At 36.1% G+C, this 115,343-nt stretch carries 106 protein-coding genes, 1 tRNA gene, 1 other RNA gene and 3 pseudogenes (2 of these 111 only partly in view); 68 read left to right on the top strand and 43 right to left on the bottom strand.

Annotated features, from left to right (window positions below; genetic code table 11):
* Nucleotides 1-1,108, bottom strand: the 5' portion of a protein-coding gene (locus R3E91_02365) for a deoxyribodipyrimidine photo-lyase (protein MEZ5315041.1). 308 nt of this gene lie to the left of the window's left edge; only the first 1,108 of its 1,416 coding nucleotides appear in the window; it begins with the start codon at nucleotides 1,106-1,108; the stop codon falls past the left edge of the window.
* A gap of 325 nt (nucleotides 1,109-1,433) precedes the next feature.
* Here R3E91_02365 and R3E91_02360 point away from each other — a divergent pair, with 325 nt between their 5' ends.
* From R3E91_02360 to R3E91_02345, 4 genes are read left to right on the top strand one after another with little or no spacing between them, the layout of a single operon-like run.
* A complete protein-coding gene (locus R3E91_02360; GenBank protein ID MEZ5315040.1) occupies nucleotides 1,434-2,771 on the top strand; it encodes an amino acid carrier protein in 1,338 nt (445 codons plus the stop codon).
* 60 nt (nucleotides 2,772-2,831) lie between these two features.
* On the top strand, nucleotides 2,832-3,167 hold the full coding sequence (locus R3E91_02355) for a DUF948 domain-containing protein (GenBank protein MEZ5315039.1): 336 nt from the start codon (nucleotides 2,832-2,834) through the stop codon (nucleotides 3,165-3,167).
* The gene (locus R3E91_02350) at nucleotides 3,168-3,437 is read left to right on the top strand and encodes a YtxH domain-containing protein (GenBank protein MEZ5315038.1); all 270 of its coding nucleotides are present in this window, start codon (nucleotides 3,168-3,170) and stop codon (nucleotides 3,435-3,437) included.
* Between the two features lie 10 nt (nucleotides 3,438-3,447).
* The gene (locus R3E91_02345; protein ID MEZ5315037.1) at nucleotides 3,448-3,717 is read left to right on the top strand and encodes a YtxH domain-containing protein; all 270 of its coding nucleotides are present in this window, start codon (nucleotides 3,448-3,450) and stop codon (nucleotides 3,715-3,717) included.
* Nucleotides 3,718-3,720: 3 nt separating this feature from the next.
* Here R3E91_02345 and R3E91_02340 read toward each other — a convergent pair whose 3' ends face one another.
* Both R3E91_02340 and R3E91_02335 read right to left on the bottom strand, forming a co-directional pair.
* Nucleotides 3,721-4,311 (bottom strand): riboflavin synthase subunit alpha, encoded by a 591-nt coding sequence (locus tag R3E91_02340; protein MEZ5315036.1) that lies wholly within the window; start codon nucleotides 4,309-4,311, stop codon nucleotides 3,721-3,723.
* Between the two features lie 96 nt (nucleotides 4,312-4,407).
* A pseudogene (locus R3E91_02335) lies at nucleotides 4,408-5,430 on the bottom strand (calcium/sodium antiporter).
* Between the two features lie 203 nt (nucleotides 5,431-5,633).
* Here R3E91_02335 and nrdR point away from each other — a divergent pair.
* The 7 genes from nrdR to R3E91_02300 all read left to right on the top strand — a co-directional run bounded on the left by nrdR (nucleotide 5,634) and on the right by R3E91_02300 (nucleotide 9,985).
* Complete coding sequence (nrdR, locus tag R3E91_02330) at nucleotides 5,634-6,140, top strand: transcriptional regulator NrdR (GenBank protein ID MEZ5315035.1); 507 nt, start codon at nucleotides 5,634-5,636, stop codon at nucleotides 6,138-6,140.
* A gap of 168 nt (nucleotides 6,141-6,308) precedes the next feature.
* Complete coding sequence (locus tag R3E91_02325; GenBank protein ID MEZ5315034.1) at nucleotides 6,309-6,680, top strand: TraR/DksA family transcriptional regulator; 372 nt, start codon at nucleotides 6,309-6,311, stop codon at nucleotides 6,678-6,680.
* 32 nt (nucleotides 6,681-6,712) lie between these two features.
* Nucleotides 6,713-7,234: a signal peptidase II gene (gene lspA, locus R3E91_02320; protein ID MEZ5315033.1), complete on the top strand. Its 522-nt coding sequence runs from the start codon at nucleotides 6,713-6,715 to the stop codon at nucleotides 7,232-7,234.
* A complete protein-coding gene (locus tag R3E91_02315) occupies nucleotides 7,227-7,892 on the top strand; it encodes a hypothetical protein (protein ID MEZ5315032.1) in 666 nt (221 codons plus the stop codon). Before lspA ends, R3E91_02315 begins: the two co-directional genes overlap by 8 nt.
* Entirely contained in the window at nucleotides 7,852-8,331 is a 480-nt protein-coding gene (locus R3E91_02310) for a CinA family protein (protein MEZ5315031.1), read from the top strand. Before R3E91_02315 ends, R3E91_02310 begins: the two co-directional genes overlap by 41 nt.
* A gap of 8 nt (nucleotides 8,332-8,339) precedes the next feature.
* Entirely contained in the window at nucleotides 8,340-9,131 is a 792-nt protein-coding gene (locus R3E91_02305; GenBank protein MEZ5315030.1) for a class I SAM-dependent methyltransferase, read from the top strand.
* 65 nt (nucleotides 9,132-9,196) lie between these two features.
* Complete coding sequence (locus tag R3E91_02300) at nucleotides 9,197-9,985, top strand: RNA methyltransferase (protein ID MEZ5315029.1); 789 nt, start codon at nucleotides 9,197-9,199, stop codon at nucleotides 9,983-9,985.
* A 61-nt stretch (nucleotides 9,986-10,046) separates the two neighbouring features.
* On the opposite strand, the gene R3E91_02295 is transcribed toward R3E91_02300, so the two are convergent.
* Complete coding sequence (locus R3E91_02295) at nucleotides 10,047-10,628, bottom strand: thioredoxin family protein (GenBank protein MEZ5315028.1); 582 nt, start codon at nucleotides 10,626-10,628, stop codon at nucleotides 10,047-10,049.
* A 139-nt stretch (nucleotides 10,629-10,767) separates the two neighbouring features.
* On the opposite strand from R3E91_02295, the gene R3E91_02290 reads away from it, so the two are divergent.
* The 4 genes from R3E91_02290 to R3E91_02275 are packed head-to-tail and all read left to right on the top strand — an operon-like array spanning nucleotide 10,768 to nucleotide 14,853.
* Nucleotides 10,768-11,379: an SIS domain-containing protein gene (locus tag R3E91_02290; protein MEZ5315027.1), complete on the top strand. Its 612-nt coding sequence runs from the start codon at nucleotides 10,768-10,770 to the stop codon at nucleotides 11,377-11,379.
* Complete coding sequence (lpxK, locus tag R3E91_02285; protein ID MEZ5315026.1) at nucleotides 11,376-12,431, top strand: tetraacyldisaccharide 4'-kinase; 1,056 nt, start codon at nucleotides 11,376-11,378, stop codon at nucleotides 12,429-12,431. The genes R3E91_02290 and lpxK overlap by 4 nt, the downstream gene beginning before the upstream one ends.
* Entirely contained in the window at nucleotides 12,431-13,687 is a 1,257-nt protein-coding gene (locus R3E91_02280) for a dicarboxylate/amino acid:cation symporter (protein MEZ5315025.1), read from the top strand. Before lpxK ends, R3E91_02280 begins: the two co-directional genes overlap by 1 nt.
* Nucleotides 13,684-14,853, top strand: coding sequence for a dihydrolipoamide acetyltransferase family protein (locus R3E91_02275; GenBank protein MEZ5315024.1), 1,170 nt, complete (start codon nucleotides 13,684-13,686; stop codon nucleotides 14,851-14,853). The genes R3E91_02280 and R3E91_02275 overlap by 4 nt, the downstream gene beginning before the upstream one ends.
* A 110-nt stretch (nucleotides 14,854-14,963) precedes the next feature.
* On the opposite strand, the gene R3E91_02270 is transcribed toward R3E91_02275, so the two are convergent.
* On the bottom strand, nucleotides 14,964-16,394 hold the full coding sequence (locus R3E91_02270; protein MEZ5315023.1) for an NADP-dependent isocitrate dehydrogenase: 1,431 nt from the start codon (nucleotides 16,392-16,394) through the stop codon (nucleotides 14,964-14,966).
* 66 nt (nucleotides 16,395-16,460) lie between these two features.
* On the opposite strand from R3E91_02270, the gene R3E91_02265 reads away from it, so the two are divergent.
* Entirely contained in the window at nucleotides 16,461-17,420 is a 960-nt protein-coding gene (locus tag R3E91_02265) for a KpsF/GutQ family sugar-phosphate isomerase (GenBank protein ID MEZ5315022.1), read from the top strand.
* Here the strand turns inward: R3E91_02265 and R3E91_02260 are convergent.
* From R3E91_02260 to R3E91_02235, 6 genes and pseudogenes are all read right to left on the bottom strand, one after another.
* A complete protein-coding gene (locus R3E91_02260) occupies nucleotides 17,386-17,922 on the bottom strand; it encodes a hypothetical protein (GenBank protein ID MEZ5315021.1) in 537 nt (178 codons plus the stop codon). The two genes, R3E91_02265 and R3E91_02260, sit on opposite strands and share 35 nt — an antisense overlap.
* Before the next feature lie 387 nt (nucleotides 17,923-18,309).
* Nucleotides 18,310-19,185 (bottom strand): annotated as a pseudogene (locus R3E91_02255) (UPF0158 family protein).
* Nucleotides 19,182-19,958 carry a diaminopimelate epimerase gene (gene dapF, locus R3E91_02250; protein ID MEZ5315020.1) on the bottom strand — a complete coding sequence of 259 codons (777 nt, stop codon included), beginning with the start codon at nucleotides 19,956-19,958 and terminating at the stop codon, nucleotides 19,182-19,184. Before dapF ends, R3E91_02255 begins: the two are co-directional and overlap by 4 nt.
* Nucleotides 19,955-20,542, bottom strand: a complete 588-nt coding sequence (locus R3E91_02245) for an ATP-dependent Clp protease proteolytic subunit (GenBank protein ID MEZ5315019.1) — start codon at nucleotides 20,540-20,542, stop codon at nucleotides 19,955-19,957. Before R3E91_02245 ends, dapF begins: the two co-directional genes overlap by 4 nt.
* A gap of 156 nt (nucleotides 20,543-20,698) precedes the next feature.
* Nucleotides 20,699-22,163: pseudogene (locus R3E91_02240) on the bottom strand (glycine hydroxymethyltransferase).
* A 34-nt stretch (nucleotides 22,164-22,197) separates the two neighbouring features.
* The gene (locus R3E91_02235; GenBank protein MEZ5315018.1) at nucleotides 22,198-22,482 is read right to left on the bottom strand and encodes a hypothetical protein; all 285 of its coding nucleotides are present in this window, start codon (nucleotides 22,480-22,482) and stop codon (nucleotides 22,198-22,200) included.
* Between the two features lie 125 nt (nucleotides 22,483-22,607).
* On the opposite strand from R3E91_02235, the gene R3E91_02230 reads away from it, so the two are divergent.
* Together R3E91_02230 and rnpB are read left to right on the top strand one after the other, a co-directional pair.
* Nucleotides 22,608-23,378 carry a zinc ribbon domain-containing protein gene (locus R3E91_02230; protein MEZ5315017.1) on the top strand — a complete coding sequence of 257 codons (771 nt, stop codon included), beginning with the start codon at nucleotides 22,608-22,610 and terminating at the stop codon, nucleotides 23,376-23,378.
* Nucleotides 23,379-23,405: 27 nt separating this feature from the next.
* An RNA gene (rnpB, locus tag R3E91_02225) (RNase P RNA component class A) lies at nucleotides 23,406-23,767 on the top strand.
* 38 nt (nucleotides 23,768-23,805) lie between these two features.
* On the opposite strand, the gene folE is transcribed toward rnpB, so the two are convergent.
* The 8 genes from folE to lon all read right to left on the bottom strand — a co-directional run bounded on the left by folE (nucleotide 23,806) and on the right by lon (nucleotide 32,629).
* The gene (gene folE / locus R3E91_02220) at nucleotides 23,806-24,387 is read right to left on the bottom strand and encodes a GTP cyclohydrolase I FolE (GenBank protein ID MEZ5315016.1); all 582 of its coding nucleotides are present in this window, start codon (nucleotides 24,385-24,387) and stop codon (nucleotides 23,806-23,808) included.
* A 2-nt stretch (nucleotides 24,388-24,389) separates the two neighbouring features.
* The gene (locus R3E91_02215; GenBank protein ID MEZ5315015.1) at nucleotides 24,390-25,967 is read right to left on the bottom strand and encodes an ABC-F family ATP-binding cassette domain-containing protein; all 1,578 of its coding nucleotides are present in this window, start codon (nucleotides 25,965-25,967) and stop codon (nucleotides 24,390-24,392) included.
* A 43-nt stretch (nucleotides 25,968-26,010) separates the two neighbouring features.
* A complete protein-coding gene (locus R3E91_02210) occupies nucleotides 26,011-26,985 on the bottom strand; it encodes a tyrosine recombinase XerC (GenBank protein ID MEZ5315014.1) in 975 nt (324 codons plus the stop codon).
* Between the two features lie 54 nt (nucleotides 26,986-27,039).
* Entirely contained in the window at nucleotides 27,040-27,966 is a 927-nt protein-coding gene (locus R3E91_02205; protein MEZ5315013.1) for a ribonuclease Z, read from the bottom strand.
* A gap of 44 nt (nucleotides 27,967-28,010) precedes the next feature.
* Complete coding sequence (locus R3E91_02200; protein ID MEZ5315012.1) at nucleotides 28,011-28,385, bottom strand: hypothetical protein; 375 nt, start codon at nucleotides 28,383-28,385, stop codon at nucleotides 28,011-28,013.
* Nucleotides 28,386-28,536: 151 nt separating this feature from the next.
* Nucleotides 28,537-29,688 carry a rhomboid family intramembrane serine protease gene (locus tag R3E91_02195; GenBank protein MEZ5315011.1) on the bottom strand — a complete coding sequence of 384 codons (1,152 nt, stop codon included), beginning with the start codon at nucleotides 29,686-29,688 and terminating at the stop codon, nucleotides 28,537-28,539.
* Nucleotides 29,679-30,188, bottom strand: coding sequence for an adenylyltransferase/cytidyltransferase family protein (locus R3E91_02190; GenBank protein ID MEZ5315010.1), 510 nt, complete (start codon nucleotides 30,186-30,188; stop codon nucleotides 29,679-29,681). The genes R3E91_02195 and R3E91_02190 overlap by 10 nt, the downstream gene beginning before the upstream one ends.
* Nucleotides 30,185-32,629: an endopeptidase La gene (gene lon / locus R3E91_02185; GenBank protein MEZ5315009.1), complete on the bottom strand. Its 2,445-nt coding sequence runs from the start codon at nucleotides 32,627-32,629 to the stop codon at nucleotides 30,185-30,187. Before lon ends, R3E91_02190 begins: the two co-directional genes overlap by 4 nt.
* Before the next feature lie 153 nt (nucleotides 32,630-32,782).
* Here lon and tsaB point away from each other — a divergent pair, with 153 nt between their 5' ends.
* The 6 genes from tsaB (at nucleotide 32,783) to R3E91_02155 (ending at nucleotide 39,014) form a co-directional block, all read left to right on the top strand.
* Entirely contained in the window at nucleotides 32,783-33,346 is a 564-nt protein-coding gene (gene tsaB / locus R3E91_02180) for a tRNA (adenosine(37)-N6)-threonylcarbamoyltransferase complex dimerization subunit type 1 TsaB (GenBank protein MEZ5315008.1), read from the top strand.
* A 115-nt stretch (nucleotides 33,347-33,461) separates the two neighbouring features.
* Nucleotides 33,462-33,638, top strand: a complete 177-nt coding sequence (gene rpsU, locus R3E91_02175; protein MEZ5315007.1) for a 30S ribosomal protein S21 — start codon at nucleotides 33,462-33,464, stop codon at nucleotides 33,636-33,638.
* Between the two features lie 11 nt (nucleotides 33,639-33,649).
* Nucleotides 33,650-34,801: a molecular chaperone DnaJ gene (dnaJ, locus tag R3E91_02170; GenBank protein MEZ5315006.1), complete on the top strand. Its 1,152-nt coding sequence runs from the start codon at nucleotides 33,650-33,652 to the stop codon at nucleotides 34,799-34,801.
* Nucleotides 34,802-36,808 carry a thiamine pyrophosphate-dependent enzyme gene (locus R3E91_02165; protein MEZ5315005.1) on the top strand — a complete coding sequence of 669 codons (2,007 nt, stop codon included), beginning with the start codon at nucleotides 34,802-34,804 and terminating at the stop codon, nucleotides 36,806-36,808.
* Nucleotides 36,808-37,347 carry an NUDIX hydrolase gene (locus R3E91_02160; GenBank protein MEZ5315004.1) on the top strand — a complete coding sequence of 180 codons (540 nt, stop codon included), beginning with the start codon at nucleotides 36,808-36,810 and terminating at the stop codon, nucleotides 37,345-37,347. The genes R3E91_02165 and R3E91_02160 overlap by 1 nt, the downstream gene beginning before the upstream one ends.
* A 155-nt stretch (nucleotides 37,348-37,502) precedes the next feature.
* Nucleotides 37,503-39,014, top strand: coding sequence for a hypothetical protein (locus R3E91_02155; protein MEZ5315003.1), 1,512 nt, complete (start codon nucleotides 37,503-37,505; stop codon nucleotides 39,012-39,014).
* 440 nt (nucleotides 39,015-39,454) lie between these two features.
* Here the strand turns inward: R3E91_02155 and R3E91_02150 are convergent, their stop codons facing one another.
* The gene (locus R3E91_02150; protein ID MEZ5315002.1) at nucleotides 39,455-40,843 is read right to left on the bottom strand and encodes a ComEC/Rec2 family competence protein; all 1,389 of its coding nucleotides are present in this window, start codon (nucleotides 40,841-40,843) and stop codon (nucleotides 39,455-39,457) included.
* A gap of 32 nt (nucleotides 40,844-40,875) precedes the next feature.
* Between R3E91_02150 and R3E91_02145 the strand changes: the two genes are divergently transcribed.
* The 4 genes from R3E91_02145 to ptsP are packed head-to-tail and all read left to right on the top strand — an operon-like array spanning nucleotide 40,876 to nucleotide 44,663.
* The gene (locus tag R3E91_02145) at nucleotides 40,876-41,685 is read left to right on the top strand and encodes a hypothetical protein (GenBank protein ID MEZ5315001.1); all 810 of its coding nucleotides are present in this window, start codon (nucleotides 40,876-40,878) and stop codon (nucleotides 41,683-41,685) included.
* Nucleotides 41,685-42,623, top strand: a complete 939-nt coding sequence (gene hprK / locus R3E91_02140) for an HPr(Ser) kinase/phosphatase (protein MEZ5315000.1) — start codon at nucleotides 41,685-41,687, stop codon at nucleotides 42,621-42,623. Before R3E91_02145 ends, hprK begins: the two co-directional genes overlap by 1 nt.
* Nucleotides 42,620-42,910, top strand: coding sequence for an HPr family phosphocarrier protein (locus R3E91_02135; GenBank protein MEZ5314999.1), 291 nt, complete (start codon nucleotides 42,620-42,622; stop codon nucleotides 42,908-42,910). Before hprK ends, R3E91_02135 begins: the two co-directional genes overlap by 4 nt.
* On the top strand, nucleotides 42,903-44,663 hold the full coding sequence (ptsP, locus tag R3E91_02130; GenBank protein ID MEZ5314998.1) for a phosphoenolpyruvate--protein phosphotransferase: 1,761 nt from the start codon (nucleotides 42,903-42,905) through the stop codon (nucleotides 44,661-44,663). The genes R3E91_02135 and ptsP overlap by 8 nt, the downstream gene beginning before the upstream one ends.
* Here ptsP and R3E91_02125 read toward each other — a convergent pair.
* Both R3E91_02125 and dnaX read right to left on the bottom strand, forming a co-directional pair.
* Complete coding sequence (locus R3E91_02125) at nucleotides 44,643-44,939, bottom strand: YbaB/EbfC family nucleoid-associated protein (GenBank protein ID MEZ5314997.1); 297 nt, start codon at nucleotides 44,937-44,939, stop codon at nucleotides 44,643-44,645. The genes ptsP and R3E91_02125 overlap by 21 nt on opposite strands.
* A gap of 3 nt (nucleotides 44,940-44,942) precedes the next feature.
* On the bottom strand, nucleotides 44,943-46,277 hold the full coding sequence (gene dnaX, locus R3E91_02120; GenBank protein ID MEZ5314996.1) for a DNA polymerase III subunit gamma/tau: 1,335 nt from the start codon (nucleotides 46,275-46,277) through the stop codon (nucleotides 44,943-44,945).
* A 281-nt stretch (nucleotides 46,278-46,558) separates the two neighbouring features.
* Between dnaX and R3E91_02115 the strand changes: the two genes are divergently transcribed.
* Complete coding sequence (locus R3E91_02115) at nucleotides 46,559-48,739, top strand: HDIG domain-containing protein (GenBank protein ID MEZ5314995.1); 2,181 nt, start codon at nucleotides 46,559-46,561, stop codon at nucleotides 48,737-48,739.
* Nucleotides 48,740-49,148: 409 nt separating this feature from the next.
* A complete protein-coding gene (locus tag R3E91_02110; protein MEZ5314994.1) occupies nucleotides 49,149-50,267 on the top strand; it encodes a DEAD/DEAH box helicase in 1,119 nt (372 codons plus the stop codon).
* Between the two features lie 90 nt (nucleotides 50,268-50,357).
* Here the strand turns inward: R3E91_02110 and R3E91_02105 are convergent, their stop codons facing one another.
* The gene (locus R3E91_02105) at nucleotides 50,358-52,127 is read right to left on the bottom strand and encodes a phospho-sugar mutase (GenBank protein MEZ5314993.1); all 1,770 of its coding nucleotides are present in this window, start codon (nucleotides 52,125-52,127) and stop codon (nucleotides 50,358-50,360) included.
* A gap of 85 nt (nucleotides 52,128-52,212) precedes the next feature.
* The gene (locus R3E91_02100) at nucleotides 52,213-52,656 is read right to left on the bottom strand and encodes a DUF5070 domain-containing protein (protein MEZ5314992.1); all 444 of its coding nucleotides are present in this window, start codon (nucleotides 52,654-52,656) and stop codon (nucleotides 52,213-52,215) included.
* A gap of 368 nt (nucleotides 52,657-53,024) precedes the next feature.
* Here R3E91_02100 and rnc point away from each other — a divergent pair, with 368 nt between their 5' ends.
* The 10 genes from rnc to mnmA all read left to right on the top strand — a co-directional run bounded on the left by rnc (nucleotide 53,025) and on the right by mnmA (nucleotide 60,510).
* A complete protein-coding gene (rnc, locus tag R3E91_02095) occupies nucleotides 53,025-53,735 on the top strand; it encodes a ribonuclease III (GenBank protein MEZ5314991.1) in 711 nt (236 codons plus the stop codon).
* Nucleotides 53,736-53,859: 124 nt separating this feature from the next.
* On the top strand, nucleotides 53,860-54,315 hold the full coding sequence (locus tag R3E91_02090; protein ID MEZ5314990.1) for an NUDIX domain-containing protein: 456 nt from the start codon (nucleotides 53,860-53,862) through the stop codon (nucleotides 54,313-54,315).
* 381 nt (nucleotides 54,316-54,696) lie between these two features.
* Nucleotides 54,697-55,350, top strand: a complete 654-nt coding sequence (locus tag R3E91_02085) for a hydroxymethylbilane synthase (GenBank protein MEZ5314989.1) — start codon at nucleotides 54,697-54,699, stop codon at nucleotides 55,348-55,350.
* Nucleotides 55,351-55,356: 6 nt separating this feature from the next.
* On the top strand, nucleotides 55,357-55,983 hold the full coding sequence (locus tag R3E91_02080) for a uroporphyrinogen-III synthase (protein ID MEZ5314988.1): 627 nt from the start codon (nucleotides 55,357-55,359) through the stop codon (nucleotides 55,981-55,983).
* A gap of 26 nt (nucleotides 55,984-56,009) precedes the next feature.
* Nucleotides 56,010-56,645 (top strand): Fe-Mn family superoxide dismutase, encoded by a 636-nt coding sequence (locus R3E91_02075; protein MEZ5314987.1) that lies wholly within the window; start codon nucleotides 56,010-56,012, stop codon nucleotides 56,643-56,645.
* Nucleotides 56,646-56,708: 63 nt separating this feature from the next.
* Nucleotides 56,709-57,608 carry an acetyl-CoA carboxylase, carboxyltransferase subunit beta gene (gene accD, locus R3E91_02070; GenBank protein ID MEZ5314986.1) on the top strand — a complete coding sequence of 300 codons (900 nt, stop codon included), beginning with the start codon at nucleotides 56,709-56,711 and terminating at the stop codon, nucleotides 57,606-57,608.
* A 20-nt stretch (nucleotides 57,609-57,628) separates the two neighbouring features.
* Nucleotides 57,629-58,072, top strand: a complete 444-nt coding sequence (dut, locus tag R3E91_02065; GenBank protein MEZ5314985.1) for a dUTP diphosphatase — start codon at nucleotides 57,629-57,631, stop codon at nucleotides 58,070-58,072.
* Nucleotides 58,073-58,076: 4 nt separating this feature from the next.
* The gene (locus R3E91_02060) at nucleotides 58,077-58,553 is read left to right on the top strand and encodes a PTS sugar transporter subunit IIA (protein MEZ5314984.1); all 477 of its coding nucleotides are present in this window, start codon (nucleotides 58,077-58,079) and stop codon (nucleotides 58,551-58,553) included.
* A gap of 2 nt (nucleotides 58,554-58,555) precedes the next feature.
* Nucleotides 58,556-59,233: a PTS sugar transporter subunit IIA gene (locus R3E91_02055; GenBank protein MEZ5314983.1), complete on the top strand. Its 678-nt coding sequence runs from the start codon at nucleotides 58,556-58,558 to the stop codon at nucleotides 59,231-59,233.
* A gap of 239 nt (nucleotides 59,234-59,472) precedes the next feature.
* Complete coding sequence (gene mnmA, locus R3E91_02050) at nucleotides 59,473-60,510, top strand: tRNA 2-thiouridine(34) synthase MnmA (protein MEZ5314982.1); 1,038 nt, start codon at nucleotides 59,473-59,475, stop codon at nucleotides 60,508-60,510.
* 19 nt (nucleotides 60,511-60,529) lie between these two features.
* Here mnmA and R3E91_02045 read toward each other — a convergent pair whose 3' ends face one another.
* Nucleotides 60,530-63,013, bottom strand: a complete 2,484-nt coding sequence (locus R3E91_02045; GenBank protein MEZ5314981.1) for an ATP-dependent Clp protease ATP-binding subunit — start codon at nucleotides 63,011-63,013, stop codon at nucleotides 60,530-60,532.
* A gap of 410 nt (nucleotides 63,014-63,423) precedes the next feature.
* On the opposite strand from R3E91_02045, the gene R3E91_02040 reads away from it, so the two are divergent.
* From R3E91_02040 to R3E91_02010, 7 genes are all read left to right on the top strand, one after another.
* Complete coding sequence (locus R3E91_02040) at nucleotides 63,424-64,140, top strand: lipoate--protein ligase family protein (protein ID MEZ5314980.1); 717 nt, start codon at nucleotides 63,424-63,426, stop codon at nucleotides 64,138-64,140.
* Nucleotides 64,137-65,522 carry a phosphatidylserine/phosphatidylglycerophosphate/cardiolipin synthase family protein gene (locus R3E91_02035; GenBank protein ID MEZ5314979.1) on the top strand — a complete coding sequence of 462 codons (1,386 nt, stop codon included), beginning with the start codon at nucleotides 64,137-64,139 and terminating at the stop codon, nucleotides 65,520-65,522. Before R3E91_02040 ends, R3E91_02035 begins: the two co-directional genes overlap by 4 nt.
* Nucleotides 65,523-65,563: 41 nt before the next feature.
* Nucleotides 65,564-66,928, top strand: coding sequence for a phosphatidylserine/phosphatidylglycerophosphate/cardiolipin synthase family protein (locus R3E91_02030; protein ID MEZ5314978.1), 1,365 nt, complete (start codon nucleotides 65,564-65,566; stop codon nucleotides 66,926-66,928).
* A gap of 71 nt (nucleotides 66,929-66,999) precedes the next feature.
* Nucleotides 67,000-68,985 (top strand): hypothetical protein, encoded by a 1,986-nt coding sequence (locus R3E91_02025; protein MEZ5314977.1) that lies wholly within the window; start codon nucleotides 67,000-67,002, stop codon nucleotides 68,983-68,985.
* A gap of 26 nt (nucleotides 68,986-69,011) precedes the next feature.
* A complete protein-coding gene (locus R3E91_02020; protein ID MEZ5314976.1) occupies nucleotides 69,012-69,605 on the top strand; it encodes a hypothetical protein in 594 nt (197 codons plus the stop codon).
* Nucleotides 69,602-69,967, top strand: coding sequence for a glycine cleavage system protein GcvH (gene gcvH / locus R3E91_02015; GenBank protein ID MEZ5314975.1), 366 nt, complete (start codon nucleotides 69,602-69,604; stop codon nucleotides 69,965-69,967). Before R3E91_02020 ends, gcvH begins: the two co-directional genes overlap by 4 nt.
* 57 nt (nucleotides 69,968-70,024) lie before the next feature.
* Complete coding sequence (locus R3E91_02010) at nucleotides 70,025-70,921, top strand: hypothetical protein (protein ID MEZ5314974.1); 897 nt, start codon at nucleotides 70,025-70,027, stop codon at nucleotides 70,919-70,921.
* A gap of 160 nt (nucleotides 70,922-71,081) precedes the next feature.
* On the opposite strand, the gene nqrE is transcribed toward R3E91_02010, so the two are convergent.
* From nqrE to nqrB, 4 genes are read right to left on the bottom strand one after another with little or no spacing between them, the layout of a single operon-like run.
* Nucleotides 71,082-71,804 (bottom strand): NADH:ubiquinone reductase (Na(+)-transporting) subunit E, encoded by a 723-nt coding sequence (gene nqrE / locus R3E91_02005; protein MEZ5314973.1) that lies wholly within the window; start codon nucleotides 71,802-71,804, stop codon nucleotides 71,082-71,084.
* A 4-nt stretch (nucleotides 71,805-71,808) separates the two neighbouring features.
* Nucleotides 71,809-72,450: an NADH:ubiquinone reductase (Na(+)-transporting) subunit D gene (gene nqrD / locus R3E91_02000; protein MEZ5314972.1), complete on the bottom strand. Its 642-nt coding sequence runs from the start codon at nucleotides 72,448-72,450 to the stop codon at nucleotides 71,809-71,811.
* Nucleotides 72,443-73,393 (bottom strand): NADH:ubiquinone reductase (Na(+)-transporting) subunit C, encoded by a 951-nt coding sequence (gene nqrC, locus R3E91_01995; protein MEZ5314971.1) that lies wholly within the window; start codon nucleotides 73,391-73,393, stop codon nucleotides 72,443-72,445. The genes nqrD and nqrC overlap by 8 nt, the downstream gene beginning before the upstream one ends.
* Nucleotides 73,374-74,909, bottom strand: a complete 1,536-nt coding sequence (gene nqrB / locus R3E91_01990; protein MEZ5314970.1) for an NADH:ubiquinone reductase (Na(+)-transporting) subunit B — start codon at nucleotides 74,907-74,909, stop codon at nucleotides 73,374-73,376. Before nqrB ends, nqrC begins: the two co-directional genes overlap by 20 nt.
* 29 nt (nucleotides 74,910-74,938) lie before the next feature.
* On the opposite strand from nqrB, the gene R3E91_01985 reads away from it, so the two are divergent.
* Entirely contained in the window at nucleotides 74,939-79,066 is a 4,128-nt protein-coding gene (locus R3E91_01985; protein ID MEZ5314969.1) for a hypothetical protein, read from the top strand.
* 21 nt (nucleotides 79,067-79,087) lie between these two features.
* Here the strand turns inward: R3E91_01985 and R3E91_01980 are convergent, their stop codons facing one another.
* Entirely contained in the window at nucleotides 79,088-79,723 is a 636-nt protein-coding gene (locus tag R3E91_01980; GenBank protein ID MEZ5314968.1) for a hypothetical protein, read from the bottom strand.
* Between the two features lie 216 nt (nucleotides 79,724-79,939).
* On the opposite strand from R3E91_01980, the gene R3E91_01975 reads away from it, so the two are divergent.
* A complete protein-coding gene (locus tag R3E91_01975; GenBank protein ID MEZ5314967.1) occupies nucleotides 79,940-80,539 on the top strand; it encodes a hypothetical protein in 600 nt (199 codons plus the stop codon).
* Nucleotides 80,540-80,555: 16 nt separating this feature from the next.
* On the opposite strand, the gene R3E91_01970 is transcribed toward R3E91_01975, so the two are convergent.
* The 4 genes from R3E91_01970 to R3E91_01955 form a co-directional block, all read right to left on the bottom strand.
* Nucleotides 80,556-81,143, bottom strand: a complete 588-nt coding sequence (locus R3E91_01970) for a polymer-forming cytoskeletal protein (GenBank protein MEZ5314966.1) — start codon at nucleotides 81,141-81,143, stop codon at nucleotides 80,556-80,558.
* 20 nt (nucleotides 81,144-81,163) lie between these two features.
* Nucleotides 81,164-82,501, bottom strand: coding sequence for a chromosomal replication initiator protein DnaA (dnaA, locus tag R3E91_01965; protein MEZ5314965.1), 1,338 nt, complete (start codon nucleotides 82,499-82,501; stop codon nucleotides 81,164-81,166).
* Between the two features lie 523 nt (nucleotides 82,502-83,024).
* Nucleotides 83,025-83,420, bottom strand: a complete 396-nt coding sequence (locus R3E91_01960) for a tetratricopeptide repeat protein (GenBank protein MEZ5314964.1) — start codon at nucleotides 83,418-83,420, stop codon at nucleotides 83,025-83,027.
* A 5-nt stretch (nucleotides 83,421-83,425) separates the two neighbouring features.
* Nucleotides 83,426-83,920, bottom strand: coding sequence for a DUF5399 family protein (locus tag R3E91_01955; GenBank protein ID MEZ5314963.1), 495 nt, complete (start codon nucleotides 83,918-83,920; stop codon nucleotides 83,426-83,428).
* A gap of 80 nt (nucleotides 83,921-84,000) precedes the next feature.
* Between R3E91_01955 and aroB the strand changes: the two genes are divergently transcribed.
* The 10 genes from aroB to R3E91_01905 all read left to right on the top strand — a co-directional run bounded on the left by aroB (nucleotide 84,001) and on the right by R3E91_01905 (nucleotide 94,897).
* The gene (gene aroB / locus R3E91_01950) at nucleotides 84,001-85,068 is read left to right on the top strand and encodes a 3-dehydroquinate synthase (GenBank protein ID MEZ5314962.1); all 1,068 of its coding nucleotides are present in this window, start codon (nucleotides 84,001-84,003) and stop codon (nucleotides 85,066-85,068) included.
* Complete coding sequence (locus R3E91_01945) at nucleotides 85,049-86,299, top strand: type I 3-dehydroquinate dehydratase (GenBank protein ID MEZ5314961.1); 1,251 nt, start codon at nucleotides 85,049-85,051, stop codon at nucleotides 86,297-86,299. Before aroB ends, R3E91_01945 begins: the two co-directional genes overlap by 20 nt.
* A gap of 164 nt (nucleotides 86,300-86,463) precedes the next feature.
* Nucleotides 86,464-87,738, top strand: coding sequence for a 3-phosphoshikimate 1-carboxyvinyltransferase (gene aroA, locus R3E91_01940; GenBank protein MEZ5314960.1), 1,275 nt, complete (start codon nucleotides 86,464-86,466; stop codon nucleotides 87,736-87,738).
* Nucleotides 87,735-88,235, top strand: coding sequence for a shikimate kinase (locus R3E91_01935; GenBank protein ID MEZ5314959.1), 501 nt, complete (start codon nucleotides 87,735-87,737; stop codon nucleotides 88,233-88,235). The genes aroA and R3E91_01935 overlap by 4 nt, the downstream gene beginning before the upstream one ends.
* 201 nt (nucleotides 88,236-88,436) lie before the next feature.
* Nucleotides 88,437-89,378 carry a chorismate synthase gene (locus R3E91_01930; GenBank protein MEZ5314958.1) on the top strand — a complete coding sequence of 314 codons (942 nt, stop codon included), beginning with the start codon at nucleotides 88,437-88,439 and terminating at the stop codon, nucleotides 89,376-89,378.
* The gene (gene rsmH / locus R3E91_01925) at nucleotides 89,354-90,226 is read left to right on the top strand and encodes a 16S rRNA (cytosine(1402)-N(4))-methyltransferase RsmH (GenBank protein ID MEZ5314957.1); all 873 of its coding nucleotides are present in this window, start codon (nucleotides 89,354-89,356) and stop codon (nucleotides 90,224-90,226) included. Before R3E91_01930 ends, rsmH begins: the two co-directional genes overlap by 25 nt.
* Nucleotides 90,223-90,522: a hypothetical protein gene (locus R3E91_01920; GenBank protein ID MEZ5314956.1), complete on the top strand. Its 300-nt coding sequence runs from the start codon at nucleotides 90,223-90,225 to the stop codon at nucleotides 90,520-90,522. Before rsmH ends, R3E91_01920 begins: the two co-directional genes overlap by 4 nt.
* A complete protein-coding gene (locus R3E91_01915; GenBank protein MEZ5314955.1) occupies nucleotides 90,519-92,480 on the top strand; it encodes a penicillin-binding protein 2 in 1,962 nt (653 codons plus the stop codon). The genes R3E91_01920 and R3E91_01915 overlap by 4 nt, the downstream gene beginning before the upstream one ends.
* Nucleotides 92,471-93,946, top strand: a complete 1,476-nt coding sequence (locus R3E91_01910) for a UDP-N-acetylmuramoyl-L-alanyl-D-glutamate--2,6-diaminopimelate ligase (protein ID MEZ5314954.1) — start codon at nucleotides 92,471-92,473, stop codon at nucleotides 93,944-93,946. Before R3E91_01915 ends, R3E91_01910 begins: the two co-directional genes overlap by 10 nt.
* Before the next feature lie 210 nt (nucleotides 93,947-94,156).
* Nucleotides 94,157-94,897 (top strand): N-acetylmuramoyl-L-alanine amidase, encoded by a 741-nt coding sequence (locus R3E91_01905; GenBank protein MEZ5314953.1) that lies wholly within the window; start codon nucleotides 94,157-94,159, stop codon nucleotides 94,895-94,897.
* An 81-nt stretch (nucleotides 94,898-94,978) separates the two neighbouring features.
* Here the strand turns inward: R3E91_01905 and R3E91_01900 are convergent.
* Nucleotides 94,979-95,052: transfer RNA gene (locus R3E91_01900), tRNA-Arg, on the bottom strand.
* A 94-nt stretch (nucleotides 95,053-95,146) separates the two neighbouring features.
* Here R3E91_01900 and gnd point away from each other — a divergent pair.
* Both gnd and R3E91_01890 read left to right on the top strand, forming a co-directional pair.
* Nucleotides 95,147-96,598 (top strand): decarboxylating NADP(+)-dependent phosphogluconate dehydrogenase, encoded by a 1,452-nt coding sequence (gene gnd / locus R3E91_01895; GenBank protein ID MEZ5314952.1) that lies wholly within the window; start codon nucleotides 95,147-95,149, stop codon nucleotides 96,596-96,598.
* Nucleotides 96,599-96,776: 178 nt separating this feature from the next.
* Nucleotides 96,777-97,250: a DoxX family protein gene (locus tag R3E91_01890; GenBank protein ID MEZ5314951.1), complete on the top strand. Its 474-nt coding sequence runs from the start codon at nucleotides 96,777-96,779 to the stop codon at nucleotides 97,248-97,250.
* A gap of 117 nt (nucleotides 97,251-97,367) precedes the next feature.
* Here the strand turns inward: R3E91_01890 and lepA are convergent, their stop codons facing one another.
* The 3 genes from lepA to R3E91_01875 all read right to left on the bottom strand — a co-directional run bounded on the left by lepA (nucleotide 97,368) and on the right by R3E91_01875 (nucleotide 101,510).
* Entirely contained in the window at nucleotides 97,368-99,170 is a 1,803-nt protein-coding gene (lepA, locus tag R3E91_01885; GenBank protein ID MEZ5314950.1) for a translation elongation factor 4, read from the bottom strand.
* A 139-nt stretch (nucleotides 99,171-99,309) separates the two neighbouring features.
* Entirely contained in the window at nucleotides 99,310-100,860 is a 1,551-nt protein-coding gene (locus R3E91_01880; GenBank protein ID MEZ5314949.1) for an NTP/NDP exchange transporter, read from the bottom strand.
* Between the two features lie 146 nt (nucleotides 100,861-101,006).
* Nucleotides 101,007-101,510: a hypothetical protein gene (locus tag R3E91_01875; protein MEZ5314948.1), complete on the bottom strand. Its 504-nt coding sequence runs from the start codon at nucleotides 101,508-101,510 to the stop codon at nucleotides 101,007-101,009.
* A gap of 305 nt (nucleotides 101,511-101,815) precedes the next feature.
* Between R3E91_01875 and R3E91_01870 the strand changes: the two genes are divergently transcribed.
* From R3E91_01870 to R3E91_01845, 6 genes are all read left to right on the top strand, one after another.
* Nucleotides 101,816-102,874: a zinc ABC transporter substrate-binding protein gene (locus tag R3E91_01870; protein ID MEZ5314947.1), complete on the top strand. Its 1,059-nt coding sequence runs from the start codon at nucleotides 101,816-101,818 to the stop codon at nucleotides 102,872-102,874.
* Complete coding sequence (locus tag R3E91_01865) at nucleotides 102,871-103,647, top strand: ABC transporter ATP-binding protein (GenBank protein MEZ5314946.1); 777 nt, start codon at nucleotides 102,871-102,873, stop codon at nucleotides 103,645-103,647. The genes R3E91_01870 and R3E91_01865 overlap by 4 nt, the downstream gene beginning before the upstream one ends.
* Entirely contained in the window at nucleotides 103,644-104,951 is a 1,308-nt protein-coding gene (locus tag R3E91_01860) for an iron chelate uptake ABC transporter family permease subunit (protein ID MEZ5314945.1), read from the top strand. The genes R3E91_01865 and R3E91_01860 overlap by 4 nt, the downstream gene beginning before the upstream one ends.
* Complete coding sequence (locus R3E91_01855; protein MEZ5314944.1) at nucleotides 104,944-105,909, top strand: metal ABC transporter permease; 966 nt, start codon at nucleotides 104,944-104,946, stop codon at nucleotides 105,907-105,909. The genes R3E91_01860 and R3E91_01855 overlap by 8 nt, the downstream gene beginning before the upstream one ends.
* A 141-nt stretch (nucleotides 105,910-106,050) precedes the next feature.
* On the top strand, nucleotides 106,051-107,193 hold the full coding sequence (gene dxr / locus R3E91_01850; protein MEZ5314943.1) for a 1-deoxy-D-xylulose-5-phosphate reductoisomerase: 1,143 nt from the start codon (nucleotides 106,051-106,053) through the stop codon (nucleotides 107,191-107,193).
* A 164-nt stretch (nucleotides 107,194-107,357) separates the two neighbouring features.
* Nucleotides 107,358-109,307 carry a site-2 protease family protein gene (locus tag R3E91_01845; GenBank protein ID MEZ5314942.1) on the top strand — a complete coding sequence of 650 codons (1,950 nt, stop codon included), beginning with the start codon at nucleotides 107,358-107,360 and terminating at the stop codon, nucleotides 109,305-109,307.
* A 155-nt stretch (nucleotides 109,308-109,462) separates the two neighbouring features.
* On the opposite strand, the gene R3E91_01840 is transcribed toward R3E91_01845, so the two are convergent.
* The 4 genes from R3E91_01840 to hrcA form a co-directional block, all read right to left on the bottom strand.
* On the bottom strand, nucleotides 109,463-109,939 hold the full coding sequence (locus R3E91_01840) for a hypothetical protein (GenBank protein ID MEZ5314941.1): 477 nt from the start codon (nucleotides 109,937-109,939) through the stop codon (nucleotides 109,463-109,465).
* A gap of 254 nt (nucleotides 109,940-110,193) precedes the next feature.
* Entirely contained in the window at nucleotides 110,194-112,119 is a 1,926-nt protein-coding gene (dnaK, locus tag R3E91_01835; protein MEZ5314940.1) for a molecular chaperone DnaK, read from the bottom strand.
* 4 nt (nucleotides 112,120-112,123) lie between these two features.
* Nucleotides 112,124-112,687, bottom strand: a complete 564-nt coding sequence (gene grpE / locus R3E91_01830; protein MEZ5314939.1) for a nucleotide exchange factor GrpE — start codon at nucleotides 112,685-112,687, stop codon at nucleotides 112,124-112,126.
* Nucleotides 112,688-112,689: 2 nt separating this feature from the next.
* Nucleotides 112,690-113,811, bottom strand: coding sequence for a heat-inducible transcriptional repressor HrcA (gene hrcA, locus R3E91_01825; GenBank protein MEZ5314938.1), 1,122 nt, complete (start codon nucleotides 113,809-113,811; stop codon nucleotides 112,690-112,692).
* Nucleotides 113,812-114,012: 201 nt separating this feature from the next.
* Here hrcA and R3E91_01820 point away from each other — a divergent pair, with 201 nt between their 5' ends.
* Complete coding sequence (locus tag R3E91_01820) at nucleotides 114,013-114,534, top strand: hypothetical protein (GenBank protein ID MEZ5314937.1); 522 nt, start codon at nucleotides 114,013-114,015, stop codon at nucleotides 114,532-114,534.
* A 30-nt stretch (nucleotides 114,535-114,564) separates the two neighbouring features.
* Here the strand turns inward: R3E91_01820 and R3E91_01815 are convergent, their stop codons facing one another.
* Nucleotides 114,565-115,343 carry the final stretch of a proline--tRNA ligase gene (locus R3E91_01815; protein MEZ5314936.1) on the bottom strand. Its footprint extends 928 nt past the window's final position, so only the last 779 of its 1,707 coding nucleotides appear in the window; its start codon lies beyond the right edge, outside the window — the gene reads right to left on this strand; the stop codon is at nucleotides 114,565-114,567.

Below are 115,343 nucleotides of genomic sequence, written 5' to 3'. Positions count from 1 at the left end.
CAGCATCAACTAAACAATCCCAAAACCAATCACGACCCTTATGCCAATGAATCATCAGATTTTTCACTAAAAAAGAGGCCACGATCATTCTGACTCTATTATGCATATATCCTGTTTGCCAGAGTTGACGGATCCCTGCATCAACAATTGGGTAGCCTGTCTGACCTGTTTTCCATGCATGAAAATATTTTTCATGATCTTGCCAAGGAAATCTGTTGAATTTAGCATTAAAATTCTCTTTGTGTAAGGATTTTACATGATACAATAAGTAGCATGAAAATTCACGCCATATTAATTCACTAGAAAAATGAGCCCTATCCTCATCATAAACATCCACATCATGGATAGCCTTCCAAATTTGAGAAGGGGAAATTTCACCGAAATGCAAATGTGGGGATAATAAAGAGGTTTGATTTTTACATGGGTAATCACGACCATGTTTATATCCCGCAAGACTCGTTTTGATAAAATTACTTAATTTATTGTGTGCTGCTACTTCTCCTATTTGCCATGCACACACAATTTTTTCGTACCATCTTTTCCCTCTTGGAAGTAAAGGTAAGTCAGCTATAGATAGAGCATTTTTAAGATCTTTAATCGGATCAATTTTCATGGTTTTTTCTATGGAGAGACGAGGTAATGATTGATGAGATTTGTTTTTATATGCATGAAATACTCTATAATAACTTCCATCATTTTTTAATATTTGGTCGGGGTCCCATAAGTAATTTCCATTGAAAGACTGGCAGTCTATAGATCTCTTTTTACAGAGAGATTTTACCAAGCTTTCTTGTTTTAAGTGCCAAGGCTCATAACATTGATTATAAAAAATATGATGAATAGGATAGGATGCAGTCAATTCACTGATGATCTTATCTGCTGCTCCATTATAGATATTAAGAGAGCCACCTAAAGATCGATTGAGTTTCTCAAGTGAATAGTAGAGCCATATTTTGCTTGCACTACCTATTTTAAATAGATTGGGCGCACAGTCATCTAGGATGTAGATGGCTAATACACTACCTAAATCGGCAGCCTTCGCTACCGCGGGGTTATCAGATAATCTTAAATCTTGTCTAAACCAAAGAAGAGAAAGTGTCTTGGTCATAAGAGCTTTTTATTCATCAAAAATTGCATAAGAGACTATCTATGAGTTGATCCAATCTTACAAATAAGACATTTTAGATAGAGCAGTCAAGGAGAATATATATATTTTTAAAGTGAAGCTTAAGTCTAATTGATACAAAAAAGTTTTATATTAATTATTTTAATTAAATATAAATCAACTCAAAAAAATTCTTGAGAGAATAACATTTTAATCATAGAAAATATGGAGTCGATTTATATTAAAATTTATAATTTCATTAAATTTATGGAAGAGATCAATTCTTTCGATAGAATAAATATTTCATATTATTTAAAATGTTTTGATCATGTTAGATAGTATTTTTAATTTTCTAAAAGAATTAGATGAGATTTTTTGGGGGTATTTTGCCTTTTTTCTCATTATTTTTCTTGGGTGTATTTTCATTTTTCGTGGAGGAGGAACTCTTATCCGTTCTCTACCTGAAACATTGAAGATTTTTTTTTCTTTTTTAAAAAGAGGCTCTCCAGCTAACCGAGGAATCCATCCATTAAAAGCATTTTTTGCATCAACTGGAGGGATGATTGGGATTGGAAATGTTGTAGGAATTGCCACTGCAGTCCAAATGGGAGGTCCAGGAGCACTTGTATGGGTTTGGATCGCGGGAATCATTGGAGCAATTGTCAAATACTGTGAGATCTATTTAGGATTTAAATATCGTCAGCCCAATAAAGAAGGAAGTTATAATGGAGGGCCGATGTACTTTCTTAAGAAAGCATTTAAAAATAGATGGATTCCCTTGGTGGTAGCGCTCCTTTTATGTATTTATGCAATAGAGATTTATCAATTTTCGGTGATCACAGATAGTGTCTCTATAAACTGGCATTTTAATCGCTACGCAGTAATTATGATTCTTTTGCTTTTTGTCCTTTATGCTTCCATTGGAGGGGTGTCTCGTATTGGGCAGATTTGTTCTTGGGTCATGCCGTTTTTTATCTTCATTTATATTGCCATGGGTTTTTGGGTCATTCTACAGGAATTTCGATCTATTCCTTTGATTTTACTCGATGTATTTAAATCTGCTTTTGTTGGTCATGCAGCTGTGGGTGGATTCGCAGGGAGCACAATTATTTTAACTATTCAGCATGGGATTGCTCGTGCCGCCTACTCAGCAGATATTGGAGTAGGCTATGATTCAATTATTCAAAGTGAATCAGCAACTCTGGAACCTGAAAAACAAGCACGTTTGGCGATTCTTGGGGTTTGTCTTGATAATCTAATCTGTACATTTAGTATTTTAGTTGTTTTAGTCTCAGGAGTTTGGAAGAGTTTAACTCCTTTAGAAGGATCGCAGTTAATTCAAACTGCATTGGAATCTTATTTTCCTTATATGCATCTTTTTATTCCATTTTTCTTTATTATTACGGGATTTACCACGATTACTACCTATTTTGTGGTTGGAATTAAGTGTGCGAGTTATTTAGCTCCTCGTTTTGGAAAGTATGTCTATATTGTTTATGGGATCACTGCTCTGATTCTTTTTTCTCTTATCCCTCAAAATCAAGCACTTCTAGTGATGTCTGTTTCAGGTTCTATATTATTGGTGATCAATCTTTTGGGTATTTTTCGTCTTAGAAAAGAAATCGTATTTGAAAAGATAAACCATCCGGTCGAAAAAGCAGCTTAAACTTTACATAATTAAATTTTTATTTAATAATAATATTAGAAATCTAATTAATTATTAATTATGTCTACGGATAGTTTAATTATTTCTATAAGTGTTGCAATAGTGGCTTGTGCTTTTATTGCTATCGTCATTTTCTTAGCAATCATTCTACTGTCTTTACGTCGAACTATTTTGGATATGGATGATAAGATTCAAGCTTTTGCCCCTCTGGCTCGTTTTATTTTTAAGATAGGAGATCTAGTGGAGAAGAAAGAGAAGGGAATGAGTGAGAGTGAAGATGAGATCTCTAAAAAAGCCTTTAAGAAGAAAGATCGTTGCTTAGACGCAGTGATTGAAGTCGTGAGATGGGCTTTAGTCGGCGTAGCCATTTGGCAAAAATTGAAGGAGAAAAAATAAATGACACATAAAAAATCTGGTCGTGGTAAAGGATTTGCCCTTGGGGCTTTTTTTGGGGGACTTTTTGGAGGAATGGCGGTACTCTTTTTTGCGCCTAAATCTGGTAAAAAAATGAGAAAAGATGTCGCAAAGAAGTGTCATCATGCAACCTCTAAGGGAAAAGATATGATTGTTGGGGCTCTTGAGGGATCTTCAAAATTATGCAAGAGTGCTAAAACCATAGTGATTGAAGCTAAAAAAGCAGCAAGCAGGGTCGTTAGAAAAAGATAGGAAATCTTCCATGTTAGGAAAAAGAAAGCATACTGGGTCAAGTTTTTTTTTAGGAGCTGTGATAGGGGGACTTTTTGGAGGAGCAGCGGTCCTTTTATTGACTCCAAAATCAGGGAAAGAGATGCAAAAAGAATTGATCCATCATTATGGTAAAGTTTCGCATGACACGGTACAATTATTAGACGGGATTCGTAGCCAATCATTAGAAATGTTAGAAAAAGCAAAAACAATTTCTAAAGAAGCTAATGAAATTGTGAACCACTATTTAGAAGATAAATAGAAGCTAAGGATCTGTTTTTGCTAATATTCTTTCTACTGTTTCAACAGTTGTCTGAGTGAAAAAATCAAATTCAATATTCAATAGATCACCGGGTTGTTTTTCCCTCAAAGTCGTAAATGCAAGGGTAGTAGGGATAAGATGGACGTTAAATTCTTCTTGGTATAGGGCAGCAAGAGTTAAACTGATGCCATTAATGGCCACATACCCTTTGACAAATAGATATTTCTTCCATGCTTTAGGAAGTTTAAATGTGTAAACATTTTTTTCGATCTTCACTAGCTGGGTGGTTCCGTAAATGTGACCAGAAAGCATATGCCCTCCAATCTCATCACCCATTTTAGCTGCTCTTTCAATATTAACAGTTTGTCCAATCTCTAAAGAATTGAGTGTTGTACATTTGATTGTCTCCTCAATAGCATCAAACCAGATCTTCTTATCTTGAATTTTCGCTACTGTTTGACAGACTCCATCTACAGAGATACTTGCTCCAATTGTTAGTTCTTGATAAGGAAAAACCAGTGCATATTGCATCAGCTGATCATTTTTTTTCACATCTACCACTTTTCCAATCTTATGAATAATGCCTGTAAACATCCTCTTGATTTCCTTTTTTACATATCATTTACTATGCCTATCTCAATCCTTATAAACCATTTCATCTGAGTTACAGTGATATTACAACTGTAAAAGTTATTTATGTGTAAAATGGTGAATTAATCCTATCGTTAAAGTCAAAATCACCATAGCAAAAATAAAAAATAAGAGGGGTATCGTAGTATAGGCAAGTAGATGGCTAAATTTTGCTTTTAAGATCAAACAGATGATGTAAGTGAGGTAATAAAGAAGAAAAAGTAGGCCTTCCAAACGAGAGATTCTATGACCCGTTAGAGAGATGGGTAGTGTAGCTATTGAAGCCCCAATCATTACTGGAATGTCAAATGTCATGGCTTTTATAGGAATAACAATAGGACCGTGAGATAGAACACCCGCGATGCCCATCACACCAAATAGATTAAGTATATTGCTGCCAATCACATTTCCAATTGCTAACTCCCTTTCCCCCTTCTTTAAGGCAAAAATAGAAGTGACTAATTCTGGAAGAGAGGTTCCAATAGCTAGAATTGTTAGGCCAATAAATAGTTCACTAAATCCAAAATAGATAGCAAGTTTTGTCGCTTTGGATACTAATAAAATAGAACCCAGTCCAATCAAAATCAACCCTAAGATGATCCAAAGTATTTGAGACCAAACTGGATAGATAGGAGATCCATTTTGTTTGGTATCCTTTTGTTTTTTTGAAAGATTAAAAATCAAAATTAAATAAAGAATGAAAAACAATAATAAAATCAAACTAGATAAACGTACTAATTGTCCATTTAACGTGAGAATCCAGAAAAGTAGATTTGCAAAAATCATAATCGGTATATCATAGATAATAAGCGTTTTATGAATAACTAATGGTGTTACAATGGCACAGATCCCTAGAATCATAAGAGTATTAAAAATATTGCTTCCAACAATGTTACCAATCACCATCGATCCTTCTCCTTTCCAAAATCCTACTATACTCACCCCGATTTCAGGAGCACTTGTTCCAAATGCAACCACTGTTACTCCGATGATTAAAGGTGAGATTCCTAAAGCTCTTGCAAGTTGAGAGGCTCCAAGCACAAGAGATTTCGCTCCACTAAATAGGCAGCATAGGCCGAGAAAAAAAAAAGAAAAAGGTAATTAACATAGATCATTCATAAATTAAAGATTAATACGATTATATTAGTTCATATAAAGTTTGAAAAATTGTATTTTTTGGAAATTTATCAATTTTTGATTAACTATGATATGTATGTTTTAAAAAAATCACGATTAAGTTATCCTTCGCCTCTTTGTCATGATACTATAGTCATAGGGTGAAGAAAATGAGATGCCCTTTCTGTGGGAACGAAGATTTAAAAGTCACTGACTCGCGCAATGCTTTTGATGCAAATACGATAAGAAGACGAAGAGAGTGTCTGCGCTGTAATCGTCGTTTTACAACATTTGAAATGATTGATCTAACAATTCAAGTGTGTAAAAGAAACGGACTATATGAAGATTTTCAAGAAGAAAAATTAATCTCCGGTTTAGAAGCAGCATGTCGACATACTCAGATCAGTCATGAACAAGTACGCAATTTGGCTTCAAAAATTACAGGGCAACTCATGGAACTCCAGGTGCGTGAGATCACAACCAAAGAAATTGGAGAGATTATCATGAAATATTTGAAAAAAATGGACATGATCGCATATATCCGCTTTGCATGTGTCTATCGTCGTTTCAAGGATATTGGTGAACTGATGGAGGCAATCCAATCAGTAGAGCCAAAAGAAACAGATTGTCAACTGACAAAAACAATGCGGTCTGAAGTTCTTGTGCATGATAAATAGACATGAGTAGTGCTTACAATAGGATAGGATTGTGTAAATTGAGTATGTTTTTTAGAACATTTTCTGTTTTTATATTCAAATCCATTGGCTATCAAGGAATTATATTTTTGAGCTATATGTAGGTATTTTAAAATTAATTTATTCATCTACAATTAAATAGAGGAACTCATGCCATTAACTAAAAAGCAAGTAGAAGCATTTAAAACTCGTCTTGAAGAAATCAGGCGCCATTTAACTCATATGCTTGAGGGGACCACTCGCGAAGTCAAACGTCCTGATGAAGCCACAGGGTATACTCAGCATCAAGCGGATCAAGGAACTGATGATTTTGATCGTAAAATTAGCCTTGAAATTACGGGGAAAGAGTATGAAATGCTGCGCCAGATTGATCGTGCATTAGAAAAAATTAGAGAAGAAACGTATGGGATGTGTGATGTGAGTGGGGAAGAAATTCCTTTAGCTAGACTGGAAGCTGTTCCTTATGCAACAATGACTGTCAAATCTCAAGATATGTATGAAAAAGGACTTCTTAAGGATTAGGGTGGATCGAGTTTTAGATAGGATAAAGTGGATTGAGTCAAAATTCTCTTAGAAGGTATAGTTATACGACACTTCTCGTAGCTCTTGGCTTGAGTTTACTCTTTATAGATTTTTTTACAAAGTCTTATATTTACCATATTTTTCCTTTTTACAATTCATTGGGTCCCTCTTATCACTCTCCTGTAGACTTGAATTTTTTTGGAATACATCTCTCTATTACCTTGGTTTTTAATAAAGGAGCAGCTTGGGGATTTTTTTCTCGTTTCCAGCTTAGCTTAATTCTTGTGCGTTTGGTTGTGATTCTTGGAATTTTTTTCTATTTATTTTTTATCAATAAAAAACGCTATATTATCTTCCCCCTTCTATTAATTATTGCAGGGGCTTTGGGAAATGTGGTTGACTTCTTTCTTTACGGATGTGTCATTGACTTTATTCAATTGAATTTTTGGGGATATCATTTTCCTGTTTTCAATTTAGCTGATACTTGGATTACCATGGGTGTGATTTGGTTTTTTCTAGTTAATCTTATGCATCGAAAAAAAAGCTATGCTTAATGTATCTAAGTGGATAAAGATTCCCCTGCTCATCGATTTAGAGGAGATGAGAGCACTTTTTGCCTCTTTACCAGCTTTTACAATTTATCAAATTCAAAAAGTGACTCTCTTGGGGGAAGGAGTGATTCCTATCGATCTTTTTTTAGCTGACTATGCTTGCTATATAAGCGCTTTAAAGCAAGGAAAGATTCCTTCATCTCTTACCTCTCCTGTTTTTAGTGTCTCTTCAGAAGCGATGGAAGTTGTTTTTTTAGATGGAAAGCGTCAGCTTTATCGACCTAGACTACCTGTTGTACAGGTAGTCGCACATGCGATTCGTTATAGTACGATTGATCAGAGTATCCGATCACAACTGTTTGGAGTAGATGGCATCACTTGGGGTATTCAGGTAGGCTATCCGCAAATTTTTGAAGATCCTAAGACCCATGAGATTCAAGCAACACGTCATTTGGTCAATGGACCACTCTTTTATGCTATGCAAAAATGGATCCGCCTTCATACGCGTCCTACTCCTTTTATCATCGCAGGTTGTAAGCAAAATGTGCCAATTCGTTTAGGAAAGCAATGTTTTTCTTGGATTAACTCTCATTCACAACTTGAAGAAAAAGGGATAAAAATTGACGATACGCTTGTTACATCAACGCTTTATTCGCAATAGTTGGACTTTAGCCTTAGCTGAGTCTTGTACAGGAGGAGGACTTGCTTCTTCTTTTGTAGCTATTCCAGATTGCTCTTTGTACTTTCGAGGAGGAGTAGTTGCCTATTCGAATGAGATAAAAGAACAAATATTAGGTGTTAAACCAACAACCCTTGTGCAATCGGGGGAAGTGAGTGAACAAACTGCTTTAGAGATGGCTTTTGGAATTTTAAATCTGTTTAAAGTCAATATAGCACTTTCTACAACTGGAATCGCAGGGCCTTCTGGAGAAGAGACTAATAAACCAGTAGGAACAGTTTGTTTTGCTATCGTTTCAGAAGGTGATCCACCTCTCTTATGGACGGCTTATTTTGAAGGAAGTAGGAGGTTGATTATTCAACAAGCCATTCAAGATGCCCTTAAAAAGCTGGATGACTATACCCGACCATTAAATAAATAGGGATTTTTATGGATCAGTACCAATTGCTCGATAGTGGTGGAGGGGAAAAATTAGAACAATTTGGGGAGATCTTATTAATTCGGCCTTGTCCCCAAGCGATTTGGCGTCCCCGCCTTGCAAAGAAGATATGGAAAGATGCTCATGGACGTTTTTGCCGAGATCAAGAGCCTCGATGGGAAATTTTTTCTCCTATTCCAGAAAGATGGAGAATGTCTATTCAGAATCTGCAATTCTACATCAAACTCACAGAGTTTGGTCATCTCGGTATCTTTCCCGAGCATGCAATCCTTTGGAATTTATTACAACCTAGTGGGCATTTTCTTAACCTATTTGCTTATTCAGGAGGGGCTTCACTTGCAGCTGCACAAGCAGGCTCAAAAGTCACTCATGTAGACGCGGCAAAAAATATGGTTAAATGGGCAGCTGAAAATGCCTCGATGAATGGAATCTCTTCTATTCGTTGGATTGTTGAGGATGCTCGAAAGTATTTAGCACGTGCAATTCGTCGTAAAGAGTCTTACGATGGAATCTTATTAGATCCTCCTTCTTTTGGAAGAGGCAAGTCAAAAGAAGTGTTTAAAATAGAAAGAGATCTCCCTTCTATGCTTGCCCAATGTCGTGAAATCCTCTCTGATCATCCTTCTTTTGTTATTCTTAGTTGCCATACTCCTGGTTTTACCCCAATTGTGCTCAAACAAATTCTTCAAGATGCTTTTGATGGGACAATTGAAGCGGGAGAGCTCATTTTAAAAGGACCTTTTGATCTTCCTGCTGGTGCTTATGCGAGATGGCAACCATAGATGACTAATTCACAATTATGATGAATTTTTTATGAATAAATTATAAAATATTTATAGATAGTCTTATGTTAATTACAAGTAGAAAAAATCCAAAAATTAAGGAAATTAAAAAACTTTGGAAAAGAAGTGAAAGAGAAGAATCTCAGCGTTTTCTTATTGAAGGATATCGTGAAATTTCTCGCGCCCATGCAGTAGAAATTGAATCTCTTTTTTATTGTCCTGAATTTTTTCTTGGGGCTAATGAATCTCAATTAATCGGTCAAATTCGTGGGACGAGTTATCGCTGCAATAAAGAAGTTTTTTCTTCGATCTCCTATCGCGATCGTCCCGATGGGCTTTTAGCGATTGCGAAACAATTTCATACAAATTTGCATGAGATTCTTCCTTCTAAAAATCCTTTATATATTGTGGCAGAATCGATTGAAAAACCTGGAAACCTCGGAACTATCTTACGTTCTAGTGATGCAACAGCTGTCGATGCTGTGATTGTTTGTGATCGCTCTACCGATATTTATAATCCCAATGTTGTACGAGCGAGTGTTGGAACTCTTTTTACCCTACCTGTAGTTGAAGTGTCAGGGAAAGAAGCAATATGTTGGCTAAAAGAGCAGAAAGTAAAAATCATCGCTGCAACCCCATCAGCAGAAATTGAGTATACTAAGGTCGATCTGCGAAATGGAGTAGCGATTGCTGTTGGAACTGAGCAGTATGGATTAAGCAGACAATGGATAGAAGAGGCAGATTTACAAGTAAAAATTCCTATGCTAGGAGTTGCCGATTCTCTCAATGTTGCTATGGCAACGACCCTTCTTTTATATGAAGTGATTCGTCAAAGAAGCACAAGATCATCTTGAATCCATTCAGTGCGATTTATAATAAGGCGAAATTGTTTTTACAAAAGATACTCTAGAAGAATTAAACAAGATCGCAAGCCTCTAATGGCATCCAATGAGGATCTTGGCCTTCCCATTTAATATTGCATCCTATCGGATTTGTAAGAGGAGTAGAAATTTTTTGACCAGAAAGATGATCTTCAAGGGCTTGTTTTAAGTTGTTTTCTTTGACAAGAGAGATATTACGTGGATGATCGACTCCACGTCCACAATAGATAAGACTTCTATGAGCATCAAAGACGTAGAAGTGAGGAGTACGTAATGCCCCATAAGCAGATGCAGTTTTTTGAGAGGCATCGTGTAAGTAAAACCAGGGAAACCGATGGATTTTCATTCGTTCCACCATATGCTCAAAAGAATCCTCTTCGTAAGTATTCTGACTATTAGAATTGATGGCTACAAAAAGGACTCCTTTTTCACGAAATTGATTCGCTGTTTGGCGTGTGATTTCATCTGAGCCTAAGACATAGGGACAATGGTTGCATGTGAAAAAAATTACTAACACCTTAGCACTAGAAAAATCAGATAGTCGGTAAGTCTTTCCATCTGTCGCAGGAAGAAGAAAATCAGGAGCTTTACTGTTAAGAGGAAGAGTAAAGGGCATAAGAACTCCTTAAGTTTTAAGAAGAAAAAATTATGGAATTTAAAAAGTTTTTAATCAATGTGTTTTTTGAGGAAATTGCTTTTTAAATCTTTTTCGATTATATTTTTTCTTAATATTTTTTAATCCATGTCTCAATTAAATGAAAAAAAAAATTTTAAAATCCATAGGAGAGGGGATCAACGCCATCAGTCAACTTTCAGATCCACAAAATCTTGATTTTATTCAAAAAAGTGCTGAGTTATTAGCTCATGTTTTTCAGGACAAGAAAAAAGTTTTAATTGCAGGCAATGGAGGAAGTTTATGCGATGCTTCTCATTTTGCTGAAGAATTAACAGGGTTTTTTCGAAAAAAGAGACATCCGCTTCCAGCGATTGCAATCAGTGACCCCGGGTATTTAACCTGTGTTGGAAACGATCTGGGTTTTGAATATATTTTCGGACGTGCAATTGAGGCTTATGGAGAAGCAGATGATCTGTTTATTGGACTCACTACAAGTGGAAATTCACAAAACCTTGTTAATGCATTTCAAACAGCTAAAAAACAAAATCTTAAAACAATAGCTTTTTTAGGCAAAGGAGGAGGTAAGTTAAGAGGAATTGCAGATTTAGAGATATTGATCTGTGATCTTGTGACATCAGACCGGATTCAAGAAGCCCACATGGCGGCTATTCATATCATCATTGAGATGATGGAAGAGATTTTATTTTCTGAGACTCAAAAAGAACTCATTGGGACAGTCATGAGCGTATGAGAAGATGGCTTGCATTTTGGATTACGGATATGATTTATAAGGAACATTTAAGATTTTTGACCTATCCCTTAAGTTGGTTTTATGGATGGGGAATCTCTCTGTTTCACTGGTTATATGATCATAAATGGTGGCTGCAAAAATATGCTCCCCTTCCTGTTGTGAGTATTGGCAATGTAGTGGTTGGAGGTGTAGGAAAAACTCAGTTAGTGATTCTATTAGCAAAAGAACTTAATGATGTAGCTATTCTTTCAAGGGGGTATAGAGGAAAACATGAGAAGGGAATCAAACCGACTTTAGTGAGGCCAGGGACATTAGTTTCAGATTATGGAGATGAGCCTTGCCTTCTTGCTTCTCGTCTTCCGGATATTCCTGTCATTGTTCATCGTGATCGTTATAAAGGAGCTTTAGAAGCAAAAAGACTAGGAGCACGCCTAGTATTGATGGATGATGGGATGCAGCATCGTGCCTTACATAGAGAGATTGAGATTGTTGTTTTAAATGGAAAAGATCCTTGGGGAGGTGGACATTTTTTGCCTAGAGGAAGACTGCGAGAGCATCCGAAACGTTTAAAAGAAGCTGATCTTATTGTATTTGTAGGGACTCCATCTCTAGATACACAAAAGCGAGTACGCAGTCTTACAAAAGCTCCTTGGATAGAAGTAGAGATAGTTATAAGAGAAATACGCATGTTAAATGAGACATTAATTACCTCCTTACAGGGGAAAAGAATAGGGATTTTTTGTGGCATTGGCAATCCGATACGTTTTGCTGAAAATATTCAGACACTGGGAGGAAAAATTGTAAAATCTTTTTATCTTCCTGATCACTATGGGATGAATGAAAAAGAACTGAAACAATTCGCCATTTTTTGCAAAGCAAAAGGGGCAGAATATCTTGTATGTACAGAGAAAGATCGTGTGAAACTTCCCTTGTCTGCTGCTTCTAGTCCACTGCCAATTTGTTGGGCGAAAGCAGAATTCGTCATTACAAAGAATCAAGAAGCCTGGAATAAGATGAAAAAACAGATTACAACACTTGTAGGAATGATATAATGAAGCTATGGAAAAAAATGTTAATTGGTTTATTTTTAGGGACTTTAACAGGGATTTTTTTGGGTCCAAAAGCTGCCTATCTCAAACCATTTGGAATGGTGTTTCTTGGCCTCTTGAATATGTTAGTTGTGCTTCTCGTCTTCTCTTCTATGACAGTGGGGGTCACTTCAATCAATGATGTCCGTAAGCTTGGGCGAGTAGGTTTAAAAACTCTTCTCACCTATTTATTGACAACGGCGATAGCCATTGCTTTTGGTCTGATTGCTGCAAAACTTCTGAATCCTGGCAAGGGGATCGGCCTTAATCAAGAAACGATCGATTTAACAATAGATGAAACTCCTGAATTGATTAGCATTTTTATGAATTTGGTCCCATCAAATCCAGTGGGTTCTCTTGCAAATGGCAATATTCTTCAAGTGATTGTATTTTCAATCTTTTTAGGTCTAGGGATCAATTTTGCTGGAGAAAAAGGTAAACCTATTGCTCTGGTTCTTGAATCGCTTAGTGAAGTTATGTTTACAATTACTGGGATAGTCATGACCCTGGCTCCTTATGGGATTTTTGCAACTATGGCTTGGGTAGCAGGAACGTTTGGGATGGCGATTCTTGTTCCTCTGCTGAAACTTGTTTTAGCGCATTATTTTGTATGTATTCTCCATTTGATTATTGTTTTTGGAGGGATTTTAATATTTTTTGCCAAGGTGCGAGTGGTTCCTTTTTTTAAGGGAATGACAGATGCAATTACTCTAGCCGCATCAACAACCAGTAGCTCAGCCACTCTACCAGCTACTCTTCATTGTGTGGAAGAAAATTTGGGGGTTTCAAAAAATATTGCAAGTTTTGTTCTTCCATTAGGTTCTACTGTAAATATGAATGGGACAGCAATTTTTCAAGGAATTGCTGCGGTGTTTATTTCTCAAGCTTATGGCATCGAATTAGGGTGGGAGAGTCTTCTAGTGATGGTGATAACAGCTACCTTATCAGCTGTGGGTTGTGCAGGGATTCCTGGAGGAGGGATTGTGACTCTGTCCATCGTTCTTGGCTCAGTTGGTTTACCTATTGAAGGAATTGCAATTGTAGCTGGTATAGATAGGTTACGTGATATTATTGGCACAGTAGTCAATATTTTAGGGGATTCGGTTGTGGCTGTTTTTGTGGCTCAATCAGAAGGAGAATTGGATGAAGCCAAATATAATAGTGGTGTTTATATTAGTTATGATCATAAACCGACTGTTACTCAGGAGAGTCAAACATGAAAAAGATTATTGAAGTTACTCTTCCCAAACTAGGTGAAAGTATTCTTGCTGCTACAGTGATTGAAATTTTTAAAAAGGAGGGAGATTTTATTCAAGAAGATGAACCCCTACTCGAAGTCTCAACAGACAAGGTGAATTCAGAAATTCCTTCTCCTGTATCTGGTGTGATCAAAGAAATTCTTGTGAAAGTGGATCAAGAAATTCCTATAGAAACTCCAATTGTTAAAATTGAGTTAGGGATTGAGACTTTAACATCTCTTAAATCTGAAACCATTTCTCAGATAGACTCTGATGGGATAGGACAAGAGAAGGAAAATCTTTTGACTCCGGCTGTTTTACGTCTTGCACAGATAAAAGGGATCTCACTTGAAACACTTCATACAATTTATGGAACTGGGCAAGATGGTCGCATTACCAAAAAAGATATCGAAAACTACATAGATTCAAAAGAGAGTTCCTCTATTGAAAAAACAGAAGAAGAAAAAATTCCTCTGAGTGGGATGAGGAAAATGATTGCTGACAATATGGTGCGTTCCTTTTACCAAGCCCCTCATGCTTCTCTTGTCTCTGAAGCTGATGTCACTGATATCATTCACCTAATCCAAGAAAAAAAAGAAGAATTTAAGCAGACTCATGGTTTCAAACTTACCATTACCAGTTTCTTAATCCAAGCAATGACTAAAGCTCTTGAACAGTTTCCTATGTTAAATGCCTCTTTAGAAGGTGAGACGATTATTATGAAACGGTTAATCAATATAGGGATTGCGGTTAACGTAGATAAAGGTTTAATTGTACCTGTGATCAAAAATTGTCAGACACGCAATCTCGTCAGCTTTGCATCTGCTGTTGCTGAGCTTGCATCTTTAGCAAGAAAAAATCAACTCTCTCCTGAGGCTATCTCTGATGGAACAATTACAATGACAAATTTTGGGATGACTGGTGCCTTGATGGGGATCCCAATTATCCGTTATCCCGAAGTGGCAATTATTGGGGCTGGTACGATTCAAAAACGTGTTGTTGTTCGTGAAAATCAAATGACTATACGCCAAATGATCTATATCACTCTTACCTTTGATCATCGTTTAATTGATGGGATATATGGATGCCAATTTCTCGACGCTTTTAAAAATTACCTTGAATCGCATCATTCCTTAAAAAGTTTATGAAATACTTTTTTGAAATTAATCTTAGAGGGAGAGAAATTTTTTTCTGAGAAATTTAAAAAGTCAAACTGAAATTCCATTTTATCAATAAGAAGTTTGTCTCTATTTTCTGATTAGATTGCCGAATAAGCTCGGAGACCATTAAACATATAGAGATTTTCAGTTTTGATGGTTTCTAGCTTTTCATGAGCAAAAGAGTTAAGAAGAGAGGAGATGGATTGAATTTCGATTGCCGTATTGTTGTGGCTTTCAAAACGACAACGCCAGTGATCAACACAGAAAACTCCCATTTTTTTTGCAGGCCAGATCTGTACCCCTCGGTTAGTGATAGCTAAAAGTCTCATAGAAGGAGCCTCTACCTTTTTAATTCTCTTGAGCAGGCTCTCAATAGAGCCGTCAAAATAGAGATATATATCTACCCCAATTAGCTTGCGTTCTATTCTTAAAGATGCAGTTTTTTGAGGATGGGTAAATGTTTGGTCTTTTACCGATAAATATTCAATTGCTTGCATGGTATCTGGCTTTTTCCCCAGTCGTTTCATAACCGCTTTTGCAAATTCTTTCGTGCCAATAGGAGTTCCTTTTTTGCAAATGTCTCTTGTATGGAGACCTTCTTCAATGGTTTTTAACCAGGCATTATGGATGTTTGCTGCAATTTTTGGTTGGTGAATATGAACAAGCATCAAGACAGAGGCAAGAATTAACCCTGTTGGATTCGCACTATTTTGACCAGCAAGACGTGGAGCAGAACCATGAATTGCTTCAAACATGGCCCCCTTTTCCCCAATGTTAGCTGTACCTACTAGTCCAACTGAACGGGTAATTTGAGCAGCTATATCGGATACAATATCTCCATAGAGATTAGCCATCACAATGACATCAAAATTTTCAGGAGTATCTGCAAGTTTTGCACTTCCAATATCGATAATCCAGTGTTCATGCTCAATATCAGGGTATTCTTGAGCAATTTCATCAAAAAGACGATGAAAAAGCCCATCACTCATCTTTAAAATATTATCTTTTGTGAATGCAGTGACTTTTTTACGTTTGTAAAGCCGAGCATATTCGAAAGCATAGCGAATAATCCTTTCGCTCCCAGGTTGACTAATTAATTTCAACGCTTGATACATGTCTGGAGTTTGGCGATATTCAATTCCTACATAAAGGTCTTCTTCATTTTCTCTAATAATCACCACATTCATTTTAGGGTGTTTTGTTTCAATCAATGGGTGATAGGAGACACATGGGCGGATATTTGCATAGAGTCCTAGCGTCGTACGGATTGCCACATTGAGACTGCGATAACCTCCTCCCTGAGGAGTTGTGATTGGTGCCTTGAGAAAGACACGATTACGGATTAATGTCTCCCAAGCACTCTCCTCTATCCCAAGAGAATGACCACCAAGATAGACTTTTTCTCCGACTGAGATTTTTTCAATCTCAATTTCTGCTCCGGAGGCTTCAAGGATATTAAGTGTTGCCTCCATGATTTCAGGGCCAATTCCATCCCCCTCTGCTACTGTGATACGATGTTTTTTACTCATATTCTCATCATTCTAGATGATTTTTTCCATGACTTCAAGAGAGTTTAGAGATAGAATTAAGAGAGTATGATGTTAAAGAAACTTTTTTCTCAGCAACAACAGTATATTGAAACATTTTTTTCTGAAGTAGAGATTGCTTCTTGTGAAAAGCTATTACAGGAGATTTTTCTTTGTAAGGGACTGGTATTTTTCACTGGCATTGGAAAAAGTGGCTTTATCGCACAAAAAATAGCAGCAACAATGATGTCGACAGGGACTCAAGCCACTTTTTTGTCACCTATAGATGCGATTCATGGCGATTTAGGTATGGTTTCAAAACACGATTTAGTCATTATCCTTAGTAAGAGCGGTGAAACTCATGAATTATTGCAACTCCTCCCTTTTGTACGTAATCGTGGTGCACGTTTAGCTGCAGTGACCTCTAATCCTCATAGTCGTCTTCAAAAAGGAGTACATCTCTCTGTGATTCTTCCATGTTCAAACGAACTGTGTCCTTTTGATCTTGCTCCCACCATTTCTACTGAAGTGCAGCTTTTGTTTGGAGATGTCTTAGCAGTGGCTTTAATGGAAATGAAAGGGTTTACGATAGATCAATATGCTGCTAATCATCCAGGAGGACAGATTGGGAGACGTGCTTCAATTAAAGTACGTCAAATGATGATCAATAAAGAGAATACCCCTTTATGTTATGCTGAAGATGCATTGCAGGAGGTTTTGATTGATTTTTCAGAAAAGCGTTGTGGTTGTCTAATCGTGATTGATGAGCAAAAAGAACTGAAAGGGATTTTTACTGATGGAGATTTAAGGCGTGCTCTTCAAGCTAAAGGAGAGAAAGTCTTGCAGGAAAAAATTGGGGATCTAATGACGAATACGCCAAGATCAATCGATGCAGATGCTCTTGCTTGGGATGCAATGCAACTTATGGAACACGATCAGAATCATCCTATTATGGTCCTTCCTGTTGTTGAAAAGAAAGAGGTGATCGGTGTCATCAAGATGCATGATTTAATCCAAGCAGGTGTTTAATTCCAGATTGGGTGAAATAAGGAAGAAAAATATCACATTCTGGAAATACAGCAGCTGATTCTTTTAAAAATTTGTTGAAATGAGAGTGCGTCTCGAAAACTTGGATTTTTTCAGCCACTGGATTTTTTAACCAGATTCCTAGTCCGTATAAGTGTTTTTTTTTCATGTATTCAATTCTTGCGATACTTTTTTTCGGAATTTTTAAGAAAGGTTTCCCTTTTTTTATGAAAAAAAAATTGTTGCCATCATCATGAATTTCATTAGGTTTAGTTGTGAGATATTGCAATTGACGATAAGGAAGCCATCCAAATCCGATAAGAGTTAAGCTACCAAAAAAAATGGGAATTCCCCAGACTTTTAAAACAGATAGAGGTAGTATCGTTCCTCCAAATAGAATTGCAAGAGCTCCAAGAGCAACAAGCCATCCTCTTGTTCGTAGAGTTGTAGCCATGAGATCAGGTTTAATCACAGTGCGGATGATGAGTGTTTTGTGATCTTTCATGTCTCCACAGGTTAGCAATAAAATATTCCACCATTCAACAAACAAGATAGATATTTTATCTGCTTTTTTTCACCAAAGCTAAGCCATCTTTTACTTTTTCAATGGTGAATATTGAAAAAATTATTAGTTGAACGATTATATCGTATACAAATTCAATGAAATCACGATCAAGTTTAAGACAACTGTAGATTTTTCCTTAAAAAATCGCCTCTAATTTTTTTAGAAGATCTATTTATTGAGAAATCTCTCATCGTTTTAAGGCTTGCGTTTTCGTCCCTGTTTTTTTAAGAGAATTGGATTTCCTACTTTAGATTTTGGTTTTTTCTCTCTACTTGGCTTCTCTTTCTCATCGTCTCCGAATGAGGGGATCACAAGTTCTCCTTTTAGGCCGAGTTGGTTTGAAAGCTTGCGTAGAGAAGCAAATTTTTCTGACAGGGCTTCTAGTTGATTTTCAGCATCAGTCCTGCTATTCCCTCTGAGATGAGCAAGGAATTCAGCTTCAGAGTCAAATTTTTCAGAAAAAGTAATAGAAGTCGCTGAAGGAATGTTTGGAAGATAGAGAAATGCACTTAGGGCTTGGGGGACTTGAGTGAAAATATCATTAGTAATCTGAGTTTCAATTTCAATTTTTGCGACCTGTTTAGGTGGACGTCCTCTTTTTGGACGCGGATTAAGCGCTTCACTAGAATAGTAGGTTTCAGCCTTTTTTATGAGAAATTGACGTCCTTGCTGAGCCTCTTTCGGAACTTTATGATCAAACAAATGCATTTTTAATTGCTCAATAGTATGAACAGGAAGATCAAGATCTTCTTCGAAAACAAAAGTAAAATTATTATTGCGTAGCCATTCAATGATACGAACTCGTGAGCGTTCTTGATAGAATTGTTGCCATTTCTCTAGTTCAGTATCATGGTCATAAATAAATTCTAAAAACTGTTCACGTGCATCTTTCCCACTAATGATATCAAATAATTTTTCCTTCGTATCGATATCATAAATTTTCTCATTAACAAAACCTTCCATAATTTTTTTTGTTTCATAGAAAGTTAGTTTGGGAATGAGGCAATAACGCTCAGAATGGATTTCAAGTTCTTCTTCAAATTTTTTGAGCTTATCATCATCTTTATCTAGATCGGCAAAAAGAATAAATCCTTCTATACGATCAAGATAGAAGTCACGTTCATCATTAGATTTTGCAAAAGCATCCATGAGACGCAGTCCACGAAGAATTAAAGGATATTGAGCTTGGGGAAGTTTATTCATCTTAAAAGAAGTATAGGGGATTTTTGTTTTAACGTGAACCTTGGTTTTAAACTAAAGGTACCAGAACCAAATTTTATCGCAGAGCCTTCTAGAATAATCTGACGCCAATCATTTGTGAAAGAGACTTTTAAAATTTCTCCTGATTGTACTTTGATTTTTAGAGGAGAGGTAAGAGAAAAGAGTTTTGCAGCAGCAAGAGCTGCAGCGACTGCACCTGTCCCACAGGCTAAAGTTTCTCCATCTATGCCTCTTTCGTATGTACGGATACGCAGAGTTTTTGGTTCTACTAGGTTGACATTGACTCCTTCACAAAAAATAGGTTGAGAACAAATCAAGGAGACAATTTCTTGGATATTCACTCTATCAATGGAATCCATAAATATCACAACATGAGGAACACCAGTATTAAGACAATGAATTGTGTGAGAAGCAATTTTTAAATCCCAGATCATATTTTGAGGAAAAGGAAATTGAACAGAGACCAGGTTTCCCCTCAACCATCCTTTATAGATTCCCCCTTTTGTGTTAATTGTATAACTTTTTTGATAGATATTTTTTTCACTTAGGAATTTGATGAAACATCTTAATCCATTTCCGCACATTTCAGCTTCGCTTCCATCTCGATTAAAGATTCTCATTCGAAATCTTTCTTCACCAAAAATGGCTCCATCGACATTGCAAGCTTGGCAGAGCAAAATAGCCTCATGGGAAGAGACTGGATGATCAAGTAGGACAAAGGTATTTCCTGCTCCTGAATAAAGAGTATATTTCATTTTACCTCTGTAAAAGAGGAGACAATTTTACTAATGAGACCAAATTCTAAGGCTTCACTAGCAGAGAGCCATTTATCACGATTTAAAGCTTCTTCAATCTCTTTTTTTGTTTTTCCTGTATGCTCTACATAGAGGTTTATTAAATGATTTTTCATTTTCATAATCGTTTCAGCATGAATGCTTAAATCAGTTGCTTGTCCTGTAATTGGACCAGAGATTGAAGGTTGATGAATCATGATACGTGCATTTGGAGTCGCATAACGTTTTCCGGGTCTCCCACATAAACTTAAGATAGATCCCATGGACGCAGCTAATCCAGTGACTAGTGTAATGATTGGAGAAGTGAGCATTTTCACTTGATCCCAAATAGCAAAACCCGCATCAATCGATCCACCTGGACTATTAATTATAAAAGTAATTGGTTGCCCGGGATTTGTTAATTCTAGATACCAGAGCTTACGAATAGCATCCCTTGCACTATTATTATCCACCTGTTCCGAAAAGAAAATACGACGTGATTGTAAAATGACATGATCAATTTTATCATTGAGTGAATTGAATTCTTCTTTTTCTTCTTTAACCATTGATATCTCCTAAACTAGAATCTCTTATGAGCTATCTAAAAATTGTTTTTATCTTGCTGATTTTTTTGTACTACCCATCAAGTATGTGATGCAAAAGATAATGCAGATGGTAATAAAAATCTCTCAAAAATCATTTATTTTCAATTAATAGAAAAGCTAGTTAATAATTATTTCTGGGTATAGTGGATATTGCTTAAGTAATGATTGTCCTGATTCGCATACTTCCTTCATCACTTTTGAGGGAAGTACTCCTTTAGATTTACTTGGTAATCCTGTATTTTTTACAATCTTTGGTTTAGTCTGATGCAAAACTTTGGAGATCATGAAAGCAATTTGTTTCATTTCTTTTTCACGCATGCCTAATGTCGTTAGTGCTGGTGTTCCAAGGCGAATACCAGAAGTATACCAAGCTCCATTTAGATCAAAGGGAATCATATTTCGATTCACTATGAGACCCGCTTGCCTTAGAGAGTCTTCTGCAATTCTTCCAGTGATTCCAGATTAGATAGGTCAATCAAAACAATATGGTTGTCTGTTCCATCAGTGACAACAGTCCATCTTCCATTAAATCATGTAGGAAACGTGCATTTTTAATGACATTGAGCGTAATTTTAAAAATCAATTGAATGAGCTTCTTGAAAAGCAATCGCTTTCGCTGCAATTACATGAGGAAGAGGACCTCCAAGCACATGTGGACATCCTTTATTTACACTATCCGCTTCAGGATTTTTCACATAATCAATCCACCACGGGTCCTCGAAGGGGTTTTATGAGTAGTAGAGGTTAAGATATGTGCATATTTTACTGGATTGGCCTCATCTTGAAATGCCTTACCTGCAACCAACCCAGCAAAATGAGACATGTCTGCCGCTGAAAGTCGCCCCTACCTCATCGGCAATTTTCACGCGACTTTGCAAAATTAATATGGCAGGGATAGGCTGAATATCCAGCAGTGAATCAAAGGTTTGACCTCTTTTTTGCCTGCCGTTTTCAATCCGATCATAATTGAGGGTACCCTGTTAAGAGGACCAACTTCATAGAGATAGGCGCGCATCATTTTGCTGAGATATTTTGCCGAAATCCCATGTGTTAGATGACCCCAGAATAGAAAGTCTAGAAAAGATTGATTACAGAGCAGAGTACGTAATTTTTCGAATTCATCAGCTGAGAGAGCTTCTAAATTTTTTGTTTCCATTTTTTGTAAAAATGGATGTTGAATACGCTCAGTAAGAATTGCCCAAAAAGCGACGAGGTTTGCATCAGCTCCTGAATGGGGTTGGACATAAGCATGGTCTGCTTCAAATAGTTGTTTAGCTAGTTCAATCGACTCCATTTCAATAGTGTCTATATTTTCACAACCCGCATAGAAACGATGATAGGGATATCCTTCACAGTATTTATCAGTCAGAAGATTACCCATAGCAAGTTGAACTGAAAGAGAAGAATAATTTTCTGAAGCAATTAACTTAAGATGACTCCTTTGATCTTGTAATTCTTTGAGAATCGCCTCAGTTATCGTAGGTGAGACTGTCTGGAGATGATCGAGAGCAGCTAGATAAGCAATCACATCAGATTGTCTATCTTTTGTTTGTTTTAAATACCTTTCGAGAAGATTTTTCATTGTTTTAAAATTATTCATCCCAAAGAGCAAAAAGTCAATGCGTTTTAGGGAATTTAGGATTAATACGAATAGAAGCCCCTGGATAGATAGGATGATTCTCACCAAGCTCATAGATTTCATCATTGATCAGCACTTTGAATAAACCTGAGGAGAAAATTGTATTTGTCTCAAAAACCCATTCATGAGGACTGATATGTTTGATTTTGATTCCTTTTTCCCAACTCAAATCAGGAATACCTTCCCCCCTCAAATAGAGTTCTTTAGAGACATCTTGTCCAAATTGAATGAATACTCGGGTTATAGTTTGCTTTCTTTCCATTATATCCTGATTGTAGATATAAATATTAAATTTAAATTTATCAAATGTATCGTGTTTTTTTTATTGATATTTTTGTGAATAATCACTAAAATCCTGCCTTAACTTCTTAATTTCAGGAATTCATAATGGACGAGTCATTTCAGACTATTCTTAATATTCAAGAACTTGACATTAATATGATTCGCCTCATGCGTGTCAAAAAAGAAAGACAAAAAGAGTTGAATAAAATTCATGAACTAAAGAGTGATATTCAGAAACAAGTCAATAATAAAGAAGTAGAGATTACCAATCTTAAGAAAGACATCCGTATGGGAGAAACCCAAATTAAAGAAATACAAAGTAGGGTCACTAAATTAGAATCTCAACAAGCTGCAGTGAAAAAAATGGATGAATTTAATGCTCTTACTCAGGAGATGACATCTGCTGGGCGGGAGAAAAGTGCAATTGAATATCGATTAAGTGACTTAATGGACAAACTAGCTGTTGAGGAGGATCTTTTGATTGCTCTGATGGAAAATCTTCAAACAACTCAAGATAATAGTAAGATGATCGAGAAAGAAATTCATGAGGGTATTGATAAAATTAACCAAGAAGGACGTGCGATTTTAGAGAAGAGTAGAGCTATGAAAAAAACTATTCCTTCTGAACTTTTTGAGATCTATGAACGTCTTTTAAAAAATAAATGGGATCGAGTGATTGTCCCAATCGAGAATCGTACATGTAGTGGCTGTCATATTCTATTGACTCCTCAACACGAAAATCTTGTCAGAAAAGGAGAGAGAATTGTTTTTTGCGAGCATTGTTCGAGAATTCTTTATTGGCAGGAAGGTGAAACAGAAACAGAAGAGCTCACATCATCACGTCGTCGTCGACGTAGAACAGTGGCGAATACATAAGAATAGTTTTTTTTTATTATGTTTACTTGGGAGAGGAAGGCAATCGCTGCTCTTATTCATTAAGTAAGAGGAGAGGAAAGTCCGGACTTTTTAGGAGAGGATACCAGTGAAAGACTGGGGGCTGTGAAGCTACGGAAAGTGCAACAGAAAACATACCGCCAATGTATTTGGGAAGGCTGAAAATCTCGATTTGTAGAGTCGAGCATGCTTGAGGTAACTCAAGATGATGTAAACCCTATCCAAAGCAAGACATAAAAGGATGCGTTCTCCGCGCAAAAGTCCTTTTTATCAGTCGCTTGAGGGCTTTGGTGACAAAGTTCCTAGAAGAATGATTGCTATTCTTTATCTCATAAAGAAGACAGAATCCGGCTTACATACTCTCCCAAGTTTTTTAGTTTTTAGAAAAGAAAAAAGTATTGCATCACTTTTAGATTTTAGACTCTTGCTTAATGCTTAGCAAAAATGTATCTCGAATTGCAGGATTAGACTCAAAACAGCCTTGCAGGATATGGGTTTCGACTTCGCTCATATGATCTTCAATCCCTCTAGCTAGGACACATAGGTGTTTCATTTGAATGACAACAGCTACATCCTCTGTTTGTAATTCTTCTTGGAGTTTTTGACTAATTTGTAAAGTAAGCCTTTCTTGTAACTGTGGTTGTTTTGCATAAAAACGAACGATTCGATGGAGACTGGAAAGACCAAGCACTCCCATTTTAGGAAGATATGAAATATGTCCTATCCCAATCATCGGCACTAGGTGATGTTCACAAAAGCTAATTAAGGAAATATTTTTTATTAAAACCATTTTACTGTTGCTCTGTCCTTGATGAAAGGACATTTTAGGGTAGTTGGCTGGATCTAATCCGCTAAACACTTCGTCCACATACATTTTTGCAACACGGTTGGGTGTCTGATCTATCGAAGGATCGTTGGTATCCAATCCCAGAATGTCGATGATTTTTCTAATATGGAACGCAATTAGATTTTTTTTTTCTTTGGAATTCACAATTATCTCGCTAGATATTGATCTAAGTTGCCATCGAAGTAACAAATCTCATTTGCTTCAAATGCAATAATTTTAGTCGCAAAATGGCTAATGAGTTCTCTATCATGACTCACTACAATCGCTGTTCCTTTATATTCTGCCAGTCCCCAACTAAGAGCAGAGACGGCTTCTAAATCAAGATGGCTATTAGGTTCATCTAAAATAATAAAATTGTGTTCTTCGAGCATCATCCCTGCGAGGATTAGGCGAGCCCTCTCTCCACCAGAAAGAGTCGCAACTTTTTTAAAAGCCTCATCCCCACTAAATAACATTTTACCGAGTGCTCCACGAATATCTTGATTGTACAGTCCATGTTTTTTTTCACTGAGCCATTCGAAGGCAGTATGGTGGCTGTCGTGAGAAACTAGATCTGAGTGGTTTTGAGGAAAATAGCTTTTGAGTACTTGATGGCCAAATTCAATCTTTCCTTGATCAGGTTTTAAGATCTCTGCAATCATTTTAATTAATGTGGTCTTTCCCCTTCCATTGTTTCCAATGACTCCAATTTTGTCACCTTGATGGATTTCAAGAGAGAAATTTTTGATTACCTGTAGATCATCATAACTTTTAGCAATTTTTTCAATTTTACAAATGATTTTTCCAGGAAGCTTTTCTGAAGGAATAAAACGGATATAAGGACGCTGGATATTCGATTTTTTTAGCTCTTGAGGTTGTAATCGTTCAATTTCACGTAATCGTGATTGTACTTGCGAAGCACGAGTTCCTGCTGAGAAACGGGCTACAAATTCCCTTAATTTTGCAACTTTTTTTTCTTTTGAGCGATTTTCAAATTCACTTTTCTCCCTTATTGAAGTTTTAGTAAGTAACATTTGATCGTAGTTACCTGGATAGACAATGAGCGTTTCGTAATCAATATCTGCAATATGTGTCGTGACTGCATTAAGAAAATGTCGATCGTGGCTAATTACAATTAGAGTTCCTGTATAGTGATGAAAAAAATTTTCCAACCAACCAATAGAATCAAGGTCAAGATGATTGGTGGGTTCATCGAGTAGCAAAGCTTGTGGATTTCCAAAAAGAGCTTGACATAGAAGAGCACGAAACTGCATATCACTCGGAATCGCATGCATCATTAACCGATGCAGTTCAGGAGGAACTCCAATCCCTGTTAGGAGCTCTTCACCATTTGGTTCAGCCATATAGCCCTCTTCATCCGCAATAATCTCCTCTAATTCACCCAATCGCATTCCAATGGCATCTGTGATTTCTTCTTCGTAAAGTTGATCGCGCTCTTTCATAGCTTGCCACAGACGAAGATTACCCATAATCACAACATCAAGAACCATCGTATTTCGAAAATCTTCAATATTTTGTTTTAATATGCCTACTTTTTCAGGAAGATTAACCACACCATCTGTAGGCTCAATTTCACCCATAATAATTTGAAGAAGTGTAGATTTGCCCGCACCATTTGGTCCTGTTAACCCATAACGATTGCCTGGTTGAAAAGTGACAGAGACATGATTAAAAAGGACCCGATGTCCAAAACTCTTTGAAATATTATCGAGATGAATGCTCATAGCAAAAAGAGTACCAAATCAAAGGATAGGAAACAAGTAAGCCTTAAGCACGAGGATGAGTCTTATCGTAGACTTCTTTTTTAAGTTTAGGCGAAACATGAGTATAAATTGTTGTAGTTGCAAGAGATGCATGACCAAGGAGGAGTTGAATCGTTTTTAAATCCATGCCATTTTCTAGCCAATGTGTTGCAATAGTGTGGCGAATAGTATGGGGAGTAATTTTTTTTTCTAATCCACTAGTTTTTAAATATTTATCAAAATTCCTCTCTACAGAGCGGCTACTGAGACGCGTTCCAAAACGATTAAGAAAAATCGCTTCAGAGTCAATTTGAGCAAGATGACCATCTATATTTTTATGACGTTCTGGATGTTCAAGGTATGACACTATCCAATCAGCTGCATTTTTTGTGATAGGCATAATCCTTTCTTTCTTCCCTTTTCCTTTGATTCGAAGAAGAAGTGATACAGGATCAAATTGATGATGGTTAAGTGATACCAGTTCACTGACACGCAAACCTGAGCTGTAAAAGAGTTCCATAATAGAGCGGTCACGAAATCCTAAATAAGAGTTTATATCGGGTTGTTCAAAAAGGTGTTGAATTTGACTATAAGAGAGAGAAAAAGGGAGGCGTTTTTGCATTTTAGGGCTTTCAAGATGCTCAGCCGGACTGATCGTAAGATACTTTTGTTGGACACAAAATTTAAAAAAAGTCCGTAAAGAAGAAAGGCGACGTACAAGAGTTGCTCTCCCTATTTTCTTCTCATTTAAACTGGCTAAAAAGTAGCGCAAGGTATTTCGATCAATTTTTTCTATAGATAAAAGAGGCTCATTTTGGGCATTTCTTTCATATTCATTACGATTAAAATCAATCTTTTGAGAACGTTTTTCAGGAAGAAGATCTCTTTCAAGAAAATTTTTTAAAGAATTCAAGTCAATTGCATAATTGCGAACGGTGTGTTCGGAAGCATTTTTCATAGTTCGTAAATAATGTAAAAAACGGTAGGCTATTTCAATCATCGATTCCCCGAGTTCTTTGTTCGATAGATTGTAATGTAGGTTGATAAAAGCAGGTCATTTTGTCAATCCATGATCATTGCGAGAGAGCGAAAAGACATCCATATCTTCAGCTGCCGTGACATTAGAAAAGATCTCCTTTGCCTCCTTTTCAAACCATTGGCTATTGAGATAGCGAGCGGAAAAATGGGTTAAGATGAGTTGTTTGACTTTGGCCTCTTTGGCGATCATCGCTGCCTGTTTTGCTGTGAGATGATAGTATTTTTCAGCAAGGTGACGATGTATTTCAAGATAGGTGCTCTCACAAAGAAGAAGAAGAGCTTCTCGTGAAATGTCGATTGCACCGGAACAAGGACGGGTATCACTAACCACAGCAATACTCTCTCCTTTACGAATATAGCTTACATCATCAATGCTTACTCTATTTCCGTGAATGTTGAGAATCTGTTTTTTTTCCAATTCTTTAACGAGAGGGCCTTCGATAGAAAATAATTTCAGTTTTTCTCGTATAAATTTCCTTTGATTTGCTTCAGTAATTCGCCAACCAATATTTTCTATACCATGATCCAGAAAAACAGCTTCAATACGAAAGACTCCGTCATCTTCAACCAAACCTTCTTCAGAAACAGGATGCTCAATTACACGAATGATTTCATGATAAATAGTTCCATATCGCAAGCGATCAAAGTATTTTTTCCCAGAAGCAGGATAATAGCAATGGATAGGGTGTGATACTTTATCAAGATTCAAACGCATTAACATCGAACCAAGTCCTAAACAGTGGTCTCCGTGAAAATGGCTGACAAAGATTCGAGTGACACATGTAGGGGTGATGTTAGCAAAAATAAACTGGCGTTGGGTTCCTTCTCCGGGATCAAAAAGCAACCCTTCTCCATTCCAACGAAAAAGAGAAGCAACATGGTTTCTCTTTCGAGTGGGTTGTTGGCTTGATGAACCTAGAATGATAAGATCTCTTACACTCATACAGTTAAGAATACTTGATTCGTTTTATAGAATACAAAAATTGTTTAGTTCTTTTCATGCACTTTGGGATTTAATGGAGGTTTTACTTCGCTTGCCTTTCGCTTGTCTTCAAGATATGCTTGATAATCTTCTGGAGTGATATCACTCTTTTGAAGAATTTTATTGATGCGATAATTGAGAATTTTAAACCCTAGATAAGGAATCAACATAAAAGGAAAAGGAATCAACCCTGAAATAGGATGCATATACCCTCCTTGACTGACTGCTAAGAATAATAATGACAGTAGAAAGAGTAAGGGAATGACAGCCATTGTAATGGCTTTTCCTAATTCATATTTCTTTGTTCTATCGAGAGCGCTATTAACAGCATTTGTACTCTCCATTGTAGGTCTAGTTGAAGGGGAAAGCGGAGATGTCAAAGAGCTCATTTAAAATAGTTTATTATCTGCATTTTTAAGAATGATTCTTATGTTTTTAATAAAATTTATACCCTGACCAGCCTATTTAAATCTAGTTTAAGATTAAACAGTTGTGTTCAATCTTTTCTTGATTCTTTTTCAGATGAGTAGCTTACTTAGGTCGTTTATTTCTACTATGTGAAAAAAGGGAGAGACGTCCAAGCAAGTAACCAGTGAGAGCTCCTGTGAGATGAGCTGTATTTGCGATGCCGATTGAAAATTCAAATTTTCCAAGAATTTCTACAAAAAAGAAGGTGATTTGAAGAAAAAACATGGCCAAGACAAAAATGGCTAGAAAAATCAGAGTAAATCGATGAAGAAGATATCCTTCCCATGGTGCTACTGTTTGTCTTGCCCAAATAAATGCAGCCATCCCACAGATGACTCCTGAAAGTCCCATAAAGAAAGGACCACTCATTAAGTATTGACTGGTATTAGATAGACCTCCTGTCAAGGCAATAAAGAGAAGATATCGCCATCCACCCAAACGTTGTTCAATTTGGTTACCCAGTAAAATAAACCAAAGAGCATTGAAGAAAATATGGAGAAGATCAAAATGAAGAAAAATGGGCGAAATAATCCGCCAAATTTCTCCTTGAGAAATTTTTACAAACATTGCAACTGCAGAAGATAATTTCTCTTTTGGATGAAGAATATGCGTCACAATGCGCTCATAAATTCCCATCCATGCTGTTGAATGACGTAGTTTTTGAATTATTTGACGTGCTTCAATCGAGGGGACTTGCTTGTTTGCGATCTCCTCAGGAGAATAGAGAGAAAGTAGCCGATCTCTTTCTAAAAAATAAGGAGGATAATCGTAGACGAGTTGTTGCTCAATTGGAGCAAGGATAGGAGCTTGGATAATACCTGGAATTTTTGGAGAGATTGGGGTGCCTTTTTCAATTTGAGTCCAAACAAAGAGGAGAATAATAGTTAGCAAAATCAAAATAGATACACGCCCATAGGGGGCGGGTGAGAGTAAGTGTCGCCTAGGAGAAGAGACATTAAGCTTTGTTTCACTATGTCTTTTCTTTTTTTGATCTGTAACGATCATTTTGTAACGAGGATCATCAGGCTGAGTGTGATAAGCTTGATAAAGAGCCTGGGCTTTTTCGATTTGATCTTCTTCGTAGACCCAAATACAGTAGGTAGTATCAGAAATTTTTTGGCATTCATTATCGATACCTTGACTGATCAAATAGTGTGAAAATACAAAAGGATCTTCATGGGTCTCATTAGATTTAATCGTACAAATTAGACGCATGTATCTGCTTGTAACTCTCTGATTTTTTGAATGATTTGAGAAGTTGCTAACCCGGGAATACGAGGCACAAGATGGAGAATTCCTCCATACTGCTTGACAACACCTGCTTCAATACATTCTTCACCATATTCTTCACCGTTGATATGAATATTCGGGCGTATGATTTCAAGAATAGCTCGAGAATCAGCTTCATGAAACCAAGTCACATAATCTACAAAGGTGAGTGCCGTCAACATTTCTATCCTATAGTTAAGAGAAATAATGGGACGGTCAGGATCTTTGTATTTGCCGACAGACTCATCACTATTTACAGCTACGATGAAAATATCTGCTTTTTTTGAGCCCTCAAACAGAATATGCAAGTGGCCTGCATGAAGTAGATCGAAAGATCCATTAATAGAAGCAATCGTTTGATTACAGTTGCGTATCGTTGAAATATGCCGATCAAGATTTTCAGGATGGATCACTTTTTTTTGGCTATATTCTTTCCAAGCGATCATTTCTCAACCTCAGGAAATGCCATATGATAGATGTCATCATAGTGGTCAACAAATTCGACTCGAAGTCCTTTTTTTAGATAATCAGGAAGTTCATCATAGTCACGTGTGTTATCCTTGGGAAAAATTAAAATATTTAATCCAGAACGACGGGCTGCAATCAACTTTTCTCGAATCCCTCCCACACCTAAAATACGACCTGTTAAAGTAATTTCTCCAGTCATTCCAAGATTATCCAATACTGGTGTGTCGATGAGAAGAGAGAGAAGAGCTGTTACCATGGTTGCCCCAGCTGAAGGACCATCTTTGGGAGTTGCTCCTTCAGGAATATGGATGTGAACCTGAGATTTTTCAAAAAAAGTATATCCGGGAGCATATTTATGAATCGCACTATGAAGATAACTCCACGCAATCTGGGAGGATTCACGCATCACCTCACCTGCTTGTCCTGTTAGATTCATGTCAGTCTCATCTGAAGCAGTTTTAATTGCTTCAATATAAAGAGTGGCTCCTCCGTGAGATGTCCATGCAAGTCCAGTTGCTACCCCTACAGGAGTACGCTCATAAAAACGGTCGCTTAAGAAAATGGGTTTACCTAAATATTCAGCCAGATTACTTTTTTTTATGACTCGTTTGAATGGTTTTTTGCGTTTCCCTTTTTCTATCTCTCGGATAATTTCAAGAGCGACTTTGCGTAAAATTTTTTTAATATAATTTTCTAGACTGCGTACTCCTGCTTCGCGTGCATAACCATTAATAATCGTACGCAGTGTGTCGGGTGTGAAGATGATATCTTTTGCATTTAATCCCATTTGCTTACGATTTCTAGGAATAAGGTATTTTTGAGCAATTTGTATTTTCTCTTCCATGATATAACCAGAAAGACGCAAGACTTCCATTCGATCCAGGAGTGGTTCAGAAATCGTATCCAGAACATTTGCAGTCACAATAAAAAGGACATTGGATAAATCTACATGAACATCAAGGTAATGATCTAAAAAATCGCGATTTTGTTCAGGATCCAACACTTCAAGAAGAGCAGCTGATGGATCACCATGATAACTGACCCCCATTTTATCTACTTCGTCAATCATGATCACAGGATTCATAGTTTGGCATTTTTTAAGCGCTTGAACTAGTTTTCCTGGCATAGCTCCTACATAGGTACGACGATGTCCTTTAATTTCTGCTTCATCGCGCATGCCTCCTACTGAAAAACGAAAAAATTTTCGATTTAATGCACGCGCAATACTTTTTCCAATACTGGTTTTCCCACATCCAGGTGGTCCTACGAGACAAATAATGCTTCCTTTTAAACTACCCGTGAGTTTTCCTACCCCAATTAATTCTAAAATTCGTTGTTTAATTTCGTCGAGTCCGTAATGGTCTCTATGCAAGACTCCTTCAGCTTTTTTTAGATCATCTCGTTCTTTGCTGTTAATGCCCCATGGCATAATTGTCAACCAATCTAAATAATTACGGCAAACAGTATATTCAGCTGAAGCAGAATCAAGTGTTTGCAGTTTATCAAGTTCTTCTTGAATAGTTTCCATCGCTGGAACTGAAACATCTCTTTTTTTCAGTCGTGCTTCAAATTTCTCACTATCAATAGATTTTTCTTCACGCTCTATGCCTAATTCACGTTTGATTGTTTTTAGCTGTTCACGAAGGAAATAATCTTTTTGACTTTTGGTAATTGTGGCTTCAATTTTTTGGTTAATACTACTTTGCAATCGGCTTAAATCGAGTTCTTTTTTTAATAAAGCAAGTGCTTTGTCAATACGGGTAGACATATCGAAAGATTCAAGAATTTGTTGCAGTTCTTCGCGAGTAGCTGTTGTTAGTGCAACAGCAAAATCAGCGAGTTTTCCTGGTTCAGTAAAATCTGAATGGGCAAGAAAAATCTGTAGTTCTTCTTTAAAAAGAGGATTGAGTTTTAAAAGTTCTTTAATGACTGAGACGATATTAATCGAATAGGCTTTGAGCTCATCGGTGATCTCTTTCGAATCGGGATGGTAGAGGATTTTTGCTCTTAAGTGTTTCCCTTTCACTAATTTTGTAATTTCAAGACGCTCTTCCATATTCAGGACCACTTGGGCTCCGCCTCCTCCTTCCATAGGAATGATACGCAGAATGCGAGCTAAGACACCAATGCGATAAAGCCCAGAAAAACCGACCTTATAGATATCTGCATTTTCTTTTTTCGTAAGAACGAGAGCAATATATTTCTGATCAGATTTTGCGATGTTTTTAAGAACTTCATAATAAGGATTGGGTTCAATAAGGATAGGAGCCGCCATTCCAGGAAAAAATGGACGCCTATTGATCGGCAAAATATATAATTCCTCAGGAAAATGTCTTTTAGGTCTCTGTTGTTCTTCTAAGGAATCTTCAATCGCTTCTTCTAATTCAGCTTCAATAGGTAATTGTTGCTTTTTTTCCAATTGTCCAACCTCGCTAAAAATCAACCCAAAAAGTCTATCAAATGGCCTCCTATGAAAGCAAGGGAGGTTTTTTTCTTTAATCTAATTTTTAGATTACCATACTATATTATTTTGTTAATAAGATTAAAAGATTAGAAAAATCCCTAATAGTTTATGAAGAAACTCATTATAGACACTAGCCACGAAAGATCTTTTGTTGCTTTTGCTGAAGGGGTTAATATTCTTTTGAATTTAGCTCTGCCTTTTGGTTTTCAGAGCTCTTCTTTTCTCTTTCCCGCAATCCAATCTGGATTTCAAAAACTTAACTTAACACCGAGTGATTTAGAAGAAGTGGCGGTTGTAGTTGGGCCAGGTTCATTTACAGGTATACGAGTTGGTGTGGCAGCAGCGAAAGGGATTGCTTTCCCTAAACAATTACCTCTTACTGGATTATGTTCTCTATATGGCTTTACGAATCAGAAGGACGAGGTAGCGTTTATTGATGCAAAAATTGGAGGTGCATTTATCCTGATTCCAGGAGAGGCACCACGCCTTGTGTCTCAAAATGATTTTCCTCATGTCTTAAAGGGAAATAGAGTGATTGTGGGTCCAAACCTTCAACGTTTCTCCTTTCCAAATCAAATTGAAAGAAATCCCGATCCTATTTCTCTTATCACTCATCCAGTTTTTGTAAAAAAAAAAGATTTGCAAATGCTATATTTGCGAGAGACTGTTTAGTTGAATTTCTATTCTAAAGAGATTTTAAAAAATGCAGAGGCTTGCAAGGTAATTAGTCTCTTGATAAAATTCTCCTCATTGCGAAGAAAACTTTATTTGTATAGGGATAAGAAGTATGCCATTTGTAAAAGTTCGTATAGGAGAAACCATAGACAAGGCTCTTAGAGCGTTGAAAAAAAAGATTGATAAAGAAGGCGTCATGAAAGCAGCTAAGGCGCATCGTTTTTATGACAAACCCTCAGTGAAAAAACGTGCAAAATCCAAAGCAGCTGCTAAATACCGTAACCGATGAACCAAAAAGTTATGGATTATTATGAGATTTTAGGGATCTCCAAAGGATCTTCTCAGGATGAGATTAAGAAAGCTTACCGCAAGATGGCCTTGAAATATCACCCGGATAAGAACCCGGGAAACTCTGACGCAGAAGCTCGATTTAAAGAAGTCTCTGAAGCTTATGAAGTATTAAGCGATCCTAAAAAGCGAGAAATGTATGATCGTTATGGGAAAGAAGGAGTCTTTGCTGGTGCGAGTGGTCAAGGAAATATGCATGGTTTTGGATCCATGGAAGATGCTTTGCGTACCTTTATGGGGGCTTTTGGTGGAGGAGGCGAATCTATTTTTGAAACGCTCTTTGGTGGAGGATTTACTGGAGGAGAACCACAAGGTAGTCAAGGTAGACAGGGAGCGAGTAAGAAAGTGGCTCTTCATATTTCTTTTGAAGAGGCTGCTAAAGGTGTTGAAAAAGAATTAGCGATTACTCGTCTGATGGGATGCAACCCATGTAAAGGCACAGGTACTACTTCATCTAATGGTATGAAAACTTGTTCACAATGCAATGGTCAGGGACAAGTTTTTCAGACGCGTGGATTTTTTAGTATGTCATCTACTTGTACGAATTGCCATGGACAAGGTAAAATTATTACTGATCCTTGTAAAAATTGCCATGGAGAAGGAAGAGTTAGAGAGAAACAACACGTTAAGGTACGTATTCCTGCTGGTGTCGATTCAGGGATGCGTTTAAAAATGGCTGGTTATGGTGATGAAGGAGAAGGGAAAGGTCCTCCTGGTCATCTTTATGTATTTATTGATCTTGATCCTCATCCTATATTTGAACGTGAAGGGGATAATCTTCTTTTAGATTTACCAATCGGTTTTGTAGAAGCAGCTCTTGGCACAAAAAAAGAAGTTCCTACTTTACAGGAGGCTTGTAGATTAACCATTCCTGAGGGGACACAGAGTGGGAAAGTATTTCGATTGCGTGGTAAGGGTTTCCCAAATGTTCATGGTCGAGGACAAGGAGATTTTTTGATACGTGCCATTGTTGAAACTCCTACTCATCTAACTGCTGCGCAAAAGAAAATTCTCCGTGAATTCAGCGAAAAAGAAGAAATGCATAATGTTCCACAAAGAAAGAGTTTTATGGAGAAAGTTAAATCATTCTTTTCGGATAAATAGGTGGATGCATTCAAAACAGTTAAAAAGAGATTGAATGTTTTAAAGCTTATCTATATTTCTCGTTTTGCTGATAAAAAAATGGCCATTCTTGCGAAGCAAAACAAGGGTGGAACTTTTCAACTTTCTTCAGCAGGCCATGAACTCGTTGGCGTGATTTGTGGACAAATGCTTGAATCAGGACGCGATTGGTCTCTTCCCTATTACCGAGATCAAGGCTTTGTCATTGGATTAGGATGTGATCTTACAGAACTCTTTGGTGCATTTTTAGGACGTGAGACTAAAAACCATTCTGGAGGGCGTATGATGCCCAACCATTATTCTCATAAAGCATTAAGAATTATTTGTCAGTCCAGTGTAGTTGGCTCTCAGTTTTTACATGGAGTGGGTCGTGGTTGGGCGAATAAACGTCTAAAAAATCAAGATATCGTCTATGTTTCAGCAGGGGATGGTGCCACTTCGGAGGGAGATTTTCATGAAGCCCTCAATTTTGCCTCTATCCATTTGCTTTCAGTAATTTTTGTCATTCAAGATAATGGGTGGGCAATTTCTGTGCCATCTAAAGAACAGACTGCAGGTGGGACAATTGCCTCGATGGCCCGTGGTTATAAAGGACTTGAAGTCTATGAGATTGACGGGACAGATTATGAAGAAACGACTGAGGCAATGGCAGGAGCTATCAGAAGAGGGAGAGCTGGTCAAGGACCTACTCTTCTTGTTGCTCATGTGCCTCGTCTTGCTCCTCATAGCAATAGTGATGACCCACAGAAATATCAAACCAAAGAGATGATCGAGAACGAGAATCAACGTGATCCAATGCATCGACTTGAAGATTGGTTAATGCAACAAAACAAGGCTTATGCATCTGATATCAGCCAGTTGCAAAAAGAAGCACTAGAAGAAGTTGAGCAAGCGGCTCTTAGAGCTCATTCCATAGCTTTTCCTAAAAAAGGCAGTAGTCGGTCTCATATTTTTGTTCCTTTTGCTCCTCCTCCTTGTAGAGGAGAAGGAGAAGGAGAAAAAATTGTGATGATGGATGGATTAAATCATGCCTTAAGTGAAGAAATGGCTTATGACCAAAATGTGGTTGTTTTTGGTCAAGATGTTGCTCATGGGAAAGGTGGAGTGTTTGGTGTGACTCGAGGTTTGACTGATCAGTACGGGGATTCTCGTTGTTTTAATACTCCTCTTGCTGAATCGACGATTATTGGGATGGCGATTGGGATGGGGGTCGATGGTTTGCACAAACCCGTTGCTGAGATACAGTTTGCAGATTACCTCTGGACAGGAATTAATCAACTTTTTAATGAAGCTTCTAGTTTGTATTACCGTTCAAATGGAGAGTGGCAGGTCCCTATTGTGGTGCGTATGCCTTACGGCGGATATATTCAAGGAGGTCCTTATCATTCTCAAAGTATTGAGGGATTTTTAACTCATTGTCCAGGTCTTAAAGTGGTCATTCCAAGTAACGCAGCTGATGCAAAAGGCTTACTTAAAACAGCAATTCGAGATCCGAATCCAGTGATTTTTCTCGAGCATAAAGGACTCTATCGTCAACAAAAATTTTGTGCACGTCTAGAGCCTCCAAAAGATTATCTTCTTCCATTTGGTCAAGCCAATATTGTTCAAATTGGATTAGATATCACGGTAGTTTGTTGGGGGATGATGGTAGTAATGGCTTGGGAGATTGGAGAAAAACTGGCTAAAGAGGGGATTTCTATTGAAGTCATTGACCTACGTACCCTAGTTCCCCTTGATCATCAGACCATCCTTGCCTCTGTCAAAAAAACAGGCAAACTTTTAATTGCTCATGAGGCTCCTCGTAATTGTGGTTTTGGAGCTGAAATCTCTGCTCAGGTGGCTGAGCAGGCTCTTGAGTATTTAGATGGTCCTATTCATCGTGTATGTGGATTTGATAGTGTTGTGCCTTATAGTAAATCTCTTGAAAATGAAGTTCTTCCTCAATCTATTGACCTTGAAAATGCCATTCGTAAGCTAGCTCGGTATTGATGTACCAATATAAAAATCCTAAAGAACTTTTTCATGGTAAAAGAGTCGATTTTCTTTCCATTGAAGTAGAAGATCCGCAAGGTAAAACTATCTGTCAAGAAATTATCTCTCATCCTGGAGCAGTAGTGATTTTACCTTTGCTTGATAAAGAGAGGATTATTCTCATTCAAAATAGGCGTGAGGCTGTTCAAGAAGTTTTATGGGAGCTTCCTGCTGGAACGCTTGAAAAGCAAGAAGATCCTCTAATGTGTGCAGCTCGTGAACTTGAAGAAGAAACAGGATATCGAGCTGGAGAGATCACACACCTGTTTAATTGCTACTCAACTCCTGGTTTTTGTAATGAAAAACTTTATATTTACCGAGCAACAGATCTAACTCAACGCATCCAGAAACTTGATGCGATGGAAGAGATCAAGGTCGTAGTGATTAAGTTAATGAAGGCCTTGGAAATGATCAAAGCTGGAACTATTCGGGATAGTAAGACGATTGCAACGCTTCTCTATTTCGTCTCTTTTATCAAAGAACCATATCCCCATTAATCCATCTATCAACATATTAGTATGTTATAATTTTTTTAGTTTAAAAAAAATTGAAATTTATTAAAATGTTAACTTATGACTTTAAAGTTTTTTAATTTTTTTTAATTTAATTCCATTTTTTAAATATATATTTTTTGAAACAATTTAAGTAGTCCATGACATCACAAACATCAAATCAGAAATTAGAGTTATCTCAACAAGAAATACCACTTATAAATAGTATCAAGAGGAATCGAATTTCGAAATCGAATCGGAATCTACTAATTACAGCATTAGCATTAGGGGTCATTGTCTTTACGATCGGTTTAGTCATGTTTGGAATGCATCGAGGTTGGTTTGGATTGAAGAACATGGGAAGCTTTAAGGAAGAATATACGATAGCTTTTATGGGTATAGGGGGAGGATTAGTGATCTTGGCTGCTCTTAAAGCACTTCAGTTAAAATATGCGAAAGAAGTAAAAGAACAGAACATAGAATCCCTCTCAGTTGTACGCAATTCGACCCAAGACCTTCCACCAGCAAGTTTGAAACCAGATCTATCTCCAAAACAAGTTTGTGATCCAATAGCATTATCTCAATCTCATACACCACAAATTAATGCCTATCTTAACAACAACGAGCTGAGTCATAATGAGGATCAAGATAATCAGGATCTTCTTCCACCGGAAGAAGAGGATTGTTCTCCCTCTCAACAGCAAAAAAAAGAGATTGCGAATAAAGATAACGAGGAATTGTTGAATCGTTTACTTTTTGTAGAGGCACCATTAATGCTAGAAAGCGAATGTTTACCAAATCCCCAGCTAAATCCAACTGAAGAGACAATAAAAATAAACAAAGAATTACAGAACTCAATCTATCGACAACAACAAGAGCTAGGTACTGTTGAGGATGATTATTTTTTTAATCAAATGTTTAATCAAGGCAAATTTAAGTCACTTGATAAGAAAAATTTTATAAACCTTCCACAGAAGAGTTATATTACTGGAAGTAAAAATAATGACTATCTAATAGTGATTAAAACATCAGATCAAGTTTTTGGGAAGTTGTGTGCTACACCTGAAGAGCGAAATGGTTTTATTAATAAAATTAAAGATCAGGTTAAAAATTTTTCATGGAAAAATATTTTAAATAAAGATTTATCCAAACAAAAAAATGTATCTAACGACAAACGCAAGCATTTACTTAAAGTTATGTTAAAAGAGGCATTTAATGAATTAAGATCTCATGAGTCATCTAAGCAGATCGATCAAAAACAACAAGAAGAAACAGGCGGAGAATCAACAATAATTAACATCTCATCTATCTCACTTTCAAGAAGTTATCTAGACTTGAATGATAGTAATCTAGACCCGGAGGATCATAGAACGGTTGAGCAAAAAATAGAGGAAGCAGAAGAGAAGGGAAAATTGCTAGAAGACAAATACTTGTCTAGTTCATTTTTATCTAATCATTTATTGTTAGACGGTAACAGTGAAGGATTAGGAGAAGAATTAGAAGTCAATTACTTAAAAGACTCTCGAATAGAAAATTATAGGTCTCTTGTAGAACAAGAAGTTCAATCTTCTCCTGATGTCCGAGAAGAGGAGAATAAAGAGTTAGAAGAGGTAAATGATTTTTTTAAAATGATCAAAGAAGTAGATAGTGAAGAAGATGAGGATGAACCCTAAGAAACAATATGTGATTGCTTTAGCAATTATGATAGGATGAGCTACCTTAGATTTATTCGAAGACTCTAGCTATATTTTTGCGAAATTTAAATGTATTGATTTCATTCGAAATCAGAAACTCTACAAATAGAGATTTCATTGTATTTAAGTATCTCTAAAAATGCTTTAGACCAATTTTTGTGATTTAAGGATTGGATCATAAGATACTCAGATTTAGAAAAAGAGAGGAAAATTGTACCTCATTGAATCAGACTGAGTTCTAGTCCTATAAAATCTCTAATTTTGAAAAATCACACATCGAGCTTATTCCTCATGAATAAGGAAGAGATTGACGATGGATATAGAAGCTTCTATAAAGAGATATTGAGAGGCAAAATATCTTAGTGATCTATCCAAAAAACTCTCAAATCCATTCTGATCTTAGAATAAGCAAGATAGTCCTACATCTCTGTTTTTTTTTGTGGACGATAGGTCCAATAGATGGCAAGACTGAATAGTACACTCATGTAAATTGTGCATAATTCAGGAGAGATTTTTTCTAAGAAAAAAGTTTTAAAAAGAATAGGAGGAGATTCTGTAAGTTTTAGTAACCATCCACAATACCAGTTGTTAAGGGGATGGAGAAGACCACCTGTAAGAATACTGATGATAAAAAGAAAAAGAGCAAGGCTCGCACAAAAAGGAAAAAAGAGATTATAGATGAGGCTGTTGAGAGAAAAAGTATGGAAGTGATAAAGCAATAGAGGAAGAAGGGCAAGATGTACAGAAAGTGTGAGAGTAAGAGCTTCTCGAATCAGTGCTGCTAAAAAATAAAAATGTTGCCAAATCAGTCTATGGGCTAGGGCTTCTTTTAAAGAAATTTTCGGAATCCAAAGTTGTAGAAGTTGATTAAGAGGTTGATAGAGAACTAAAATGCCTGCTGTGGCTAGGAAGCTGAGTTGAAAGCTTAGAGTGATAGCTGAAAGGGGATTAAGAAAGATCACAATAAAAAGAGCGACTCCTAGAGAATTCAGGGGTTGTGAGGATCGTTCAAAAATTTGCCCTATAAGAAAGAGCAGAGTCACGATCCAGGCTCTTTGGATAGAAGGACTTTCTCCAATGAAGAGCAGATAGATCGTTAAGATGAAAATTAAGAGACAAGCTTCTCCTTTTGGAGGCAAAAATAGGTGGAGCAATAAATGGATAAAGAGAGTGAGTAAAGCGAAGTGAAATCCTGAAATTGCCATGATATGAGATAGGCCAAGATGACTAAATTCCTGGATTAGCATGGGATCTTCAAGGGAACCTGTGATCATCCCAGTTAAAAATTGAGCAGAGCGTCTATTTTTGATATGTCTCTTGATATAGCTTCTGACCCATTTTTTTGCTTGATAACGCATCTCAACAAGTGAGCAGGTCTTATAAAGTGCCATCCATTCAGCTTCCTTGATCAAATAAAAATACCCACTTTCGGAATAAGCTTTTCCATGGATCTGGTAAATCTGATTAGCAAGATAGCGAGTTTTACTATGTATTAAACAAGCAAGAGATCCTGTAGGAGTTTTAAGCAGACCCCGGTAGTTCCATCCTTTTGTGATACTTCTGCTTTCTTGAATTGACTGTATATAAAATTTCCCAGAGACAACCGTATCGGAAGGGGGAAAGATATACACATGATAAAGATAAACCATTGGAATAAGAAAAATAAGAGCCCCTTTGAAAACATTCTCTTTATTCATTAAAAGAAAGAGGGGAAGAATGGCTAGAGGAGAAGCAAGGGCAAACAAGGTCCCAAGAAACAGTGTGAGCCCATAAAAGAGCGCGGGGTATCGAATCCAAACTTGTTTCATAATTTCTATAAAATTGTATATGCTTTTCTTCTATGGATGAACAGTTTTATAAGTATTTCTTTCCAGAAGATGAGATGTATTTTCATCATGTAATTCCTTTGCATCGTGTAGTTGATTTGAAATGGGATGAACTTTGTTTTAAAACCCCATTTCTTCCACGAGGATGGTTTGAATTAAGCCGTCTATCCCAAGAAGATAGAATTGAGTTTACTTATGAATTTTGGCTATCAAAGCTGCCCTGTATTTCTCAGAGATCAAATCATTTAGAGGCAAGGCTAAGGACATTTTTTGAAAGTTTAGAAGATATTGAAATTTTTGCAACACAACTCAAACCGGGCCATCCTTTTGATATCCACATGGTGTATGCATTAAAAGAAGCTGCAGGGTTTTTTCACGGGAACCCTCCTATCACTGATTTAGCTTTTGATCGTCTTTGTCGTCAGTTTCCCTATGTGACTTTCCCTTCTGATTACTTAGCCTTTTTACATATTCATGATGGTTTTTGTAAATATACTGATAGAGGGTTAATCAAATCTCAAGATATGGCACGTGTTTATCAACAGTTTCAGTATTTGTTATCGGAAGAAATTCTTATTCGTCCTGATGGAGAAGAAATTGACACGTCTCACTTGATTTCTTTTTATGAATCTTTTGAGCTTCATTGCTATCAGTGTTTTTATCTCGATTGGTGTCCAGAAGAAGAAATGGGGAATATCTATTTTTCGCTACATGATCGAAGAATCAGTAATTTTCTTGATCCTGATCATTTAGAAAACAATTTTGCTTTTCCAACTTTTTTAAATTGGCTGATTTTCTATTTAGAGGATATCAAGCATATCTGATGTATTTAGTCAAAGATTTATATCAGGAATGTGGTGAGACTTTGAAACTCAAACTCATTCATGGACGGAAGGGATTGAATAGAAAGATCTATTTGCCTGAAGTTCAAAATCCAGGATTAAGTTTAGTTGGATATTTAGAAGAAGATATAAAAAAAAGAATCCTTGTTTTTGGAAAAGTAGAGTTTGATTATCTAAATCATTTAGGGAGTTTTGTTCGGATATCTCGATTAAAGAATCTTCTAATAGATAAAACACCTGCTCTTATTATTTCTTCCGATTATCCTCCAATGAAAGACTTGTATAGACTGTGCGATGCACAGCAGATTCCTCTTTTTCAAACCCCCCTGTCAACAGTAGAGCTCATAACTAAGCTGACCTTTCTTTTGACAGACCGATTCATGCCTTCGATTTCTTGTCATGGCTCTTTTATGGAGATTTTTGGATTTGGAGTACTTATTCAAGGAGATCCTTCTATAGGCAAGAGTGATGCTGCTCTTGATTTGATTGAAAGAGGACATTGTCTTATTGCAGATGATCTAGTTAAAATTCGGTTGCGTGAGGAAAAACTAGAAGGTTATGGATTAGAGCCTTCTCGTCATCATATGGAGATTAGAGGGATTGGGATTATTAATATTGCTCAACTTTACGGTGCTATAAGTATAAAAGAAAAAAAAGAACTTGATCTAATCATAAAACTAGAAATATGGAATCAGGAGCATATGTATGATCGTGTTGGAATTGAAGAAAACACTGTGACTATTTTAGGTATGAAAGTTGTTTATCACCTTCTTCCTGTGACTCCTAGACGTAATATTCCCCTTCTGATTGAAGCAATTATTCTAAATCACCGCTTAAAAAAGATGGGATATCATTCTGGAAAGGAATACAATGCAAAATTAATTTCAATGATATTTCAGAAAGAGAAAGTCAGCGTATGAGTGAAGAAACAGTAAAAAAAAAGATACGTATTACTAATCAACTTGGATTACATACTCGTCCAGCCGCACTGATTGTAAAGTTGTTACAAGATTCTAAAAGCGAAGTGACGTTTACTCATAAAAAAAGAACGATTGATGCACGAAGTATTTTAAATGTTTTAATGCTTGCAGCACAAAAAAACTCCATGATTACAATTACTGTCAAAGGGATTGATGCTCAGAAAACAATGGATCGTCTGATCGAGAGTTTTGAAAATCAGTTTGGAGAGAGGGTAATTAATGGATAATAAAAAAGAGATATACCTTCGAGGTTATCCAATCTGTGCTGGGATTGCCATCGGAAGGCCCTTCTACTTTGCGACTGTTGAAGAAAATATTCCTGAGTTTTCTATTCCAGATGACCAAATTGATAATGAAGTGGATCGTTATTACAGTGCATTAAAAAGTTCTCGTAATGATCTCATTTTTCTCCAAAAACGTTTACTTAAGGAAGGAGGTAGTGAAGCCGCTGCAATTTTAGGTTCTCACCTTGAAATTACAAGAGATCCTTTTATGACAGTTGGCATTGAAGAGGCAATTCGTCAAAAAGGAAAGAATATTGAATATATATTTAAAACAGCAATTGGTGAATATGAAGAGCAATTTCGCAAAATTTCCAATGTCGTTTTTCGTGAACGACTAAAAGATTTTCAAGATATTTCTCGTCGAATTATTGGTCATTTACGGAATCATGAACGTTATAAACTTTCTAGATTAAATTACAAATCGATTGTATTTGCCCATGAGCTCTCTCCTTCAAATACAGCTGAAGCAAATACAGAAGTAATAGAAGCCTTTGTCACTCGAAGTGGAGCAGAAACTGCGCATGTTGCGATTATGGCGCGTGCAAGAGGGATTCCTTTTGTTTCTAATGTGGATTTCCCTGATTTTTCTATTTCAGTTCCTCCTCAAGTCATTGTGAATGGAGGCTCAGGAGAAGTCGTAATTAATCCCAAGAAAGAGACAGTGGCTTTCTATCAACAAGAGAAAAAGAAGTTAAAAATTCATATTAATGATCTTAAAGACTCTATTCAACTTCAAGCTCAGACTACAGATGGATACAAGATATATTTGTCAGCGAATATTGAAATGTTTAATGAAGTAGATCGCCTTGATGAGTATGGGGGAGAGGGAGTGGGACTATTTCGTTCGGAGTATCTCTTTTTGGCTGGTGAAGTCTTTCCTTCTGAAGAAGAACAATTTCTAATTTATCGAAGAATTGTTGAAAAAGTAGGGGGGTATCGTTCAGTCATTCGTACATTTGATATTGGTGGGGATAAATTGGGAAACTTTCATATGAGTCGTTATGAGAACAATCCTTATTTAGGCTGTCGTGCAATTCGATTGATGTTAAAGGAACGGAATGTCTTTAAAACTCAAATTAGAGCAATCTTAAGAGCAAGTGCTTTTGGTGAGGTGAGTATTTTATTTCCTATGATTTCAGGTGTGGTGGAGTTACGTGAAGCAAAAGAAATTGTTAGAGAAGCACAAGAAGAATTGCTCAGGGAGAAAATCCCATTTGCACATAATATTCCGATTGGATGCATGATAGAAGTCCCTTCTGCAGCAATTACCTGTGATCTTTTAGCTAAAGAATGCGATTTCCTATCGATTGGGACAAATGATCTTATTCAGTATTCTTTGGCTGTTGATCGTGATAATCCTATGATGAGCTACCTTTATACTCCAACACATCCTAGTATTTTGCGTTTGATTAAACTTGTCGTTGAAGAAGGGAATCGCGAGAAAAAACCTATTTCTATCTGTGGTGAAATGGCAGCTGATCCACGTTATATCCCTTTGTTACTCGGCCTTGGTGTGCACGATTTTTCAGTCTCTTCTCGTTCAATTCCTATGATCAAAAATATTATTCGTCATCTCTCAATAATTGATGCACGCGCAATTACTGAAAAAGCACTTTTACTCTCTACATCGATGGAGGTAGAAGAGTTTTTAGAAGAGGCTTATACCAAATTCCAATCAAAAATTAAACCCGTGTAATCCAACCTCTGCCGCAGAACTCTTTTTTAATTTCATATTCGCTTCGTTATAGGCAGAACGAATCAAATCTTCTAAACCTTCAGTATCTTCAGGATCAACGCATTTTGGTTTAATCTTGATATTTATCATTTCGTGTTCACCATTCAATGTGATAGAGACAAGGCCATTTCCAGCACTACCTTCAACTTTCTCATCTTTGAGTTTTTCTTGCATTTCCTCAAATTTTTTATGCAATATTTTAGCTTCTTTCTTTTTTTTGGCATATCCACTACCCATTTTTTACTCCTTTTTAAAAGCTCCATTTAATTCCTTAGCTGCAAATCGCATTAATGTATCGTAACGGCTCTGCTTCTTAACAGACTCTAGCTCAGAGGAGGCTTGTTGGGTTTTTATAGAACTCTGTTGAATAGATGGTGTGTTCTGATTTGTTGATTGCAAAGGTTTAGGAAGAGTATCTGTATTTTTTTGATGATCAGTTATTTTTGATTCTAGAGTAATTAAGCGTTCAATGAGTTGATCAATTGAAATTTTTTTGTGAGTACGCAAAATACGAAGTAATAGCATTTCAATTGTTGTTTTTTCACAAATAGAAAATTTTAATGTTTGCATTGCATCAGTTAGTAATTCTAGAATTTCTAGCAGTTGATCATTTCGATAGAATTTGACAGATATTTGATATTTTTTTTGATTGTTCCCTTGAAATGGAACTTTATTTTTTAACAAAAAGAGGGTGCGAAAATGACCAATCAATTCTTCTAAGAAAAAATTCACATTTTTGCCCGAATCAAAGATGGCTTCCGTAATGCGGAATGCTGCTGTTAGATCTCCTGAATAGCCTGCTTCATCAAGAGAAAAAAATGTCTGACGAGAAGGAATCCCGAGAATGTTCATCACAATACTTTCTGTAATAGAACTATTCTGATAGGCAATGACTTGGTCAAAAAGAGACTCAGCATCTCGCATGCTACCTTCACTGAGCTCTGCAATGATTGCTAAAGCTTCTTCTTCAACAGTGAGGATTAAGTCTCTTGCAATTTCTTCAAGTTTTTGCTGAATCTTTCTAATTGGAATACGTCTAAGGTTAAAGCGTTGACAACGACTGAGGACAGTCATGGGAATTTTATGTGGTTCAGTTGTAGCAAAGAAAAATTTAACATGAGCAGGGGGCTCTTCCAATGTTTTTAGCAGAGCATTAAATGCCTCTTTTGTTAGCATATGGACTTCATCAACTAAATAAATCTTATATTTTAAGTTTATTGGTACGAATCCAATCGTTTCATTGATTTGTCGGATATCTTCAATTCCTCGATGAGAGGCTCCATCAATCTCTAAAACATCTATTGCTTGCCCTTTAGCAATCTCTTTGCAAGAAAAACAGGTATTGCATGGCTCACCATCTGTAGATAGTTTAGAGCAGTTTAGAGCCTTAGCAAATAGACGTGCTAAAGTGGTTTTTCCTGTTCCTCGAGAGCCAGAAAAAAGATAGGCATGAGCAATACGTTGCATTCGAATTGCATTAATTAAAGTGATAACAATAGCTTCTTGACCAACGACTTGAGAAAAAGATTGGGGTCGGTATTTCCGTGCCAGAACCTGGTATTCTAATTTAGACATTTCGTGAAAAATTATAGATCAAAACAAATACAATTTGCAATACACAGAAGAAAAATAACTTTTTTTAAAATGTGTAAAAATATGACTAGTCATTTTCTAGCTACTTGTCTTTAGAGAGATATAATGGTTAATACAGAGACTAAATATTTTTTTAAGGTTCAATTAGATTAAAGAAGGAGTCGTTAGATTGTGAAATAGTTGACACCTTCTTCTTTCTGAGTCGACTAAATAGATTGATTTTTCTATCCTAAAAAGAAAAAAGGGAAAATTAATTTTAATGAATGGATGACAATTCTGATAGTCAAGAGAGTAGAAAAGAAGAAGATTTAAGAGAGCTTCGATTTTCAAGAGCACAGAGTTTTTTTGATAAAAGTTTAGTGATTCGATTGTTAATCGGAGTATTTTTTGCCCTTTGTCTCTTTTTTTTACTCCATTTCCGTGAAATATATATTGAAAAACTTGAACTTGGCACTGAAGCAAATCGCTATGTGGTTGCACAAATTGATTTTTCTTTCCCCGATGAAGAAGCGACCATTATTCTTAAACAAGAAGTCGCTCATGAAATTGGAATGATCTATAGGATTAAAGAAGATCAAATCCATGAAAGAGTTGCAGATTTCCAGAAATACATTACCCGTGATGAATTAGGGATTCGGCAATGGAAAGCTTTAAATCAAGAGAATCAGTTTGAGGATGTAGCATTAGCTCTTAGCTTGATTGTGGATGGTTTGAGACAAAAACGTTTTACTGATTTAAAAACTATTCAACAGATTGAAAGTTTTCCTCCAGATGAACGTCCTACTCTTATTACTAATCTATACCCCTATGTCCCTACAGATTTGAACCGCTCTCTTCCCTCTTTATTCTGGTCTAGCTTTGAAAAACAGATCTTTATGGAAGTTGATATCCCTTCAGCAGTCTCTCTATTTATTCTTCATTATTTTGAATCCATCGAATGGGAATTCATCATTGATCAGGGGATGGAATATACATTACGCAAGCTTGTTCAAAATAGAATTCCAGAGAAGTATACGCAAGTCCGTTCAGGTGATCGACTGATTGATCAAGGAGAAAAAGTTTCAGCACGTCACATTTCTATGCTTCAGGCAATGAAAGAAAAGTTGGATCAAAAACGCAATCCAATAGATCCGTTAACCATTGCTGGTACACTTCTGATGACGCTTCTTTTGATTGGAGTAGCTGCTATCTATTTAAGTGAAAATCATCGAGATATTTTTAAATCAAATCGTAAATTATCCCTATTTGTGACCATCCTCATTCTTTCTTTTTCCTTAGCAAAAGGCATAGAATTATTTCTTATTCAGGTGATTATAATAGATTTAGTGCGCTTTCCTCTTTTCGTACCATTTACTGCGATCTTACTAGCTAGTTTGATGAATATGAGAATTAGTGCATTTACTATTGTTTTTCTTTCAGTGATTTATGCTATTGCCTTAGCAGTAGAAGAGGTCCCTTTTTTAGTGATTAATCTTTTGACCTCAATAGTGATCATTTTGATGGCTCGTCATATTCATCGCCGGAAGGAAGTATTCATTGTTTGTGCTAAAGGTTGGTTTATTAGTCTTCTCGTTGTTTTAGCTTTTAATCTCTATGATGGGACACTTCTTACTCTGAATTTTATTGGAGATTTCTCAAGTACTTTCTTTTTTATGGCTATGACAGCAGTGTTAGTTGTAGGCTTCTTACCCGTTCTTGAATCGACATTTCAGATTATGACTGATATCACACTCATGGAATTTATGGATCCTAGCAATGAGCTGTTGCGTCGTCTCACTATTGAGGCACCTGGAACTTATCAACATTCAATGTTTGTGGGACATCTTGCTGAATCTGCTGCTTTAGCGATTGGAGCGAATGGATTGTTCTGCCGTGTTTCTACTCAATATCATGATATTGGTAAGTTAGCTAATCCACAATATTTTACTGAAAATCAACTCGGTGGAATGGATATGCATCAGTTGTTGACTCCTCTGGAATCGACTCAAGTCATTATTGCTCATGTCAAGGAAGGCGTTGCTCTTGCGCGTAAAGTAGGTCTGCCTGAACAGTTTATTGATATTATTAAGGAACATCATGGGACGACACTCGTCTATTATTTTTATCATAAGCAGATCGATTTAATCGAAAGAGATAAAAGTCAAGTGGAAGAGAGTAGTTTTCGTTATAGCGGGCCTACTCCTCGGACGAAAGAATCTACAATTATTATGATTGCAGATACGCTAGAAGCCGCCTCCCGTTGTCTAGATATATTTAACGAAGAAAGTGTGACCCACCTTGTTGAAAGGCTCATTGCGCAGAAAATGGAAGATGGCCAGTTTAACGAATCATTATTGACTTTTGAAGAACTTGGAATTGTCAAAACTACTCTTATTAAAACTCTATTGGCAGCGAATCATCCTAGGGTAAAATATCCTACTCATCACCCGGGAGAAGAAGGGTGAAATTAGATTTAACTGGTGTAGCAGTACAAGAGATGAATATTCTATTGGGAATCTAGACTCTCTTAAATAGGATTCCTAGTTTTCTTTAATACCAGTCAATGCTATACTTTGTTGGCTTTTTATGACTCTTCTACGGCTTACTTGATTGATTTTTCAGCTACCCTTATCATGTAGGTTATCTTATAGTCAATTATTCAGATAAAGTGAACGAACTATCAAAAAAACTACTGAAAAATAGGCCGATTGTAAGAAATAGTGATCACTTCATATTTTTTTGTCTATCAGATATTGAAGAAAATTAAAATACAGAAAGAGACAAAGATGATTGATGAGCTTAAGACAATTTTTGCTTTACTGATTTCTCTATCATTTGCAAAAAAAATGATTTGGAAAGATAGGTAAGCATACTATGGCGTTTGGACAATTTGATTTGGATCCTTTAATTCTTAAGGCAATTGAAAAACTTACTTACCAAAATACTACACCGATTCAAGAGCTCGCCATTCCTCTTATCTTAAAAGGAAAAGATCTCATTGCTCTTGCAGAAACAGGATCTGGCAAAACAGCAGCTTGTGCAATTCCTATATGCCATAAAGTCAATCCTGATCAACCTGATATCCAGGCTTTAATTATTGTCCCAACAAGAGAAATAGCTTTGCAATATGCAACAGCAACACAAAAAATTGGTGCTTTCAAAAAAGTCAAAGTTTTTGCTCTTTTTGGGGGAGAAGATATAGCTCTGCAGCATGCTAAATTAAAAGGAGGTTGCCAAGTATTAATTGCAACACCTGGTCGTTTAATTGATCTTATCTTTTCCAGATTGATAGATCTGTCAAAAGTTACCATTTTTGTTTTAGATGAAGCTGATCAAATGCTTGGCATGGGATTTTATGAAGATTTAGAGTTCATTATCAATTGTTTAATTCATCAACATCAAACACTTCTTTTTTCTGCTACTATGCCTAAACAGATTGAAATGATTGCAAAAAACCACATGATTCATCCAGAAGAAATTATTTTAATTCATAACAAACCCACTCCAGCTAAGCTAAGACATCAACTTACCTTTTGCTCAGATCCTAGAAAGAAACAAGAAGAATTGGTATTTCTACTCAAAAAATTTAATCCCACTCAATGTCTGATTTTTGCCAATTCACGTCGTGAAGTCGAAGCGCTTTATCATTATCTAAAATCTAAAATTCCTGGAGTGGATTTTCTACACGGAGGATTAGAACAAAAACTTCGTTGTATGTTAGTCAATAAGTTTCAAAAAGGGAAAATCCGTTTTTTAATTGCTACCGATATTGCTGCTCGTGGCTTGGATTTTAGTGAAGTCACTCATGTTTTTAATTTGCATTTTCCTCTTGATAAAGAGACATATACTCATAGAGCAGGTCGAACAGGACGATCGGGTCGTACAGGAGTATGTGTGACTTTGGTAACAAAACGGGAGATGCCAAAAGTGAAAAAAATTTTTAAAATGCTAAAACGCGATCCCAAATGGTTAAATCCTCCACCTGTTTTATAGTCTTATCATCTTTAGAAATTTTGATGTGAGTGCATAGGATTTTCTTACTCAAAAAATCACAAGAGATCTTCAATCTTAGGAAGATATTTGTTATGATAGGGAAGATAATTGGTTTTCTATGAGTAGAAGCATCTTATTGAGATGCGCATCGCATCTGTTAATCGCTTTTTCAATCTCACCATCTCCTTTAGGATTTTTATCTTCTACCGCAGCATAGATTTTAATTTTAGATTCAGTACCTGAAGGACGTACGACAATCTTCGATCCATCTATCAGCCAAAAGCGGAGTATATTAGATTTCGGCAATGTCAAAGCTTCTTTTTGACCAGTGTCAAGATTAGTCTTAGTTTGAGATAGATAATCTTCTATGGCTATGACGGGGATATTAGCAAGTTTTAGAGGAGAGTTGCGTAAATTTTGCATTATTGCTTTTATACGCTTGGCCCCTGGTTTTCCTTCAAAAGAAAGAGATAAAAGCTTTTCACGAAAAATCCCATGAGTTTGATAGATCTGGTAGAGAGAATCTACCAGTGTTTCTCCTTTTTTTTTGAGTTGTAAAGCAGCTTCGCATATGCATGCGGCAGAAATAATCGCATCTTTATCTCGCACATGCGAACCAAAAAGATAACCATACGACTCTTCTCCGCCGAAAATATAGTGATAGGGGGATTTTTCTTCTTCCCATTGAGCAATTTTCTGACCAATGTATTTGAAACCCGTCAAGACATCAAGACATTCACCTCCATAATATTCTGCAATTTTGCGAAAGAGTTCAGTTGTAACAATGGTTTTAATGAACATGGGTTGTGAAGGCATCTTATTCATTTTCTGCAATCCATAGCAGATATGGTTGAGTAGGAGACAAGCTAATTGATGACCGTCAAAGAAAAAAGGAGCATTTTCATGGATCATCGCTACACCAATTCGATCGGTATCCGGATCAGTGCCAATTAAAAGATCCCCCTTCACTTTTTTCAGTTTCTCGACTCCCATAGCAAGAGCGGCAGGATCTTCAGGATTAGGAGAGGTGACTGTTGAAAAATCTCCATTAGGAGTTGCCTGTTCTTCTACGATTGTAAGATGAGTAAAGCCCCAATCACATAGAGCTAAAGGAAGGATGGTAATGCCTGCTCCATGTAAACTTGTATAAACGACATGTAATGTTTGACCATGATTTTTATTATCTTTAGAATAAAGCTGTTGTTTATGGATAGTTTCAAGGTAGGCTCTATCAATCTCTCCATTTACTTTATGGATTAAGGGATGAGGATATCGAACAGTTTTCACCATTTCATCGGAAGAAATCTGTTGGATTGCCTCAATAATGTTTCTATCATGAGGAGGAAGAACTTGACCTCCATCCCCCCAATAAACTTTATAACCATTATAATTGGGAGGATTGTGAGATGCTGTAATCATGATTCCAGCTGTCATTTTTTTATAGAGAACCCCAAAGGAGACTAAAGCAACTGGACGTAAGGCTTCATAAATAAAGACTTCAATCCCATTTGCTGCCAAAACATTTGCCGCTTCTTGAGCAAATTTCGAAGCATGATGGCGTGAGTCATAACCAATAATGACTGTAGGGGTTTCTTGATTTGAGATTTGAGCATTGATGTAATTGGAGAGTCCCTGAGTTGTTGTGCGGATAGTATAAATATTCATCCGATTCGTTCCTGGACCCATAATCCCTCTCAAACCACCTGTGCCAAATGTCAGTGTAGTATAAAACGCATCTATAAGTTCTTCAGGGTTTTCACGTTGTAAACGTCGAATCTCTTCTTTTGTTTCAAAGTCATAATGGCCGTCTAGCCAATGATCAATATTTTTTTGTGTGTTGCTATCAATTATGATTTTCATTTAAGCCTTACTTGATACCTATCGTTAAACAAAAATGAAATTTAGGTCATCCATAAATTGTATTAGATGATCATTGGCTATTGAACTAATTATTATAAATGATAGGAGTATTCACATAGTTTGCGGTAAAGAGAATGAGAAGGTAGTTTTCTTCTCTTCCTTCATGAAAATGAGAAGAATGAGTAGAAAAAATCCCCTTCCCTGAGCGAGATAACAAAAGAGCAATTTCTCTGTCTTGAATGGGACGTATGAGATTCAAATCTTCAATAAACATGTCATATAAAAAACGGATAGGTTTACGATCTAATAGTTCAGCTACGATCTTACCAAGTTTATAAGCAATCTTAAGGACTTCAGGGATCGTACGAGAAATATTTTCATGAGAGGCTTCTGGTAGTTCCTCATGTCGTTTAAGAATTTTGTCCCAAAGACTCTGGATTTCATCAGAAGGGATGAGATTTTCAAAGGAAATATAACCTTTATTTTGAAAAAATTTTTTGTACTCAGATGCTAAAATAGGGCGTCTCATAACCAAAAGTTTATGATAAAAGACCACTTTCGTCTATAGGTATAGTAGAAAGATTGAAGTTTCTAGTAGTTTTATCTCTATTATAATCGATTTCAATAGGTTATAACATTAGGCCAGTATTCACTACTCTTTCATCTGATCTTATATTATCCCTATGAATTCAATCCTATTTTTATCTCCTAACTAGGATATGTGCCGTATTTTCGGATTTCTTCAATAATTGGGTAAGAAAACTTTCTTCTAGAGGTCGATATATGCATTTTTAAACTCTAATCTATGAAACTCAGAGAGTAATGCATAGTAGTAGCTTTAAAAAGCTCTTCTTTTTATCCTGGTCAACCATTTAATATTAAGATTTTTTGAGGTAAATGCAAAAAAACTTTCCAATTGAGATTATAGAAAAGAGATTAAAAGTGGTCTTTGAAGATTCTGAGTTGCTCTTTTTAGCTTTTGTTCACCGTTCATTTTGGAATGAAAATCAAGAAACTATTTCTGATCATAATGAGAGACTCGAGTTTCTAGGAGATTCCATTCTAAACCTTATCATCACTCACTATCTATATAAAACCCATCCTACCCTTGATGAAGGGAGGCTTTCAAAATTACGTTCTCAACTTGTCGATGCTGCGACCTGTGTTCAATATCTTCAACATCTTGATGTTAGCGAATATTTGCTTCTTGGTAAAGGAGAAGAAACCAATCAAGGAAAGGGGCGAGAGTCAATTTTAGCTGACTTATTTGAAGCAATCATGGGAGCGGTGTATCTTGATCGGGGACTTGAAGGGACGAGTAGCTTCTTTCTTCACCATTTTAAGGAAGAAATCGATCATTTGATTGAATCACCTCAGAGAAATTGGAAAGCTGAGTTTCAGGACTGGGCTCAAAAGCAATTTCAGACTACTCCTCGCTATGAGATCATAGAAGAACAAGGTCTCTCTCATCACAAGCTATTTAGAGTAGGGCTTTGGGTGGGTATGAAAAAACAAGCAGAGGGGACAGGGTTTTCAAAAAAAGCTGCCCAAGTAGAAGCTGCAAAAAATGCTCTTCTCGAGATCGAAAAACATCGTCAGCATCTTTAATTATTCTAGAGCGACTCATATTTATGAAAAAATAAGATTACAAAAATCAAAAGTGGATGAACATTCATTCTATGATTAAATTAGAAGAATAGAATGGCTTTTATGAGATGGAGAAAAGAAGGCTATGAAAAAATATCACACTCTTTTTGGAAAGCACAGAATTACCGCAAGTGTAAATGCATTCTTAATTTTGCATGATCAAGATAAAATATTGCTTATGTTAAGGCAAAATACGGGCTTTTTAGATGGTCATTGGGGGTTGTTATCAGGTCATGTAGAGTTTGGGGAATCTGCTACCCAGGGTATCATCAGAGAGGCACAGGAAGAATTAGGGATTGAGATTTCTTTAAATGCGTTACGAGTAGTTCATGTTATGCATCGTAAAACAAACCGGATCAATATCGATATCTTCTTCGACGCTATCGACTGGAAAGGAGAGATCTCGAATCAAGAGCCTATAAAATGCAAAGAAATTGGTTTTTTCTCCATTCCTTCTTTTCCTAAGAATACCATTGATTATAACATTGCTGCTTTAAAATTCATTGCTTTAGGTCAATTTTATTCTGAATGGGGATTTTGATGATTCTAAAAAGAGATTTATCATCTCATTCAAATAACTGGTTATTCTCTCTTTGCCGAAAACTTAAAAAGATTTCTTGTTGGTCTGTCATTTTTTTCAGTTGTTTTAGCAGAACTCGAAATCACGACATATATTTTTGGTAGACAAAATCTAGAATCATGAAAAAATTAGTTGAAGAATATCTTTGTTTTAGCATGTCTAGACTATATCCTTTCTACTTTGTTGTGAGTAGATGACATCTTCTAAAAAAGTTAAAAATCATTCATTCATAATTAACTTGGGAATCATCTTCGAAGTGGCCTATATTGATGAATAGATCCTGATACATTTAAAAATCTGCATTAACATTGATGTAATTCAGAAATAAGAAAAAGAGGAGATTTGAAAATCAAACTGAAAGATGAAATACGATCTAAGCAGATTGTTATTAAAGTGGGTGCAAGAAATTCTAATTTATCAAAAAAGCAAGTTGAAGAGATTCAAGCTACCTATCCCCACCTCCTTCTTGAACCCATTTATATTGAGACAATAGGGGATCGTAATAGAACTATTTCACTGCGTACGATCGGGAAAACTGATTTTTTTACCCGAGAAATTGATGAGATGGTGTTAAGTGGAGAGTGTCGGATTGGCATTCACTCAGCTAAGGACTTACCTGACCCTTTGCCAAAGGGTTTAGAGCTTATTAAATTGACTAAAGGCATCGATCCTGCTGATAGTCTGGTGCTGCGTAATCAAGAAACTTTATCAAAAAAATCTATTGTCGCTACCTCTTCTATAAGAAGAGAAGAGATGGTGCGTAAAATTATAAATGATGTGACATTTGTTGATATTAGAGGAACGATTGAAGAGCGAATTGAAAAATTGCATAGGAGAGAAGTGGATGGAGTCGTTATTGCTGAAGCAGCTTTAATCCGTTTGGGTCTAACACAACTCAATCGGGTTAAATTACCAGGCCCTTCTGCTCCTTTGCAAGGTCAACTTGCGATTTTAGGGCGTCAGGGAGATGTTGAAATACGCAATTATTTTTATTAAAAGTATATGTTTTGTAATAAAAAGAGAAAAAATGTTCTGTATTTTGGACTAGATCCTAGCCATTTTTTTTCAAAAGACGAAGTCTTCCATTTTCCTTTAATCGAAACAATTCCTCTTTCTTATGAGCGAGTGAAGCCATTTTTATTGACCTCTTACTCTCATGTTTTATTCACAAGTCGAACAGCGATTACTTATTATTTTCATTACAATGGATCGAAAGAGAAAAATTTTATCTGTATTGGATTAGGAACAGTGGCACAACTTATGAAGTTCGGTCTATCGCCAGCCTATATTCCCGAAACAGCGTGTAGCGAAAGCGTAGTGACACTCTTAGAAAAAATCGCGTATGCTCATGTTTTATATCCTCATTCAGCTCGTTCTCGTCCTCTGCTTCCTGAATATTTAACTCAACATCGAGGAATCCCATTTGTTCTTTACGACACCTATTCAAAAAATGTTCGATTGCCTAATCTTGAAATGTTTCATGAACTAATTTTTACGAGTCCATCGACTGTAGAAGCTTTTGGAAAAATTTGTGATGATTTACCCGATAGAAAAAAATGTAGAGCCATTGGCCCTATCACTGAAAACGCATTGAACAAATTGTTTCATTCAACTAACCTGATTCAATAAATTAAATCTTAGATAAGAGAAAAAAGATGGTCAAAAAATTTGTTCTGCCTGATCTTCCTTATGCTTACCAAGCTCTTGAGCCTGTGATTAGTCGAGAAATTATGGAATTGCACCATAAGAAGCATCATAATACTTATGTGACAAAACTTAATGAATCTCTTGAAAAATATGATGAGTCAGAAAAAAATGGCGACCTTCCGACTATGATCTCCCTCCAGCCTGCAATTCGCTTTAATGGAGGAGGTCATATTAATCATAGTATTTTTTGGACAAACCTTGCCCCACAGAATCAGGGAGGAGGAGAGCCACCAGTGGGTAAGCTTGCTGAAAAGATTGACGAAAAATGGGGATCTTTCGAAAAATTTTTAGATAGTTTTAATGCTGCAGCTATTCCTATTCAGGGCTCGGGTTGGTGTTGGCTTGGATTTTGTAAAACAAATCATCAACTTGTGATTGAAACTTGTTCTAACCAAGATCCTCTACTCAGTACGAAAAATAAGATTCCTCTACTTGGGATAGACGTATGGGAGCATGCTTACTATCTTCAGTATAAAAATCTCCGGCCTGATTATCTTAAAGCGATTTGGGGGGTAGTGAACTGGAAAAATGTCAGCCAACGCTATGCAGAATGCTTCAAATCTTGCCCAGCATACGGTAAATAGTTTTTTTTAATTTTAGTTTTTTTAATAGACTTTTTTAGGTTATTGGTTTAGAATTAAACTTCTATGCCTTTATTTTCGCGTGATAAACCTAAAATTAAAGTCGAATCATCCAAAGCTGATGGATTTAGCGGTTGGCTGAAGTGCAATCATTGTCATGAAATGATTCATGCCAACGAGTTGACTCAAAATCTCAACTGTTGTCAAAAGTGTAATTATCACTACCGTTTGCCTGTGGCTGAGAGAATTGAGATGTTAGCTGATCCTGGCACATTCGAAGAGTTATTTGATGATATTAGGTCTATAGATATTTTAAATTTTAAAGATACGATCTCTTACCCTAAACGGCTTGAAAAAGCTATTGCACAATCGGGAAGTTCTGAAGGAGTGGTAGTAGGGACTTGTACTTTGAGTCGCCATAAGGTTGCTATTGGAGTGCTGAATTTTGGATTTATGGCAGGATCAATGGGATCAGTTGTTGGAGAGCGTTTAACTAGAATTATCGAGCTTGCCTTAGAGCAAAAAATTCCTCTTATTATTGTATCTGCTTCTGGTGGGGCTCGGATGCAGGAATCAATTTTTTCACTGATGCAGATGGCTAAAACATCAGCTGCATTGGCTAAATTGCATGAGGCTGGTATTCCATTTATCTCTGTTCTGACTAACCCGACATCAGGAGGTGTCACAGCGTCTTTTGCTTCTCTAGGAGATATTATTATTGCTGAACCCGATGCATTGATTTGTTTTGCGGGTCCAAGAGTTGTTGAGCAAGTCGTTCGAGAAAAACTTCCACCAGGAGCACAGAAATCGGAATTTCTTCTGAAACATGGGATGATTGATTGTATTATTAAAAGACATGAGATGAAGAAGAAATTATCTCAATTTTTGGATTTTCTAACTGGGAATGAGCGTGAATTTGTCACAATGCAAATGAATCAATTGTTTTTATTGACAGATGATAGTTAAAAAGCGATGATTTGTCGATTATGCAAGAAAATATTGAGATTCTAGTCCTAACGGATAGGGAAGATCTCCCTCATTATGCCTCAGAAGGTGCCTCTGGTGCTGATATTAGAGCTCATCTGAGTGATTCCCTCATAATTTCCCCAGGTCATACGGCTCTTATTCCCACAGGATTATTTTTTGAAATTCCTCAAGGTTATGAAATCCAAATTAGACCTAGAAGTGGGTTGGCGTGTCACGATAAAATTACCATTCTTAATACCCCAGCTACCATTGATTCAGATTATCGAGGTGAACTTAAGGTGATTTTAATCAATCATGGAGAGAGTGAATTTGAGGTAAAGCCCGATATGAGAATTGCTCAGCTGGTGGTGACTCCTGTGTTTAAAGCACGCTTTGTGAGAACAAAGACTCTTAGTAAAAGTGGACGTGGGTCCGGGGGGTTTGGACACACGGGAATAGGTTAAATGCATGCTTGTTTCGAAACAAAATAGTCAAAATTTGTTAATTTCTAATTATTTAAGTGCTGCTTTAGTCAAGTTTCTCGATGTTAATCATCGCGATGCTGCTCTTGCTTCTCTTGTGAATTCTCTTCATGAAGAGGGAAAGTTAAAAGATAAGGAAGCATTTCATCATGCGATTCTAGAACGAGAGGCGATCGTTTCAACAGCTATTGGTATGGGAGTCGCCGTACCTCATGCTAAATTATCAGAATATCAAACTTTTTTTATTGCGATTGGGATTCATTTAAAAGGGCTTTCCTGGGACGCCCTTGATGGAGTGCCAGTGCGTCTCATTTTTATGATCGGAGGTCCTGATGATAGACAGACAGAGTATTTGCAGTTATTATCTCGGTTAACTTTAGCAATTAAAGATGAAGAACGTCGAAAAAAACTTTTACAATTTACAAATCCAGAAGACATTATAGCTCTTTTTAGGGGAATATAGTCATGGATTTAAAAATTCGAGATGTAGCTGATTTATTGAATATTTCTGAAACAACAGTAAGACGGTGGTTAGTGGATGGCAAAATTCCTGCTTATTGTATTAATCGGCAATACCGTTTTAGTCGCTCTGAAATTGAAGATTGGTTAATTCAACATAAATTAGAAGAGCATTTCGAAGAGACACAAGAAGAACATCTTCAAAAAGGAAATATGCAATTTAGCCTTTATCGTGCTCTTTATAGAGGCGAGGTATTAAATGATGTCTTGGGAAAAAGTAAATTAGAGGTAGTGAAAAATACGATGAAATATATGGGGGAACGATTTGATCTTGATCCCGATGTATTAACAGATCTTTTTATGGATCGAGAGAACATGATGTCAACAGCTCTTGGTCATGGGATTGCCATTCCTCATACCCGAGATTTTCTTTTGGATACTCATTACGATGTCATCATAGTTGTTTATCCAAAACATTTAATTGAATATGGTGCTCTTGATACCCAACCTATTCATACGCTTTTTTTTCTCTTTGCCAGTGAAGATCGCCACCATCTGAATTTACTTGCAAAAATTGCTCATATTAACGCGAATGAGAAAACTCGAGCCTTTTTTTCCACAAAGCCTTCTAAACCACGTCTTTTAGAATTTGTTAAACATTGGGAAAATTCATTAAATAGCTAGATTTTTTAGTTATTTTAAACTACGATTTCTTTTTTTTATCAAAAGTGTGTTTCTCTTTTATAAAAATTAATAGCAGATTCTAATAAAGTCTCTTATAAGAGATATAGCTAGGAAGAATATTGGAGAAAATGTCTATTTCTTGTTTGTCCTTTGCAATGTTTTTGCACATTTCTTATCTCTCTTACTCCTGTTTAACCGAAATAAATCACGTTTTAATAAAAGGCTCTCTTTGAATTTTTATGAAAACTGTCGTTATAGGCATGTCTGGCGGAGTGGATTCTTCAGTAGCAGCGCTTATCTTAAAAGAACAGGGTTATCAAGTCATTGGACTTTTTATGAAAAACTGGGAAGAAGAAAAATGTTCTGCAGAGGATGATTTTAAGGATGTAGTGTGTGTCTGTGATCAGTTAAAAATTCCATGTTATCCAGTGAATTTTTCTCAGTCATATTGGGATAATGTTTTCTCCTCTTGTCTAAAGAATTATGCTATTGGTGATACTCCTAATCCCGATGTTTTATGTAATCGTGAGATTAAATTTAAAATTTTTTTAGATAAAGCAATAGAAATAGGAGCAGATTTTCTTGCAACAGGGCATTATTGTAGAAGAGAAATGATCAATCAAGAATGGTGTTTAATACGAGGTGCAGATCAAGAAAAAGATCAAAGTTATTTTCTCTATACACTTAAAACGTCTCTTTTAGAAAAAATTTTATTTCCGATTGGAGAAATGAAAAAAAATATAGTAAGAAAATATGCAGAATCTGCAGGATTAGTAACAGCTCAAAAACCTGATAGTCAAGGGATTTGCTTTATTGGGAAGCGAAATTTCAAAAAATTTCTTTCAAATTTTATTCCTAGTCAGAGAGGAAATTTAGAACGACTCAATGGAACAGTTGTGGGGCAACATGATGGCATTGCCTTCTATACTATTGGACAACGACGAGGATTGAATATTGGCGGCAAGGGTAAGGCATGGTATGTTGTTGGAAAGGATCCTAGCCGTAATGTCATCTTTGTCGAACAGGGAGAAAATCACCCGACTCTTTACCGTACTAAACTTACGATTCACGATTTGAATTGGGTGGGGAGTCCCCCTTCTCTTCCTTTGTACTGCACTGCAAAGGTAAGATACCGCAGTCCTGATACCCCTTGTACTGTTTTCGATGGAAATCAAGTGGTTTTTGATCAACCTCAAAAAGCAGTCACTCCTGGACAATCCATTGTATTTTACCAAGGTCACATTTGTCTTGGAGGGGGGATAATCAATTCATTTTGAACAAAAACTCTAGACATCATTAGCTTGTAGCTCCCATTTTTTCTTTTTTAAGGAGTTCTATTTCTTCAAAAACTAGTTTTTCATCTTTTACTTTGACTAGATAACGGTGAGATTCTCCTGGATTACGAATGAGTTTCTCAGCAAGAGGATCTTCAATGTGTTGCTCAATAATTCTTCTAATTGGTCGAGCACCCATCTCAGGAGAATTGTCAAGCTTAACAAGAAGATGAATCGCATCTTCTGTCAGTTCTAAATGAATTTGATGTTTAGCAAGACGTTTTTCTACTTTTTCAATCTCAAGATGTACAATTTGTCCGAGCGCTTTTTCATCTAGCGGACGGAAAATGACTGTCCCATCAATCCGGTTCAAAAATTCAGGTTTTAAGTGTTTTTTCATTGCTTTTTCAATTTTCTCTTGGATCGTTTTATAATCGTAACCACTAGTTTTGGCACTAAATCCAATCTCTGTTGAATGACGGATTAGATCAGCACCAAGATTCGAAGTCATAATCACAACTGCATGACGAAAATCGATTTTACGTCCAAATGAATCCGTTAGCCTTCCTTCTTCTAGGATTTGTAAAAGCAGATCCATGACATCCGGATGGGCTTTTTCAATTTCATCGAAAAGGATCACAGAATAAGGACGTTGGCGTACACGTTCAGTTAACTGTCCTCCTTCCTCATGTCCTACATATCCAGGAGGAGATCCAGTCATTCTGCTGATTGCAAATTTTTCCATGTATTCTGACATATCAACTTGAATAAGAGCATCTTCTCCACCATACATAAGAGTAGCAAGAAGACGTGCAAAATGGGTTTTTCCTACACCTGTTGGACCTAAGAAAAGAAAAGAACCTGTTGGACGATTTGGATCTTTAATCCCAGCTCGCCCTCTGCGAATCGCTCTACAGACAATCCCAACAGCTTCATCTTGACCAATGATTTGTAGGCGCAGAATTTCTTCCATTTTTAGTAATTTTTGAGTCTCTTCCTCTGTCAGCTGAGTAATTGGAATCCCAGTTTGAGAGGCTATCACCTGTGCAACAGCTTCTTCGTCTACAGGAATTTGATGTTCTTCCTTATGATTTTCCCATTCGCTACGAATCATTTGAAGTTTTTCCCGGAGCTTTTTCTCTTGATCTCGAAGACGAGCAGCTTTTTCATACTCTTGAGTGCTGATCGCTTTTTCTTTAGCAGACCGGGTTTCTTCTATTTCACCTTCAATAGATGAGATATCAGAAGGTTGATTCATAGTCGCAATACGCATGCGTGCACCAGCTTCATCAAGCAGATCAATCGCTTTATCAGGAAGAAATCGTCCATAAATATAACGATCTGAAAGAATAGCAGCGGCTTCTATAGCTTCATTTGAAATAGCGACATTGTGATGATCTTCATACTGTTTTTTTACACCATTTAAGATTTCAATTGTATCTTCTACACTAGGAGGCTGAACAATAATTTTTTGAAAACGGCGTTCAAGAGCTGCATCTTTATCAATATGTTTACGATATTCATCAAGAGTTGTAGCACCTATGCATTGTAGCTCACCTCTTGAAAGTGCCGGTTTAAGAATATTTGAGGCATCAATTGCCCCTTCAGCTGCTCCTGCTCCAACAATGGTATGTAGTTCGTCAATAAACAGGAGAATATTACCGTGTTTTTTAATTTCATCCATGACAGCTTTAATACGTTCTTCAAATTGCCCACGGTATTTAGTTCCTGCAATCATTAGAGCAAGATCAAGGCTAATGAGTTTCTTCTTTTTTAAATTATCGGGAACTTCTCCACGTACAATGCGTTGAGCAAGCCCTTCAACAATAGCTGTTTTTCCTACGCCCGCTTCTCCAATGAGCACAGGATTATTTTTTCGACGTCGACAGAGAATTAAAATCAAACGCTCAGTTTCTTGATCGCGCCCAATCACTGGATCAAGCTTATGCTCTCGACTCATTTCAGTGAGATCATAACCATACGCTCTTAGTGCAGGTAGTTTGTCTGTGCCCTTATCCTTCATTTTTGCCACACCACCTGATGGATTAACAGGAGGGAGTTGTAGGTTAAAAGTTTCAAGCTCTTTCAAGACCTCTTTTCGGACCTCTTGTAAGTCAATATTGAGATTTTCTAATACCTGCGCTGCGACACTATCTGATTGACAGAGTAGACCAAGTAAGAGATGTTCAGTCCCAACATAGTTATGACTGAGACTAGAAGCTTCTTCGTTTGCAAAATCAAAAACTTTTTTAACACGACCAGTTAAAGCTGGATCTCCATAGACCTGAATTTCTGGGCCATAACCAACAAGACGCTCAACTTCTCTACGTACGATTTCAAATTCTAGTCCTAGATTACGCAGGACATTTACAGCCACACCTTGACCAAGTTTTAGTAAACCTAGTAGAATATGCTCTGTACCTAAGTAATTATGATTGAGCCTTTGAGCCTCTTTTTTTGCTAGTTTTATAACTTGTTTTGCACGATTAGTGAACTTATCAAACATTGCTTTCTCGCTTATGTATCTTTTTAGAATCTAGGATATATGGTAAAAGAAATAATTAGGCAACTATCTCTTTATTCCTATAGGCTAAATTCAAAACAATGGATTTTTTAATCTGAATAGATCAACACTTGTCTTTGATTGTGTAAAGAATCATTAAAAAATCCAGTTTTTCAATTTGAAAATAGAAGCTAAACTCTCCACCTAGAGCCTCTTCACTATACCTCTGTTATCGATCTTCCATCAACCTCTTTCTGAAGAATTGGTAAATTTACAGAATAGGTGGTTTCTTATCCGTAGAAAAATGTATTAGCAAAATTTCATATCAAAAACTAAATATTTGATTTTCAATGATTGATTTATCATAAAAAATGATTTTTTTTTAAGTTTTAGTAAACTATCATTATTGGATTATGCATTGGAGATGCTTAGATACTGGGATTCGTAATGCAGCTGCAAATATGGCTTTAGATTCTGCTTTGCTTGCAGATGCAGAATATGAGAGAGAAGCTACTCTTCATTTCTACGAATGGGAGAGAGAAGCAGCAACTTTTGGATATTTTATAGATCCTAAGAAATTTTTAAATCTCGAAGAGATTGTCAACAAAAAGATTGATTTAGCTAAACGTCCGACAGGGGGAGGGATTATATTTCACAATTGCGATTTGGCATTTTCAATTATTGTACCAGCTTCTCATCCAGCTTTTTCTAATAATTCTCTTGAAAATTATGCCTTTGTAAATAGACGTGTGGTTGAAATTATTACTTCTATGACTGACCTTTCTACTCATCTTTTTGTTGAAAACTTAGAGCCTTTTGATAATGATTGTAAGAGTTTTTGTATGGCTATGCCGACAAAATATGATGTCATGATTCAAGGTAAAAAAGTCGGTGGTGCAGCACAAAGAAAAACGAAATATGGTTATTTGCATCAAGGTTCAATCGCGATCGGATCTCCTTCTGAAGGAGATCTATGTCAAGTCTTAAATCAAAAAACTAAGGTATTTGATGCTATCCGAGCCAATAGTTTTTCATTTCTTGGTGAAAATTGGACGCGTAAAGAATTAGAAGAAATACGTAGTGAATTGCGTATTCATCTTAAAAAAAGATTTATGGCTGAAGATTTATGATAAAACGTTTTTTTTCTTTTTTTCTTGTCATACTTGTTTTTTTTATCGCATTGAATCTCTCAGCCCAAGAAGAGAATACCCAGGTAATTGTTTGCGATAATGGTCTTGAAATGTTTAATTGGAATCTTGAGTTTATTCATCATGCACAACAATCGATTGATATTTCAGCTTGTTTTTTAGGAGGAGAAATTGCACGTAAATTATTAACAGCTATTGAAGCACGTTTAGAATTGGTTCCAACAATTCAAGTGAGTATTCTAACTACCCCTATCCTTATTGAAGAAGATGATTTTGTGATTATCAATCGCTTAAAAAATAAGTATCCCCAAAATTTTCGCCTTGAACAGGCTTCTTGTGTGACAATTCTATGGCCGGATGTGAGTGGAATTGATAATCATGTGAAAGTGTGTGTCATCGATGAAGAATATTTTTCGATTGGAGGCACGAATCTTGATGGATCGCAGTGTTCAGAGGGGACTTATACCCCCTTGGTACAACGTAATAAAATTTTTAGAATCATTAATGATAGCCTACCTGCTGGCATGAGGGATCAAGATATTGTAGGAAAGGGACCTATTGCAAAAGAACTTCGCGAAGCATTTTGTAAAATTTTTTCCTTATGGCATTACTATAATCAAACTGGTAAACTAGAAAAGGATCCAGAGGTTTTTTTGGATAATCCTTTTTATTTTACAATTACTCATAAACCTTTTGTCCCCTCTTTTCACCAGTCTAATCAATTGATTCATGTAGATAGTCGTCAGATGAAGTTTTTATTGAGTGGTCCACACCAAGCCACAAATTCCATTACTGAAGAATACGTGCGGTTGATTCAAGAAGCGAAAAAAGAGATCAAGATTGCGAATCTTTATTTGTGTCCAGTTGATGCGATTTTTAATGCACTGCTAGATGCAGTGAATCGAGGAATCAAGCTAACAATCATTACTAATGGGATGAGTGAGATCTCTCCTGATTATGCAAAGTATTTTTGTTGGGCAAATCGTCTTTCCTATCTTCCTTTGTTTCAAGGTGAAAAATTCAATTTTTGGCATTATTGGTCTGTAAAAGATCAAAAACCTAAAAATACACGCATTTATGAATATCACGTAAAAGATGTTCTTTTGCATAAAAAAATCCTGATTATCGATGAGGATATATTTGCTCTTGGCAGCTATAACTTAGGCTTGAAAAGCCATCTTTCAGACTATGAAGCTTTGATGGTCATCCATTCTTCAGAAGTAGTGAAGGCAATTAATCGAGTCTATACGCGTGATCTTGAACATAGTCTTGAAGTTTCATATCAAGAAGCTGTTGATTGGTATTTTAATCCATCAACAGCCTATCTAGGTTCCATTCAGAAACGTTTTAGTGGATTAATCTAAGCGATTTTATTAGAATAAACTCCATTTTGCATGGGTAAGATATGTATCTTCTATCTCTTATAATTTTGCTTTTTACATTTAATTTAGCAAAAGCTGATGAAGACAATGCGGTGATTGTGTGTAAAAATAGCCTTGAAACAGTGGAATGGGATCTTGAGTTCATTCGACATGCTCATCATTCTATTGACTTTGCCCCTTGTTTTTTTGGAGGAGAAATTGCTCGTAAGTTTTTAGCTGCAATTGAATCTAGACTTGAAGTATGTCCTGATTTACAAGTTCATGTTTTAACGTCACCTGTCTTCTTTGAGAAAGAGGATTTTGAAATTTTCGACTATCTAAAAAAAACATATCCAGAGAATTTTCATTTTGAATATGCTGCTAATGTGATCATTGTTTGGCCTGATATAGGAGGAATCAATAATCATGTCAAGTTATGTGTGATCGATGAATCCTATTTTTCAATTGGAGGAACGAATTTTGATACCACACATTGTGCCGATGGAACTTTTACTCCAGAAAGAGAATTTGAAAAATTAAATATCTTTGCAAAACTTGGGCCTGCAGGCACTCGTGATCAAGATATTGTAGGACGAGGTCCTATTGCAATAGAAATTCGACAGACATTATGTAAGCTTTTTGCTCTTTGGCATCATTATAATATGACTAATGATTTTGAGATTAACATTGATCGATTTGAAAAAAATCCATTTTACTTCGAGGTTCTTGAGAAGCCCTTTATAGAAAAATTTGAGGAATCAAAGGAAAAAATTTTTCTTGAAAAAGATCGAATGGAGTATCTCTTCAGTGGCCCCTATCAATTTTGTAATCCGATTACTCAATCCTACACTCGTTTAATCCGCGAAGCTAAAAAAGAGATCAAAATTGCAAATCTCTATATGAATCCTGTAGATGCTATTCTCGAGGCTCTCCTTGAATCAGTGAATCGGGGAGTCAAACTCACCATTATTACCAATGGGCTAAGCGAGAATGCTCCTAATTACAATAGCTATTTTGCTTGGGCGAATCGTCTTTCCTATCTTCCTTTATTTTTTGGTGAAAAATTTAATTTTTGGTCTTCTAATTTAGTCAAAAACATGGCTCCTAAAGATACGCGAATTTATGAATACCATGTCAAAGATATCCTCTTACATAAAAAAGTTATGATTGTGGACAATGCAATTGTAGTCATTGGAAGCTATAATCTTGGAACAAAGAGTCATTGTTCTGATTATGAAACGGTCATGGTAATTCATTCTCCAAAAGTTGCAAGTATGTTTGAGGAAATCTATCAAATTGATAAAGAAAAAAGTCGAGAGATTCATCCCGAGGAGGCAATTGATTGGTACTTTAATCCTCTGATTTCTTACATCGGTCATCTTCAAAAATCTTTTAGTGGATTTCTTTAACCTTATGATGGGGCTTGAAAAGGGGAATAAGATTTCCTATACTTTTATGATCACAACATTAGGATAATTTCATGCTTCATTTTTTTAGAAAGCATCAAAAATATTTTTTCATATTCACTACAATTATTATTGTAACGAGTTTTCTTTTTTTTGGGACCTATCAGGCTTTTGCCCCTGGATTAGGAGAAAATAAAGGGAATGAGATTGTCTTCTATACTCCCAATGGGAAAGGAATAAAGTCTGCTCATTTTAGTCACATGATCGATTTTCTTAACCGAGAAGACTGGATGGAATCATTTAAATTCTTCGATGGTAACTATCTGAATGATGGGTTGATTTCTAAAGATTTTCTTGAGGGAGGACTTGCCATGTGTTTATTTACACGATGCAAAGAAGAATACCAAAAGGATTTAGAGATACGACTGATGAAGGAAAGAGATTATCAACCCTATCAACACCCCTATATTTCTTCTCTATCTGTTTTAAAAATCTGGTCTCTGTTTGCTTCTGAGATTCCTGAAAAGTTAAACCTTTTACAGACAGCTGTAGATCCTCTAAATTCTTTTCAAAACCGCATGGATCTTTTTTTATCTGAAAAATGTTTTCCTCCTGCCTTTCTCACTAATTTACTTCGTTATCAAGAAAAGGAATGTTTACGTAAGTCAGCCGATCCGCGTCTAACGAAGGATCCTATCACCCTTTTTAATTATCATGATCTTAAAGATTGGTTTGGCGAAAAATTTGTAGAGCATATTGCAAAAGTGGTGATTCAAATCGCTGAAATCGCTCGTAATGAGGGATATTTTGTTTCTCGTGATGAACTACTGGCAGATATTCTAGTGAAAAATCAAAAAACCTATGATGCAATTTCAGCCAATCTTGATCTACCCATCAAGACGAGCCAAGAACTTTTAGAAATCTACCTTCATCATAAAGGGTTAGATGAATCTGCAATCCTTGATATTTGGGAAGATATTTCTTTATTTAGAAGAATGATGCAAGCCATCCAATCTACCCTTCTTGTTGATCCATTAATTTTTGAGCAATTTTATCATTCTGCAAATGAATCTGTTGTGTTGGAACTCTATCAAATGGCCTCTGATTACCGATTTAACAGTCATGAATCTAAGGAGATATTTGCAACTTATCTAGAAGCGATTAGACCAGATTCTTTAAATCATGGACTTCCTGAATCATATGCTTCAATTGAGACTATAGAGAGACGTGCTCCTGAGATTGTAGGAAAGCGTTATCCTCTTTCTGTCGGATACATTGATAAAAACCTTCTTCAAGCCAAAGTCAGTATCAAAGAGACATGGGATTGGGAACTTGCAAATTGGGATCAAATTACAACCTATTTTCCTGAACTTAAATCTATAAAGGGGACTCCTTTTGAAGTCTTAGATCGAATAGAAGATCGAAAAAAGATCGATATTTATGCAGCTGCTCAAATTGTTGAAGCTCATCCTGATTGGTTGGAAGAGGCCCTTATTGAGGCTCCGATGAAAAAAATGGATATTTTTCTATCTCCTGCTGGGAAAGGAGAATTCCTTCCAGGTCTAAGTGATAGATCTGCTTTTCAAGAGCTATTAGACCAAAAAGAGGAAATTATTGGTTATACTCAAGATCAAAAGTATTACTATCGTATTCTTGTTAAAGCTCATCCAGAGACGAAAGAAATTCTTCCTTTTAAAGAAGCAAAGCAATTTTTATCTAGATCCCCTTTAAGAAATGAGATTTCTTTTGCCTCTTATCTCGAAAAATATCGTGAAATGGCTGGATCTGGCATTTGGGAGATCGAGAAAAAAGAGATCACAGTCTCACGTGCTCAGCCACTATTCATTAAATTTGATGAGGTTATTGGTGTCAAAGATGGAGAGTTTTCTCCTGTATTTAGTGATAAAAAAGAAGGTGTCTATTGTTTTCGACCAAAGAAGATCCCCATTGATAACAACATTCGGATAGAAAAATGGATAGGCGTTCAAGAAATTCTTACAAAAGAGATCAAAATTAAATTTTTCGAATCTCTATTAAACCAAATATGTTTGATGAACTGAACGAGTCTTTATCTGATTTATCCCCTATGGATTTTTTTCAGATTCGAGCTAATTGTCTCTATGGAAAGACAATATCTAAGCAACATTTGCTTCCAAATCTTTCTCAAATATATGGACTCTCTTTTTTTGCAGATCTCTATATGGGATGGAGTGAGGAGGGAATTTCTATTGAAGTTGAGATGACAGAAAGATTTAATCAACCTAAGTTTCCTGATTTTAAGATTGCCGATTCGATTGAACTTTTCTACGATACACGTGATATTAAAACTACTGGTTATAATACTCGCTTTTGTCATCATTTTTATTTTCTTCCAGAACCTGTCGAAAACAATGGCAGTTGGGTTCAAGCGGGCGAAATAACAAAATTTCGAAATGAGGATAAACACGAGTTATCTGATCAAGACAATCTCAAAATCAAAAAAATTAAAAATGGACAGTTTAGAATTTTTATTCCTTCTAAATCTTTGTATGGATATGATCCTCTTCAGTTTCCTAGACTGGGGTTTACTTATCGCATTAATCGGCTCAATAATGACTCACAATGTTTTTCTGCTGATGATAGACATTTTATGATAGAACAACAACCTTCTCTCTGGGCAAGTTTAAGGCTTGTCAAATGAAATATACAGAATCACATGAATGGATAGTAGTGAATGAAGAGATTGCTACAGTCGGAATCTCTGATTATGCAGAAAAAGAGTTTGGGGAAATTGTCTATATTGAACTGCCAGTTGAAGGATCTTCTGTTAAGGCAGGAGATGAAGTGATTGTTTTAGAATCAACTAAAGCAGCTGTTGATATCTATACTCCTGTGAGTGGGACGATTGTTGCGATCAACTCTTCATTACGCGATCATCCAGAAAAGGTCAATACCTCTGCAGAAGAGAATGGTTGGCTTTTTAAAATTCGGTTAAGTAACCCAGCGGAACTTGATCTTCTTATGGATAAAGAAACATATCAAAAATATATTAAAAATGTTTGATTTTTCTTAAAAATTCATTCCTTGTTAACACCTTTTTTCAAAATATAAAGAGAGCTTATGGCAAATCAAGTAACAAATGAAGAATTAGTGACTTTATTTTTAGGAGAAGGTGATGTTTTGAATCAATTAACCTACCGCCAAGAGCAGGAAAAAGCTTTAGTAGAAAAGATCAATCTTTTGGCTTTACAAACCCAAAAAGAAAGTGTTCTCGATATTATGTTTAATCAAAAATTAGATATAAGGATTATGGGGAAATTTAAAAATACAGGGGTGTCTTACCAACCAAAAAAAGAAGGTATAGAGGTTTGGCTTGCTTGTAAATATAAGAGAGAAGTCTTGGGAGCTAATCTGACATCGAGCAGTATAGCTCAAGCTGTCAATGGTCTTTTTACAGATATTTTGAAGAAAATACAACCAGTAAAAACAGCGGGTCGGCAATTATTTAAAACACCATCCTACAAAGATGTAGTGAAGAAAAAGGAATTATTAGCTTTATCTGATCTAGAAGATGAAATTAAGAGAAAAGAACAATTCTATGAAGAGCTCGTACTCTTTTTGCAAGAAAATGATCAGCTAAAATCTGTTGAAGAAGAGATCAGAAAAAATTTGGTTTTTAGCTCTTCACAAAGAACTATTCGTACAGAAAGAATCGAGATTAATCACAAACCAGGAGAGATTTTATTCAAACTGGAGTGTCAATTTCATTTTGAATATGGAAAAAAGACTATTCAAAAAGATCCTCAAGAGGATGCTTTGATGTGTGAGGAGTATTTTATCTACATTAAAAATGTATGTGGGATTTTTTATAATCAAAAACTCATTGGAGAGGGAATAAAAGAAGAGGAAAGGATAGAATTAGATATCAGACACAGTGTATCAGATCTCATCAAATTAGCTCTCGCAGAAGCAAAGTTGTGGGTGAATAAACAACGAATAGAGAGGCTATCTTTTTGATTTTAATAAGTCTAATATTAGACTTCTTTATAAGATGCATAAATTTCCTAATTCCATCAAATAAGATCACACGTTGAGTTTTGATGATTAAAGTTAGCTTTAACGGTATAGGCTTTTTTTGGTATCCACAAGCTGTTCTTTTTAGAAATCATCATTTTTTTCAAGGATATGCAAGAGGCGTCTCAGATGTTTTGAACAGATCTTCTTGAATGGTAGGGGTTTTTTGACCCGTAGGAGTGGCAAGATCTATCCCGAGTAAACCCATAAAGGCCATAGCCATTAATCCTGTCATAATAAATGTGATACCCATTCCTTCAAGTCCTTTGGGAATATTAGAATAAGTCAGTTTTTCACGAATAGCTGCGATCAATGCAATAGCTAGCCACCACCCCAATCCTGATCCAAATGAGAAGATCACATTGGCGATTAATGGATATTCACGTGTAGTTGCAAATAACACTCCACCAAGAATCGCACAGTTCACTGTAATTAATGGTAAGAACATTCCTAGAGCGTGATAAAGAGGAGGAGAAAACCTTTCGATAATGATTTCAAGGATCTGTACAAAAGCTGCAATGACAGAAATAAAAATAATGAGATTTAGAAAACTTAAATCTACTTCTCCAAAGTTGAAACCAAGAAAATCAAGCCAAGAAAGTGCTCCTTGTTTTGTGACAAAATAAAATACAAACCAATTTAGTACACCGGAAGCAGTTAATACAACAGTGACTGCCATTCCAAGTCCATTGGCTGTAGTAAGGCGATTAGAGCAAGCTAGATAGCTACACATTCCTAAAAAATAGGAAAGAAGAATATTTTGGATGAAAACTGATTGGATCAGCAAACCAAAAAGATTTAATAATGTATAATTTCCTATCCACATAGCATTATGTTGATTTATCTTTTTTATTTATGAGATTCGTGATCCAGATAAAAAAACCAAGAATAAAAAAAGCTGCTGGCGCGAGGACCATGATACCAAAATTTTGATAACGATCAGGATGTTCTGCTGTTGCATACCAACTTTCAGGGATAATTTGGATGCCAAAGAGCTGACCAAATCCGAAAAATTCGCGCAATCCAGCAACTAAAAAAAGAATATATCCATATCCAAGACCTGCAGATAATCCATCCAAAAAAGCAGGAATCGGAGAAACATGACGAGCCATACTTTCAGTTCGACCCATCACAATACAGTTTGTAATAATCAAACCTACAAACACGGAAAGAGTTTTAGAAATATTAAAAAAATAGGCGCGTAAAAATTGATCGACGGTGATAACAAAAGAAGAAATAATGGCAAGCTGAGTAATCATTCGTACACTATCAGGAGTCACGCGACGCAAAATTGAAACGAAGAAACAAGAAAATCCTGTTACGAGGCTGACTGCAATTGCCATGGTTAAAGCGGTATTTAGCGTGGTGGTCACAGCAAGAGCAGAACAAATACCTAAAATAGCAATTAAGATCTGGTTACTTTTCCAAAGAGGATCTAGAAAATAGGTTTTAAGATTAAGCTCTTTAGTCATTTGATGTATTTTCCTTATATTTAATTAAAAATTCCCTATACGGAGTAAGAGAATTTTTATAAGCAGCTGTGACCCCATCACCAGTCAGTGTAGCTCCTGAAATTCCATCGACAGCACTTCTAGCTTTAGGTGAATCTCTATATACATCGCTTACCTTGCCTTTGACAACAATAATTCCCATATCGCTTGTTTGTAAATCGGGATTACCATCTACTGAGGCTTGAAAAATTTCTTTCCCAAAAAACTGCTTTTGCCACCATGGTTCACCAATGTTTGCTCCTAAACCTGGAGTTTCTGCATGTTCATACCAAGTGGTTCCAATGACTTTATCGTTATGTGGATTAAGAGCAAGATAGCCATAGATTGGCCCCCACAGCCCAAAACCAGAAACAGGGATGACAAAGACAGAGATTTTTTTCAGATCCTTGATCACCTCTTCTGAGGTCACTTCCATTGCATTTGATTCATTAGGTAAAATTGCATAGAAGAGTTTATAAGGAAGAGAGGCGTATCCTGTTTGGTGATGTTTTTCGAGATAATCGGATAGAATGACTTTTTGCTCTTCTAATGTAGATATTTCTCCTTTAATTGTTGTAAGTAAAGGACGGATACGAGCATTAGCAAGCTCTTTAATCTCTTCATCAGAAGCTATTGGAGGTTCTCCCTCTACTTCAATAAGAATGTTTTGATGGTGATCATATTGGGCTGGAGTAATTTTTTCTGTTGCCTCATCAAAAATTTCAAAATACCCCGTGTTATTAAGAATTTTTGCAGCAATTAACATTTGTCTGCTTTGATCGAAATTCTTTGCTTCTTCTTGAGGTGTATGCAAAAGGTAAGCAATGACAGATAAAAGTAAGCCACAGATACAACAAAGAGAAGTCATGAAGAGAAGAATTTGAAAATCAGTATGAGGAACTCGTTTATTTTTTAGTCCGACCACGAATTACTCTCCTTCGATAATAGCGAACGACATAATAATCGATTAAGGGAGCAAAGACATTTCCAAAAAGGATAGCTAGCATGACTCCCTCAGGATAAGCTGGATTAATTAAACGAATTAAAATAGTCACAATTCCTATCAATACTCCATAAATCCATAAACCTCCTCGCATCCCCGGAGAAGTCACAGGTTCAGTAGCCATAAAAACAAGGCCAAAAGCTAACCCTCCCATCAGGAATTGCCTGTGGATAGGCATAATATATCGAGCTGGATTCCAAGCTCCATTATCTACTCCTGTTTGAGTAGAAAAAAATTGAAAAAGATAAGCAGTAGCAAATGCACCAATCCCATAGGCGACCATCGTACGCCATGCTCCCACTCCTGTATAAATCAAAAACAAACTACCAAGTAAGCAAGCAAATACAGAAGTTTCACCCATGCTTCCTAAAACATTGCCCCAAAAGAGGTTGCCATCAGTAAATTTTTCTAATCCAAAAATCGATTCTGTCGCATGATAAGCAGCAGAAAAGTTCCCTGGTAATAGACCTAGCCCTCCTTCTGTGATGGGGCTAGTTAAAAAATCACGCATTTGATCAATTGTCAGACTTCCTAGTTCTGCACTGTGGTTACCAACTTCATTCCATCTATTGAAATACGATTGGATTAATTCATAATGAGGTGCTTTTGTACCAAGTGTATTTGTGGCAATTGCACTGACATGGATTTGCTTAATTTCTGGAATTGCTGTGTTTAATCCTTGAAGAGCTGTTGCTTGTGAAAATCCATCAATTTCAGATAGACCAGCCTCAGTATTCATTTTTTGTAAACTTTGTGTGATAGTTGTTGGATTACTCCCTACCCAAACATCTCCTGTCATTTTTCCAGGAAAAGTAAAAAATAAAAAAGCCCGTGCTGTAAGAGCAGGATTTAAAATATTCATACCTGTTCCACCAAATAGTTCTTTTCCTATAACCACCCCAAAAATCACAGCTACAGCTACCATCCAGTAGGGAATGGTAGGAGGGAGTGCTAATGGATAGAGAATGCCCGTCACCAAAAAACCTTCTGCAATTTCATGTCTTCGAATTGAAGCAATAATGCCTTCACAGACTCCTCCAACAGCATAGCTGATGAATGTCACTGGAAGAAAAATCTGGATTCCCTCTTTAAGGATCATCAAATAGCGATGATTTGCAAATGTAAAGGAAAAATAGCCTTTAAAAGAAGAAGAGGCGATCAGATAGTTTTTCATAAGCTTTGCATCTCCGCTGCCATAGACAATTTTTTGCAATCCAGTGTTCCAAATCGTCATGAGAATCACTGGAACTAAAGCAATACAAACAATCATCATCCATCTTTTTAAGTCGATGGCATCGCGAATAAAAGGGGCAGATTTTGTATTTAAGGGGACTTCATAACAAAACGCATCGATAGCTGAGACAAAAGGACGCCATCTATAAAAAGGTTTCCCTTTTTCAAAAAAAGCTAATTGAAAATCTAAAAAACGTCGTAACATACTTCGAAAAGTAGCAAATTTTTTGGTAATTGAGAAGAAAAAAGCCTTTTTCTTCTCTCTATTTATCTGTAATCTTCAGTAAAGTGAATCATTTTAAACACATTCTATTTTTTTCTTTGATCGGTTTGCTTATCGGTATTTTCCTTTTTCCCGATAAGCTTTTCCTTGCCTCTATCCATTATCAAGCTACCCGCTATTTCCACAAGGTGGCTGGACTAGAATTGAATTACAAAGCTTTGATTTGGGAAAATGGGCAAATCATATTTAAAAATGGAGCCCTTGTAAAACCAGGAAAATGCCAGGCAGTGTTTACTGAGGCTTGCCTCTCTCCTCATTTAGATTTTAAAGATCAGGCAATCGGAGGAGTTCTAGAAATAAAAGGATTAAAGATACTCGATCAAAAAGTAAAGTCTCAAAAATTCCCTTCATCTTTTCCTTCTTTTTCTCCTTTTTTTAAGTGTGATCTTAAAACTGTAATTCAAGATGGAGAATTTATATTTACAGATCAGAATTTAGGAAGCCCTTCTTCTAATGATCATTTACACTTCGATCTTGAATGTCAGCTTATAGAACAAGAAGCTTTTGGATTTTTTACATGCACGTGGAATGACAATGAGCCAAATTTAAGAACAGATTTTTCGATGATGAAAAATGGATTTATTCATCTTAAGACAAATTTCTTATCTAATTCATTACCAAAAATATATGAGATTATCTCACATTTTTTTTATACCTATATCCCTGATTCAATGATGCAATGGGATTTTAAATCTGGAATAGTCAACGGAAATCTTAATCTCTCCCTTTATCAAGGTCTTCCTATGTGTATTCAGGGCACAGTCTATTTAGCTAATCTACATGCAGAGAATAGATTACTCGAATTAATAGGAGAGATTGATTCTTGCGAAGCAGATTTAGATGTCGATCTTTCTTCAGTAGAAACGATACACGGAGATGTGGTTCTACAAGGAGGAAGGTTAGCTCTTCAGAAAACAGCTAAATTTTGGCAGGGATTATGGGATTTAAGAAATTTACATACTCAAATTTGTGTACGAGAAGGAAAAGTTGAAAGCTCAATTTTAGCAGGAAATTTTATGGGAATGGATGGAGGACTGATTCTTGATTGGCATGCAGATAGCCTCATTCAAATGGATTTTCAGGGAGATTCAACTGCAATTTCCACCTTTTTCCCTGATGATTATCGAGATAACTTGCGTGAAGTATTCGCGAATGATCATTTTAATTTAAAAGCCTCTGTTTCCAAATTGAAATCAGGTTTAGAGCTAGAGGGAAATATTCTCATTAAAGGAGAAGAAGAATATGCACTTGCTTTTGGCTGTCTATTTGGGAAAGAACAAAGAGGGATCAAAGAGATTGCTGAAAATTTACCTTTTTCTCTTTCTAGATCAGTTGATTTGTTTTTAGATCATGTTGCTGATCAGTTTTGTCTTTCACAAAAATGGCTTGGATGGTTTACAGGTCAACAATTTCCTTTGGAGAAATTTCTTTCTCCTTTTCTTTTACAAAATCTTGAGATCAAAGCGTCAGGTTTAACAGATTTTCAGGGGACTTTTGATGAGAACTATCTTATTATTTCTTATGAGGGAAAAAATTTTCAAATTGACAACCCTCACTTTTCTTTATCTGCTGACTGTGTTGAGCAGGGGCATGATCTAAATGCTGTCTATCAAGTGAATTTGCAGACATGGGACTATGTTGGGGTTCTTCCTTTGAAAAATGTCACCTATTATCACAAGAGCCGTGATCTATTATTTGAATCTGGTCATGCCATGGCTTATTTTCAGAATAATTTTATGCATATTGAGGAGATTGAAATTTATTCAAATCAGCTATTATTAAAAGGTTCTGTAAAAATTGAAGTGAGAGAGGTTAATGATATCGATTTAAGAATTTCTGCAGACGATTTTTCTGGTTCTGCCTCCGATTTACAAACACTTCTCTCTCATTTTTGCGATTCGATTTTTTGGGAGATTCCATTTGAAGGAGAGGTAGAGAGTGAAGGAAAAGGTTGTGTATTTTGTTTTCATCTTGACCCTCATCCAGTTCTGATTTCAGGAAATTTTGAAGGAAAATTCGCAGGGTTTTTTAAAGAACTTCAGTTAAGATGTGGGGGACGTATTGCTTATGATCTAAATAACATCATATTTGATATTTCGACAGACTTTTGCTCTTTTCAAGGACTCGCTAATCATCATGAGATTCTATGTCAAGGAGAAGGCATCATGTTTCACGCTAATCGTTTGGCTCAAGATTTAGATGTGACACATTTTGCCTATAAAAACTGGGAAGGTTTAGGGAAGATTATATGGGATGGGCAAGAGATTTTTTTGCGGGATTTTCATCTCTACGATAGAGAAAAAAAAGGAGAGATGGCTTTTTCAGCTATCTATCATCGTGAACAAAAAGAGTTGAAAGGAAATCTTGAATCTTTTCAATGGAAATTGAGTAAATCTTCTTCTCTATGGAAACCAGTTGGAGAGATTATGAGCACAGGAAAATTTGAATGGAATCTTAGGGACGGATTAAATGCTCATTTAAACACTGCTTTCCACAATCTTGAGTTTGGAGGGATACATTTTGGAGATGGTGATGCATTGACCTGTATATATTCCTCCAAGAAAGGATTAACAATTGAAGGTTTAGAAGTAGATATTCCTACCCCGACAGGATTTGAAAAATATAAATTAGGTCGCTTTTTCTATGATTTAAATGAGCAAAGATGTTGTTTTGAAGAATTTGATATCTCTTTACCTCCAGAAAAATTTCCCTGGATGACAGAGCTTATAGCCAATCTTTTTCCAAGTAAAATTTCTCCAAATCTTTTGCAATGGATAAAAGCGTTAAAACAAAATGAACCCTTAGAAGGGCGTCTTTCAATTGAAATGATTCCTGATAAATTATGGCTTCATCTGGTTTTAAAAGATGGAACCTATAATGTTTGTGGTCAGAAATTTAATATTGAAAACTTTTTTCTTCTCTATGATCCTCTCCATTTTAATCTTTGGATGAAGATCCTATACCAAGACAATGACTATTGGGCTCATGTGGTTATGGATAGTGAAAATGTCAATAAGGGAATACTCAAGATTAGTGATGATGAATTATCTCCAGACATTTCCAGTGAAAAGGGATTAGTATGTGAATGGAGCTATGATTACCAAACTGGATTACATATTGATCGTATTACAGGGGAAGTACGAGGATTAGAGTGTGCTCTTTATTCATCTAAATCCCTTAATCTTTCTCAAGAGAACACATTAAAAGGGAAAATTCACTTCGATACTTTTGAATTATCTCATCTTTTTGGCCCACGATTAGGAGAGATAGTCAACCATTTTTCTATCTTAGGTCATTATCTTTTAGAAGGCGTTTTGACAATTCCTGAGTGGAATTTCAACTACTTTTCATTTTCTGGCAGTTTAACTGGATCAAAAATTCAATTTGCTGGGTTTGCATTTGATACAATTGTTTCCGAGGTAGTGTATGATCGAAATCATTTTAGCTTCACTAATCTGAATGTGATAGATTGGGCGGGTTATCTGTCAATTGGGCAAGTGAATCTTTTTCAAGAGATGGGAATCTGGTCTTTCTTCTGTGATAAGCTCACCCTTGAAGAAGTACGTCTTTCTCGTCTTAAAAGTCCTTGGATTCGTTCACATTTGCGAAATAGATCTTTATTACGTTCCTTTTTTATTCGTAGATTTGATCTCACAGATTTTTGTGGTAATCTAAATGCTCTTGATAGTTTTAGTGGGGAGGGAACTTTCGAATTCACGAATTTGCCGAAGAAAACTCTCTTCACTAATCTTCTTTTCATTCCTACAGAAATTACTGCTAGAATTGGTCTCGATCTCACGAATTTTATTCCTGTTCGTGGTTGTGTCGATTATAAAATTTGTGATGGTAAGATTATTTTTAATGAGTTTAAGGATATGTATAGTGAAGGAAAGCGTTCTCGTTTTTACTTAGTAGAGGGGAGTCCTGCTTACATTGATCTAAAAGGTAACCTGAATTTTAGGCTTAGAATGAAGCAATATAACCTTCTTATGAAGTTAGCTGAATTTTTAACAATCAGTATCAAGGGGACACTTTTACATCCCAAATACACCTTTAGTAACCAATTTGAAGAGGAATAGCAACTTATAATGAACCCTCCTTTAAGGAAGAGAAATATTCATTGTCTCGATATGAGAGGCTCTACCACGCCACATTACAATACCCTGATTCGCCTCATTAAGGGTGACTTTAGGAGAAATCACTGCTTTATTAATCAAGGTTTTTGGTTCAGACCATGTTGAGGTAGAAGCATCATAAGTTGCTGCTTGAATTGAGGTTGGATAGTTCTGAATCCAAACTGCAACCGCATTTCCTCCAGCATTTACAGCAATATCTGGAGCTGCATTAATTCCTCCATTTGAAATTTGAATAGGTTGAGACCACGAATTTGTTAAAGGATCAAACTGAGAAACAAAAATCTGACCTGCACTGGTATTGATCGTATTTAACCAGACTGCAAAAGCCACTCCATTTAAAGCAATACCAAATCTTGGAAAAGTACCTCTACTAATTGTTAAAGATTGTAGCCAATGAGTGCCATTAAAATATGCTGCTTGGATTTCAGTGACAGAGGTATGACTTGTCCACACTACCATTCCTTTGCCATCCTCTGAGATTTTTACATGGGGATGTTCAATATTTCTTTCTTCGGTAATGGTAGTAATATCAGATGTAATAGTTAAGCTATAAGCTGATAGATGAAAAAACATACATAGGAAAGAAAAAAAGTATTTCATTCGAATGGATTTCCTTTCATCATCAACCATCCCATTTTTGATCTAAAAATTTAAATCTAGTATTTCAAAATACGAAGAGATTAACCTTGTTAAACAAAAAATAAATCAAAAAACATGCAATCAAGTCAATTTTTTTTTAGTAAAGCTCTAAAATTATTTTCCGACATTTTATTTCCACAAATATGTCTACATTGTTATCGAAAAACATCTTATTTGATGTGTCAAGAGTGTGCTCTCTATTTTGAATTGATTGATCCATGGAAACGCTGTTATTTTTGTTTTAAAGAGAAGGGAGACCTTCCTTGTTTCAATTGTAAAGATAAAAAAGAATTGAATCTCAAGATGGCTGCTTCTCTAGAGTATATAGGTTCTGTTCAAACATTTGTGAAAAAAATGGCCTCTTTCCAAAAAGTATATCTGGCTAAAATAGCAGGGGCATTTATGTTTTTACAGTTTGAAAGATTGGGATGGGAACTACCTGACCTGGTGATACCAGTCCCACATTCTGTTTGGTTTCAAGATCATATGATGCTTCTAGCACAAGCCTTTGCAAAATATGTCAAGAGGAAGGTCTACCCATGTATAGGACGGCGAATGACTCTTCTTCCACGAAGAAATTTTCATGAAGAGGAGTTTGAAGCTCCTCAAAGGACAGAATGTTACCTAAAAAAAAAGGCGAATATTAAAGGTAAGACTCTTCTTTTGATCGATAATGTCATGCAAAGAGGAGAAGCCCTAAGTCAAAAAGCTGATCTACTAAGACAAGGAATGGCTAAAAAAATTTATGTTATGGCATTCACAGAAATGATGTCATAAATAAAGTAGGGTCTTTTCAAAGAGGGTGTTCTTTAGCAGGATCTTGAGTGACATTTACATGGCCAATCAGTTGGACACCTTCATCAACACATAAAGATCTAGCTTTTATATCTCCTTTAATCAAAGCTTCTCCTCTTAGTTCAAGTTTTTCTTGCACTACAATATTGCCCTCAACTTCTCCTTCGATGACTGCTTCACGTAAATTAAGATTTGCTTTAACTTTCCCTTTCGGTCCAATAATCACTTTCCCTTGTGAAAGTAGTTCTCCTTCAAATGAACCATCGATACGCAGTAGGCGTTCGAAACTCAGTTCTCCACGAAAAGTGACTCCTTCACCAAGAGTAGTTTCTGGATCTTCTTCTTTCATAAAATGATGAGGAAGAGAGGCAGTGTCTTCAGAAATATTCCATTGCTGCTCATCTTGACTCTCATTAGGAAGAGAACGGTTAGAAGCTCTTCCTACTTGAGGATGGGGTTTATCAAAAATTCGAGGAGGAATTTCTTCCTTTATTGATCCATATTTATAAGGAGATGAAGTATGGGGCTCTTGATCGTAGATTAATGCATTTTCATCTAATGGATTTTTTGTTGGACGGCGAAACATAGTATACCTAATTTAAATAATTAATCCTCAATATTGCGTCGACAAAAGGCAATCTGTCGTCTTAATGATTCATCTTTTTTGATTTTATTTTCAATAGTCTTACATGCATGTAAGATTGTAGAATGCGTTTTACCGAAAGAGTTGCCAATCATCATTAAAGAATCATTAATCATTTCTTTAGCTAAGAACATAGCCGCTTGTCTCGCAATAGCAATCTCTTTAGTCCGTGTTGTTCCCTTTAAATCATTGACACGTACTTGGAAAACAGTCGAAACACTTTTGAGAATATTTTCAACAGAGACTTTCTTCTTAGGAGCGACTTGGAAGAGCTCACTCAATGTCTCTTCAACCAGTTGTTCAGATACTTCTTGTCCTAGGAGACGACAGTGAGCTGTTAAACGGTTAATAGCTCCTTCAAGTTGACGAACGTTGCTAAAAACATGCTCAGCAATAAAAAAAGCTACTCGATTTGGAATCTTCAATCCCTTCTGATCAGCTTTATGTTGCAAGATAGCCACTTGAGTCTCTAAATCAGGCATACCGACATGCGCAACAAGCCCCCATTCCATCCGTGCTACAATTCTTTCAGAGAGTTTGAGTTGTCCAGGAGGTTTATCGCTGGTAATCACAATCTGTTTGTTTTGATTAATTAAACTTTCAAATGTATTACAGAATTCCTCTTCAAAGTTTAATCGATTCTGTAGAAATTGAATATCATCTACGAGTAAAATATCTAAAGAACGGTAAAAACGCTTCATTTTATCAACAGATTTACTACGCAGATTGTCAACGAGATCGTTGATAAATCCTTCAGTAGTGATGCATTGTACACGTAATTTTTTATGATTTTCATGCACGTGATGACCAATACCATGTAATAAATGTGTCTTTCCTAACCCGACACCTCCATGGATAAAAAGAGGATTATAAGAACGACCAGGACGGTTAGCAATTCCCATTGCAGCCGATTTCACAAATTGATTGGAAGGACCTTCAATAAAATTATCAAATCGATAAGAAGGGTTAAGTTTTAGTTGATATTCATGCGTGTCTTGAGTGGAAGATGATGTAGGTATTGTAGATAATGTAGGTGTGGTATGCTTTTTTTGATCAGCAATGACAAAAATAATTGCAGGTTCACCCTCACCATTGATCGGTAAAAAAGAACATAAATCACGTGCATAATTATCTAGCAAATAAGCTTTAACAAAGATATTTGGGACTTCTAAAGTTATAGATTCTGAAGAGGATTCCAAGACCTTGATAGGAGCTAGCCAATTTTCAAAGGCAATTAAAGAACAGCGTTTTTTTACGTATTCAAGAAACTGTGTCCAAGTGCGAGTATCGCATGTCAGCATAGAAATTTCCTCTGCATGAAGATATAAACAATGTTTTCCACAATAGCTTCAGAGCCATATTTTTGAGTTGTAAACAAGATTGAGAATGTACCATCTGGTTTGTTAGGTCGCAAGGAGTTTAATATGCAAAAAAAAGAAGATAGAGACTAAATGTTTCATCATCAAAGTAGTTTGATTGAAAAAAAATCAAAAATAATTTTAAAAAATTTAAATTATTGATAATAAATATTGTAAACAAATTTTCCACAAAATTTATGAAGTAAGAATCTCTTGTTAAATCTTTTGGAAATTGATTGACTATCCTTTTAAAAATAGAAAAAGCAGGTATAAAAAAATCACCAACAACATATTATTTCAGTCACCATTAAGCCTCTCTTTTTATCGCTTCCAAAAGCGTGAAATTTAAAATGAGGAAAATAGTCTCTAGCTATATTTAAAAAGGGGAGCATATTATTTGGAATAGAACTAGGAGGAATGTGGATCGGAGATCAGAATAATAAAGCCCCTGCTTTATCGACAAGGATTAGTAATAGGTAGTCAATAAAGCAGAGACATCATTAGCAATAGTTAAATCTTGACTTTTTTCAAGCTCTTTTGCAAGTGCAAAAGCTTGATTTTTTTCGCTCGAAAGTAGTAGAGCTTTTACTTTGTTAAGCTGCGTTAGTTCATGGGAAGGATCGAGTAGAAGCGCTCGATTAAGAATTTCAATCGCTTTTTTTCCATTGCTCATTTGCAAATGAAGCGCACCAAGAGTTTGCATGTCGTAAGTGTTTGAAGGATCGATGATGACAAGGGCTTCAAAAAAAAGAAGTGCTTTGTTATATTGTCCTTCTCTTAAAAACGAAAAACCTGCAAATCGAAGTTCTTCGATTTGCTCATCTGTCCATCCTAAAATAGATCTCCAATTAGAAGAAGTCATGATGTTTAGGCCTGTACAAATTGGCACATACGTGTAATCACAAAATTGATCATATCGTTTACCTGCTTGATTCCTTCGATCATATGAATAATTGCTTCGCCTTCTTGATTCAGTACATCTTGACTAGTTTGTGTTTCTTTTTGCTTATTAGAAAGCCTGCTTTCAGCTTGAGTATTTAGAAAGGTGCGAATTTTATTTATATCAGCAATTTGCTTTTCAGGTGTTCCTAATGAAGGGGCAAGATAAGGAGAAGCAGCTAGCCGTTGTGAGTAATAGTTTTCAGGAATATTGAAGCCAGCCCATGTTTTTTTTCGATAGGTCTCCATGAGCCGAACTATCGCAGATAATTTTGGAATCAGATCCAAGATACTCGTTTGTTTTGCGACTAGATAGGATTGACTTATTGGAAGATGATATTGCTTATAAAAAGCTTCTACTTCCTCCTGATCCCGGGCAAATCTCTCATGAGCATGAATATCGTAGTTATAAATTTTCACCATATTTCTATTTTAACTATTTAAATCGTTTGAATCACGCAAAATGTTTTGTAAAATTCTGATATCATTTTATATTAGCATAGATGGCTATAAAAGACACTTTATCTCTTACTATTCCTGCTTCTCCTATTCAATATGATGTGGTTTTTGGAGAATATCTCTTGAAAGAGGTTTTTGTATTTCTTAAGTCTTATCCTTTTAGAGATCTTCTTATTACAACAACAACGATTGCAAAGTTTCTTCCTGATATCCAACATCATAAGATCATTCTTCAGGAAGAGCTACCTATTAAATCTCGTGGAATGAAAGAAAACATCGAAGATCTTTTAATCAAAAAAGGGTATGGCCGTGACACTTGTTTAATCGCTGTTGGAGGAGGAGAGCTTCTTGATCTTATTGGATTTGTAGCTTCAACTTATTGTCGTGGAATACCTTATATTTCAATTCCCACCACTTTAATTGCAATGACAGATGCTTCCATTGGAGGGAAGACAGGGGTGAATCTAAAAGATGCAAAGAATTGGATTGGAACTTTTTATCATCCTATGAGAGTGTTTATTGATTTCTCTTTGCTCACTACTCTTCCTCAGCAAGAATTTGTTTATGGCCTTGCAGAGACAATCAAACATAGCTTGATTGCTGATCGTGATTTTTTTGATTTTCTTGAGTTAAATTATGTTGATATTCTGGCAAGAGATCCCTTGCTTATTCAAGAAATGATTCGTAGAAGTTGTTTGATTAAGCAATCTATTGTAGAAAAAGATCCTTATGAAATAAAGGGTTTACGACAGATATTGAATTTTGGCCACTCAATTGGTCATGCTTTAGAGACTTTTTCTAATTATACTCTTGCTCATGGACAGGCTGTATTCATCGGAATGTTAGTTGAAGCAGCAATAGCAAGACGTCTTGGTTACCTTTCTTCGGCTTCTTATGAGCGTATTCGCAGGTTTTTTGATAAACTTCCTATTCGGGTAGATCTCCCTTATGATTTTCCTTACCAAGGGTTAGCTGTTGATAAAAAAGGAGCTTACCAATTTGTTGTTCTTAGAGACTTGGGGTTAGTAGTTTCCTCTAATGGGAAGTATACAGCGGATTTAACAAAAGAGTATTTAGATCTGGGTTGGCAAGATGTTATGTGCTCCTATTAGGACAGATTCATTGAAAGCAGTCAAATTAGCTAATGCAAAAGCAGATTTGATTGAACTACGTCTTGATCTTTTTACCCCAAAAAATCTTAGAGTCCTTAGATCAGCTTGTCAGAAACCTGTGATTTTTAAACTGAGTCGATTTGATCCTTCTATCCTCTCTTTTGATCCTGACATGATAGATCTTCCATTTGGAGTTGAGATTGATTTACCGCTTCCTCGGATTTGTTCCTACCATGATCAAGAGAGAACTCCTGATCTTGAACACTTATATAAGAAAATAAAAGCATATAAAGCAGATTATTATAAAATTGTGACTTATGCTCGATCCACATCAGATTCTCTAAGAATGTTGGAGCTGATGAAGAAGACAGGTGTCATTGGGCTTTGTATGGGAGAGATGGGGAAGATCACTCGAATTTTAGCTCCAATTTTTGGAGCACCATGGAATTATGCTCCATTATCTTTGTCACAGGTCACAGCGGATGGGCAGCTTTTACTCGATGAACTTCTTTCTACTTATCACTACCATACTCTTTCTAAAAATACAGGAGTTTATGGTTTAATAGGGGATCCTATTTCCAAAAGTGTTGGAGATCGAATTCATAATTTTGCATTTCATCAATTAGGGTTAAATGCTGTTTACATAAAGATGAGGGTTAAAAAGCATGAGTGTTCCGATGTACTCCTGCTTTGTGAAAAAATTGGATTTAAAGGTTTAAGTGTAACGATGCCTTTAAAAGAATTAGTTAGAAAAAATCAAGCTATCAATACAGTGGTCTTTTCTAAAAAAAAACCTAGGTATTTTAATAGTGATGGACTAGGGGCTTTACGAGTTCTTGAAAAAACTATTCCTCTCAAAGGGAAACGCATGGTCATTCTTGGGGCTGGAGGGACAGCTATTGCAATTGCTGATGAGGCAAAGAAACGAGGAATAGATGTCTGGATTGCGAATAGAAATTTAGCACGTGCTCGTAGAATCACACCGAATGTACTGACTTTAGAAACCTTTGCTTCTAAAGGGTATGATATCCTCATCAACTGTACTCCAGTCTGTCCAGTTTCTACAAAGCAACTTATTAAACAAAGGATTGTGATGGATACAATGATCTCACCAAAAATGACAAGATTGTTACAGGCTGCTCAAAAAAAAGATTGCCTACTGATTTATGGATTAGATATGTTTATTCAACAAGCAGTTGATCAATATTGTTTTTGGTTTGAAGTAGACTGAGGTGGAAACTAGAAATTTTATTTTCTTTTTAATTTCTCATTATTTCAAAACGATTGTTTTTATTCCGTGATTTAAAACGAAGAGAGAATCCAATAAATATGAATCATTCAAGAAAATTTTCTAACGTAGATGAAAATGCCACTTAAGATCAACAATGCCATTGAATGAAAGGAATCAGATTAAAAAATTGGAAAATTTATCCATCTCAACTTAAGGGTAAGTTAACAGTTCCTTCTTCAAAATCGCAATCAATACGTGCTCTACTTTTTGCAACCCTTGCAAAAGGGAAAAGTGTTTTAACAGATCTTCTCCCTTGTCCAGATATGATCCATACCTGTCGCTTATTAGGTGCAGATATTCAAGAGAGAGAGTCAGTTGAAGTCAATGGATTAGGAGGGAAGATTGATGGAGCAAAAGATATCATCAATGCTGGTAATTCAGGTTTGATTCTGCGTTTGGTAGGTGCAATAGCAGCTCTTTCGTCTAAGCCAATTATTATTACAGGAGATCGATCGATTCGTGAATCTCGTCCGATTATTCCTTTAATCGAAGGATTAAACCAGTTAGGTGGATTAGCATTTTCAATTTTAAAAAATGGTCAGCCTCCAATTTTTATCCAAGGCCCAATTAGATCAGGCTATGTGAGAGTTGATGGAGAGGATTCACAGCCTATTTCAGGATTGTTAATTGCTGGAGCTTTAGCTCCCGGACCAGTAAAAATTTTTGTGAATAATCCAGGAGAAATTCCATGGATAGAACTCACGCGACACTGGTTAGAAAAATTTGGTATTTCATCTATGGCTTACCAAGGTAGTTATTACGAAATATCTGGTAACGCTTTGATTGAAGGATTTAGTTATAAAGTCCCTGGAGATTTTAGTTCGTTAGCTTTCCCTCTTGTAGCCGCGATCTTGACCAATTCAGAAGTCTATTTTGATAATCTTGATTTTGATGACTTGCAACCAGATAAACAGCTAATTACCATTCTACAGCAAATGGGTGCCAAGATTGAATTAGAAGAGAAAGGATTATGTGTCAAGAAAGGAGGAAAACTACATGGAATGCAAATTAATGTGAATGGATGTATTGATACCCTTCCTATCCTTGCAGTCTTAGGATGTTTAGCTGAGGGAGAAACTGAGCTAGTCGGTGGAAGAATTGCACGTAAAAAAGAATCTAACCGTATCACTGCGATGGCAACTGAATTAAGAAAAATGGGTGGTCGTATTGAAGAGCAAGAAGAAGGTCTTTTGATTCACCAATCTTCATTGAGAGGGGGGATTGTTGAGAGTTATTCTGACCATCGAATTGCTCTTTCTCTTGCTGTTGCAGGATTAGCAGCTAAGGGAAAGACAGTGGTTAAAAATATTGGATGTGTAGTAAAGACATTTCCAAATTTCCAACATCAAATGCTTTCATTAGGGGCAGACATCCAATGATTTTATCCGGTCTATTTTGTGCGGGAAAAACCACTTTAGGTCGATTATTAGCCCAGCAAATGCGATTGCCATTCTATGATTCAGACTCTATGATGGAAGTGGTTTATAGAAAACCAATTCGATTGCTTTGGCTTGAACACGGTGAAACAGTTTTCCGTCATCTTGAACATCAACTTGTCATGTCTCTAAAAAAAAAACCTGCAATTATTGCCACAGGAGGAGGGACATTGTTATTTGAGCAAAACTATATGCATCTCAAGAAACTCGGTGAGATTGTCTATCTAAGAACATCTATATCCACTCTATGGGAACGCATCCAAAGACGAGGACTCCCAGCTTATGTGGATGCTATCAATCCTCAGACACAGATCGAAGAACTTATTAAAGAACGGATTCCAATTCTGGAGAGACGCTGTGATCTCATTTTTGATACGGAAGATCTATCTCCAAATGATTGTATAGAGAGGTTAATAAAGATTTTTCATACAAAATATTGAGGTGTTTGAAAATCTATGAAGGAAAATGGATCGAGTTTTTAAGGATCTAATTCACATCTTTTTTATGAATGAAGTTTTTCATCTCTAAAAACGCTTCTTATGAGAGATTGGATTAGTATTTAATAGAAATTGTCTGATTAGTTAGCAATGCATTGTTGTTTGTTTTTGACACGAAATTTGATCTATTTTAAATTTTTATCAATGCGTAACTCATTTGGTCAAATTTTTCGAATCACGACTTGGGGAGAATCCCATGGAAAGGCAATAGGGGTTGTGATTGACGGATGTCCAGCTGGTTTAGAAATCTCTGAAGAAGAGATTAACCAGGAGCTTGCTAAGCGAGCGCCTGGTAAACAGCCAAATACTTCTCAGAGACAAGAAAGTGATTTAATTCAACTGCTTTCAGGAGTCTTTGAAGGTAAAACCACAGGGACACCAATTTCTATTTTAATTCCAAATCAAGATATAGATGTAAGCAAATATGAACCAATTAAAGATTTAGTCCGTCCAGGACATGCAAATTTGACCTATTTAAAAAAATATGGAATCTTTGATTATCGTGGTGGGGGAAGAGCTTCAGCTAGAGAGACAGCTTGTCGGGTCGCAGCAGGTGCAATAGCAGAAAAATTATTGAGTCAAGAAGGAATTTATGTGAAAGCTTCTTTAGTCGAAAGAGGGGAACTTAAGGAGAAGGATTCTGCAGGAGGAATTGTAGAAGGAAGAGTAGAGGGGGTTCCTGCTGGATTAGGTGAGCCAGTTTATCTAAAAATGGAAGCTCTTTTAGCACAAGCCATGCTTTCCTTACCCGCAAGTAAGGGATTTGAAATTGGTGAAGGATTTAAAGCAGCAGGTATGTGTGGCTCAGATCATAACCGCTGTCCGACAGGTGGAACCCTTGGAGGGATTACAGATGGTGAGCCGATTGTTTTTCGGGTTGCATTCAAACCAACATCTAGTATAGGAAAAGCTCAAGAAACAAAAACTTTAAAAGGAGAAAAGGCAACACTTATCCTACCAGAGGGTTCTCGTCATGACCCATGTCTTGCTATTCGAGCCGTGCGTGTTGTACAATCAATGGCTGCCCTTGTGGTAGTAGATACATTCTTAATGAATAAAACATGTACCATCAACCGATCCTTATAAAGGAATTTCTTTCTTTTTTTTCTGAACAAAAAATTTATCGTTATATCGATGGAACAATTGGAAGTGGAGGCCATGCTTATGCAATTCTAGAAGCTCATCCTGAAATTGAAAAGCTATATGGTTTTGATCACGATCCTTATGCGATTGAAATCGCTGCTGCAAAGCTAGAGCCTTTTAAAAAAAAAGTGATTCTTATCCAAGCCAATGTGAAAGATTTTTGTAAGTATATTTCAGAACCAGTTGAAGGCATATTTCTTGATTTGGGGGTCTCATCAATGCAGCTTGATTCTCCTGAGAGAGGGTTTAGCTTCTATCACGAAGGTCCTCTTGATATGCGTATGAATCCCCAGAGCAATCTTGATGCTAAAATGGTGATTAATACTTATTCTGAAAAGGATTTGGGACGGATTTTTCACGAATATGGTGAAGAGCCACGTTGGCGGATGGCGGCGCGAGCCATTGTTAAAGCAAGAAACAAAAAACCCATCAAAACAACTACCGATTTGGTGGAGGTATTAAAAAATACGATAACAAGGAGAAAAGGAAAAAAAATCCATCCGATGACATTAGTTTTTCAAGCCTTGCGTATTTATGTTAATGATGAACTGAAAGGACTCACCCAAGTTTTACCAAAAGGGATCGAAAGTTTAGTCTCAAAAGGGAGACTAGGAGTATTAGCTTTTCATAGCCTGGAAGATCGAATTGTCAAGCACCTATTTCGTGACTATGCTTTAGAAAAAGGGATGGTGAAAGTCTTAACGAAAAAACCTATAGTCACTGGTTCAGAAGAGATAAAAAATAATCCACGGAGCCGTTCAGCAAAATTACGATTTATTGAAAAAATATGAATATTGGAATCTTTATCCGGATTTTTTTGTGTATCTTGATCATGGGGCTTTTCCTTTATGCTTTTATTAATCAACAGAACCATATTACCGAACTGCGATTACAGATTCCTATTAGAAATTGTGAACTTCAAGCTATTGAACAAGAAAATGTGTGTCTTCAATTTGAGATTGAATCTTTTGAAAATCCAGCTCATCTTATGGAGCTTGCTCGTCGTCCAGAATTTAGTCATCTCAAGTCTCCCTTGATGAATGAAGTTATTACTATTTATCTTCCGACACCTCGAGGAGAAAAATGAGACAAAGAAAACGACTCATTATTATTGCATTGGGAATTTTTTTTTTATTTTCACTGCTCATTGCCACTTTTTTCAAAATTCAAATTCTAGAGGGAGAGAGATGGCGATCTGCTGCGCTTGCTCAACACGAATGTATTATTCAAGAACCATTTAAACGAGGGGCATTTTATTCAAACCAAACATTAAGTGTTGGTCATCCTGAAACGATTCAACCTCTAGTATTGGATGTAACAAAATTTCATCTTTTTATTGATCCGCTTTCGATTCCTACCGAGTATCATGATGAAATGATTCTATTTTTACGTCAGCATCTCTTAATAAAAGAAGAAGAATTTAAGAAAAAAAGCAGGAGTCGTCGGATAGCACTTTGGTTAGATAGAGAGGTTAAAGAGACAATTTTAGCTTGGTGGACTGTTTTTGCAAAAGAGAGAAAAATTGCATGTAATGCACTTTATTTTGTGACAGACAATAGGCGTTCTTATCCATATGGTAAACTGCTTGGGCAGGTTTTACATACTATTAGAGAGCTAAAGGATGAAAAAACACGAGAAGGATTACCAACAGGAGGGCTAGAGGCGTATTTCAATGATTATCTTAAAGGAAAACTTGGAAAACGTAAACTTCTTCGCTCTCCTCTAAATCAACTGGAAATTGATAAGGTGATTGAAGAGCCTGAAGATGGAGCTGATATTTATTTAACAGTTAACCACTACATTCAGGCAATTGCTGAAGAGGAACTTGAAAAAGGTGTACTCGCTGCTCAAGCAAAGGGAGGATGGGCAGTGATGCTAAATCCTTATAATGGGGAAATCCTTGCACTAGCACAATATCCATTCTTTGATCCTAGCTGTTACCAAGAGTATTTCAATGATCCCTTAAAAATTGAAGATGCAAAAGTCAAAGCAGTCACTGACGCTTTTGAACTTGGATCGATTATGAAACCCATTACCTTAGCAATTGCATTAAAAGCTAATATAGAAAGAAAAAAGGAAGGAAAAGGTCTTCTATTTGATCCATTAGGAAAAATAGATGTGACACGATCAATTTTCCCAGGACGTGCTTCACGTCCTCTTTATGACTTACCTCATCATAAGGCGCTCAATTTATACATGGCTTTACAAAAATCTTCTAATGTCTATATGGCTCAGTTAGTTGATTTAGTGATTAATGCGTATGGGAATGAGTGGTATCGAAATGCTCTTGTAGACATTTTTGGATTTCAAAAGAAAACAGGTATTGAAATTCCAGGAGAGGCCTATGGACTTGTCCCCTGTCCAGGAAAAATTCATCCAAGTGGGGCTTTGGAGTGGTCTTTACCAACTCCTTATTCTTTAGCAATAGGTTATAATATACTAGCAACAAGTCTTCAGATGGCTCGTGCTTATGCCATTATTGCGAATGGAGGATTTTTTATTGAACCCACTCTTATAAGAAAAATCGTGAAAAAAGATCAGGTATTGATAGATAAGACAGTTTTACCTCCAAAAAAACGCGTTTTAGAAGCAGAGATTACAGAAGAAGTGATAAAAGGAATGAAATTTTCTACACAAGAGGGAGGAACAGGAAAGCTTGGTAGTGTCAGTGGGTATACTGAAGCAGGAAAAACAGGAACAGCTGAAAAAATTATACATGGAGTTTATTCAAAAAAAAACTACATTTCTTCATTTATTGGATTTACACCTGCTCATCAGCCACGATTTGTTTTAATTGTCACAATTGATGAACCAAATCCAATCCGTATTGAAGGAGGTATCAAAAATTACCTTGGGGGAAGGTGTGCAGCACCCATTTTTTCAGAGATTGCTAAGCGGACACTCGATTATCTTGGAGAACCTCTTGATGATCCACATGGATATCCCGCAGGAGATCCTCGATATGATCCTCAAAAAGCAGACTGGAAAAAGGAGGTCTCAGAGCTCAAAATGCTTTATGAAAAATGGAATAAATCATGGGAATAAATTTAAAGGAACTTGTTATAGGATTACCTGTTGAGCTGTATAGAGGAGGAAAAAATGTGTCAATTAATGGATTATGCTCGAACTCAAAGCTCGTCGCTCCGGGAAATCTCTTTATTGCAAAAAAGGGCATGACTCATGATGGAGCACAATACATTGATGAAGCAATTGCAAGTGGAGCGATTGCGATTTTAACCGATACTCCAAATCCTTTTTTAAAAGAAATCACACAAATTATTACTAATCAAGTAGGTTTGATTGAGTCTGAGTTTGCTGCTCGTTATTATGGAGATCCTTCTAAATCTTTATTTATGGTTGGGGTGACAGGTACCAATGGAAAAACAACAACCTCTTACCTTGTTAAGTATATTTTCGATGCTTTGAGACTGTTTTGTGGAATCATTGGCACAATTGAATACATAATTAGAGATCAACATTTTACTGCTCAGCTTACTTCTCCAGATATCATTACTAATCAAAAATTATTGAGGGAAATGATAAGACAAAAATGTACAGCTGCTGTGATGGAAGTCTCTTCTTTTGGTCTTGAACAAGGGCGAGTTGAGAAGATTGATTATGATGTTGCAATTTTTACTAATCTTTCTCACGATCACTTGGATTATCATAAAACTATGGAAGCTTATGCAGATGCTAAAGCTAAGCTTTTTCAAAAACTTAAACCTAAAGGGATAGCAGTATTGAATCTAGATTCTCCTTGGTCAGAGAAAATGCGAGATGCAACCTCAGCCGATATCTTAACATATGGATTCAATCCTAAAGCAGATTTATATGCGCATTCCTTTAAAGGAATGCCAGATGAAACCCATTTTTCTATCTCTTTTAAAGATCAAACTCTTTCTTTTGTTTCAAAGTTAATCGGTAGATTTAATGTGTATAATTGTTTAGCAGCTATCGGAGCAGCTCTTTGTAAAGGGATTGCATTTCAGAGTTTACCAGAGATCATTATGAATTTTCCTAGAGTACGTGGTCGTCTTGAACGTGTTGAACATTTAAATGATTTTCATATCTATGTCGACTATGCACATACGCCAGATGCCATGGAAAAGGTGCTTTTGGCTCTATCTGATTTAAAAGAGAGGAACATCTTAACTCTATTTGGCTGCGGAGGGAATCGCGACCATTTAAAACGTCCTCAGATGGCCCAAGTGGTTGAAAAATATAGTGACTTTGCTGTGATTACCTCAGATAATCCTCGCAATGAGGATCCTCTTACAATTTGTAGGGAGATTGCTTGTGGGTTTACAAGATCCAAGGATCATTTTTCGATTGAAGTTGATCGTAGACTCGCGATCGAACAGATCATCAAGATGGCAAAACCTAAAGATTTAATTCTCATTGCAGGTAAGGGACATGAAACCTACCAGACTTTCTCTTACCAAACTTTCCCATTCGATGATCGTCAAGTTGCTCAGGAAATTGCAAATAGAGTAAAGAGATCAGCTCAATAAGAGAATAAATAGTTTTGAAATTTCTTTTTAAGGAATTTTTATTTTCAATATTTTACACGGTAAGTAAAAAGTAGATAGAAAGTTGGTTTTCAGGATTATGATAGAGCTTTACTACTCTGATTTTTTACATCTATCAACCAAATGATATCTTAGAAATTCTCTAAATAAAATGATAAAAATTGTTTAAATAGATCAAGAAAGGAATCGAATATGAAAGAGACAAGATGGATTAGATGTTTCCAAAGATTGGCGATCGAACTGACCTTATTAGTGCTATTAGGATCTTTGACAGGGTGCGCTTCACATCGGCCTTTTTCATCTGATACAATCTTTCATGAAAAACCTCTTCCCTCTTTATATAAGAAGGAAATGATTGTAATAGATGCAGGACATGGAGGAAAAGATAGCGGGGCTATGAGTCAAAAGGACCACTACGAAGAGAAGAAATTCACCCTCGAAACAGCTCATATTCTGAATACTTATCTAAATCAGCTTGGCTATAAAACAGTGATGACTCGGAGTCAAGATACCTTTCTCTCATTGAATTCTCGAGCAGAAATTGCAAACTCTTTAGGAGCAGATATATTTATCAGTATTCATTATAACTTTGCTACTAACAAAGACGCCAAAGGCGTCGAAGTGTATTATTTAAAAGAAGAAAAGAAACTTTCCTCTCCGCGTATTTTAAAATCAAAAGCTTTGGGAGCCATGATCTTGAATAAAGTTATTACTAAAACAAATGCTACATCACGTGGATTGAAAGAGGCAAATTTTTTAGTCATTCGTGAAACAGAAATGCCAGCGGTTTTATTTGAGGGAGGATTTTTATCTAATAGCCATGAACTAGAATATTTACGTGATCTTAAATATCAACGCTTAATTGCTCGTGGAATTGCTCAAGGAATTGATCAATATCTAGAGCTAAATCGAAAAAATCTTAGTCTTCGTTAAGTTGACATTTTCTAGATTACCTAGTTTGAAATCTCTATTTTTCAGGTGAGATAGAGATTTGCATTTAGTAAAGAAAACAGTTGTCCTCGGCGCGAATTGAACGCGCGACCTGCTGCTTAGGAGGCAACCGCTCTATCCTTCTGAGCTACGAGGACAAAAAACAAGAACCATAACTGAACTCTTCCTTATTTTAAAAGAAATTCTAGACTCTTCCTTAAACAAGTGATATCCTGACAATAGAGGTGGCATATGACGCAAGCAGATATTGGTTTGATTGGTTTAGCTGTGATGGGACAAAATCTTGTATTAAATATGAATGATCATGGCTATAAAGTGGCAGTATATAATCGTACAACTTCTAAAGTGGAGGATTTTTTAACTGGTCCCGCAAAAATGACAAACATTATGGGGACAAAAACACTTGAGGAATTTGTTTCTAAATTGAAATCTCCTCGTCGTGTCATGCTCATGGTAAAAGCTGGAGATCCAGTTGATAAATTTATTGCCCTTCTTGAACCACTTCTAGAAAATGGGGATATTATTATTGATGGAGGGAATAGTCACTTTCCAGATACCAATAGACGATGCGAGTACTTAAGAAAAAAAGGAATCTATTTTATTGGTACCGGAATTTCAGGTGGTGAGGAAGGAGCACGCCATGGTCCTTCAATTATGCCAGGTGGAGATCCAGAAGCTTGGCCACATGTCAAAAAGATTTTTCAAGATATTGCAGCAAAAGTCGAAAATGGAGAACCATGTTGTCAGTGGGTCGGAGAAGGAGGAGCAGGTCATTATGTGAAAATGGTGCATAATGGGATTGAATATGGAGATATTCAGTTGATTTGTGAATCCTATGCATTAATGAAAAATCTTTTAGATATTTCAGCTGAAGAGATTGGGGATATTTTTGAAGATTGGAATAAACGAGAGCTTAACAGCTATCTTATTGAAATTGCTAGTCATATCTTTCGTACTCGTGATCAAGATGGCCATTTTCTTTTGGATAAAATTCTTGACGTTGCTGGTCAGAAAGGGACAGGAAAGTGGACAGCGATTAATTCTGTTGAAATGGGTATGCCAGTGACATTAATTGGAGAGGCAGTTTTTGCTCGCTGTCTTTCAGCTTTGAAAGAAGAGCGTGTGATTGCCAGCAAAAAATTACCAGCCTCAGTCAAAAAATTCAAAGGGAATAAGCAGCTATTCATCAATGATATTTTTCATGGGCTCTATGCTTCTAAGATGATCAGCTATGCGCAAGGTTATATGCTAATGCAAGAAGCCTCGAAAAATTATCGTTGGAATTTGAACTATGGAGGGGTTGCTCTAATGTGGAGAGGAGGGTGTATTATTCGAAGCATTTTTCTAGAAAAAATCAAAAGAGCTTTTGATAAAAACCCTTATCTTCATAATCTTCTTCTTGATGACTTTTTTTCAAATGAAATCCTGAAATGCCAGGAAGGATGGAGAAATGTGATTTCAGAGGCAGCACAATGTGGAGTTCCGGTTCCATGTTTAAGTACAGCTCTATCATTTTACGATGGCTATCGTTCTGATCGCTTGCCAGCTAATCTTCTTCAGGCGTTGCGGGATTATTTTGGTGCTCATACCTACGAGCGTATTGACAAGCCCCGCGGTGAATTTTGTCATACAAACTGGACAGGTACTGGAGGTAAGATGAGTGCTTCTTCCTATTCAGTATAATCAAAAATTCAAGATTGATTACCATCCTACGATCCAAACAATAAAATTAAGAATTAAATCCATACCAAGTAAGATTAATCTATTATATCTCGTTATTAACCAAAAATTTTTTAAATATATATATATATTTGAATATTCATTAACATACTTCCGCTCAAATTAAAATCAGGAGATAATAATGGCGAATACACAGCCAATCCTTGGAACAAGGGAACAAGTACATGAAGGAAATAACAAACAATTGATAGAAAATTTCTCTAGATTTGATTTGCACTCTTCGGAATGTCAACCTACTGATTCGACAGGAATGATGAGAAGTCAGAAAGCAGTCTTGGTTACTATCATCGCATTAGGAATTATTTTCTTTGCTGCTGGGTTAATGTTATATGGTATTCAACAAGGATGGATGGGAGCTGGATTTGAGCGGCTACCATTTTTAGCAAATTTTACTCAGCACCACGCGATTGTAATTATGGTTATAGGAGGAGTGACAATTCTTTCTGGAGCGATGACTTATTTTTTTCTATCACGTGTTTATCAGAAAGAAGAAAAAAAATCTGAAAAAGTCCAATTAGAACAAGGGATGAATCGCGAGTCTCCAAGAGAGGTTCAACAATGTTCACAGAATAATAACAGTACTATTCATGAGTAGATTCTCTCCACAAAAAGGCTACTTTAGATAAAGTAAGTAATAAATATAAGCCGATTAGTCTAGAAAAATTGCAACTTTAGGATTAAGACAGTTTGGATCTTATCATTCTAGTCTATTTTAACTAGATTTTAATACTTCCATAAAAGCAGTTTGTGGAATAGAAACTTTACCGATTTCTTTCATCTTTTTTTTCCCTTTTTTCTGTTTCTCCCATAACTTGCGTTTTCGTGTGATGTCTCCTCCATAACACTTAGCTGTCACATTTTTTGCAAGAGCACCAATAGTTTCTCTTGCAATAATTTTGCCTCCACAAGCAGCTTGAATAGGAATTTTAAAAAGTTGTTGAGGAATGACTTTTATAAGTTTTTCACAAATCACCCGACCTTTGCTTTCAGCTTTAGAAGCATGTAATAATAAAGAAAAAGCATCAACAGGCTCTTCGTTTACACGGATTTCAAGTTTGATAATCTCTCCTTTTTTGTAGCAATCAAATTCATAGTTGAAGGAACCGTATCCTTTAGTAATAGATTTAAGTTTATCATTGAAATCAGTAAGAATTTCATTTAAAGGGAGTAGATAGGTTAAAACAATACGATTAGCATCAAGAGTCTCTGTTTGTAAGCATTGGCCACGTTTGTCTTTCCCTAACATCATTACGGCTCCTAAATATTCTCTTGGAATCATAATATGAGCCTTAATCCAAGGTTCTTCTACATGTTGAATTGTAGATGGATTAGGAAAATGGGCAGGGTTATCAATATCAAGAGTAGTGCCATTTCTTAAGATCACTTTGTAGAGTACACTAGGTGCAGTCGTAATGATATTAACATCAAATTCTCGTATGATCCGCTCAAAGATAATTTCAAGATGCAGTAAACCCAAAAAGCCACAACGGAAACCAAATCCAAGAGCTGCTGAATTTTCTTGCTCAACAAAAAGTGCTGAGTCATTCAGTTGAAGCTTAACAAGAGCATCACGTAATCCTTCAAAATCTGTTGTATCCACTGGATAGATTCCTGCAAAAACCACCGGTTGAATTTCTTTAAAACCAGGAAGGGGATGAGAAGCTCTATGTTTTTGATCTGTAATCGTATCTCCAATCTTAATATCCTTGACATTTTTGATATTTGCAATAAGATATCCGACTTCTCCTGATTTAAGTGATTTAGTTTTAGATGCTTTAGGGCGAAAGACACCTACTTCTAAGACTTCAAAAGTTTTTCCCGTAGCCATAAATTGAATAGAAGTCCCTGCCTTAACCTCACCACTCATCAATCGAATATAGACCATGACTCCACGGTAGAGATCGTAATGAGAATCAAAAACAAGTGCTCGTAAATTGTCATCTTCAAATTCTTTTGGAGGAGGAATTAGTTCAATGATTTTATCTAGAATTTCATGGATTCCAATCCCTGATTTTGCAGACACAGCAAGAGCATGAGTAGTACTTAATCCAATGTAATCTGCAATTTGTTGTTTGACTCCTTCTATATTAGCTCCAGGAAGATCAATTTTATTAATCACAGGAATAATTTCGAGGTTCCATTCAATAGCTAGATAGACATTTGCCATGCTTTGGGCTTGTATTCCTTGTCCAGCGTCAATCACTAATAAAGCTCCCTCACATGCTGCTAAAGAACGAGACACTTCATAAGTAAAATCGACATGACCAGGGGTATCGATCAAGTTGAGTTGATAAAGTTCTCCTTGCTCATTCTTATAATTCATTGTGACAGGATGAGCTTTGATAGTAATACCTCGTTCTCTTTCAAGATCCATTGTATCAAGAAGTTGATCTTGCATTTCTCTCTGATTGACTGTTTCTGTAAGCTCTAAAAGACGATCCGCAATGGTTGATTTTCCATGGTCAATATGGGCAATGATAGAAAAATTGCGGATGTTTTTGCGTTGATATGTCACGTTTAAAAAGAAATAATTCTCTTTGTATAGACTAAATTCAAAATTATAAAAAGTAAAAGATTTTACTAAAGATCAATAAAAAAAATCAATGAGATTAGAATATCTAGAAAATATCTCAATTTCTAATCCCATAGATTTTTTAGGAAGACAAAACTTTTGCCGTTTGAGGCTCTAAATTACTGTTTTCTTCTTCTGGTTTTTCCGTAGTAAGTTGAAGAAATTGCTTATTTAATGAACGTCCTGCAATGATCCAACCAATAATTGTAATGCCTAAGATCACACCTAGATAAGGTGTAATAGCGCCAATTGTTCCAAAGGTTACAAGAAGACCTTGCTGAACTAAGGAACCACCTGATTTACCAACTCTAGCCGCAACCACATCAATAGCTGCTTTACCTTTTACTTTTTGTTCTTGATCAAGAGGAATATAAGCCATTTCTTTTGTAGGATCAAAAAGAGAATATTTACAAGACTTACTCATAATATTTTGAATCATTCCTACTACAACAGCTAGCATTAAAGGAGTGGTACCAAAAGCAGCAATTGCACCACTTAGGTTGTCTCGAAAAATCACAAGAGAGAAAAATATACTCCCTGTAACAAATAAGACAACTGGTGTCACAAGAGCTGCTTTTCCCCAACCAAATCGACGGATGACATTACCTCCAACAAAGAGCATCATTAAGACGGTAATTGCTCCTGTAATTGTAGAGAAAAATCCCATAAATGTACTGTAGTCATTTGAATTAGGGTATTGAAGCTTTAATTGGCTTTTCCAAGTGACTTCAACAATATTAATTGCAATTCCATAAGAAATCACAAGAATTGCTAAACAAAGAATGTAAGGAGATTTCGCAAGATAAACAAAACTTTCTTTAAGATTCATTTTAGGTTTGTCTTTCTTTTTCGCTTTTTCTTCATTTTGCTGATAAAAACGTGCATCTGTTAATACATAGCGATTAATCCACCAATAGGTCGCTAATATTAAAATCCCAGAACATACAACCATTCCCATTAAGAGGTTTAATGAAATTCCCCAAGCATCAATGCCTTCTGGAATATGGCGACGAATATCCGAAACAAGAACAATGGCAGGACCCGAACAAAGTAGAGCAATATTTGCACCAATCCCAAAAAGTGCATAAAACCGTTTTGCCTCACCAACTCTTGTGATATCATTAGCAAAACCCCAAAACATAAGAGAGAGCATCACACTTCCCCAAAGCTCAGCTAAAACATAAAATAATGCATAAGTCCAATTGCGAAAAATGGCTACTAGTCCCATTAACCCTTGAGGTAAGATGGCTTGGAGTCTATCAGCTAATTCAGTTGGGTGAATAAGATCTTTATTTGGATAAAGAAGTAAAGCAAATAAGGCAAAAAAGATTAGAAATGGTGTGGTAACAGCATAAAACAACTTCTGTTTGCTGAGGATATTACTAAGTTTAGCATAGATGATCATAAATAAAATTGCAAAAGGCACCACTAACCAAACTTTAATAAAAGGAATAGCCTCTGCTCCTGAACCTGGCGCTGTAACAATAAGCGTATCTTTTGTGTCTCGTAAAATTGTGTAATTAAAAGAAATACAGAAAAACATGAGAAACATTGGCAAAACTTTTTTTAATTCAAAAGCATGGACTGGCCAGAAAAAAGCTCGCAATTTTCCAAATTCTTTATTATTTGACATATAGTAAATTCCTAAAAATGTTTTAATTTTTTTAAAAGATTTATGTTATTTTATAACTTCAGAAGAAAGGTTATAACAAAATGATTAAGAATTGCAAGCTAAAAATAGCCCATTAGAGAATGATTAAATCTAATGGGTATTTAAATTTATTTTTCTGTATAGGACTCAGTTGCTTCAAGGGTATAGATTGTTTCAGAATAGGCATTCCATAAATCTTGATTAATTTGATTATCACGAATATTTCGAATTAACTCTCTTTTCAATGAGGGAAGAGAACGTTTAGGACTAAAGCGGGCTAAAAGATCAGTGTCACCAATTTGACGTGCGAGCGCAAGCACACGTTCAATATCTGTTCGATTAAAATGAACAAAATCTTGCCTTTTACGAGAACCACGAGGAGCTCGAGGTTTGGGCTCGATAGGAGATGGAATATCTGTATCAATAATAAATCGTTCAATTAAAGAAAAGAGTTCTGTTGGGTTTAGTTTTTTCAGTTTACGAAGTGTAAAATGATGAATATATCCTCCTTCTGAACCTGGAAGATATTTGCATAAATCATTCTCTTTTTTTCCATGAATTTTCTTAATTGCTTTTTCCATAATTTTTTTTAGATTTTCTCTGTCTTTTGCCTGGTTTTCCTTCAAGGCCATAAGTCACCTTCCTTAAATAATCTTTTGAACTTAGTAGAGATGATTAAAATAATCTCTAATTTGTTGATTAAAAATTTAAACGAGATTTTTTGATATGATTTTTTGAAATTCTATGACAAGAAAACATTTTCTGCAATACACCGAAAAAAACTTTTCTCTAATAAGGAATTTCATTTACTATCTTAGGTTTAATGATTTTAAACAGTTTATTTTATCTCTTTGCTAAACATTTAGATAGAGCTTTCTGGTAGCTTATATAGTAATTGGAGTTGATTGGATAAAAGAGGTTTAGGATGCAGAAATGCATGATGCAAAATAAAATTTTTTATAAAATGATGAATGTGGTTTTCTCTCTTATTGCTCTGTGTTTTTTTTTCATAGATAGAGGTCGAGTATTTTTTTTAAAAACTATCTGGTTATTTTCGAATATTTTGATAACATTAGGGTTACTTTTCTTAATAGGATGTTCGCAACATTCATCGGTAGAACAGACTTGGTTTAAACAAGATGGAAAGGTAAAAGTCCTAACAACGATTGCGATGATTCATGATCTTGTTCAGAAGGTTGGAGGTGACTATGTGTGTTCAGTTCCTCTAATTCGTGGAGAACTCGACCCTCATTCCTATGAGCTTGTAAAGGGAGATGATGAAAAATTTTTAACTGCAGATCTTATTTTTTACAATGGACTCGGTTTGGAACACGGACTGAGCTTAAGACAGAATTTAGAACACAATCCAAAAGCAATCGCCGTTGCTAATCCTCTTCTTGAAAAAACTCCTAATTCAATTCTGATTATTGATGGAGAGTATGATCCACATGTTTGGATGGATGTCGCCTTGTGGGTTCAAACGGTTGATCCGATTGTAGAAGCTCTTTGTAGAAAAGATCCGACTCATGCTTCTTACTATCAACAACGTGGTCAAATAATGATTGAGGAGATGAAAAAGACTGACGAAGAGATTTTCAATCTTTTGCAAACAATCCCCGAAGAAAAACGATACTTAGTGACAAGTCATGATGCCTTCAACTACTTTACATTGCATTATCTTGCAAAACCAGGTGAAAAAGATTGGGCGCTACGTTGTGAGGCTCCCGAGGGACTAGCCCCAGAGTCTCAAATGAGCGTGAATGATATTGTTTCAATTATTTCTCATGTCGAAAAGTATAACGTTCCTGTTCTGTTTCCTGAGTCAAACGTTAGCCGCGATTCTTTAAGAAAAATTGTTTCAGCTGGTTTAAAAAAAGGGCTCAAAATTCGCCTTTGTTCCCATACTCTTTACGGTGATTCAATGGGAGATGTCGGTTCTTATCTTGAAATGATCCTTCATAACGCAAAAGTTATTGCGGAGGAGCTAGAAAAATGAGTGAATCAGCTTTGATTGTGCAACAGTTATCTGTTAATTATGAAAAAACTCCTGTTTTATGGGATCTATCTTTTGCTATTCCTCAAGGGAAGCTTGTTGCAATTATTGGGCCTAATGGGGCAGGTAAAAGTACATTATTAAAAACTGCTCTTGGTCTAGTCAAACCTATTACAGGGCAAGCTATGTTTTTTGGAGCTCCACTTAAAAAAGTACGCGAGCGTGTCTCTTATGTTCCTCAACGTGAATCAGTAGATTGGGATTTTCCTATTACTGTGTTTGACCTAGTACTTATGGGACGTTATGGGAAGCTTGGGGTTTTTAAACGTCCTTCGCATAAAGATCGTGAAGATGTAAAAAAATATCTCCTTATGGTTGGTCTTGAGCCTTTTGCAAATCGTCAAATTAGTCAGCTTTCTGGAGGTCAACAGCAGAGAGCTTTTTTGGCTCGTGCTTTAATCCAAGAGGCTGATTTATATCTGATGGATGAACCCTTTACCGGGATTGATGTTTCATCAACAAAGACAATTATTGGAATTCTAAAACAGTTACGTGATCATGGAAAGACACTGTTAGTTGTTCACCATGATCTTAATTCTGTGAGTCAGATTTTTGATTGGGTAGTGTTATTGAATGTTTCTCTGGTTGGAGTAGGAAGTGTAGCATCCGTTTTTCATCCTGATATGATTCAGAAGACCTATGGAAGAGAGACACTGTTTTTTGATGAAGCCACAAAAATCTCCCAAGAAAAAAGCCATGGATTTGCGACATCATGATTGGGTTAAATATTTTTATCGATCCTGTTCTTCGTGCTCCCATTATTGGTGCAATGCTTATGTGTCTTTCTGCTTCTTTAGTTGGAGTGATTGTTTTTGTACGAAAAAGCTCTTTACTTGGGGAGGCGCTTTCTCATGCTGCCTATCCTGGCGTTACAGGAGCTATTGTATTAACTGGAATTTTATCTTTACATGAAATTCCTCCATTTTTGATCTTCTTTGGAGCTGCTTGTTCTTCTATAATTGGATTTTTTTTAATCAATTTTTTAGAAAAGAAAGTTAGAGTCTCTAGTGATGCATCTCTTTGTTTTGCTCTTGCTTTTTCTTTTGGAATTGGGATTACAATCGCAAGTTATGCTCAGAATTTCTATACCGCTCATTTTCGTCAAATCCAAAATTATCTTTATGGTCAGGTCGCAACAATGACAGATCAACATATTCTTATCTATGCAATACTTGCTTTTGTTGTCATCAGTTCAATTACGATTTTTTATAAAGAAATTCTTGCTGTTTCGTTTGATGGTTCTTTTGCTAAGACTTCGGGTATTGCATCTAGTTTGATTAATCTACTTTTTCTCTCTCTCGTAGTTGCTGCAGTGGTCATTGGAATTAGAAGTGTTGGTGTCATTCTTATGTCAGCAATGTTGATTGCTCCAGCAGCAGCAGCAAGACAATTTACAAACTATTTGTCCCGTATTTTTATTATCTCAGGCCTTTTTGGTATATTTAGTGGTTATTTTGGAACCTATCTTTCTTTAATTTTTAATGGAATACCTACTGGTCCTCTGATTGTTTTGATTTCTGGCGTCATTGCTTTTTATGCACTTTTTTTTGCTCCTGAAAGAGGATTATTCGTGCGCTATTGGCGAGCTTTAAAGTTTCGCAATCTCCAAATGCAGGAGAATTTGCTGAAATTAATTTGGAGAATAAGTATGGAGGGTAGGAAGAAGCTTTCATTTGTGTCGATTTTTAGAGAACAAGGAGCCTCTTTTTTTCAAACTTATTTACTTCTTCTTCGATTGCGTTTGCATCGTTGGTTAGAAAAAAATGGTTCGGATTATCAACTAACAATATTAGGCATAAACAAGAGTCGGCAAATTATTCGTCTTCATCGACTATGGGAGGTTTATCTTGTAAATGCCTTAGGACTTGGTGTGGAACGTGTTCATAAAAGTGCTGAAGAAATGGAACACATCCTTACCCCTGAGCTCGAGCGCGAACTGACTAAATTCTTAGATGATCCTAAGTATGATCCCCATGATCAACCAATCCCTTCAGGTCAAGAGGTAATAGATCATGGTTAATCCTTATTATGGGCAAGATTTTATTGGGTTTTTTGCTCTTTTTTTTCACCGTTTATGGAGGTTTTTATGTGGCAACCTTCCTTTAGATCATCTTGCAACGGATGAAATACAAATTGTGACCCTTGCTACAGTCGCAACTTCAGGAGCTCTTGTCGGGACCTTTTTGGTTTTAAGACGAATGACAATGTTAGCCAATGCTCTTTCTCATACGATTTTAGTGGGGATTGTTGCTGCTTATCTTATCATTCGTTTATTTGTATGCGATCCAAACCCCTCTGCTCCTCTTTCAATTCCTATTCTTTTATTAGCAGCTTTTTTAACTGGGATCATGACTACATTTCTTACTGAATTTTTAACTAGAGTCATGAAATTACAAGAGGATGCGAGTATTGGTTTGATTTTTTCCATTCTGTTTGCTTTGGGGATAGTATTCGTTACAATATTTACTCGCAATGTGCACATTGGAACTGAGCTTGTAATGGGAAATACGGATGCGCTTCAGAAAAGTGATATTCGAGGAGTCATTGCAATTTTAGTTTTGAACATAGCCTGTTTTTTTCTTTTATTTCATGGTTTTAAAATTACCACGTTTGATCCACAACTTGCGCGAGCTTTGGGGTTTTCACCAATACTGTTTAATTATTTATTAATGATGCAAACTTCGGCAACAGCAATTGGAGGGTTTCGCGCAGTTGGGGTTCTAATGATTCTTGCATTTTTTATCATGCCTACTCTTACTGCCCGCTTACTTACACATAAACTCTCAACTCTGATTTGTCTTAGTATAGTGATTGGGGTTCTAGCCTCTCTCATTGGAGTGGCCTTTTCTCGTCATTTTTTTACCATGCAAGGGGTAGGTTTATCAACAGGAGGCATTGTAGTTACACTCATGGGAACTTTTTATCTTCTACTGATTATCTTTCAACAAACAAAACATTACTTTTTAATGAAGGGATAGAGGATTTTTGAATAACAGCTCGATTTTATCATGGGTCGTTATTTGTTTGTTAAAATTTTTAAAACCATCTCTTTGTAAGAAGAGCCATTTGACAATTTCCTCAGAATAAGGTACCTTCTACAGGTTTAAAGAATTTTTAGTATGAAAAAAATTGCTTTATTTGGAAGCACAGGTTCAATTGGGACAACTACCTTAAAGATTGTTGAGCGTTTCCCAGATTTATTTGATATTTCTGTTCTGGCTGCTCATAGCAATATTGATCTTTTGACATTACAAATCCTAAAATTTCATCCGAAGCTAGTTGTTCTATTTGATGAAAAAAAATCTGCTGAGTTAAAAGCACGTTTTCCAAAACAGAAGATTCTTTTCGGAGAAGAAGGATTGCTAGAAGCAGCTGTTCATCCTCTAGTTGATTTTGTTGTGATGGCGATTGTTGGTACTGCTGCTCTTAAACCTACAGTCTATGCTCTAGAAGCAGGAAAAACAGTTGGATTAGCAAGTAAAGAAGTGATGGTAGCTGCTGGTGAATTGATCAGCCAAATCATAAAAAAAACAAATTCTCTTCTTTTACCCATTGATAGTGAGCATAGTGCAATTTTTCAATGTCTAGAAGGAAAGAACATAGCAGATGTTGAGCGTCTCATTCTCACTGCTTCAGGAGGACCATTCTTCAACCATACAAAAGAACAACTCTCAAAAATAACTGTTGAAGAGGCATTGGTACACCCAAACTGGAATATGGGTCCTAAGATCACAATTGACTCTTCAAATTTGATTAACAAGGGATTAGAAAAAATTGAAGCACGTTGGTTATTCAATATACCCGGGGAAAAAATTGAAGTTGTTATCCATCCTCAAAGCATTGTTCATAGTTTTGTTGAATTTATAGATGGATCATTATTGGCTCAAATCAGTGAACCAAATATGATTTATCCAATTCAATACGCATTGACTTATCCGGAAAGAAAAAGTAAAATTCTGCCTCCTTTTGATTTTTTTAAAAATAACAACCTGCAATTTTTTCCTCCAGATCATGAAAAATTCCCCGCGCTCTCTCTTGTGGAAGAAGCTTTGCGTATGGGAGGAAGTGCTCCTTGTTATTTGAATGCTGCTAATGAAGTTTTAGTTCATCTTTTTTTGAGGGGAAAAATTGCTTGGTTAGAAATTTTGCAAAAATTAGAAAACTTGTTAAGTGCACACCGTATTACCTATCCTAAAACCATTGAAGCTGTTTTAATGGTTGATCAGGAAGCACGAAGTGAGGCTTTGGCCATAAAAAAATAATCCTGATTTTAAAACCTTCCTACCTAGTATGAAGGATTTTTTTTCTTGTTTTTTTTGTATTTTTCAATTTGCAAAGTTATACCTTTTTCTTTGATTGAAAATCACAAGAATTTCTGAGAAAATCTCTTTAATATCAGAAAAATAAACTCAATCTTCAGGTTACTATGACAGTACTATACTTCATCCTCGCAGTGGTTTTGCTTGGAATTTTGGTTTTTATTCATGAGCTAGGTCACTATTTTGTTGCCAAAAAAATGGGAATGAATGTTGAGACTTTTGGAATTGGCTTTGGACGTCCAATTCTAAAATGGCGTTGGCAAAATGTAGATTGGCAAATTGGTTGGTTACCTTTTGGGGGATTTGTAAAAATTGCTGGAATGGAATTTGGAAAAAAAGAAAAAGAGGGATTTCAGGAACCTTATGAAATCCCAAATGGATTTTTTTCAAAAGCTCCTTGGCGTCGTATGGTTGTTGCTATTGCTGGACCTCTTGCAAATTTTATTCTAGCTTTTCTCATTTTTTTAGCTATCTGGGCAACAGGTGGACGTAATAAACCCTTCTCAGAATTTACTCAAATTGTTGGATGGGTAGACCCTAAATCTGAAATATATGCCTTAGGAGTACGTCCTGGAGATATCTTAACTGAGTATAATGGGAAAACATTTACAAATTCTAAAGATCTCATTTATGCCTCAATGCTGAGTGGCAAAGAAACGACCATTTCGGGTTATCACATTGAACATAGTCACGGAAATAAAGTTCCTTTTACTTACACTGTACAGAATTATCCATTTGTAGTCTCTTCTGAAGAGATTTTAACAACTGGAGTGACAGCTAGTGCGCGTTATCTTATCTATGATGAGTTTCCAGGTCACATACCTAACTCTATTACTGAGAAATCGCCGATGATAGAGAGTGGTATTCGTAATCAAGACCAGTTGATTTGGGCAGATGGAGAAATACTTTTTTCTATTGATCAACTCAGTTATATCTTGAATAGCCAAAAAGCGCTTTTAACAGTTCAAAGGGGAAATGACATTTTTTTAAGTCGGCAACCTCGAGTATTTGCAGGTGATTTAATTCTGCCTATTTATGTACAAAATGAGTTGATTGATTGGCAATACGAGGCGGATCTTAAGGGACAATGGCAAAATTTATATGTATTACCTTATATTGTCAATAGTGAGGGGTATATAGAAAATTTTCTTGGATTTATTGATCAAGAAAATGCACTTCAAGCTTTTCCTTCATATTCCCAATCGAGCTCTCTTGAAAAGAAACTTGAACCTGGAGACCGTATTTTAGCAATTGATAGTTATCCTGTAGAAGATGGCTATGTAATTCTAAAGCATTTACAGAGGCATCAAGTTCAGCTTATGGTTAAAAGTGGAGTGCCTATTGATGTGAACACTTCCTGGAAAAATGAGGATAAAGAATTTGAAGAACATCTTGATTACAATGCCATTCAAAGGCTTGCTCAGCAGGTAGGGATTTTAGGGTCAGAAAGAACTTTCAAGAACTTGAGATTACTTAATCCTATTAAACCAAAGCCCATTCAAGAGATTATCTTTTCAGAAGATGCACGTGAACGTGCAAATCATAAGTTTGATAAGGAAAAGGAACGTTTAGAAGCAATTCATGACCAGGAAAAACGTATCGAAGCGCTTGATTATCTAGAAAATGCTCAAAAACGACTGCTTCTTGGCATTAATCTGCAAGATCGAATTGTAAATTATAATCCCAATCCCTTTATAATGTTTGGTCATGTATTTACAGAAACATATTTAACTTTGAAAGCACTTGTGATGGGATATTTACATCCAAAATGGATCAGTGGACCAGTGGGAATTATACAAGTGATTCATCGTGGTTGGGAAATGGGAATTCCTGAAGCACTCTTTTGGATTGCGGCAGTTAGTATCAATCTTGGCTTTCTAAATTTATTACCAATCCCAGTTCTTGATGGAGGTTATATCTGCCTTGCTTTATGGGAGCAGATCACTCGTAAGCGTTTAAAAGCTAAAACAATGGAGAGATTAATTATTCCTTTTGTTGTGCTTTTAATCGGACTATTAATTTTTCTGACATTTCAGGATATTTCACGTTTATTTTAAGAAATAGAGATCGTCATGATCAATGAATCTATCTCAAAACAATAGATTTAATCCCTAATAGTTTTAATACAATTAAGAGATCTGTTCAAAAAGATAGATATGAAACTCTTAAAGAAAGCCCATTTTTACAAGATTTAATGGATCTCAACTAGAAATTACATTGTAGAATTATACATGAACATCTTAGAGGGATCTTCAGTGTTTTGATAGAATTCATCGAATAGACTACGAACTATTCGTAATATCTTTTTTTCTAAGAGTCCTTGTTGTGTGAACACATTAATTTGTTCTTCAGGATCTGATGATAATAAAAATGGAAAAGTAAACCATAAATATTTTTTTAAACTTGATGATCCTGATTCTAGATAAATAGGTCCATAAATTTGAGTTTCATAACGAGGTCCATGATCTACATCTAATAAGAAAGCTTTACAATGTATTATTCGAAATCGCATCACACAATCTTCATCAAGATCAAAGTTTTCACAAAATCCGTCTTTCAGTATTTCTAAACTTACATTTTCGATTTTCTTGAGGATGGCATTCTTTTTTTCTTCTAAATTGTTCTTTAATCGCAATGAAGAGTCGTAAGAAGGTGGGAGTGTTTTTGAGAGTGGTACACTTGGATCCATAATCGTCTCCGATATTAAAATAAATATAAGAGAGAAGAATTTAACCAATTAGGGTTTTTTTATCAGTAAAATCTATCAGTTGCAGTGAGAAAAAGTAGTGAAAACAATTATCCCTATCAAGCTATTGGATAGGCGAGAAGAGGAAGAGTAGGAAAAATAAAACGAAGTCTGTTTAAACTATTTGATTATGAAATTCTTAAATTCTAGAAAAAGCTCATTTTGATAAATGAGCTTTTTCTAGGCTTTTTTACTAATTATTTTTTTTCTTCATCTTCGATCACTTCAACCTCAGCATCTTCAATTTTTTCTTCCTCTTTTTTTGATTGAGGATGAGCTGTTTTTCCTTCAGATTGAGGAGAAGTTTTTTGATTCATAGCATTTGTTTTCATTGCTTCGCCAATTTTTTGCATCTCATGATTGAGATCATTTTTTGCAGAAGCAATTTTTTCAAGATCATTGCCTTTTAGAGCCTCACGTACCGCATCAATTTTAGCTTGTACATCTTTAGAGACTGTATCAGGAATTTTATCCTTGTGATCTTTGAGAGATTTTTCAGCTTGAAAAGCCAGGCTATCCGCTTCATTTTTCGTCTCAATTTCTTTTTTTCTTTTAAGATCTTCTTCTTTATGAAGTTCTGCATCTTTAACCATCTGTTTGATATCTTCATCACGTAGACCAGATGCAGCTTCAATACGAATTTTTTGTTCTTTTCCAGAAGATTGATCTTTTGCAGAAACGTGAAGAATTCCATTCGCATCAACATCGAAACATACTTCAATTTGAGGCACACCACGTGGTGCAGGAGGAATATCAGTCAAATCAAAAGAACCAATTTGTTTATTGTCTTTTGCCATAGGACGTTCTCCTTGAAGAACATGTATTGAAACAGCTCTTTGATTATCTTCAGCAGTTGAAAAGACTTGTTTTCTTTGAGTTGGAATAGTGGTGTTTCTTTCTACAAGAGGAGTCATGACACCGCCAAGTGTTTCAATTCCCAGGGTTAGAGGAATCACATCAAGTAGTAAAACATCTTTCACATCTCCACCAAGAACCCCTCCTTGAATCGCAGCGCCAAGTGCAACTACTTCATCAGGATTGACTCCTTTATGAGGATCACGTTTAAAAATTTCTTTTACCAAATTTTGCACAGCAGGCATACGTGACATTCCGCCTACAAGTAATACATCATGTACTTGATCAGGTGTCATACCCGCATCTTTTAAAGCTTTTAGACAAGGTTCACGTATTTGTTCGATCAGTCCATGGGTCAATGATTCTAATTTAGAACGTGTAAGCGTCAGAGATAAATGTTTTGGACCACTTGCATCCATCGTAATAAATGGTTGATTAATCTCTGTAGAAGGAACCCCAGAAAGTTCAATTTTTGCTTTTTCTGCTGCATCTCTTAGGCGTTGTAAAGCCATTTTGTCTTTACTAAGATCAATTTCTTGTTCTTTTTGAAATTCATCAAGCATCCACCCAATAATAGCATTATCAAAATCATCTCCACCGAGATGAGTATCTCCGTTAGTAGCAAGTACTTCAAACACTCCTTCTCCAATTTCAAGGATGGAAATATCGAAGGTCCCTCCTCCTAGGTCAAAAACTGCAATTTTTTTATCTCCACTTTTATCAAGGCCGTAAGCAAGGGCAGCAGCTGTTGGTTCAGGAATAATCCGTTTGACATCCAAGCCAGCAATACGTCCTGCATCTCGTGTTGAAGCACGTTGTGAATCATTAAAATAAGCAGGTACTGTGACAACAGCTTCAGTGACTTTTTCTCCTAAATAGGCCTCAGCTGTCTCTTTCATTTTAATAAGAATTTGGGCTCCAATCTCTTCGGGTGTCAGTTTTTTTCCATCAACCTCAAAAACAGCATCTCCTCTATCATTAGAGGTTACTTTAAATGGTACAGTTTTAATTTCAGACTCGACTTCACCATATTTGCGTCCAATGAAGCGCTTTGTAGAGCAAAGAGTTCGGTCGGGATTAGTGACAGCTTGCCGTTTTGCAGGAATTCCTACCAACCGTTCATCACCTTTGAAGGCAACCACGGAAGGTGTAGTACGACCACCTTCAGCAGAAGCAATAACTTTAGCTTGACCTCCTTCCATCACTGCAACGCAGGAGTTAGTCGTTCCAAGATCGATTCCAATAATTTTTCCTTTCTTTTGTGCCATAGGTCTATCCTTCTTGTTTTGTATCTATATCTTTTTTATTGACAGGGGGAGCTTTTGTCACTTTTACACGGGCAACGCGTATAGGACGATTTCCTATCTTATAGCCACGAACAAATTCTTCTATAATCACTCCCGGTTTGTAATCTGCGGTTTCTTCCATTTCTACTGCTTCATGTAAATGAGGATCAAAAGACTCTCCAATCGAACGATATTGTTCAACACCATGATTACTAAGAATTTGTTGAAACTGGCCTAAAAGCATTTTGAATCCAGCAGCCCAATTCTGTACTTCTTCAGACATGTTTTCAGCAAATTCTAATGCTTTTTCAAGATTGTCTAAAGGATGTAGAAAGTCAGAGAGAATATTTTCAACTGCATACTTAGTTAAATCTTCTCTTTCTTTCTGCATTCTCTTACGAGCGTTTTCTGAATCGGCTAGTACTCGTAAATATTTTTCTTGAGCTTCTTTTAGATGTTTTTTTAGCTCTTCTATTTCTTCTTGTGGTAGGCTTTCTGTGTTCTCTTCTTTTATCTTTTCTCTCAGTTGTTGATTTTTCTCTTCAGACATGATTACTCCTTGATTTCCAATAAATGTTGTGCTGTCTGTTTGATATAAGGTGCTATGCTTCTTGGATGACGGAGAGAAATTTTAAATTTTAGAAAGCTCTTTTTCAAAGAGTTACTTAAATTCTTAGAGAATAGTTGCATAGTTCCAAATAATTTTCGGTAAGGCATTCGACAAGGCCCTAAAATTCCAATCGCTCCAGCAATTGTTTCTCCTACACGATAGGGAATAGCAATAACAGAACAGCCTTCTGCAGCTGCAGCATAGGGAGTGAGGTCGCTTCCAATCCAATAACGTAAACAACCTGTCCGAACACAGTCACTTAAAAGAAGTCGCATATGGGATGGATTTTCAAAAAGTGATAGGCCTGTTGCAAGAGCAATCGGATCATTAAATTCTGGGTAGGAAAGGAGGGTCGAAAAACCTGTTCTAAAAATATCTTCGTCACTAAAGTTAGAATACCGAACCAGGTAACGGACCATAATTTCATTAGAATAGTTTTGTGCGATGATTTTTTCTTCTTCAGTCAGATCATTAGGTTTTTTCCCACCTTTAATGCGCCATTGAATTTGTGATTCAATTTTTTTTATTGAAAATAAACTGAGTTTTTTATTTAAAGGAAGAATTTCTGTAAGAATTTGTCCAAAATCAGTAATCATAACACAAAGTAGTCGGTCATTATTGACATTAACAAGCTTAATATCCTGAATAAAGTCATAGTCAAAACGCACTGACGAGAAAAAGACGGCATATCCTGTAAGTTCACTTAATTTTTCAGCATTTTTTTGCAAAAAACGTGTCAAGTCACGAGATTCACTCACTTCGGGTTCTTCGTATTCTTTTTCCAATTCCGAGGCTGAATCTAAGGAAAAGAGCGCTTCTTGAGCGTATAATCTAAACGCTTCATTTGTAGGAATTCGCCCTCCTGAAGAATGTGGTTGATGTAGAAGTCCTTGTTTTTCCATTTCAACAAAATAATTACGAATTGTAGCTGAACTCAATCCTTGAAAGCCACTTTCTTTTAAAGTATTCGATCCAATAGACTTTCCTGTTTTTAGGTAAAGTTCAATCAATCCTATTAAAACACTAAAGGCTCGAGACTCTTTCTTTGATGATTTTTTGATCATGGAAACGATTATAAATAAAACTGGCTAGAGAATCAAGTTTTTTAGCACTCACATGTTTTGAGTGCTGGTTTTTTCTTTATTTAACTATTAAAAATATTTTTTATAAAAAAAGATTACATATTTAATTATTTTTTAATAAAACAATAAACTTTTAAATTTACTTTATTTTTTATCTAAAATGATATTAAATATTAGGTATTTATGAATGATCTTCGCATTCACTCCTCTCAAGAAAAATCATGTTTTTGCTCATTTACTGCTATTAATCATAGGCTAGCTCAAGAGGAGAAGAAAAAAAGAATCACGAAAATTATCATTGGAGTATTTGCATTTCTTTTTCTGACTGGATCCATAGTGATGATCGCAAGTAATCTAAGAATTCATCCAGCCACTTTCATCATGGGTGGTGTTGGGGTAATTTTGGGAATTGTCCTTATCATTCTTTTCAGACAATTTAAAAGCAATAGATTATCTCCTGAAATGTATCTAAGAAATTTAGTTCCTCAATTTGAGGATCAAGGTCAAAGGTTTGAAAAACCACAAGAACAAGATCAGGATAAGTGCGAATTAGATAATTTAACGCTTAATATGTCTTTAAAAGCTAAACAAAAATTTCTCAACTGTTTAGATGAAAATTGTCAACTAACTAAGATACCATTATTTCAAAATGCAAAAGACATAGTGAAAGATGAAATTGAGCTAGAGAAAGGATTTGAAAGATAAAGGATATATACAATCCCATCCTAACCATTCTCAAACATTGAGATTTTTTTGAGCCCAATTCTCTAATTCTTCTATAGAGAGCCATTCTTTGCTTCCTAGCCTTGACTCAATCTCAATTTTCCCTTCATCTGTATACTTTTTGCCAACAATCATTTTATAGGGAATGCCAATAAGATCACTGTCCTTTAATTTAAAACCAAGTCTTTCTTTTCGGTCATCAATTAGAGGATCAAAAGGAGAAAGAATAGTGTAGAGATTTTCAGCAATTTGATTAAGAGAAGTCTCTTTATGATGTGCAGCAGTAATCATAATTTGAAAAGGCGCAATCACTTTTGGCCAGATAATGCCCTTCGTATCATGGGATTGTTCTACGCACGCAGCTGCTAAACGATCAATTCCAATGCCATAGGTTCCCATCCAGATAGGTTCCATCTCACCGTGTTCACTACGATAGAATCCTCCGAGTTTTTCTGTATACTTAGTGCCAATATTGAAGATATGCCCGACTTCAATTCCTCGTTGAGATTGATAGACCCCTGTTGGAACATTAGGGCAGAGATCCCCCTCTTCTGCAAGTAGAAAATCATCAAAATTTGGCTTAGGTAAATCATATTCCCAATTCACATTGAGGTAGTGAATATTTTTTTTGTTCCCAGCACAAATAAAATTTGTCATCGCTTCAGTTGTTTTATCAGCATAGAAAGGGAGCTTAGATTTCAAAGGCCCAATAAATCCAAGAGGAAGATTCGCAACCTTTTTCACTTCATCTTCAGTTGCAAGAAGAACATCAAGAGCTCCAAATTTTTCTT

The organism is Chlamydiales bacterium, from assembly GCA_041395025.1.
Taxonomy (GTDB): domain Bacteria; phylum Chlamydiota; class Chlamydiia; order Chlamydiales; family JAAKFR01; genus JAJACP01.
This window is presented reverse-complemented; position numbering and strand designations above follow the sequence as displayed.

Coding starts and splice junctions, on each gene's coding strand:
- R3E91_02360 (MEZ5315040.1), top strand. CDS start 1,434: ATGTTAGATAGTATTTTTAATTTTCTAAAAGAATTAGATGAGATTTTT.
- R3E91_02355 (MEZ5315039.1), top strand. CDS start 2,832: ATGTCTACGGATAGTTTAATTATTTCTATAAGTGTTGCAATAGTGGCT.
- R3E91_02350 (MEZ5315038.1), top strand. CDS start 3,168: ATGACACATAAAAAATCTGGTCGTGGTAAAGGATTTGCCCTTGGGGCT.
- R3E91_02345 (MEZ5315037.1), top strand. CDS start 3,448: ATGTTAGGAAAAAGAAAGCATACTGGGTCAAGTTTTTTTTTAGGAGCT.
- R3E91_02340 (MEZ5315036.1), bottom strand. CDS start 4,311: ATGTTTACAGGCATTATTCATAAGATTGGAAAAGTGGTAGATGTGAAA.
- nrdR (MEZ5315035.1), top strand. CDS start 5,634: ATGAGATGCCCTTTCTGTGGGAACGAAGATTTAAAAGTCACTGACTCG.
- R3E91_02325 (MEZ5315034.1), top strand. CDS start 6,309: ATGCCATTAACTAAAAAGCAAGTAGAAGCATTTAAAACTCGTCTTGAA.
- R3E91_02315 (MEZ5315032.1), top strand. CDS start 7,227: ATGCTTAATGTATCTAAGTGGATAAAGATTCCCCTGCTCATCGATTTA.
- R3E91_02305 (MEZ5315030.1), top strand. CDS start 8,340: ATGGATCAGTACCAATTGCTCGATAGTGGTGGAGGGGAAAAATTAGAA.
- R3E91_02300 (MEZ5315029.1), top strand. CDS start 9,197: ATGTTAATTACAAGTAGAAAAAATCCAAAAATTAAGGAAATTAAAAAA.
- R3E91_02295 (MEZ5315028.1), bottom strand. CDS start 10,628: ATGCCCTTTACTCTTCCTCTTAACAGTAAAGCTCCTGATTTTCTTCTT.
- R3E91_02290 (MEZ5315027.1), top strand. CDS start 10,768: ATGAAAAAAAAAATTTTAAAATCCATAGGAGAGGGGATCAACGCCATC.
- lpxK (MEZ5315026.1), top strand. CDS start 11,376: ATGAGAAGATGGCTTGCATTTTGGATTACGGATATGATTTATAAGGAA.
- R3E91_02280 (MEZ5315025.1), top strand. CDS start 12,431: ATGAAGCTATGGAAAAAAATGTTAATTGGTTTATTTTTAGGGACTTTA.
- R3E91_02275 (MEZ5315024.1), top strand. CDS start 13,684: ATGAAAAAGATTATTGAAGTTACTCTTCCCAAACTAGGTGAAAGTATT.
- R3E91_02270 (MEZ5315023.1), bottom strand. CDS start 16,394: ATGAGTAAAAAACATCGTATCACAGTAGCAGAGGGGGATGGAATTGGC.
- R3E91_02265 (MEZ5315022.1), top strand. CDS start 16,461: ATGATGTTAAAGAAACTTTTTTCTCAGCAACAACAGTATATTGAAACA.
- R3E91_02260 (MEZ5315021.1), bottom strand. CDS start 17,922: ATGAAAGATCACAAAACACTCATCATCCGCACTGTGATTAAACCTGAT.
- dapF (MEZ5315020.1), bottom strand. CDS start 19,958: ATGAAATATACTCTTTATTCAGGAGCAGGAAATACCTTTGTCCTACTT.
- R3E91_02245 (MEZ5315019.1), bottom strand. CDS start 20,542: ATGGTTAAAGAAGAAAAAGAAGAATTCAATTCACTCAATGATAAAATT.
- R3E91_02235 (MEZ5315018.1), bottom strand. CDS start 22,482: ATGGAAAGAAAGCAAACTATAACCCGAGTATTCATTCAATTTGGACAA.
- R3E91_02230 (MEZ5315017.1), top strand. CDS start 22,608: ATGGACGAGTCATTTCAGACTATTCTTAATATTCAAGAACTTGACATT.
- R3E91_02215 (MEZ5315015.1), bottom strand. CDS start 25,967: ATGAGCATTCATCTCGATAATATTTCAAAGAGTTTTGGACATCGGGTC.
- R3E91_02210 (MEZ5315014.1), bottom strand. CDS start 26,985: ATGATTGAAATAGCCTACCGTTTTTTACATTATTTACGAACTATGAAA.
- R3E91_02205 (MEZ5315013.1), bottom strand. CDS start 27,966: ATGAGTGTAAGAGATCTTATCATTCTAGGTTCATCAAGCCAACAACCC.
- R3E91_02195 (MEZ5315011.1), bottom strand. CDS start 29,688: ATGCGTCTAATTTGTACGATTAAATCTAATGAGACCCATGAAGATCCT.
- R3E91_02190 (MEZ5315010.1), bottom strand. CDS start 30,188: ATGATCGCTTGGAAAGAATATAGCCAAAAAAAAGTGATCCATCCTGAA.
- tsaB (MEZ5315008.1), top strand. CDS start 32,783: ATGAAGAAACTCATTATAGACACTAGCCACGAAAGATCTTTTGTTGCT.
- rpsU (MEZ5315007.1), top strand. CDS start 33,462: ATGCCATTTGTAAAAGTTCGTATAGGAGAAACCATAGACAAGGCTCTT.
- dnaJ (MEZ5315006.1), top strand. CDS start 33,650: ATGGATTATTATGAGATTTTAGGGATCTCCAAAGGATCTTCTCAGGAT.
- R3E91_02160 (MEZ5315004.1), top strand. CDS start 36,808: ATGTACCAATATAAAAATCCTAAAGAACTTTTTCATGGTAAAAGAGTC.
- R3E91_02155 (MEZ5315003.1), top strand. CDS start 37,503: ATGACATCACAAACATCAAATCAGAAATTAGAGTTATCTCAACAAGAA.
- R3E91_02150 (MEZ5315002.1), bottom strand. CDS start 40,843: ATGAAACAAGTTTGGATTCGATACCCCGCGCTCTTTTATGGGCTCACA.
- R3E91_02145 (MEZ5315001.1), top strand. CDS start 40,876: ATGGATGAACAGTTTTATAAGTATTTCTTTCCAGAAGATGAGATGTAT.
- hprK (MEZ5315000.1), top strand. CDS start 41,685: ATGTATTTAGTCAAAGATTTATATCAGGAATGTGGTGAGACTTTGAAA.
- R3E91_02135 (MEZ5314999.1), top strand. CDS start 42,620: ATGAGTGAAGAAACAGTAAAAAAAAAGATACGTATTACTAATCAACTT.
- ptsP (MEZ5314998.1), top strand. CDS start 42,903: ATGGATAATAAAAAAGAGATATACCTTCGAGGTTATCCAATCTGTGCT.
- R3E91_02125 (MEZ5314997.1), bottom strand. CDS start 44,939: ATGGGTAGTGGATATGCCAAAAAAAAGAAAGAAGCTAAAATATTGCAT.
- dnaX (MEZ5314996.1), bottom strand. CDS start 46,277: ATGTCTAAATTAGAATACCAGGTTCTGGCACGGAAATACCGACCCCAA.
- R3E91_02115 (MEZ5314995.1), top strand. CDS start 46,559: ATGGATGACAATTCTGATAGTCAAGAGAGTAGAAAAGAAGAAGATTTA.
- R3E91_02110 (MEZ5314994.1), top strand. CDS start 49,149: ATGGCGTTTGGACAATTTGATTTGGATCCTTTAATTCTTAAGGCAATT.
- R3E91_02105 (MEZ5314993.1), bottom strand. CDS start 52,127: ATGAAAATCATAATTGATAGCAACACACAAAAAAATATTGATCATTGG.
- R3E91_02100 (MEZ5314992.1), bottom strand. CDS start 52,656: ATGAGACGCCCTATTTTAGCATCTGAGTACAAAAAATTTTTTCAAAAT.
- rnc (MEZ5314991.1), top strand. CDS start 53,025: ATGCAAAAAAACTTTCCAATTGAGATTATAGAAAAGAGATTAAAAGTG.
- R3E91_02090 (MEZ5314990.1), top strand. CDS start 53,860: ATGAAAAAATATCACACTCTTTTTGGAAAGCACAGAATTACCGCAAGT.
- R3E91_02080 (MEZ5314988.1), top strand. CDS start 55,357: ATGTTTTGTAATAAAAAGAGAAAAAATGTTCTGTATTTTGGACTAGAT.
- R3E91_02075 (MEZ5314987.1), top strand. CDS start 56,010: ATGGTCAAAAAATTTGTTCTGCCTGATCTTCCTTATGCTTACCAAGCT.
- accD (MEZ5314986.1), top strand. CDS start 56,709: ATGCCTTTATTTTCGCGTGATAAACCTAAAATTAAAGTCGAATCATCC.
- dut (MEZ5314985.1), top strand. CDS start 57,629: ATGCAAGAAAATATTGAGATTCTAGTCCTAACGGATAGGGAAGATCTC.
- R3E91_02060 (MEZ5314984.1), top strand. CDS start 58,077: ATGCTTGTTTCGAAACAAAATAGTCAAAATTTGTTAATTTCTAATTAT.
- R3E91_02055 (MEZ5314983.1), top strand. CDS start 58,556: ATGGATTTAAAAATTCGAGATGTAGCTGATTTATTGAATATTTCTGAA.
- mnmA (MEZ5314982.1), top strand. CDS start 59,473: ATGAAAACTGTCGTTATAGGCATGTCTGGCGGAGTGGATTCTTCAGTA.
- R3E91_02045 (MEZ5314981.1), bottom strand. CDS start 63,013: ATGTTTGATAAGTTCACTAATCGTGCAAAACAAGTTATAAAACTAGCA.
- R3E91_02040 (MEZ5314980.1), top strand. CDS start 63,424: ATGCATTGGAGATGCTTAGATACTGGGATTCGTAATGCAGCTGCAAAT.
- R3E91_02035 (MEZ5314979.1), top strand. CDS start 64,137: ATGATAAAACGTTTTTTTTCTTTTTTTCTTGTCATACTTGTTTTTTTT.
- R3E91_02030 (MEZ5314978.1), top strand. CDS start 65,564: ATGTATCTTCTATCTCTTATAATTTTGCTTTTTACATTTAATTTAGCA.
- R3E91_02025 (MEZ5314977.1), top strand. CDS start 67,000: ATGCTTCATTTTTTTAGAAAGCATCAAAAATATTTTTTCATATTCACT.
- R3E91_02020 (MEZ5314976.1), top strand. CDS start 69,012: ATGGATTTTTTTCAGATTCGAGCTAATTGTCTCTATGGAAAGACAATA.
- gcvH (MEZ5314975.1), top strand. CDS start 69,602: ATGAAATATACAGAATCACATGAATGGATAGTAGTGAATGAAGAGATT.
- R3E91_02010 (MEZ5314974.1), top strand. CDS start 70,025: ATGGCAAATCAAGTAACAAATGAAGAATTAGTGACTTTATTTTTAGGA.
- nqrE (MEZ5314973.1), bottom strand. CDS start 71,804: ATGTGGATAGGAAATTATACATTATTAAATCTTTTTGGTTTGCTGATC.
- nqrD (MEZ5314972.1), bottom strand. CDS start 72,450: ATGACTAAAGAGCTTAATCTTAAAACCTATTTTCTAGATCCTCTTTGG.
- nqrB (MEZ5314970.1), bottom strand. CDS start 74,909: ATGTTACGACGTTTTTTAGATTTTCAATTAGCTTTTTTTGAAAAAGGG.
- R3E91_01980 (MEZ5314968.1), bottom strand. CDS start 79,723: ATGAAATACTTTTTTTCTTTCCTATGTATGTTTTTTCATCTATCAGCT.
- R3E91_01975 (MEZ5314967.1), top strand. CDS start 79,940: ATGTGTCAAGAGTGTGCTCTCTATTTTGAATTGATTGATCCATGGAAA.
- R3E91_01970 (MEZ5314966.1), bottom strand. CDS start 81,143: ATGTTTCGCCGTCCAACAAAAAATCCATTAGATGAAAATGCATTAATC.
- dnaA (MEZ5314965.1), bottom strand. CDS start 82,501: ATGCTGACATGCGATACTCGCACTTGGACACAGTTTCTTGAATACGTA.
- R3E91_01960 (MEZ5314964.1), bottom strand. CDS start 83,420: ATGACTTCTTCTAATTGGAGATCTATTTTAGGATGGACAGATGAGCAA.
- R3E91_01955 (MEZ5314963.1), bottom strand. CDS start 83,920: ATGGTGAAAATTTATAACTACGATATTCATGCTCATGAGAGATTTGCC.
- aroB (MEZ5314962.1), top strand. CDS start 84,001: ATGGCTATAAAAGACACTTTATCTCTTACTATTCCTGCTTCTCCTATT.
- R3E91_01945 (MEZ5314961.1), top strand. CDS start 85,049: ATGTTATGTGCTCCTATTAGGACAGATTCATTGAAAGCAGTCAAATTA.
- aroA (MEZ5314960.1), top strand. CDS start 86,464: ATGAAAGGAATCAGATTAAAAAATTGGAAAATTTATCCATCTCAACTT.
- R3E91_01935 (MEZ5314959.1), top strand. CDS start 87,735: ATGATTTTATCCGGTCTATTTTGTGCGGGAAAAACCACTTTAGGTCGA.
- R3E91_01930 (MEZ5314958.1), top strand. CDS start 88,437: ATGCGTAACTCATTTGGTCAAATTTTTCGAATCACGACTTGGGGAGAA.
- rsmH (MEZ5314957.1), top strand. CDS start 89,354: ATGTACCATCAACCGATCCTTATAAAGGAATTTCTTTCTTTTTTTTCT.
- R3E91_01920 (MEZ5314956.1), top strand. CDS start 90,223: ATGAATATTGGAATCTTTATCCGGATTTTTTTGTGTATCTTGATCATG.
- R3E91_01915 (MEZ5314955.1), top strand. CDS start 90,519: ATGAGACAAAGAAAACGACTCATTATTATTGCATTGGGAATTTTTTTT.
- R3E91_01910 (MEZ5314954.1), top strand. CDS start 92,471: ATGGGAATAAATTTAAAGGAACTTGTTATAGGATTACCTGTTGAGCTG.
- R3E91_01905 (MEZ5314953.1), top strand. CDS start 94,157: ATGAAAGAGACAAGATGGATTAGATGTTTCCAAAGATTGGCGATCGAA.
- gnd (MEZ5314952.1), top strand. CDS start 95,147: ATGACGCAAGCAGATATTGGTTTGATTGGTTTAGCTGTGATGGGACAA.
- R3E91_01890 (MEZ5314951.1), top strand. CDS start 96,777: ATGGCGAATACACAGCCAATCCTTGGAACAAGGGAACAAGTACATGAA.
- R3E91_01880 (MEZ5314949.1), bottom strand. CDS start 100,860: ATGTCAAATAATAAAGAATTTGGAAAATTGCGAGCTTTTTTCTGGCCA.
- R3E91_01875 (MEZ5314948.1), bottom strand. CDS start 101,510: ATGGCCTTGAAGGAAAACCAGGCAAAAGACAGAGAAAATCTAAAAAAA.
- R3E91_01870 (MEZ5314947.1), top strand. CDS start 101,816: ATGATGCAAAATAAAATTTTTTATAAAATGATGAATGTGGTTTTCTCT.
- R3E91_01865 (MEZ5314946.1), top strand. CDS start 102,871: ATGAGTGAATCAGCTTTGATTGTGCAACAGTTATCTGTTAATTATGAA.
- R3E91_01860 (MEZ5314945.1), top strand. CDS start 103,644: ATGATTGGGTTAAATATTTTTATCGATCCTGTTCTTCGTGCTCCCATT.
- R3E91_01855 (MEZ5314944.1), top strand. CDS start 104,944: ATGGTTAATCCTTATTATGGGCAAGATTTTATTGGGTTTTTTGCTCTT.
- dxr (MEZ5314943.1), top strand. CDS start 106,051: ATGAAAAAAATTGCTTTATTTGGAAGCACAGGTTCAATTGGGACAACT.
- R3E91_01845 (MEZ5314942.1), top strand. CDS start 107,358: ATGACAGTACTATACTTCATCCTCGCAGTGGTTTTGCTTGGAATTTTG.
- R3E91_01840 (MEZ5314941.1), bottom strand. CDS start 109,939: ATGGATCCAAGTGTACCACTCTCAAAAACACTCCCACCTTCTTACGAC.
- dnaK (MEZ5314940.1), bottom strand. CDS start 112,119: ATGGCACAAAAGAAAGGAAAAATTATTGGAATCGATCTTGGAACGACT.
- grpE (MEZ5314939.1), bottom strand. CDS start 112,687: ATGTCTGAAGAGAAAAATCAACAACTGAGAGAAAAGATAAAAGAAGAG.
- hrcA (MEZ5314938.1), bottom strand. CDS start 113,811: ATGATCAAAAAATCATCAAAGAAAGAGTCTCGAGCCTTTAGTGTTTTA.
- R3E91_01820 (MEZ5314937.1), top strand. CDS start 114,013: ATGAATGATCTTCGCATTCACTCCTCTCAAGAAAAATCATGTTTTTGC.